The organism is Chlorobium sp. N1 (genome assembly GCF_004332115.1).
In the GTDB taxonomy this organism is placed as follows: domain Bacteria; phylum Bacteroidota; class Chlorobiia; order Chlorobiales; family Chlorobiaceae; genus Chlorobium.
The window spans coordinates 1-115,343 of sequence record NZ_SJPA01000001.1; the positions used below are offsets into that span (position 1 = coordinate 1).

The 115,343-nt window shown below is 62.2% G+C and carries 93 protein-coding genes, 1 tRNA gene and 2 pseudogenes (1 of these 96 running past the window's edge); 35 read left to right on the forward strand and 61 right to left on the reverse strand.

Going from position 1 to position 115,343, the window contains the following annotated elements:
* A partial coding sequence (locus E0L29_RS00005) for a DDE-type integrase/transposase/recombinase (protein ID WP_131353280.1) occupies positions 1-677 on the forward strand: 677 nt, incomplete at its 5' end.
* A gap of 149 nt (positions 678-826) precedes the next feature.
* On the opposite strand, the gene E0L29_RS00010 is transcribed toward E0L29_RS00005, so the two are convergent.
* Both E0L29_RS00010 and E0L29_RS00015 read right to left on the reverse strand, forming a co-directional pair.
* A complete protein-coding gene (locus E0L29_RS00010) occupies positions 827-1,099 on the reverse strand; it encodes an RNA-binding protein (RefSeq protein WP_131353282.1) in 273 nt (90 codons plus the stop codon).
* A 160-nt stretch (positions 1,100-1,259) separates the two neighbouring features.
* Positions 1,260-3,305 carry a carboxy terminal-processing peptidase gene (locus E0L29_RS00015; protein WP_242664218.1) on the reverse strand — a complete coding sequence of 682 codons (2,046 nt, stop codon included), beginning with the start codon at positions 3,303-3,305 and terminating at the stop codon, positions 1,260-1,262.
* Positions 3,306-3,545: 240 nt separating this feature from the next.
* Between E0L29_RS00015 and E0L29_RS00020 the strand changes: the two genes are divergently transcribed.
* Positions 3,546-4,520, forward strand: a complete 975-nt coding sequence (locus tag E0L29_RS00020; protein ID WP_131353286.1) for a class II fructose-bisphosphate aldolase — start codon at positions 3,546-3,548, stop codon at positions 4,518-4,520.
* A gap of 94 nt (positions 4,521-4,614) precedes the next feature.
* Here E0L29_RS00020 and E0L29_RS00025 read toward each other — a convergent pair whose 3' ends face one another.
* Positions 4,615-5,850 (reverse strand): M20 family metallopeptidase, encoded by a 1,236-nt coding sequence (locus E0L29_RS00025; protein WP_131353288.1) that lies wholly within the window; start codon positions 5,848-5,850, stop codon positions 4,615-4,617.
* A 210-nt stretch (positions 5,851-6,060) separates the two neighbouring features.
* Here E0L29_RS00025 and E0L29_RS00030 point away from each other — a divergent pair, with 210 nt between their 5' ends.
* Entirely contained in the window at positions 6,061-6,789 is a 729-nt protein-coding gene (locus E0L29_RS00030; protein WP_131353290.1) for an XRE family transcriptional regulator, read from the forward strand.
* Between the two features lie 5 nt (positions 6,790-6,794).
* Here E0L29_RS00030 and E0L29_RS00035 read toward each other — a convergent pair whose 3' ends face one another.
* The 4 genes from E0L29_RS00035 to E0L29_RS00050 are packed head-to-tail and all read right to left on the reverse strand — an operon-like array spanning position 6,795 to position 10,653.
* Complete coding sequence (locus E0L29_RS00035) at positions 6,795-7,487, reverse strand: CBS domain-containing protein (protein WP_131353292.1); 693 nt, start codon at positions 7,485-7,487, stop codon at positions 6,795-6,797.
* Positions 7,478-7,912, reverse strand: coding sequence for a ribose 5-phosphate isomerase B (rpiB, locus tag E0L29_RS00040; protein ID WP_131353294.1), 435 nt, complete (start codon positions 7,910-7,912; stop codon positions 7,478-7,480). Before rpiB ends, E0L29_RS00035 begins: the two co-directional genes overlap by 10 nt.
* 7 nt (positions 7,913-7,919) lie before the next feature.
* Complete coding sequence (ppk1, locus tag E0L29_RS00045) at positions 7,920-10,055, reverse strand: polyphosphate kinase 1 (protein WP_131353296.1); 2,136 nt, start codon at positions 10,053-10,055, stop codon at positions 7,920-7,922.
* Between the two features lie 16 nt (positions 10,056-10,071).
* Positions 10,072-10,653: a 5-formyltetrahydrofolate cyclo-ligase gene (locus E0L29_RS00050; protein ID WP_165498783.1), complete on the reverse strand. Its 582-nt coding sequence runs from the start codon at positions 10,651-10,653 to the stop codon at positions 10,072-10,074.
* Positions 10,654-10,825: 172 nt separating this feature from the next.
* Here E0L29_RS00050 and E0L29_RS00055 point away from each other — a divergent pair, with 172 nt between their 5' ends.
* From E0L29_RS00055 to E0L29_RS00070, 4 genes are all read left to right on the forward strand, one after another.
* Positions 10,826-11,578 (forward strand): fumarylacetoacetate hydrolase family protein, encoded by a 753-nt coding sequence (locus tag E0L29_RS00055; RefSeq protein ID WP_131353300.1) that lies wholly within the window; start codon positions 10,826-10,828, stop codon positions 11,576-11,578.
* Positions 11,579-11,593: 15 nt separating this feature from the next.
* Positions 11,594-12,922 carry a dihydroorotase gene (locus E0L29_RS00060; RefSeq protein WP_131353302.1) on the forward strand — a complete coding sequence of 443 codons (1,329 nt, stop codon included), beginning with the start codon at positions 11,594-11,596 and terminating at the stop codon, positions 12,920-12,922.
* A 101-nt stretch (positions 12,923-13,023) separates the two neighbouring features.
* Positions 13,024-13,218 (forward strand): hypothetical protein, encoded by a 195-nt coding sequence (locus E0L29_RS00065; RefSeq protein WP_131353304.1) that lies wholly within the window; start codon positions 13,024-13,026, stop codon positions 13,216-13,218.
* Positions 13,219-13,320: 102 nt separating this feature from the next.
* Positions 13,321-14,139 carry a methyltransferase domain-containing protein gene (locus E0L29_RS00070; RefSeq protein ID WP_131353306.1) on the forward strand — a complete coding sequence of 273 codons (819 nt, stop codon included), beginning with the start codon at positions 13,321-13,323 and terminating at the stop codon, positions 14,137-14,139.
* On the opposite strand, the gene E0L29_RS00075 is transcribed toward E0L29_RS00070, so the two are convergent.
* The 4 genes from E0L29_RS00075 to E0L29_RS00090 form a co-directional block, all read right to left on the reverse strand.
* A complete protein-coding gene (locus tag E0L29_RS00075) occupies positions 14,129-14,818 on the reverse strand; it encodes a 3'-5' exonuclease (RefSeq protein WP_131354617.1) in 690 nt (229 codons plus the stop codon). The genes E0L29_RS00070 and E0L29_RS00075 overlap by 11 nt on opposite strands.
* A 1-nt stretch (position 14,819) precedes the next feature.
* A complete protein-coding gene (locus E0L29_RS00080) occupies positions 14,820-16,769 on the reverse strand; it encodes a DUF294 nucleotidyltransferase-like domain-containing protein (protein WP_131353308.1) in 1,950 nt (649 codons plus the stop codon).
* Positions 16,770-16,830: 61 nt separating this feature from the next.
* Positions 16,831-17,826, reverse strand: coding sequence for an SDR family oxidoreductase (locus tag E0L29_RS00085; RefSeq protein WP_131353310.1), 996 nt, complete (start codon positions 17,824-17,826; stop codon positions 16,831-16,833).
* A gap of 69 nt (positions 17,827-17,895) precedes the next feature.
* Complete coding sequence (locus tag E0L29_RS00090; RefSeq protein WP_131353312.1) at positions 17,896-18,942, reverse strand: BMP family ABC transporter substrate-binding protein; 1,047 nt, start codon at positions 18,940-18,942, stop codon at positions 17,896-17,898.
* Positions 18,943-19,177: 235 nt separating this feature from the next.
* Between E0L29_RS00090 and E0L29_RS00095 the strand changes: the two genes are divergently transcribed.
* From E0L29_RS00095 to E0L29_RS00105, 3 genes are all read left to right on the forward strand, one after another.
* Positions 19,178-20,752 (forward strand): CHAD domain-containing protein, encoded by a 1,575-nt coding sequence (locus tag E0L29_RS00095; protein ID WP_165498784.1) that lies wholly within the window; start codon positions 19,178-19,180, stop codon positions 20,750-20,752.
* Positions 20,749-21,483: a ParA family protein gene (locus E0L29_RS00100; RefSeq protein WP_131353316.1), complete on the forward strand. Its 735-nt coding sequence runs from the start codon at positions 20,749-20,751 to the stop codon at positions 21,481-21,483. The genes E0L29_RS00095 and E0L29_RS00100 overlap by 4 nt, the downstream gene beginning before the upstream one ends.
* Before the next feature lie 159 nt (positions 21,484-21,642).
* Positions 21,643-22,233 (forward strand): YdcF family protein, encoded by a 591-nt coding sequence (locus E0L29_RS00105; RefSeq protein ID WP_131353318.1) that lies wholly within the window; start codon positions 21,643-21,645, stop codon positions 22,231-22,233.
* A gap of 95 nt (positions 22,234-22,328) precedes the next feature.
* Here the strand turns inward: E0L29_RS00105 and E0L29_RS00110 are convergent, their stop codons facing one another.
* Positions 22,329-22,793: a DsrE family protein gene (locus E0L29_RS00110; RefSeq protein ID WP_131353320.1), complete on the reverse strand. Its 465-nt coding sequence runs from the start codon at positions 22,791-22,793 to the stop codon at positions 22,329-22,331.
* A 267-nt stretch (positions 22,794-23,060) separates the two neighbouring features.
* On the opposite strand from E0L29_RS00110, the gene E0L29_RS00115 reads away from it, so the two are divergent.
* The 3 genes from E0L29_RS00115 (at position 23,061) to E0L29_RS00125 (ending at position 27,524) form a co-directional block, all read left to right on the forward strand.
* Positions 23,061-23,534 (forward strand): methylglyoxal synthase, encoded by a 474-nt coding sequence (locus tag E0L29_RS00115; protein ID WP_131353322.1) that lies wholly within the window; start codon positions 23,061-23,063, stop codon positions 23,532-23,534.
* 74 nt (positions 23,535-23,608) lie between these two features.
* Positions 23,609-23,788: an HTH domain-containing protein gene (locus tag E0L29_RS00120; protein WP_131353324.1), complete on the forward strand. Its 180-nt coding sequence runs from the start codon at positions 23,609-23,611 to the stop codon at positions 23,786-23,788.
* A 1-nt stretch (position 23,789) separates the two neighbouring features.
* Positions 23,790-27,524, forward strand: coding sequence for a hydantoinase B/oxoprolinase family protein (locus tag E0L29_RS00125; RefSeq protein WP_207387742.1), 3,735 nt, complete (start codon positions 23,790-23,792; stop codon positions 27,522-27,524).
* Here the strand turns inward: E0L29_RS00125 and recD are convergent.
* Genes recD through E0L29_RS00150 form a run of 5 tightly spaced genes read right to left on the reverse strand, consistent with a single transcriptional unit; the run spans position 27,499 to position 39,943 of the window.
* The gene (gene recD, locus E0L29_RS00130; protein ID WP_131353326.1) at positions 27,499-29,238 is read right to left on the reverse strand and encodes an exodeoxyribonuclease V subunit alpha; all 1,740 of its coding nucleotides are present in this window, start codon (positions 29,236-29,238) and stop codon (positions 27,499-27,501) included. The two genes, E0L29_RS00125 and recD, sit on opposite strands and share 26 nt — an antisense overlap.
* Positions 29,235-32,840 carry an exodeoxyribonuclease V subunit beta gene (recB, locus tag E0L29_RS00135; RefSeq protein ID WP_242664219.1) on the reverse strand — a complete coding sequence of 1,202 codons (3,606 nt, stop codon included), beginning with the start codon at positions 32,838-32,840 and terminating at the stop codon, positions 29,235-29,237. Before recB ends, recD begins: the two co-directional genes overlap by 4 nt.
* Positions 32,837-36,061: an exodeoxyribonuclease V subunit gamma gene (recC, locus tag E0L29_RS00140; protein WP_131353328.1), complete on the reverse strand. Its 3,225-nt coding sequence runs from the start codon at positions 36,059-36,061 to the stop codon at positions 32,837-32,839. Before recC ends, recB begins: the two co-directional genes overlap by 4 nt.
* Positions 36,051-38,771, reverse strand: a complete 2,721-nt coding sequence (locus E0L29_RS00145; protein WP_131353330.1) for an AAA family ATPase — start codon at positions 38,769-38,771, stop codon at positions 36,051-36,053. Before E0L29_RS00145 ends, recC begins: the two co-directional genes overlap by 11 nt.
* Positions 38,768-39,943, reverse strand: a complete 1,176-nt coding sequence (locus E0L29_RS00150; protein WP_131353332.1) for a DNA repair exonuclease — start codon at positions 39,941-39,943, stop codon at positions 38,768-38,770. The genes E0L29_RS00145 and E0L29_RS00150 overlap by 4 nt, the downstream gene beginning before the upstream one ends.
* Before the next feature lie 323 nt (positions 39,944-40,266).
* Here E0L29_RS00150 and E0L29_RS00155 point away from each other — a divergent pair, with 323 nt between their 5' ends.
* The gene (locus E0L29_RS00155; RefSeq protein WP_131353334.1) at positions 40,267-41,523 is read left to right on the forward strand and encodes a DEAD/DEAH box helicase; all 1,257 of its coding nucleotides are present in this window, start codon (positions 40,267-40,269) and stop codon (positions 41,521-41,523) included.
* Positions 41,524-41,809: 286 nt separating this feature from the next.
* On the opposite strand, the gene rmuC is transcribed toward E0L29_RS00155, so the two are convergent.
* Both rmuC and E0L29_RS00165 read right to left on the reverse strand, forming a co-directional pair.
* Positions 41,810-43,021 carry a DNA recombination protein RmuC gene (gene rmuC / locus E0L29_RS00160; protein WP_131353336.1) on the reverse strand — a complete coding sequence of 404 codons (1,212 nt, stop codon included), beginning with the start codon at positions 43,019-43,021 and terminating at the stop codon, positions 41,810-41,812.
* A gap of 100 nt (positions 43,022-43,121) precedes the next feature.
* Positions 43,122-43,736: a hypothetical protein gene (locus E0L29_RS00165; protein WP_131353338.1), complete on the reverse strand. Its 615-nt coding sequence runs from the start codon at positions 43,734-43,736 to the stop codon at positions 43,122-43,124.
* Positions 43,737-44,357: 621 nt separating this feature from the next.
* On the opposite strand from E0L29_RS00165, the pseudogene E0L29_RS00170 reads away from it, so the two are divergent.
* Positions 44,358-44,914: pseudogene (locus tag E0L29_RS00170) on the forward strand (transposase); the annotation flags it as partial.
* A gap of 15 nt (positions 44,915-44,929) precedes the next feature.
* On the opposite strand, the gene E0L29_RS00175 reads toward E0L29_RS00170, so the two are convergent.
* The 4 genes from E0L29_RS00175 to E0L29_RS00190 form a co-directional block, all read right to left on the reverse strand.
* Positions 44,930-45,601, reverse strand: coding sequence for a glycoside hydrolase family 75 protein (locus E0L29_RS00175; protein WP_242664256.1), 672 nt, complete (start codon positions 45,599-45,601; stop codon positions 44,930-44,932).
* A gap of 269 nt (positions 45,602-45,870) precedes the next feature.
* Positions 45,871-48,345, reverse strand: coding sequence for a polysaccharide deacetylase family protein (locus E0L29_RS00180; protein WP_131353340.1), 2,475 nt, complete (start codon positions 48,343-48,345; stop codon positions 45,871-45,873).
* Between the two features lie 33 nt (positions 48,346-48,378).
* Positions 48,379-49,758 (reverse strand): glycosyltransferase, encoded by a 1,380-nt coding sequence (locus tag E0L29_RS00185; protein ID WP_242664220.1) that lies wholly within the window; start codon positions 49,756-49,758, stop codon positions 48,379-48,381.
* Between the two features lie 5 nt (positions 49,759-49,763).
* Positions 49,764-50,687 (reverse strand): hypothetical protein, encoded by a 924-nt coding sequence (locus E0L29_RS00190; protein WP_242664221.1) that lies wholly within the window; start codon positions 50,685-50,687, stop codon positions 49,764-49,766.
* 403 nt (positions 50,688-51,090) lie between these two features.
* Here E0L29_RS00190 and E0L29_RS00195 point away from each other — a divergent pair.
* A tRNA-Cys gene (locus E0L29_RS00195) sits at positions 51,091-51,161 on the forward strand.
* A 282-nt stretch (positions 51,162-51,443) separates the two neighbouring features.
* Here E0L29_RS00195 and E0L29_RS00200 read toward each other — a convergent pair.
* The 5 genes from E0L29_RS00200 to E0L29_RS00220 are packed head-to-tail and all read right to left on the reverse strand — an operon-like array spanning position 51,444 to position 56,548.
* Positions 51,444-52,601 carry a DegT/DnrJ/EryC1/StrS family aminotransferase gene (locus tag E0L29_RS00200; RefSeq protein WP_131353344.1) on the reverse strand — a complete coding sequence of 386 codons (1,158 nt, stop codon included), beginning with the start codon at positions 52,599-52,601 and terminating at the stop codon, positions 51,444-51,446.
* Between the two features lie 42 nt (positions 52,602-52,643).
* Positions 52,644-53,774 carry an iron-containing alcohol dehydrogenase gene (locus tag E0L29_RS00205; protein ID WP_131353346.1) on the reverse strand — a complete coding sequence of 377 codons (1,131 nt, stop codon included), beginning with the start codon at positions 53,772-53,774 and terminating at the stop codon, positions 52,644-52,646.
* A gap of 7 nt (positions 53,775-53,781) precedes the next feature.
* The gene (locus E0L29_RS00210; RefSeq protein WP_131353348.1) at positions 53,782-54,501 is read right to left on the reverse strand and encodes an acylneuraminate cytidylyltransferase family protein; all 720 of its coding nucleotides are present in this window, start codon (positions 54,499-54,501) and stop codon (positions 53,782-53,784) included.
* Positions 54,502-54,524: 23 nt separating this feature from the next.
* The gene (locus tag E0L29_RS00215; RefSeq protein WP_131353351.1) at positions 54,525-55,487 is read right to left on the reverse strand and encodes a hypothetical protein; all 963 of its coding nucleotides are present in this window, start codon (positions 55,485-55,487) and stop codon (positions 54,525-54,527) included.
* Positions 55,484-56,548 carry a lysylphosphatidylglycerol synthase transmembrane domain-containing protein gene (locus E0L29_RS00220; RefSeq protein ID WP_131353353.1) on the reverse strand — a complete coding sequence of 355 codons (1,065 nt, stop codon included), beginning with the start codon at positions 56,546-56,548 and terminating at the stop codon, positions 55,484-55,486. The genes E0L29_RS00215 and E0L29_RS00220 overlap by 4 nt, the downstream gene beginning before the upstream one ends.
* Before the next feature lie 285 nt (positions 56,549-56,833).
* Here E0L29_RS00220 and E0L29_RS00225 point away from each other — a divergent pair, with 285 nt between their 5' ends.
* Complete coding sequence (locus E0L29_RS00225; protein ID WP_131353355.1) at positions 56,834-58,666, forward strand: long-chain fatty acid--CoA ligase; 1,833 nt, start codon at positions 56,834-56,836, stop codon at positions 58,664-58,666.
* Positions 58,667-58,713: 47 nt separating this feature from the next.
* Here E0L29_RS00225 and E0L29_RS00230 read toward each other — a convergent pair whose 3' ends face one another.
* The 7 genes and pseudogenes from E0L29_RS00230 to ffh form a co-directional block, all read right to left on the reverse strand.
* The gene (locus E0L29_RS00230) at positions 58,714-59,559 is read right to left on the reverse strand and encodes a Fe-S cluster assembly protein HesB (protein WP_131353357.1); all 846 of its coding nucleotides are present in this window, start codon (positions 59,557-59,559) and stop codon (positions 58,714-58,716) included.
* A gap of 5 nt (positions 59,560-59,564) precedes the next feature.
* Complete coding sequence (locus tag E0L29_RS00235; protein ID WP_131353359.1) at positions 59,565-60,401, reverse strand: MBL fold metallo-hydrolase; 837 nt, start codon at positions 60,399-60,401, stop codon at positions 59,565-59,567.
* 102 nt (positions 60,402-60,503) lie between these two features.
* Complete coding sequence (rplS, locus tag E0L29_RS00240; RefSeq protein ID WP_131353361.1) at positions 60,504-60,866, reverse strand: 50S ribosomal protein L19; 363 nt, start codon at positions 60,864-60,866, stop codon at positions 60,504-60,506.
* 41 nt (positions 60,867-60,907) lie between these two features.
* Positions 60,908-61,603, reverse strand: coding sequence for a tRNA (guanosine(37)-N1)-methyltransferase TrmD (gene trmD / locus E0L29_RS00245; RefSeq protein ID WP_131353363.1), 696 nt, complete (start codon positions 61,601-61,603; stop codon positions 60,908-60,910).
* Between the two features lie 39 nt (positions 61,604-61,642).
* Positions 61,643-62,146, reverse strand: a complete 504-nt coding sequence (gene rimM, locus E0L29_RS00250) for a ribosome maturation factor RimM (RefSeq protein ID WP_131353365.1) — start codon at positions 62,144-62,146, stop codon at positions 61,643-61,645.
* Between the two features lie 107 nt (positions 62,147-62,253).
* Positions 62,254-62,640 (reverse strand): annotated as a pseudogene (rpsP, locus tag E0L29_RS00255) (30S ribosomal protein S16); the annotation flags it as partial.
* A gap of 41 nt (positions 62,641-62,681) precedes the next feature.
* Positions 62,682-64,031, reverse strand: a complete 1,350-nt coding sequence (gene ffh, locus E0L29_RS00260) for a signal recognition particle protein (RefSeq protein ID WP_131353367.1) — start codon at positions 64,029-64,031, stop codon at positions 62,682-62,684.
* 168 nt (positions 64,032-64,199) lie between these two features.
* Here ffh and rfaE1 point away from each other — a divergent pair, with 168 nt between their 5' ends.
* Complete coding sequence (gene rfaE1, locus E0L29_RS00265) at positions 64,200-65,186, forward strand: D-glycero-beta-D-manno-heptose-7-phosphate kinase (RefSeq protein ID WP_131353369.1); 987 nt, start codon at positions 64,200-64,202, stop codon at positions 65,184-65,186.
* 16 nt (positions 65,187-65,202) lie between these two features.
* On the opposite strand, the gene E0L29_RS00270 is transcribed toward rfaE1, so the two are convergent.
* From E0L29_RS00270 to E0L29_RS00280, 3 genes are all read right to left on the reverse strand, one after another.
* Positions 65,203-65,820: an START domain-containing protein gene (locus E0L29_RS00270; protein WP_131353371.1), complete on the reverse strand. Its 618-nt coding sequence runs from the start codon at positions 65,818-65,820 to the stop codon at positions 65,203-65,205.
* A 74-nt stretch (positions 65,821-65,894) separates the two neighbouring features.
* Entirely contained in the window at positions 65,895-66,554 is a 660-nt protein-coding gene (locus tag E0L29_RS00275) for an START domain-containing protein (protein ID WP_131353373.1), read from the reverse strand.
* Between the two features lie 44 nt (positions 66,555-66,598).
* The gene (locus E0L29_RS00280) at positions 66,599-68,248 is read right to left on the reverse strand and encodes a S41 family peptidase (protein WP_131353375.1); all 1,650 of its coding nucleotides are present in this window, start codon (positions 68,246-68,248) and stop codon (positions 66,599-66,601) included.
* Positions 68,249-68,382: 134 nt separating this feature from the next.
* Here E0L29_RS00280 and E0L29_RS00285 point away from each other — a divergent pair, with 134 nt between their 5' ends.
* A complete protein-coding gene (locus E0L29_RS00285; RefSeq protein ID WP_131353377.1) occupies positions 68,383-68,568 on the forward strand; it encodes a hypothetical protein in 186 nt (61 codons plus the stop codon).
* Positions 68,569-69,003: 435 nt separating this feature from the next.
* On the opposite strand, the gene E0L29_RS00290 is transcribed toward E0L29_RS00285, so the two are convergent.
* Entirely contained in the window at positions 69,004-69,501 is a 498-nt protein-coding gene (locus E0L29_RS00290; RefSeq protein ID WP_131353379.1) for a RidA family protein, read from the reverse strand.
* Positions 69,502-69,611: 110 nt separating this feature from the next.
* On the opposite strand from E0L29_RS00290, the gene E0L29_RS00295 reads away from it, so the two are divergent.
* The 3 genes from E0L29_RS00295 to thiD are packed head-to-tail and all read left to right on the forward strand — an operon-like array spanning position 69,612 to position 71,682.
* A complete protein-coding gene (locus tag E0L29_RS00295; protein WP_131353381.1) occupies positions 69,612-70,244 on the forward strand; it encodes a thiamine phosphate synthase in 633 nt (210 codons plus the stop codon).
* Positions 70,241-70,867, forward strand: coding sequence for a thiamine phosphate synthase (thiE, locus tag E0L29_RS00300; RefSeq protein WP_131353383.1), 627 nt, complete (start codon positions 70,241-70,243; stop codon positions 70,865-70,867). The genes E0L29_RS00295 and thiE overlap by 4 nt, the downstream gene beginning before the upstream one ends.
* Positions 70,864-71,682 (forward strand): bifunctional hydroxymethylpyrimidine kinase/phosphomethylpyrimidine kinase, encoded by an 819-nt coding sequence (gene thiD, locus E0L29_RS00305; protein ID WP_131353385.1) that lies wholly within the window; start codon positions 70,864-70,866, stop codon positions 71,680-71,682. The genes thiE and thiD overlap by 4 nt, the downstream gene beginning before the upstream one ends.
* A 60-nt stretch (positions 71,683-71,742) precedes the next feature.
* Here the strand turns inward: thiD and E0L29_RS00310 are convergent, their stop codons facing one another.
* The 5 genes from E0L29_RS00310 to E0L29_RS00330 all read right to left on the reverse strand — a co-directional run bounded on the left by E0L29_RS00310 (position 71,743) and on the right by E0L29_RS00330 (position 76,970).
* On the reverse strand, positions 71,743-73,077 hold the full coding sequence (locus E0L29_RS00310) for a UDP-glucose/GDP-mannose dehydrogenase family protein (RefSeq protein WP_131353387.1): 1,335 nt from the start codon (positions 73,075-73,077) through the stop codon (positions 71,743-71,745).
* A 114-nt stretch (positions 73,078-73,191) separates the two neighbouring features.
* Complete coding sequence (locus E0L29_RS00315; RefSeq protein WP_131353389.1) at positions 73,192-73,914, reverse strand: alpha/beta fold hydrolase; 723 nt, start codon at positions 73,912-73,914, stop codon at positions 73,192-73,194.
* 16 nt (positions 73,915-73,930) lie between these two features.
* On the reverse strand, positions 73,931-75,457 hold the full coding sequence (locus E0L29_RS00320; RefSeq protein WP_131353390.1) for a leucyl aminopeptidase: 1,527 nt from the start codon (positions 75,455-75,457) through the stop codon (positions 73,931-73,933).
* A 20-nt stretch (positions 75,458-75,477) separates the two neighbouring features.
* The gene (locus E0L29_RS00325; RefSeq protein WP_131353392.1) at positions 75,478-76,545 is read right to left on the reverse strand and encodes a bifunctional oligoribonuclease/PAP phosphatase NrnA; all 1,068 of its coding nucleotides are present in this window, start codon (positions 76,543-76,545) and stop codon (positions 75,478-75,480) included.
* A 77-nt stretch (positions 76,546-76,622) separates the two neighbouring features.
* A complete protein-coding gene (locus E0L29_RS00330) occupies positions 76,623-76,970 on the reverse strand; it encodes a transcriptional regulator (protein WP_131353394.1) in 348 nt (115 codons plus the stop codon).
* 185 nt (positions 76,971-77,155) lie between these two features.
* On the opposite strand from E0L29_RS00330, the gene rlmN reads away from it, so the two are divergent.
* The 4 genes from rlmN to priA are packed head-to-tail and all read left to right on the forward strand — an operon-like array spanning position 77,156 to position 82,161.
* Positions 77,156-78,250, forward strand: coding sequence for a 23S rRNA (adenine(2503)-C(2))-methyltransferase RlmN (gene rlmN / locus E0L29_RS00335; protein ID WP_131353396.1), 1,095 nt, complete (start codon positions 77,156-77,158; stop codon positions 78,248-78,250).
* A gap of 14 nt (positions 78,251-78,264) precedes the next feature.
* Entirely contained in the window at positions 78,265-79,017 is a 753-nt protein-coding gene (locus tag E0L29_RS00340; protein WP_131353398.1) for a hypothetical protein, read from the forward strand.
* Between the two features lie 8 nt (positions 79,018-79,025).
* Positions 79,026-79,682 (forward strand): adenylate kinase, encoded by a 657-nt coding sequence (adk, locus tag E0L29_RS00345; protein WP_131353399.1) that lies wholly within the window; start codon positions 79,026-79,028, stop codon positions 79,680-79,682.
* Between the two features lie 49 nt (positions 79,683-79,731).
* Complete coding sequence (gene priA / locus E0L29_RS00350; protein ID WP_131353401.1) at positions 79,732-82,161, forward strand: primosomal protein N'; 2,430 nt, start codon at positions 79,732-79,734, stop codon at positions 82,159-82,161.
* 91 nt (positions 82,162-82,252) lie between these two features.
* Here the strand turns inward: priA and E0L29_RS00355 are convergent, their stop codons facing one another.
* On the reverse strand, positions 82,253-84,949 hold the full coding sequence (locus E0L29_RS00355; RefSeq protein WP_131353403.1) for a cation-transporting P-type ATPase: 2,697 nt from the start codon (positions 84,947-84,949) through the stop codon (positions 82,253-82,255).
* Positions 84,950-85,164: 215 nt separating this feature from the next.
* Between E0L29_RS00355 and E0L29_RS00360 the strand changes: the two genes are divergently transcribed.
* From E0L29_RS00360 to E0L29_RS00385, 6 genes are all read left to right on the forward strand, one after another.
* Positions 85,165-86,352 (forward strand): iron-containing alcohol dehydrogenase, encoded by a 1,188-nt coding sequence (locus tag E0L29_RS00360; RefSeq protein WP_131354633.1) that lies wholly within the window; start codon positions 85,165-85,167, stop codon positions 86,350-86,352.
* A 195-nt stretch (positions 86,353-86,547) separates the two neighbouring features.
* Complete coding sequence (locus E0L29_RS00365; protein WP_131353406.1) at positions 86,548-88,035, forward strand: SulP family inorganic anion transporter; 1,488 nt, start codon at positions 86,548-86,550, stop codon at positions 88,033-88,035.
* A 47-nt stretch (positions 88,036-88,082) separates the two neighbouring features.
* Complete coding sequence (locus tag E0L29_RS00370; protein WP_131353408.1) at positions 88,083-88,931, forward strand: universal stress protein; 849 nt, start codon at positions 88,083-88,085, stop codon at positions 88,929-88,931.
* A gap of 318 nt (positions 88,932-89,249) precedes the next feature.
* Positions 89,250-91,445, forward strand: coding sequence for a catalase/peroxidase HPI (katG, locus tag E0L29_RS00375; RefSeq protein ID WP_131353410.1), 2,196 nt, complete (start codon positions 89,250-89,252; stop codon positions 91,443-91,445).
* Positions 91,446-91,683: 238 nt separating this feature from the next.
* On the forward strand, positions 91,684-92,184 hold the full coding sequence (locus tag E0L29_RS00380) for a DoxX family membrane protein (protein WP_131353412.1): 501 nt from the start codon (positions 91,684-91,686) through the stop codon (positions 92,182-92,184).
* A gap of 6 nt (positions 92,185-92,190) precedes the next feature.
* Positions 92,191-93,003, forward strand: a complete 813-nt coding sequence (locus E0L29_RS00385; protein ID WP_131353415.1) for a hypothetical protein — start codon at positions 92,191-92,193, stop codon at positions 93,001-93,003.
* A gap of 3 nt (positions 93,004-93,006) precedes the next feature.
* On the opposite strand, the gene aroQ is transcribed toward E0L29_RS00385, so the two are convergent.
* Genes aroQ through E0L29_RS00410 form a run of 5 tightly spaced genes read right to left on the reverse strand, consistent with a single transcriptional unit; the run spans position 93,007 to position 97,542 of the window.
* Positions 93,007-93,462, reverse strand: coding sequence for a type II 3-dehydroquinate dehydratase (gene aroQ, locus E0L29_RS00390; protein WP_131353417.1), 456 nt, complete (start codon positions 93,460-93,462; stop codon positions 93,007-93,009).
* A gap of 17 nt (positions 93,463-93,479) precedes the next feature.
* Positions 93,480-94,928: an ATP-dependent protease ATPase subunit HslU gene (gene hslU, locus E0L29_RS00395; RefSeq protein WP_131353419.1), complete on the reverse strand. Its 1,449-nt coding sequence runs from the start codon at positions 94,926-94,928 to the stop codon at positions 93,480-93,482.
* A 41-nt stretch (positions 94,929-94,969) separates the two neighbouring features.
* On the reverse strand, positions 94,970-95,518 hold the full coding sequence (hslV, locus tag E0L29_RS00400; RefSeq protein WP_131353421.1) for an ATP-dependent protease subunit HslV: 549 nt from the start codon (positions 95,516-95,518) through the stop codon (positions 94,970-94,972).
* A 5-nt stretch (positions 95,519-95,523) separates the two neighbouring features.
* Positions 95,524-96,969, reverse strand: a complete 1,446-nt coding sequence (gene rpoN, locus E0L29_RS00405) for an RNA polymerase factor sigma-54 (RefSeq protein ID WP_131353423.1) — start codon at positions 96,967-96,969, stop codon at positions 95,524-95,526.
* A 6-nt stretch (positions 96,970-96,975) separates the two neighbouring features.
* Positions 96,976-97,542: a DUF3109 family protein gene (locus E0L29_RS00410; protein ID WP_131353425.1), complete on the reverse strand. Its 567-nt coding sequence runs from the start codon at positions 97,540-97,542 to the stop codon at positions 96,976-96,978.
* Positions 97,543-97,652: 110 nt separating this feature from the next.
* Here E0L29_RS00410 and folD point away from each other — a divergent pair, with 110 nt between their 5' ends.
* From folD to E0L29_RS00425, 3 genes are read left to right on the forward strand one after another with little or no spacing between them, the layout of a single operon-like run.
* Positions 97,653-98,540 carry a bifunctional methylenetetrahydrofolate dehydrogenase/methenyltetrahydrofolate cyclohydrolase FolD gene (gene folD, locus E0L29_RS00415; protein WP_131353427.1) on the forward strand — a complete coding sequence of 296 codons (888 nt, stop codon included), beginning with the start codon at positions 97,653-97,655 and terminating at the stop codon, positions 98,538-98,540.
* Positions 98,541-98,546: 6 nt separating this feature from the next.
* Positions 98,547-99,917, forward strand: coding sequence for a DNA repair protein RadA (gene radA, locus E0L29_RS00420; RefSeq protein ID WP_131353429.1), 1,371 nt, complete (start codon positions 98,547-98,549; stop codon positions 99,915-99,917).
* A 35-nt stretch (positions 99,918-99,952) separates the two neighbouring features.
* Positions 99,953-101,440, forward strand: a complete 1,488-nt coding sequence (locus tag E0L29_RS00425) for a dicarboxylate/amino acid:cation symporter (RefSeq protein ID WP_131353431.1) — start codon at positions 99,953-99,955, stop codon at positions 101,438-101,440.
* Between the two features lie 33 nt (positions 101,441-101,473).
* On the opposite strand, the gene E0L29_RS00430 is transcribed toward E0L29_RS00425, so the two are convergent.
* The 11 genes from E0L29_RS00430 to E0L29_RS00480 all read right to left on the reverse strand — a co-directional run.
* The gene (locus E0L29_RS00430) at positions 101,474-102,220 is read right to left on the reverse strand and encodes a class I SAM-dependent methyltransferase (RefSeq protein WP_131353433.1); all 747 of its coding nucleotides are present in this window, start codon (positions 102,218-102,220) and stop codon (positions 101,474-101,476) included.
* A gap of 366 nt (positions 102,221-102,586) precedes the next feature.
* Complete coding sequence (locus tag E0L29_RS00435) at positions 102,587-103,522, reverse strand: CoA ester lyase (RefSeq protein WP_131353435.1); 936 nt, start codon at positions 103,520-103,522, stop codon at positions 102,587-102,589.
* Between the two features lie 196 nt (positions 103,523-103,718).
* Complete coding sequence (locus E0L29_RS00440) at positions 103,719-104,396, reverse strand: hypothetical protein (RefSeq protein WP_131353436.1); 678 nt, start codon at positions 104,394-104,396, stop codon at positions 103,719-103,721.
* A 474-nt stretch (positions 104,397-104,870) separates the two neighbouring features.
* Positions 104,871-105,473 (reverse strand): hypothetical protein, encoded by a 603-nt coding sequence (locus tag E0L29_RS00445; protein WP_131353437.1) that lies wholly within the window; start codon positions 105,471-105,473, stop codon positions 104,871-104,873.
* 98 nt (positions 105,474-105,571) lie between these two features.
* On the reverse strand, positions 105,572-108,739 hold the full coding sequence (locus E0L29_RS00450; RefSeq protein WP_131353439.1) for a type I restriction endonuclease subunit R: 3,168 nt from the start codon (positions 108,737-108,739) through the stop codon (positions 105,572-105,574).
* Positions 108,736-109,629, reverse strand: coding sequence for an RNA-binding domain-containing protein (locus E0L29_RS00455; protein ID WP_131353441.1), 894 nt, complete (start codon positions 109,627-109,629; stop codon positions 108,736-108,738). Before E0L29_RS00455 ends, E0L29_RS00450 begins: the two co-directional genes overlap by 4 nt.
* Positions 109,626-110,858 carry a restriction endonuclease subunit S gene (locus tag E0L29_RS00460; RefSeq protein WP_165498785.1) on the reverse strand — a complete coding sequence of 411 codons (1,233 nt, stop codon included), beginning with the start codon at positions 110,856-110,858 and terminating at the stop codon, positions 109,626-109,628. Before E0L29_RS00460 ends, E0L29_RS00455 begins: the two co-directional genes overlap by 4 nt.
* A 104-nt stretch (positions 110,859-110,962) precedes the next feature.
* A complete protein-coding gene (dinD, locus tag E0L29_RS00465) occupies positions 110,963-111,811 on the reverse strand; it encodes a DNA damage-inducible protein D (RefSeq protein WP_131353445.1) in 849 nt (282 codons plus the stop codon).
* 77 nt (positions 111,812-111,888) lie between these two features.
* Positions 111,889-112,953, reverse strand: coding sequence for a virulence RhuM family protein (locus E0L29_RS00470; protein WP_131353447.1), 1,065 nt, complete (start codon positions 112,951-112,953; stop codon positions 111,889-111,891).
* Positions 112,950-114,569, reverse strand: coding sequence for a class I SAM-dependent DNA methyltransferase (locus tag E0L29_RS00475; protein ID WP_131353449.1), 1,620 nt, complete (start codon positions 114,567-114,569; stop codon positions 112,950-112,952). The genes E0L29_RS00470 and E0L29_RS00475 overlap by 4 nt, the downstream gene beginning before the upstream one ends.
* A 70-nt stretch (positions 114,570-114,639) precedes the next feature.
* Positions 114,640-115,343 carry the 3' portion of an HTH domain-containing protein gene (locus tag E0L29_RS00480; protein ID WP_131353451.1) on the reverse strand. Its footprint extends 265 nt past the window's final position, so the window shows 704 of its 969 coding nt (coding positions 266-969); the start codon falls outside the window, past its right edge; the stop codon is at positions 114,640-114,642.

A 115,343-nucleotide genomic window follows, 5' to 3' on the forward strand; every position in this document is an offset into this window, starting at 1 on the left:
GTGACGACAGGACAGGGAGAGTACGGAACAGCACCAGAAGGAACAAGCCAGACCGGCCGGACGAACTGACGGGTCCGAACCAGTGCTGGTGCTGGGATGTCAGCTACATCAAAACCGATGTGCTACGGGTGTTCTGGTACCTCTATGTGATGCTTGACGAATGGAGCCGGAAAGTGGTTGCCTGGCGAATCAGCAGGTACCATAACCACGAAGAGGCTATGGGACTGATCGATGACGCCATCATTGCCGAGGGGTTGCTCGATGTCGATAAAGAGAACTTACCCGTGGTCGTCAATGACCGGGGAGTTCAGATGAAAGCCAAGGATGTCAAGCAGATGTTCACGGATTTAGGACTGACGCAGACGTTCAGTCGGCCGAGAACTCCGAACGACAACCCGTTCATCGAGTCGTTCTTCAGCAGTCTCAAGCGGGCACCGGTATATCCGGGCAGGTTTTCGCACTTGAATGAAGGAGTTGTCATGGACTTTTTCGGGGGGTATTTCCGCTGGTATAACACGGAACACTACCATTCACGCATCGGATATGTGACCCCGGAACAGATGCATCAGGACCTTGCAGCAGGGATTATCGCTGAAAGAAAAAGAGTATTGGGAAAGCAGCAGAAACTTCGTAAAATGTACTGGTCAGCAAATCAAACAACCGGAAGCGGGTTGTAGTTTATTGGAAACCCGTTTCGCGACATCATCCAAAAATCACGCCGCATCCTTATGGCCATGGGGGTAATCATGAAGGATAAGATACGCAATAAAAAAGCCGGGCAGGAAAAGATCCTGCCCGGCTCTGAAGCTTTTGCTTTCAGCTGGGATCAGTAACGATCGCGGCGGGGAGCTCTCTCTTCGCGGGGCTTTGCCTCGTTGACCATGATGGAGCGACCCTTGAAGTCCTTGTCGTGCATGGACTCGATGGCTTCGCGTGCAGCGGCATCGTCAGGCATCTCGACGAATCCGAAGCCCTTCGAGCGGCCGGAGAATTTGTCGGTGATGACGTTTGCGCTTGCGACTTCTCCGAACTCGGAGAAAGCTTCGCGGAGGTCCTCTTCAGTAACGGTGTAAGGCAGGTTGCCGACGTAAATGTTCATTGTCTAGTATCCGTAATCGCGTGCATTGATAAGGAAGTGAGCATACAAGTAACCAAAGCACCAATTACTTGAAAGCGCTATCAGCCAACCATTGGCTGATGTATGTTTGGAGTTTAGCGTTATTAACGCTGGTTTACAAGAACAAAATGTAAACGGCACGTTATTTCTTCGCGGCCGAAGAAGCTTCCCCCTGAGCCCCCACCTCACTTCTGACCACGGTTCCGGGCCGTGAACCCTGCAGGGCCGAAAGATCGCCGGCGATGCCGGCTGTCTCCGCAAGCACCACGTCCGGCTGGACCGGCCCCGTCTTTTTCTTGTCCTCTTGCGCTCCTCCCTCCGGTGCCCAGAGCTTCTCGATCTGCTTGATCCTTTCGGTTTCCACCCGGAACGACGACTCCTTCAGGGACACGGACTTCTTCTTCCGGATGCGATTGAGCGCCGCCAGGTCTGAGAGATAGCTCTGGTAGCGCTTGTCTCGCAGCGAGCGGCCCTGGAACTTCTGGCGCAGGAGCGTGATGTCAGAGGCCGTGACGTCCTCGATCGGCCGGAAGAAGGTACGCGAAAGGGTGCTCCAGGGGAGGCTGCTGGTATAGGTATCCTCACCGATGGCCGAAGCGTCGATCAGCGAAGGGATGGTGATGTCCGGCACGACGCCCTTGTGCTGGGTGCTCTCTCCCGAGATCCGGTAGAACTTCGCGATGGTCAGCTTCATCTGCCCGAGGCCCGGCTGGCGAGGAAAGATCGAGTAGGGGCGGGTCAGGTTGATGATGCTCTGCACGGTCCCCTTGCCGAAGGTCCGCTCGCCGACGACGACTCCCCTGCCGTAGTCCTGGATGGCCGCGGCGAAGATCTCCGACGCCGAAGCGCTGTAGCGGTTGACGAGCACGACGAGCGGACCGGAGTATGCCACCTGGCGGTCCTCGTCGCGCAGCACCATCTTCCCGCCGGTCGAGTTGCTGATCTGGACGACCGGTCCCGAGGTAATGAAAAGGCCCGTGACGTTGACGGCCTCCTCGAGCGATCCTCCGCCGTTGTCGCGCAGGTCGATGATGACGCCGTCCACGCCGGACTGCGTAAGTTCGTCGAGGATGCGTGCAACGTCGCGGCTCGTACTGTTATAGGAACCGTCGTTGTGCCTCTGGGCCTCGAAATCCAGATAGAACGAGGGGATGGTGATGACGCCGATCCTCCGGCCGTTCTGCATGATGATCTTCTTGTGTGCGGCCTGCTCCTCGAGGTCCACCTTGTCGCGGGTCAGCATGATGATCTTTGCCGGTCCCCTGCCCGCCTGGCTTGCGGGAAGGATCTTGAGCCGGACGATGGTTCCCTTCCTGCCGCGGATAAGCTTGACCACGTCGTTGATGCGCCAGCCGACGACATCGACGATCTCGGAAACCTTTCCCTGGCCGACGCCGACGATCTTGTCCCCTTTCCGCAGCAGGTTGCTCTTGTAGGCGGGACCGCCGGGAATGACCTCGTTGACGAGGGTATACTCGCTCTCGGTCTGCAGCTTCGCCCCGATACCCTCAAGAGAGCGGCTCATGTCGATCTGGAAATTCTCGTACTCGTCCGGCGAGAAATAGTCGGTATGCGGATCGAACGAGGTGGTCAGGGCGTAGGTATAGGCGTGGAACGCATCCTCGGGCGTCTGGCGCCGCAGGAGGTTCAACCGGCTCGTGAAGCTTTTGGCAAGCGTCTGGCGGATGGTCTTCTGGCTCTCGCCCGAATACTTCAGGTTGAGCCACTGGTATTTCAGCTCCTTGCGCCAGAGGGCCGTAAGATCCTGGCGGGTGCGGGGCCACGGGTCGTCCTTGCGCTGGACGGCGAGCGTCTCGGGAGCGGCGAAATTGAAGTGGACGGTATCGGCGGCGGCGCGCATGTAGCGCATTTTCTCATACGCGCGCTGCAGGAAGCGGTTGTAGATGGCGAACCCCGACGTCGCCTTTCCGGAAAGGAAATCGTCATCGATACGGTTGCCGTATGCTTCGCGCAGGCGCTCCACCTCCGGCGCCATGAAGTAGCTCCGGCTCCCGTCGAGGTTGTCGAGGTAGCGGGAAAAGACCTCCTGCGAGAGCGAATCACCGACGGCGACCTTGCGGTAGTGGTTCTCCAGCAGGTACTGGCTGATGTATCGAGCCGCATCCTCCTGCGCGGGAGTAGGCCTGAGCACGGCCGGAGCGGAGGCCCTGGGCGCAGGAGTTTTCACATTGTTTGCAAAAAGGGGCTGGGCCCCGACAAGAAGCGCGGCAATAAAGATCGGAAGGGTTTTACGAAGCGGTGTCAAGTTGCGATGGAGTCTTGGGCGTTAAGCTGCTGTGGCAGCGCTTGGTCGGTAATGAACGACAAATTATTATATTGGTTCAGCCTGGAGCGATCCGGCAGGTTCGTCCCGGGCTGGAGGATACCGGCATATACGCACATAATAATACAAAAGGGAGCGCATCCAATGCAAAAGCAGGCAGTTAGTTATAAATCATTGGGCCTCTGCAACAGCAGGGAGCTTTTCAAGAAAGCCGTCTCAGGCGGCTATGCCGTTCCGGCCTATAATTTCAACAACCTCGAGCAGCTGCAGGCCATCATCATGGCATGCGCCGAGACCAAGTCGCCCGTCATCCTCCAGGTGTCGAAAGGCGCCAGGAGCTATGCAAACGAGACCCTTCTGCGCTATCTGGCCCAGGGTGCCGTCGCATTCGCCGAAGAGCTCGGAAGCCCGGTTCCCATCGTGCTCCACCTCGACCATGGCGACAGTTTCGAACTCTGCAAGGACTGCATCGAATCGGGCTTCTCCTCGGTCATGATCGACGGTTCGCACCTCCCTTATGATGAGAACGTCGCGCTGACCAAAAAAGTTGTCGAGTACGCCCACCAGTTCGACGTCACGGTCGAGGGCGAGCTCGGAGTGCTGGCAGGTATCGAGGACGAGGTCTCCCACGCGTCCCACACCTACACGCAGCCTGAAGAGGTCGAGGACTTCGTTGCCAAGACCGGCGTCGACAGCCTTGCCATCTCCATCGGCACCTCGCACGGCGCCTTCAAGTTCAAGCCCGGCGAAGACCCCAAGATCCGCCTCGACATCCTTGCCGAGATCGAAAAGCGCATTCCCGGCTTCCCGATCGTCCTGCACGGCGCCTCGTCGGTCCCGCAGGAGCTGGTCAAGGTCATCAACGAGCACGGCGGCAAGCTGAAAGACGCCATCGGCATCGGCGAGGACCAGCTTCGCCTTGCCGCGAAATCCGCCGTCTGCAAGATCAACATCGATTCCGACGGCCGCCTTGCCATGACCGCCGCGGTCCGCAAGGTGCTCGACGAAAAGCCCGAGGAGTTCGACCCCCGCAAATACCTCGGTCCCGCCCGCGATTCGCTCAAGCAGCTCTACATGCACAAGATCAAGAACGTGCTCGGCTCCGACGGCAAGGCCTGAGGGATACGCACCCCTTACCGACCATGAAGAAAGGCGCTCCGAACGGGCGCCTTTCTTCATTACAGGGAAATCGGAAGCAGCACGGCTCCCCCCGTCAGCGCTTTCCTCCTCCGAGGAAATCCATGAACCGCATGGCCGAATAGGCCAAGAGGCCCGCTCCGGTTCCAAGGGCCTCCTCGTCGGGATAGAAGGTCGGAGAGTGCAGCATGTTCGAGCGGTCCTGGTCCGGAAGGCCGGTACCGATCTGCCAGAAGGTGCCGGCCCGCTCCTGGAGGTAGTAGGCGAAATCCTCGGCCGTCATGAGCGGCTCGCTGTCGATGACATGCTCCCGGCCGAGGTATTCGGAGCAGGCGATCGCCGCATTGCGCGTGATCTCCGGATCGTTGTAGAGCACGGGGTAGCCCTGGCGGATCTCGACCTCGGCCTCAACGCCGAGCCCTTCGCCGACATGGCGGACGGTCTGGCGGAGCTTTTCATGCAGGAGGGCGCGCACCTCCTCGTTCATCGTGCGCATGGTGCCGCTCATCACCACCCTGGAGGGGATGACGTTGGGAGCGTGGCCGCCCTGGATCGAGGAGATCGAGACGACGGCAGGCTCGTGCGGAGGAGCGACCCTGCTGACGAGGTGCTGGCAGGCCGTGATGATATGGGCGGCGGCGAGGACAGGATCGGCTGCCTTGTGGGGTGCGGAGGCATGCCCCCCCTGCCCCGAAATCGTGAAATAGAGCTCGTCGGCCGCAGCCATGAAGCTTCCCTTGCAGAGGGCGACCGAACCGGAGGGAACGTTGGGAAAGCAGTGCTGGCCGATGATGGCTGCAGGGTTGAAGCGCTTGAAGATCCCGGCATCGATCAGCGGTCGGGCGCCGCCCGGAGCCTTCTCTTCGGCGGGCTGGAAAATGAAGAGCACGCTTCCGCGGAGCTCATGGCGCATCGAAGAGAGAATGGAGGCGGCCCCGAGCAGCATGGCGGTATGCATATCGTGGCCGCAGGCATGCATCGTACCGGCAGTGCGGGAGCTGAACTCGCAGGCGTTCTCCTCAGAAAGCGGCAGGGCGTCGATATCGGCGCGAAGCGCAATCTGCGGCCCTGATGCGGCGCCCTCCGCTTCCCCCTCGAGCACCGCGACGACCCCGGTTTCAAGGAACTGCGGCTCGGGCTCTATCCCGAGCCCCTTGAGGTATTCATGGATGATCGCGCTGGTGCGGAACTCTTCGTAGGAGAGCTCCGGATGGGCGTGGATATCGCGGCGGATTGCCCGGATCTCGGCAAAGACGGCTGCGGCCTTCTCCCGGATCCTCCGGGAAAGGTCGGAATTGCGGTCAGGTGACATAAAGGATACTTTCGCGTGATTCAGTGGAGCGGCACGGGAGGGTGACGCACTTGGCTGATAAAAGGTACGAATAACACGCCAATTGCAAAAACAGGGGGCAAGGGATCCCCCGAACGAATAATTTCGGTTTTTATGGAATTATTCACGATTTTACAGTAAAAGCAGAATCCGGCATTCCCCCCTGCCGGCCCATCCCAACCAGGAGGCGACATGAACCATCCAGCAAATCTCGGAGAGAGAATCCGTGCCGTCAGGAGGCACTGCGGACTGCGGCAGGACCAGTTCGGCGAAAAGATCGGAATATCGGGAAACAGGGTCTCGGAACTCGAGAACGGCAAAGGCGGCACCAGCGCGGCCGTCATAGAAGCCATATGCAGGACAGGCAGGGTCCGTCACCAGTGGCTGCTCACCGGGAAAGGCGGGATGCTGGAAGAAACAGCCCGGAACCACGGCGAAGAAACCCTTTCACACCGCCTCCTCATGCTGGAGCAGCAGGTCGGGCGAATGATCGGAGCGGTCGACTCAGCCGTACGGGATGAGCTGCCGACGGTGAAGGTCCCGCTCTACAGCAGCGCGGTGCCAGCAGGCATGCCGGCTGCTGCCGCCGAAGATGTTGACTCATGGCTCGACTTTCCCCAGTCGTGGACCAGAGGGAAGAAAAACATTTATGCCCTCACGGTCAGCGGCGACAGCATGATGGAAATCGGCATCATGGCAGGCGACACGCTGCTCGTCGAAGCGCGCGAGACCGCGCGTGACGGGCAGGTGGTGATCGCAAGCCTGAACGGGGAGGTTACCGTGAAAACGCTCTGCATCAGTGCAGGCGGGGTCGTATCGCTTGCACCGGAAAACAGGAAGTACCACCCCATTCCGGTTCCTCCGGACAGCGATTTCAGGATCATGGGGGTCGTCGTGGCGGCGGTACGCCAGTACCAGTAGGGGTCTCAGAGATCCATGAAACGAATGAACTCGAGCGCCTTCTCTTTCAGGTCCTCGTCGGTGACGGCCGACAGCGGAGCCGCGTAGCGGATGACGTAGCCGTACTTCTCGATGTTCTTGACGAGACGGAAGGGATCGTGTGCGACAAGGCGCATGATGATGACCATCCCCTCGCTTTCGGCTGAGGGAACATAGGAGCCGAAACTCAGGACGGTTGCGTCGTTCTTCTCAATGGCTGCGACCACTTCCGACATCTTCACGCCGAACATCGGCACTTCGAGCTCGAGCGTCATGCCGTCTATGCCGAGATGGAAGATCTCTGCCACACGCGCAAGAAGACGGTCCTTGCGGATCACCCCCTCGAACATGCCGTTCTCCCCCACGACCGGGATCACCGGGCCGGGAATGCTCCCCAGCCGCGAAAAGAACACGAAAAGATCCTCGCCTGAAGTTGCCGAAGCAGCGGATTTCAGGCCGAGTTTCCTCACCGGAACGCCCTCAAGCGGCCCCTTCTTCTCCATGTAACGGTCGAAATCGGCGAATGAAGCCATGGCCGCGAACTTCCCCCCGTGGAGAACGGGGACGGAGGTGAGGTTTTTCTTGCGAAGCGCCTTGAGGACATCGGCGGCGGGCGCCGAGTCCTCGAACGCCGGATACTGCCGTTCGAGGCAGTGGGATATGCAGTCGCTCAGCAGCATGGCTCGATCTTGTCCACCCTGCGCTGGTGCCTGCCGCCCTCGAAGTCAGCGGAGAACCAGTTGTGAAGGCTTTCGTGGATGGTCGCCAGATCGGTGAACCGTGCCCCGAAGCAGAGGATATTGGCATTGTTGTGCTGGCGGGCGAGCGTTGCGTACTCGGGCCGGCAGCAGAGGGCGGCGCGCACTCCGGGAACCTTGTTTGCTGAAACCGAGATGCCGATGCCGGTACCGCAGAGCAGGATGCCCTGCTCGTGCTCCCCCGAAGCAACCGAGCGGCCGACCTTGTGGGCATAGTCGGGGTAATCCACCGAATCCTCGGTGTACGGCCCCATGTCCGTGCAGGTGTGGCCATGGCCCTCAAGCCAGGCTACGATCTCTTTCTTGAATTCCACGCCGGCATGGTCGCTTCCAACTGCAATCTTCATGATGATGCTACTTAAGTTTATGGAGGGCCCTCTTCCTCGTCGACTGCTGCAGGAACGCCACCTGGCTGTTGACCGGCTCGCCTACCTCCCCAACGGGAACGTAGGTGCCGTCGGCCTCCATCGCCCATGACTTGAGGTTGTCGGCAAGCATGAGGTCCAGGTCGGCCTTCACATCGGCAACGATGGAAGAGTCCAGAACGGGAAAGAGCGTCTCGACCCGGTGGTCGAGATTTCTCGGCATAAGGTCGGCGCTTCCGAGGTAGACCTCGGGAGTGCCTCCATTCTCAAAATAATACGCGCGACTGTGTTCCAGAAATCTTCCGATCACACTCTTGACGGAAATGTTCTCGCTGACCCCCCGGATGCCGGGTTTCAGGCAGCATATTCCTCGAATGACGAGGTCGATTGCAACGCCTGCGCACGAAGCCCTGTAGAGCGAACGGATGATGCGCCCGTCGACGAGCGCGTTCATCTTCATGATGATGCGCCCCCCGCCCTGGCGCCCGTGCAGCTCGACCTCCCGTTCGATCATCTCGATGATGCGCCGGCGCGTGCTGATGGGCGAAACGATCAGCTTTCGGTACAGGGTGTTGCGGGAGTAGCCGGTCAGTGAGTTGAACAGTTCGGCGACGTCGTCGGCGATCTCGTCGTTGGCGGTGAAGAGGCTGTAGTCGGTATAGATCTTCCCTGTGGCCGGGTTGTAATTGCCGGTTCCGAGATGGAGATAGCGCCTCAGCTTATGGTATTCGCGGCGGACGACCATCGTGAGCTTGGCGTGGGTCTTCAGGCCAGGAAGGCCGTAGATGACGTGCGCTCCGACATCCTCCAGGGCACGGGCCCAGACGATGTTGTTCTCCTCGTCGAAACGGGCCTTGAGCTCGACGAGCACGGCGACCTGCTTGCCCGACTCGGCGGCCCTCATCAGCGCCTCGACGATGGGCGAGTTGCTTCCGACACGGTAGAGGGTCTGCTTGATGGAGAGCACGTCGGGATCGGCCGCCGCCTGCGCAATGAAGTCGACCACCGGCTGGAAGGAGTCGTAGGGGTGGTGGAGCAGCTGGTCGCGCGTGCGGATCGCGGCAAAGAGATTGCGGCCGTACTGTTCCTCGATGGGAATGGCGGGCACGAACGGCTCGTCCTTCAGATCCGGGCGCTCGACGCGAAGCAAATCGATCAGGCATCCGAGCCCGAGGATGCCTTCGATCGCATAGACGTTGCGTTCCGTCACCTGGAGGTTCTTCATGAGCAGCTTGCGGATCGATTCCGGCATCTCGGGGCTGATGTCGAGCCGGACGACCTTGCCGTAACGGCGGGAACGGATCCCCTCCTCGATCGTCTCGAGCAGGTCGCCGGCCTCGTCCTCTTCTATTTCGATGTCGGCGTCCCTGACGAGCCGGAAGAGATGGGAGCGGACGATGTGCATCTTCGGAAAGAGGAGGTCGAGGTTGTTGCGGATGAGGTCCTCGAGCCAGATGAAGCGGATGATCCCGTCGTCGGAACCGAGCCCCTCGATGCTGCTGAAAGGGAGCATCCTCGGCAGGATGCTCGGGACCTTCACCCTCGCGAACCGCTTCATTCCGCTGTCGGTCTCCTCGAGTTCGATGGCGAGGTTGAGCGACAGGTTCGACATGAACGGAAAGGGATGGCCGGTATCGAATGCCAGCGGCGTGAGCACCGGATAGATCTCCTGGCGGAAATAGCTCCGGAGCGTTTCCCTCTGCGGCCCGTCAAGATCTTCGATGCGCACGAAGGTGATCCCCTCCTTCTCCATCGCCGGCAGCAGGTCGTTGTAGAAACAGTCGTTGCGCTGGATGATCTGGCGGGTGACCATGTCGCGGATCCTGTCGAGCTGCTCAAGAGGCGTATAGCCGTCGATGGTCCGATCCTGGATGCCGGCTTCGTACTGGTCCTCGATGCCTGCGACGCGGATCATGAAATATTCGTCGAGGTTCGAACTGAAAATGGAGATGAACTTCACCCGCTCGAGCAAGGGGTGCGCGTCGCCATCGAGCGCCTCTTCGAGGACCCGCTGGTTGAAGTAGATCCAGCTCAGCTCCCGGTTGACGTAGAGGTTTTCGTCATGGAAATCAACTTCGGAATTCACATCGGCAACAGTTGCGGGCTCTCGTATTTCTTCACTCATCGCGCTTTTTCGATAGTTAATGATTCAGTCTTAGGGAACCCTCTTCGGAGACAAAAAAATCCAGCGGTTCGTCCCACACATCGACAGGCAGCCGGTCAAGCAGCTGCAGATCGAACCCGAATCCGATACGGCAGGGGGTGAGCGCCGAATCGCCGAGACGCCGAAAGAAACGGTCATAAAAGCCCTTGCCGTAACCGAGGCGGTAACCGCGGCGGTCGACTGCGACAAGGGGCACGACAACGGCCCCGATGAGGGATTCGTCAACCGGCCCTTCCGGCGCGGGAGGCTCGGGGTTCCCGAAACGGGACGCCACCGTTTCCATGCCGGGGCTGTAGGGTGCCGAGAGGAGGCCGTCCCCATCGATCCGGGGCGCCATGAGCCGGATGCCGGCGGAGGCAAGACGTTCGGCAAGGAGCCGGGTATCCATCTCGCCGCTTCCGGCCATCGGGAGGTAGAGGTGCACGGCGCCCGCATCCGCGAGCTCGGGAAGGCAGAGCGCGTGCTCCGCCGCCGCCAGGCTCTTCAGCCGGGCCTCCTCCGGCGGGATGGCCCGCCGCCGCCGTATGAGAGAAGCGCGAATGTGGGCCTTCGTTCTCACCGTTCCAGGTCCTCCTTCTGCACAGGCATGGCAGGAAATAAACAGTTGGAATCAATCAAGCGTTGTCATACAATAAGATAATAAAACTGAAGGGTTTCCTGTCGCCGGAACATGCTCCGGGCAACGCTCAGCCGGCCGCCTTCGCCCCATTTCACACAATTGCAACATTTCCATGGACAGCGCCACCCTTTCATCCACCCCGATCTCCCGCTACGGACTCGATCCGCACTCGATTTTCTGCGTCGGCAAGAACTACCGGGAACACGCCCTTGAAATGCTGAAGATGGAGGAAGAGAGCGGAGCCCCCCCGGCACGGCGAGAAGAAGAGGAGCCGATCATCTTCATGAAGCCCGCCACGGCCCTCGAGACTGAGGGAAGGATAAGCGTTCCGCATCTCTACGGACGGGCCCTGTCGAACTCCATGCACTATGAGGCCGAACTGGTGCTTCTCGTCGGAAAGGACACCGACGGATGCGAAGCGGGGGAGGCCGCAAAATACGTTTCGGCCGTCGGCGCCGGCCTCGACATGACGCTGCGCGACGTGCAGCTTGAGGCCAAAAAGGCGGGAAACCCGTGGCTCAGGAGCAAAGGGTTCCGCCGAAGCGCGCTCGTCTCGGACTTCCACCCCCTGGCCGGAGCCCTGCCGGGTTCCGACTGGACGGTCTCCCTCGACCTCAACGGCAAAAGAGTACAGCATGCGGCCGTCGGGGAGATGATCCACCCGCCTGCCGAGCTTGTCAGCTATTTGTCGTATCTTTACGGACTGCGGAAAGGGGATTTGATCTTCACCGGCACGCCGGCCGGAGTCGGCCCCGTCAATGCAGGCGACAGGCTCCGGGCATATGTCTGCAGCCCCGTCGGCACCAACGCCGCCGAAGAACTGGCCGTCCTTGAGGCCAAGGTCGAAAATCCGCAAAACAATTAAACGCGCAAGAGAACCATGAGCACCGTTTTCCAGCAGCCGCATATTCTGAGTCCCGAGGACGGCATCGACACCGTAGGATCCGTCAGGGTGACGGACGGCGGCCTCATCGAAACCCTTGCACTCGGCAACGGGCGTCTCGAGCCGCGGGAGGGCGAACACGTCGTCGAGATGGAGGGCAAGCTCCTCACCCCGGGCCTCTTCGACATGCACTGCCATTTCCGCGAACCCGGCCAGGAGTACAAGGAGACCCTCGAAACAGGCTCCGCAGCCGCTGCAGCCGGAGGCTTTACCGGCGTAGCACTGATGCCGAACACCACGCCGGTCATCGACAGCCCGCTCGGAGTCACCTTCATCCGCCACCATGCCGAACGCCTTCCCGTCGACCTGGAAGTGATCGCCGCCATGACGGAGGGAAGCCGGGGAGAGAAACTCTCGGCCTTCGGCAGCCTCAAGTCCTACGGCGTCCGGGCTCTCTCCGACGACGGTACCGCCATCCAGGCGAGCCAGACGATGCGCCTCGCCTTCGAATACGCATCGAACTTCGGCATGCTCATCATCCAGCACTGCGAAGACCGTTCGCTCACCTCGGGCGGCGTCATGAACGAAGGGATCTGGTCGGCCAAACTCGGGCTCAAGGGCATTCCGGACGTCTCCGAATCCATGATGCTCGCCCGCGACCTGCTCCTGCTCCGCTGGCTCGAGGAGCACAAGCTGCACGACCCGCTGCAGCGGCCCCGCTACCACGCAGCCCACATCAGCACGGCGGCATCCCTCCAGCTGATCCGCGAGGCCAAGAGAGACGGCCTCCAGGTCACCTGCGAGGTCACGCCGCACCACTTCACGCTGACCGACGAGGACCTCTTCAATGCCGAGAAGAAAGGCAACTTCATCATGAAGCCCCCGCTCACCTCCAAAAAGAACCGCGACGCGGTCCTCGAGGCACTCCGGGACGGCACGGCCGACGCCATTGCGACCGACCATGCACCGCACGCCCACCACGAAAAGGAGTGCCCTCCCGGCGAAGCCTCGTTCGGCATCATCGGCCTTGAGACCTCGCTCGCACTGACCATGAGCGAACTGGTCGACAAAAAAATCGTGACGATGCAGCGGGCCGTGGAACTGCTTTCAGTAAACCCGAGGAAGATCATGCAGCTTTCGGCCATCAGCATCGCCGAAGGAGAGAAAGCCAACTTCACCCTGATCGATCCCGAGGCCCGGTGGAAGGTCGAAGAAAAGCACCTGCGCTCGAAATCCGCCAACACCCCGTTCCTCGGCCGCGAACTCAAGGGGCGCCCCCTGGGCATCTTCCACAGGGGCCGGCTGATCGAAGCACCCTCAGCCTGAAAAACAGGTCGATTTTCGGTGCACAACGATCTTGGTTATGGGATTAATTTTTATTACTTTCGATATCTTTTCCGTCAACAAAAAGAACCAGTTCAGCAACCATGGCAAAGAAACAGTCGTTCGGCGATAAAAACAAAAAAGGCGGCAGCGGTGATTTCAAGATGGCCAAGCTTGTGTTTTCCGTGAAATCCGAAAAGCGCAACGCGTGGAAGTTCATCGAGAAGAACGTCCGCATCCCCAGCGGTGAAAACGAGCAGACGATCCTCAACAAGGCAATCAGCGACACCGTAAAGTAAACGGAACCCCCGCCTACCGGCAGGGACCTTCGGGCCCCTGCCAAACGCCACCCACCCTTCATATCCGTCCCGCAGGGACAGAACAGAGCCAAGAGAGAGCGCATGCGGCACACGCCCTCCCCCACCGAAAACCCCTCATCGGGGAACTGGTTCCAGGACTGGTTCAACCACCCGTTCTACCTCAGGCTCTACAGCCACCGCGACCGTGAAGAGGCCGCACGCTGCGTCGCCTCCATTCTTCGACTCAGCGGCCTTGCAGCATCTGCAGCCTCAGGCCTGGATGTGCTCGACATCGCATGCGGAGCCGGACGCCACGCTCTCGAACTTGCCCGTCTCGGCTGCCGGGTCACCGCCAACGACCTCTCCCCCTACCTCATCGGCGAAGCCCGGGCGGCGGCAGCGCGTGAAAAGCTCGACCTCACACTCACCTGCCGCGACATGCGCCTCATCGACGAAGAGGCGGCCTACGGCCTTGTCGTGCAGCTCTTCACGAGCTTCGGCTATTTCGACGACCCTGAAGACGACCGCACGGTGCTCAGGGCAGTCAGGAGGGCCCTCGTGCCCGGCGGCCGCTACGCCCTCGACCTGATCAATCCCCGTCATCTGGAGCGCACCATCGTGCCGCACTCGGTGCGCCAGATCGAAGAGTTCGAAGTGGACGAGCGCCGCTCGATAGAGAACGGCCGTGTCCGGAAGTCGATCACGATCGCTTCGAAATCGGGCGAAACGCTCTCCTTCACGGAATCCGTCAAGCTCTTCGACCCCGACGAGATCCGCCAGATGCTCGCCGACGCCGGCCTCGAGCTCCAGCAGACGAGCGGCAGCTACCTCGGCGAACCCTTCGAGCCGGAGGAATCCCGGCGCCTGATCCTTATTTCCCGTAAAAAAGAGGCCGCCCCCGCCCCGACGCCTACTGCATGAGCAGTCGCCCGGCAGTCTCGATGCCCGACGTGCGCCCTTTGGCGATGAGGCGCTGGAGAAGCTGTGCGGTAAGGTAGGCGTCACCGGCAGCGGTATGGCGGTCATGAAGGCGGATGCCGTAGCGTTCGAGGAGGTGATCGAGCCGGTACTCCCCAACCTTGTGCGCGAGGTTGTAGTAGGGACCCTTCTCGAGACGCTTGGCGAGGCTTGCGGTATCGACGACCCCGTTGAAGAGCCTGATGCGGTAGGCGTCCCAGAGAATGCGGTTGAGCATCGCGATATCGAACGAGGCGTGCTGGGCGACGAGAATCGACGAACCGACGTACTCGAGGAATGCCCCGGCCGCCTCGATCTCCCCGACCCCCCGGGCGATGTCTTTTTTCAGGAGGCCGTGCACCGTCACCGCCTCGCTTCTCCCTACCCGGTCCTGACGCACCAGCACCTCGAATGAGTCCGATACGTCGATCGAAAGACCGTTGAGCGCCACGGCTCCGATGGAGATCACTCCATCCTTTTTCAGGTCGAACCCCGTCGTCTCGGTATCGAATACCACCATCCGCACCGAATCAAGCGGGAGGGAGCCGTCCGGACGCTCCTTCATGGCTTCCAGGTATCGGCATACCGTCCCGGGCAGCACTCCCCTCCCGCAGCGCCACAGGGCGTAGCGCATGAGCAGCATGTCAGTCACGGAAATAGTCAAGCTGGAATCGAAGGTTGAGGGTTTGCTGGATCTGCTCTATGGTGCTGAAGACGTTGCGCAGCATCTGCCGTTCGAGCTTGTTGAGGCTTTCGGGCTTGATGTAGCGGCCCGTGCTGGAGTGCTCGAGCCCGTTGCGCGCGCGCAGCTTCATCAGGAACTCGTAGGCGGCCGCCGCTTCCCGGCAGAGCCCGGAAAGAGCCGGCTCGAGCTCGCCGATACGCCCGAAGCGCTCGACCGTGCCGAAGTACTCCGGAATGCGGAGCTGGTAGGCAAGCACCCGGGCCGCATCGGCAAGCGGCATCATGGCGCGGGACTTGATGTCGAACTCGTTGGCGTGGTCGCGGCTCTTCTCCACCATGAAGTTGCGGAAAAACCCGAGCGGCGGAGGGTTCTGCAGGGCATTCTTGGCGAAGAACTCCAGGAACCCCCGTCCCTTTGCGATGCTTTCGAACACGTCGCGCTTGAGCTCTGCGGCCAGGGACGGCTCGCCGTACACCGGCCTGAAGTCGAAGAAGATGGTCGAATGCATCACGGCCTTCGGCTCGGGCGTCTCGATCCAGTGCCGGAAGCAGTCTTTCCACTCCGTGAGGGAGAGGCACCATTTCGGGTTCGAAGCCATCACATCTGCCGGACAGCGCACGAAACCGGCCCCCTCGAGAATGGCGGTGACACGCGAGGCGAACTCAAGGAAGTAGGCATGGAGCGCCTCGCGCTCCCCGCCCCCCGTATCGGCGAAAATCAGCGCGTTGTCCTGGTCCGTCCGAAGCAGCTGCTCACGTCGCCCTTCGCTTCCGAGCGAGAGCCAGGTAAACGGAACCGGAGGAATGCCCCGCCCCTCCTTTTCGAGCGCGTCGAGCGTCATATGGATCGCGCGGGTGATGATGGCGTCGTTGATTTCGGTGATGATGCTTGCCATGAAGTGGACCGCCACGTTCTGGCCCATATAGGTGGCAAGCAGGTTTTCGGCCTTGTCACGCTCGGCCTTGAGCTGCCCGACCTCCTCGGCGGCCTGGACCTCCTTCATGATGACGGCGGGATTGTTGCCTTCGCTGGTGATGATGTCGTGCTCGGAAATAATGCCTTTTACGGGACTCTCCACCGTGCCGTCCTCGGTGATGCAGAAGTGGCGGAGCTTCGTCTTGACCATGAGCATCACCATGTCAGCGACGGTCTTGCCTCCCGTAATGGTATAGACGGGGCTGCTCATGATCTCCCTGACCGGACGCTCGTTGACCGGGCCTTCTACGGCCACGACCTTCTTTCTCAGATCGGTATCGGTGATGATGCCCAGCGGATGGCCCTCCGGCGAGGTGACGAGGATGGAGCCGATATTGCTCTCGGCCATGATGAGGGCCGCCTCGCGGACGCTGATGTCCTCGGGGCAGGTCACGACGTTCTCGACCGGCTTGACTTCGAGCGTTTCGTGCTCGAGGAAGCTGCTCGCGGCCGGGACCGAGGAGCCCTGGCGGCGGAGCGACAGGGCCGAGGAGAGGGTCTGCTCGATATCCTGCACGCTCTTGGCGAACTCCGCGGCAAAGAACATCGAGACGCCGGCATCGGCCGAGATGAGCGCCTTGACCTTCTCGACGGGGATATCGTAGATGAGGCTCTCTTCGGCGATCTGGGCGTAGAGCAGGTAGCCGTGCCCGCCGAAAATGGCGCGCACGCCGAACACATCGCCCTCGTCGCAGAGGTCGACAAGCACCTCCTGGCCGTCGATCAGGTCATAGAGGCGCACGGCGCCCTTCATGACCATGAACGCGGAGCCTTTCAGCGGATCGTCCTTCCCGAAAAGCAGCTCCCCCTCCTCGTGGTAGCTGACGCTGATGGAGGCGGCAAGATCTCCGAGCACACCGGGAGCCAGCTTGTCGAATGGTGGGTATTTTGCAAGGTCGGCGGCTACCCGCTCGACGATCGTGTTTGAGGCCATGACGCTCACTCCCTTCAGGTTGACGGGGTTGGCAGAACAGACGGGGCCGGCCCCGCAGGGGCTAGTCCAGCATGTCCCGCTCGCGGTACCACTCGAAGGCCTTGCGGATGCTCTCCTCATGCGGTGCGGTGCGCATGCCGAGCTCCCGGCGGGCCTTGTCGGAACGGTAGAACAGGAATTCGGAGGCGACCCTGAACATGGACAAGTTGAACAGCTTCGAAATGCGGCTGCGGTCCTTCTTCCGGCCGAGCAGCGCCTTGAGCAGCCGGGCCAGGGCGAACGGCAGCGGGAAGCGCACGCGCGGAGCCCCGGTGACCCGGCTGATGGTGTCGGCAAGCTCGCGGTAGGTCACGTTGTCGCCGCCGATGATGTAGCGCTCCCCGGTCCGACCCTTCTGCATAGCGGCAATGATGGTTTCAGCGACGATGTCGACGTCGACGACGCAGATGCCGCCGAGGGGGTAGAACGGAAGGCGGCGGTTGTAGACATCCTTGATGATGCGCCCGGCATTGAAATTGATGTCGCCGGCGCCGAACACGAACGCAGGGTTGACGATCACGCAGTCGAGGCCCTTGCTGACGGCATCGGCGACGGCAATCTCGCCGAGATGCTTGGTGCGGGCGTACTCGAGGTCGATGGTGTCGAAATTCCACGGGGTCGTCTCGTCGACGGGGCGGTTCTTTTCAGCGATGCCGACGGCGGTAATGGAACTGACGTGCACGATGCGCTCCACGCCGGCCGAAGCCGCAGCATCAAGAAGATTCCTGGTCCCCTCGACGTTGATGCGGTAGAGCTGCTCGTTCCTGCGATCCCCCATGTAGGTCAGGCCGGCTGAGTGGTAGACCTGCTCGATGCCCTCCATGGCAGCTCCGAGAGAGGCCCTGTCGGTGATGTCTCCGTAGACGATGCGTACCCGGTCGAGCACCCCGGCAAGGGAGGTGAGATCGGAGCTTCTGCGCACAAGGATGGACACCTCGTTCGACGTGGAAGCCAGTTTGATCACGAGCTGTGATCCGATAAAACCGGTAGCTCCGGTCACCAGGATTTTTTTGTTCACTGCGACGGGTTGTCAGACGATTAAAAATTCATCGAGCCGCGCTCTGGCGGCTCGAAGGAACACACTGCACTAGGGAAGGGCGGCGGTTTCATCAAGAGCGATGTTCCCGGAAAGGATCTCTGTCCTGAGCGCCTCGAGCCGCCTGAAAACGGCAGCCGGAATGCGCTGTTTCGAGTCCTCGCCGTAAGCCATGCCGGTATAGCGGTCGGCCAGGCCGTATGCCACGGCCCTGCCGCCGTCGAAAGAGCCTTTCTGCAGATCGGCCACGAGGCTGAACACGGCCCGGTCGACGGCTTTCGTCATGCTCCCGAGAACCATGGGCTCCTGCAGCGTCTCCTCGCTGCAGTCGGTGCAGATGACCAGGCGGCCGGTTTCGCGTGCGGCCTCCATCACGCCGAGTCCGCTGGCGCCGGCGGCCTGGTAGATGATGTCGGCGCCGCGGCCGTACTGGCCGAGCGCGAGTTCCCTGCCCTTGGCCGGATTGGCGAAAGCGCTGCCGGTCATGCCGATGAAGCCGGAAATGACCTCAAGGTCGGGGTTGACGAAGTGCACGCCCCGGCGGAAACCGTCCTCGAATTTGCGGATGATGGCGGAATCCATCCCGCCGATGAAGCCGACGATGCCGGTTTTGGTCGTCAGTGCGGCAAGAGCGCCGGCAAGGAACGAGCCTTTCTTCTCCTCAAAGACCATGCCGGAAAGGTTCGATGGAATCACGGCACCCGCCTGCGGCAGGTAATCGACGCAGGCGAAATGCTTGTCGGGGAACTCCGCGGCGATGCGGGTGATGTCCTCGCTGAAAAGGAGTCCCACGCCGATGACGAGCCGGACGTCGGGATCGGCAGCCATCTGGCGGAGCGCTGCCTCGCGGTCGCCCCCCTCTCCGCCCGGTTCGACATAGACGAAATCGACGCCGAGCTGGTTTTTGGCTTCGGCAAGGCCGTTGTAGGCAAGATCGTTGAACGCCTTGTCCCCCCGTCCGCCCACGTCGAAAACGAGGCCGACCCGCAGCGGGCTCCCTGCGGCGTCCGAAGCCCCCGCCCCGGTGCCGGAATGATCGGCCGAACATCCGGAGAGAACGGTAAGGGCAAGAAGGAACAGAGTGAAAAGGTACTTCATCAAGTATGCGCTGGAATGGAATGCTACGGGCCCGTGGGCTCACGCTTCAACTGAACCCGTAAAGTTACCAAAATCCCGCTCTTTTGAAAATAAGATAGCGCAGCGGCCGTCCCATTTTCCCCTGATCAGAATGGTTACAATCGTGTGAAATCGGCAATCCTGAGCAGGAGGCCTCGTTATATTTAGAATCAGGCCCAGCCCGTGGGCAGCGCACACAATGAACGAACCCGCCCGGATGCCAGGATACCAGAACACCTATCACCTCGACCCTGCCGACACAGACGGCGTCGTTTTCCCGGCTGAAAACCGCCTTCCCGATGGCTACCGGCTCGAAACCGCCGAAACGGCCGTGGAGCTCAGAAACTATTACGACACGTTCGAATGGCAGGCGTTCGATCATGGCCTTGCCGTCGCCTCGGTCGGCAGGAACATCTACATCTACGATCTCGACAGCGGCCGGAGGATCACAGCAGCGCGTTTCGCCGCCCCCGCTTCGTTTTTCGCCTCGAAGCTGCCTGAAGGAGCCCTCAGAAGCCGCCTCCGGGGCGTGAGCGACATCAGGGCCTACGGCCGCCTCGCAAGGATCAGGGTTGAACAGAGCTCATGGAAGCTCCTCGATAGCGAGGAGAAGACCATCGGAACCCTCTGGCTGGAGCGATGGAGCGCCAGACAGAGAGAGGGCGCTCCCCTTGCCTCAATCATCTCCCTCGCCCCCCTCCGCGGCTACCATGACGAGTTCGCCGCACTCGCCACATTGCTTCTCCCCGAGTCGGCCCTGCCCGATGAATCCGGCCTGCGCCGGCCGTTTATCGCCGCCATGGCCGCCGAAGGGCTGGAGGTCGGCGGGTACAGCTCGAAAATCGATTTGCAGCTCAGGGCTGACGCTCCGATCCATGAAAGCGCCCTCGGCCTCCTGCGCTTCACGACCGAAATCATGCGCCGCAACGAAGAGGGCATACGAGGCTCGATCGACACCGAGTTCCTGCACGACTACCGGGTCTCGATCCGCAGGGCCCGCTCGATCCTCGCCCAGCTCAAGGGAGTCTTTCCCGCCGAAGAGGCCGGCCGCTGCGCCAGGGCCCTAAAGAGGGTGGCCGCAAAGACCGGCGAGCTTCGCGACACCGACGTCTACCTTCTCGAAGAGGAGCGGTTCCGTTCCTGGCTCCCCGAGGCGCTCCATTTGGGTCTCGACCGCTTCATCGCCGAACTGCAACGCCGCCAGAAAGCCCTGCAGCGCAGCTTCTCACGCTACCTCGCCTCCGAAGCCTACGCGGAATTCCTCAGGGAGTGGGGGGAGTTCATCGACGAGAGCCGGCTGCCCGATCCAGGGCAGGCTCCCGAGGCAGGACGGCCGACCATCGAAATCGCCCGCTCGAGCATCCGCAAGGCATGGAAAAAGGTCATCCGCCACGGTCGTCGGGTCAGCCGCGAAACGACCGACGAGGAGCTGCATGCGATGCGCATCGACTGCAAGAAGCTGCGCTACCTCCTGGAGTTCTTCGCCTCGCTCTTTCCCAACAAAAGCGTCCTGCCGGCCGTCGGCCACCTCAAGAGGCTGCAGGACAACCTCGGCGGGTTCGTCGACTGCTCGGTGCAGCTCGAGTTCCTCCGCCACCATCTCGACAGGGCCCAAAACCGGAACCCCGACGTCGGCCTCGCCGCAGCCGTCGGCGGGCTGATGACCGTGCTGCATGAGCGGCAGGAAAAGGCCCGATGCCAGTTCCACAAAACCTTCTCCCGCTTCGACAGCGACGAAACCGCCGAACTGTTCAGGAACCTCACCACACACCGCGACCGCCTCAGCCAATGAAAACCATAGCGATCTACAGCATCAAGGGAGGCGTCGGCAAAACCGCCTCTGCCGTCAACCTCTCCTACCTGGCATCCCTCCGGGGCGACCCCTGCCTGCTCTGCGACCTCGACTCGCAGGGGGCGAGCTCCTACTACTTCAGGATAAGCCCATCACGCAAGTACAGCAGCGAGAAATTCCTGAAAGGAAAGAACCGCATGTACGAGCACATCAAGGCCACCGACTTCGAGGGGCTCGACATCCTTCCCTCCGACTTCTCGTACCGGAACCTCGACATCGAACTCTCGGAAGCGAAGAAGCCCCAGAAAAAGCTGAGGAAGAACCTCGATGCGCTCGCCGAAGACTACCGCCACGTCTTTTTCGACTGCCCGCCGAACCTCACCCTGCTCTCAGAAAGCGTCTTTTCCGCATCCGACATCATCCTCGTCCCCCTGATACCGACGACCCTGTCGGTGCGCACCTACGCCCAGCTCCTCGACTTCTTCAACGAACACGGCCTGGACCGATCGAAAATCAGGGCGTTCTTCACCATGGCCGAAAAGCGCAAATCGATGCATGCAGAGATCATCGAAGAGCACCGAAGCGCTCCGGGGTTCCTCCGGCAGGTGGTCCCCAACAGCGCCGACGTCGAGAAAATGGGCATCTACCGCGCTCCGCTCAATGCCGTGCGGCCGAACGCCGCGGCGGCAAAAGCCTACCGCTCGCTCTGGGAAGAGATCATTGCCGGCTGAGCTCCCGCCATCCCGACGGATGCGCGCATGCCGGTGCCGGGCGCTAGGGCAGCGGAAGATTGTGTTTGGATGATTCGGCAATTAATGCCATCATAAACGGCCTGCCCGCGGCCTTCCGGCCCGGCGTTGCAGGCCGCAAACAGAATCCATCCGCCGACCATGCTGAGACTGCTCCGGACAACCCTCATCATCCTGCTTGCCATCGCGATGCTCGCAGGTGCAGGGTTCCTTTCTCTCGGCTACCTGCTCTCGTTTCCGGCGAAAAAGGCTGAAAAAGCGGACGTGATCGTCATTCTCGGAGGCGACAGCGGAAGGCGGGTCAGGAAGGGCGCCGAACTCTACCGCAGCGGCTACGCCCCCAACGTCGTTTTGACCGGCATCGACGAACGCTACTACCGCCCCGGCCGGCTCAACTGGCGCCAGCGGCGCATGGTGAGCCTCGGCGTGCCGCTCAAGGCCATCAAGATCGACAGCCGCTCCCAGACGACCTGGGACGAGGCCTTCAACACGATGGAGGCGATGAAAAAACACGGGTGGAAAAAGGCGCTCATCGTCAGCGACCCTCCGCACATGTTCCGGCTCCACACCACCTGGAACCGGGCTTTCAGGAAATCCGGCAGGAGTTTCGTCCTCATCGCCACCAGGCCGGAATGGTGGCACCCCGCCCTCTGGTGGAACAACGCCATCAGCTCACGCTTCGTCTACAGCGAACTGAAAAAGAACCTCTTCTACGCCATCGTCTACTACTGACAGCCGCCCCTGCACACGAAACGGAACAGAAACAGCCGATATGAAAAAAGCGCCATCACAGGCGCTTTTTTCATTCATGTCCGCTGAACTTCCGCTCAGAAGGTGAAGAGCTTCATCCCCTCGGCGGCCATCGATGCGGCGACGACAGGGGGCTTGGCGATGGTGACGCCCTCGATCATCTCCGAAGCCTTGTGGCCGGTATTGGGAAGGTAGAGCGGGCAGAGCTCGACCTTGACGCCCTTGGCGATGAGCCCCTTCAGGAGCATGGCGGGCGACTTCCCGATCGGCTTGAAGACCTTCTGTCCGCCGTTTTTGAGCGCAAGGCTGCCGGCAGGGCCGCAGAGCAGGATCTGGACCTTGCGTCCCTGCTGGACGGTCTGGGTGGACAGTACGAGAGCCATCATCTGCGTCATGGAATCGGCATCGGTCATGACGACGAACATCCCGTCGGCTGCTGCGGACTGGGCGGCCTTCGGACCGTTGGCGGCCATGATGGACGACGGCATGCTGAGCACGGCAAAGAGCGCCGCAAGGGAAAACAGTTTCAAAAACGCTTTCATATTTCTTTCTCCTTTATTGGTTTGTGATGGGCGACTCGTGCAATCGATCCGGCCCGGTAGATGAGAACACTCGCAGCCGCGCATATGGTTCCTCCATATCAGGCAGCCGGCGACATTGTCAAAATACGAAAAGCGTCGTCAGGAGCAACAGTTAACAATTATAATACAATATGTTACAAGAGGGGAAACAGTTGCTCCGCCTAACGCGGGAGAGGGTATTCCTGACGATATTCAGACGGCTTCCCCACAACCGATACGGAGAAAACAATGCAAGTGAAAGAATGCATGATGGAGTGTTCGAAGAAGATCGCCCTCGTCGCTCACGACAACAAGAAAGCCGATCTTCTCGCATGGGCGAAGTACAATCGGGACCTCCTCGATCGCCACACCCTCTTTGCGACCGGAACGACCGGAAGCGTCTTCGAGCTCGAGCTGGGCCTGAAGGTAGAGAAGCTCATGAGCGGCCCGCTCGGCGGCGACCAGCAGATCGGCGCGAGAATCGCCACCGGGGAACTCGACTTCCTCATCTTCTTCTGGGATCCCCTCGAGCCGCAGCCGCACGATCCCGACGTGAAGGCCCTCCTGCGCATGGCCGTCGTCTGGAACATCCCGACGGCCTCCAACCGGGCCTCGGCCGACTTCATGATCTCCTCCCGGCTCATAGACCACCGCTACCCGAGGCTCGTGCCCGATTACGAAAACTACACGAAAAGAAGGCTCCCCCGGGGCGGCTCGGAATAACCCGATTTTACGTACATTGGCACTGGCCCGGGAGGGCTTATTTCAACCCTGTCGAAAAACCAAGCATCACAGAAATGGACGCCAAGAACGCCGTACTGGAGACACTGAAGAAGGAAGGATCGCCGATGAGCGCCGGCCAGATTGCCGAAAAAAGCGGGCTCGAGCGCAAAGAGGTCGACAAGGCGATGAAAACGCTGAAGGACGAGGGCGCCATCGTCTCCCCGAAGCGCTGCTACTGGGAACCCAAGGCCTGAGATGAAGCGAAACGCAGCCGGCGGCAGACCCTCGGCGGCCCGGCTCTGGAATTTCGCGATCGACCGGGGAGGAACCTTCACCGACGTCATCGGCATCGATCCCGACGGGGCGGTGCACTCGACGAAACTGCTCTCGGAGTCCGATGCCCGGGAGGATGCGGGAATCACCGGCATCCGCCGCCTGATGGGAATCGGGAACGACCGGCCGCTCAGCGCAGATGCCATTGCGAAAATCAGGATCGGCACGACTGTGGCGACCAACGCCCTGCTCGAGCGCAAGGGAGAGCGTGCCGCCTTCGCGGTGACGGAGGGGTTCGAAGACCTGCTCGAAATCGGAAACGGCCAGAGGCCGGACCTCTTCGCCCTCGACATCCGCAAACACCCGCCGCTCCATGATGCCGTCAGGGGGATCCCTGAAGCCATCGCGGCCGACGGAACGGTCCGCCGCCGGATGGATATCGAAGCCGCCCGCAGCGCGCTGAAGGAGCTGCAGGCCCTCGGCATCCGGAGCCTCGCCATCGTCCTGAAGCACGCATGGAAGAACCCCGTGCACGAACGCCGACTGGCGGCACTCGCGCGTGAAGAGGCGGGCTTCCTGCATGTCGTGAGCTCGCACGAGGCCATGCCGCTCATCAACATGCTCAAGCGCGGGCAGTCGACCATGATCGAGGCCTACCTCTCCCCCGTCCTCTTCTCCTACCTCCTCGGCCTCCGCCGTCTTGCCGGAGATGTGCCGATCGAGTTCATGCAGAGCTCCGGTGGGCTGAGGGATGCCGGAGGCCTGCGGGCGATGGACACGATCCTCTCGGGACCGGCCGGAGGGCTCATGGGCTACGCCGAAACCGCCCGCCGGCTCGCCATCAGCGAGTCGATCGGCTTCGACATGGGCGGCACCTCAACGGACGTCTCCCGCTTCGACGGCACCTTCGAGCACCGCTATGAAACCACCGTCGACAACGTCCCCTTCCACACCGAGATGCTCGACGTGCAGACGGTTGCGGCAGGGGGAGGCTCGATCCTCTGGTTCGACGGAGAGCGGCTGCGTGTCGGGCCCGAATCGGCCGGATCGAACCCCGGCCCGGCCTGTTACGGGCTCGGCGGCCCCCTCACCGTAACCGACGCCAACCTCATGCTCGGCCGGATCATTCCCGAATCCATGCCGAGCACGTTCGGCCCCTCCACCGACGCCCCCGTCGACAGGAATGCGACCCACCGGCTCTTCACGGCGCTCGCCCTGGAGGTCACACAGGCGACGGGAACCCCTTACGACGCATGGCGGCTCGCCGCAGGGTTCATCGAGGTGGCCAACGGCATCATGTGCCGTGCCATGAAATCCATCTCGGTCTCCCGGGGATACGACATCCGATGCCACAGCCTCCTGGCCTTCGGCGGCGCGGCCGCACAGCACGCCTGCCGGATCGCCTCCATCCTGGCGATTCCGCAGGTGGTCGTCCCCCGCCACGCCTCCGTGCTCTCGGCCTGGGGCATCGCCATGGCCGAGAAGACGGAGCGCCGCGTTGAGCCCGTCATGCAGCCGCTCACCGAACGCCTGCTCGACGATCTTGGCAGAAGGGCCGAAACCGGCATTCTGTCGCTGCTCGACCTTCTCGGGGCCGGGAACCGCACGTGGCAGAGCAGCGTCCTCCTCGACATCCGGCCTGCAGGAAGCGACAGCTGGATATCGGTTCCGGCATCACTTCCCGACTCGCAACAGGCCCTCATCACGCACGCCGCACTCCTGGAACGGTTCAGCGCAAGGCATCACAGGCGCTACGGATTCACGCCGGACACCGGTTCGCTCGAGGTTGTCGGGATGCGGCTCGAAGTAAGCCTCAGCGAAACGCATGACCTCATGGAGTGCTCTTCGCACACCTCAATGGCGGAACGGCAGCAGGAACCCTCCGCCGAAGGAAGCACGCAGCTCTGGATCGCCGGCAGCATGGTGGACGTACCGCTCTACCGGCGTGAAAAACTCCACCCCGGAGCCGTCGTCAGCGGACCGGCAATGATCGTCGACAGCCAGCTGACGCTCTTCGTGGAAGCGGGATACCTGGCACGGCCCGTCGCATCGGGATCGATCCTGATGCGGGCTGAAAATGAGGCGCAGGAAGCTGCGGAAGAGACCCTGGCGGTGCTGCCGGACAAGGCCGATCCCGTGCTGCTCGAAGTGTTCCACAACCTCTTCATGAACATCGCCGAGCAGATGGGAAAGACGCTCGAGAACACCGCGCACTCCGTCAACATGAAAGAGCGCCGGGACTTCTCCTGCGCACTGTTCGACCGCGAGGGTCGGCTCGTCTCGAACGCCCCGCATATTCCCGTGCATCTCGGAGCCATGGAAGCGACCGTCAGAAGCCTGATCGACGAAGGAAACGGCCGTTTCCGGCCGGGGGACGTCCTCCTTGCCAACAACCCCCACCGCGGCGGCTCTCACCTTCCCGACATGACCGTCGTCACACCGGTGTTCAGCGGAGACGACGAGCCCACCTTCTACCTTGCCAACCGCGGCCACCACGCCGACATCGGCGGCATCACTCCCGGCTCGATGCCCCCCTCCAGCCGCACCATCGACGAGGAGGGGGTCGTCATCACCTCCTTCCTCCTCGTCAAGGAGGGGCGGTTCCGCAGAAAAGAGCTCCAGGAGCTGCTCTCTTCAGGACCCTGGCCGGCCCGCAACATGGCCGAGCGACTCTCGGACCTGCAGGCCCAGGTGGCCGCCAACAAGCGGGGCATGCTCGAACTCGAAGCGGTGCTGGAGCGCTACGGCGTTCCCCTCGTCGATCGCTACATGGAGTTCATCCGCATCAACGCCAGAAATGCCGTAGAACGGCTTTTCAGAAGGCTTGCCGGCGAGGGCGGACGCTTTGAGGCCACATGCTCCGACCGGCTGGACAACGGAGCTGCGATCTGCGCTTCGGCCTTGATCACAGCACCCTCCGACGCTCCGGCACGGGCCATTTTCGACTTCAGCGGCAGCGCCCCTGAGGACCAGGGCAACCTGAACGCTCCGCCGGCCGTCACCCGGGCGGCCGTGCTCTATCTGCTCCGGCTTCTCGTCGGCGAGGAGATCCCGCTGAACGCCGGCTGCCTTGAACCGGTCGAGATCCTGATCCCGGAGGGAAGCATCCTCAACCCATCCCCGACGGCAGCCGTGGCGATGGGCAACGTCGAAACATCCCAGCGGGTGGTCGACGTGCTCCTCGGCGCATTCGGATGTGCCGCAGCATCCCAGGGGACGATGAACAACCTTCTTTTCGGCCCTCCGGACGGATCGGGAAGCCAGTACTATGAAACCATACCCGGCGGCTCGGGAGCCACACGCACGGCCGACGGCGCTTCGGCCGTACAGGTGCACATGACCAATACCAGGATCACCGATCCGGAAATCCTCGAAGAGCGCCACCAGGGCATCGAGGTCGAGCAGTTCTCCATCCGCAGGGAAAGCGGCGGCAACGGCATGCACCGAGGCGGCGACGGAGTGGTGCGCCGGATCCGCTTCCACACGCCGATGCAGCTCAGCGTGATCTCGGAACGGCGAAAGCGCCCTCCGTTCGGCCTCGAAGGCGGACAGCCGGGTGCGAAGGGCGTCAACAGGATCGTCCTCGAGGACGGAACCGAGACCCCGGCCGGAGGACGGATAGGGCGGCTCATGCGGCCGGGCGAGGCCGTCGTTATAGAAACCCCCGGAGGCGGGGGATTCGGGACGCCTCCTATGGATCGAGAAGGGCCTCCCTGAGGCCGGAGATCCGCTCGGTCGGCCGCAGGGTTGCGGCCCGGAGGGTTTCGACAGTCGCCCTGATCTCAACCGAGTGCCTCGCGCGCGTGATTCCCGTATAGAGCAGTTCCCGGGTCAAAAGCGGAGAGTCGGAATCCGGCAGGACCATCAGGACCCCGTCGAACTCCGAGCCCTGGCTCTTGTGGATGGTTACGGCATAGGCGGTCTCATGACGGGGAAGCCGCTCGGGAGCGACCGCCCGGACCGAGCCGTCGGGTGCCGGGAACCAGACCATCGGCCCTGTTCCGCCGGGCCCCATGAGGACGATGCCCGTATCGCCGTTGAAAAGACGCATCGAATAGCTGTTTTCCGTCACCATCACAGGCCGGCCGTGATAGAACGGAGAGGAGCGTTCGATGAGGCCGTGGCGGAGAAGAATCCGCTCAGCGGCGGCATTGAGGCCGTTTACGCCGAGAAGTCCCGGCCCCTCGCGCAGCGCGGAGAGGATCCGGAACCGCTCGAAAAGTCGAAGCGCATCTCCGCTTTCCCCGGCTTCGAGATACGGACGGTACCCGTCGAGGAGTGCGGCCTCAAGCTCGCCGTTCCGCCCTTCCCGATCCGTCTCGGCCCCGAAGGGAGGGCGGAGCACGACCCCTCGGCGGCCCTCAAGGATCCCGAGCGCATCCTCGGCACGTCCCTCGTTGACGGCCCGGGCGAGAAGGCTGATGCCGGCATCGGCGTCGAAACGGTAGTTCCTGCTGAGGAGGGTGATGGAGCCGCTGAGCGGCGAACCCTCCACGGCTCCGGCATCGCAGATGTCACCGAGCACGGCGCCGGCCTCGACGGAGGCAAGCTGGTCGGGATCACCGAGCAGGATCAGCCGGCAGCCGGGAGCAAGGGCGGAAACGAAGGCGTGCATGAGCGGAAGGGCCACCATGGAGGCCTCGTCGACGACGACGGTGTCGAAAGGAAGCGGGCTGCGGGGGCCGTGGCGGAACCGCCCCGATCCCGGCACTGCTCCGAGAAGACGGTGGAGGGTCGTGGCTTCGTCGGGGATGGCGCGGCGGGCCGCCTCGCTGCAGTCGAGTCCGGCTTTCTGGAGCCTCACGGAGTTGCCGAGACGCAGCGCCGCCTTGCCGGTCGGCGCCGCCATGGCGATCCGCCCCCCGCCGAGACCGTCCTCTCCGGCCAGGAGGGCGAGGATCCTGACGACGGTCGAGGTCTTGCCGGTGCCGGGCCCGCCGGCAAGGACGGAAAAACTCCGTCCGGCCGCGTTCCTCGCCGCCTCCCGCTGCATCCCTCCCTCCCCAAACAGCCGGCCGAGGCGGGCCTCGAAGCCCGCAGGATCAGCGAAAGGAGCCGGCTGACGGCATCGATCGAGGATCCGCCGGGCCAGGTCGGATTCCGCAGCCCAGTAGCGCTGAAGGTAGAGGCGGCTGCCGCGTCCGATCACGAGCGGCGTCCGCTCATCCCCTTCCGAAACCATCCCGCTTTCCTTCAGCCGGACGAGAAGCCGGCCGAGCTTCGGCACCTCGACACGCCCGCCGGGCATGAGGACCACGGAGCCGGCAACGGCGGCGAGATCGAGACAGACGTCGCCCCTGCCGACGGCGGCACTGACGAGGGAAGAAAGCGTATAGAGCAGCGGATCGCGGGGAGCGGGCCCGTGGGCGGCGACGAAGGAGGCGAACTGGCGGTCGATCGGGCGCTGTTCCTCATGGCGGATCTCTCTCATGGGTGCTCCTTTCCGGCAATCGCCGCACTGAGTTCTTCGATAAGCGCTTCGGACGGGCGGACCTGGTAGATGCCGCTCCCCTCCTCACCCCCCACGCCCCGCAGGAACACGTAGACCACGCCGCCGAAATGCGTTGCATAGGCATAACCCGGAACGCGACGGGCCAGGTGGCGGTTGAGCGCCGCCAGGTAGAGCAGGTACTGGAGATGGTAGCGGTGCTCCTCCATTGCCGCCTCCATCCGGCTCCTCCCGTAATCCGCCGCCGTGTTGCCGAGGTGGTTGGACTTCCAGTCGATCAGCCAGAACCGGCCGTCGGCTTCCAGCACCATGTCCATGAACCCCATGAGCATGCCCCGGGCGGGGGTGAACTCCAGCTGGGCGGCAAGCCGCCCGTACTCCACCCCTTCGGCTGCGACACCGTGGCGGCGGAGCGGCCCGGCGAGCCGCTCCCTGCTCACCGCTCCCATCGGCATGAAGAACTCCAGCTCCGTCGCCCAGCTGCCGGCCTTCAGCCCTCCGAGACGGAACGGACGGGCGGCCTCACCGAGCGGAGCCTGGAGCACGGCCTCGACCATCCGGGCGACCGGCGCCGTCCATTCGGCATCGAATCCGTAACGGAGCAGCATGGAGGCCGTCTGCTCCCGGATCGTTTCCGGATCAGGGGCCGAAAAATCGAGATGCTCGAAGATGTCGTGCATGAAGTGGCCCGCACGGGTTCCTTTCGGGAAGGCGAAAATACCCTCCGCCACGACGTCGGAGAGCGGAGCGCCCTCAGAAACGGATGCGGCCGCCTCGTCCCGGTCCGGGAGCTCGGCCGGGGCGTTGGCCTGCCGGCTGAGTGAACTGAAGCTCGAAACCCTCCACTGCCGGTCGATCCGGCCGCCGAAACGCCGGAGCGCCGGTGCGGAGCGGCGCTCCTCCCCCCCGGAGAGAAGCCGCGCGGCATCGATCCCGTCGGGGTCTACGAGGCGGAACCCGATCGCTCCGCCGGAGGAGTCGACGAGGGAGCGGAGCTGTCGCTCCATGGCCTCGGGAGAAGATGCGGCGACGGCTTGGCCAAGACGGGAGGGGACGCCTTCGGCCCCCCCCTTCGAGACCTCGGAGGCGTGCAGCAGATAGTTGACGGCCGAAACCCCGGCGGCGATTTTCGCGGCAACGAAGAAGCAGCGGTGCTCGGCGCGGGTCAGCGCGACATAGAACAGCCGCAGGTCCTCGGCAAGTTCCTCCTCGCCGGCCCGCAGGAGCCCTTCGGAGAACCCCGGGGAACCGAAGTCCCGAACCGCCTCGCCGGAGGCGTCATGGAACGAGGCGACCTCGCCGGCCGAGGGCGAGCCCTTCCAGTGGAAGGGGCAGAAAACCACCGGGTACTGCAGCCCCTTGCTGACATGGACGGTAACGATCCTCACTGCGGACAGGTCGGTCTCGAGCCGTATCTGAAATGCATCCTCCCCGACCGAAGCGTCGAGCAGCTGCTCGGAGAACCATGCTACGAGCCCTTCGGGACCCGATCCAGCCATATGCTCCCGGGCATGGAGGAGCTCGAAGCAGTGGAGCAGGTCGGTAAGGGTCCGCTCACCGCCTTCGCCGGCGAGGACTCTCCTGCGAACGCCCTCCTTCAGCATGAGCTCCCTGATCATCGTCATGAACCCTTTCGCCTGCCAGAGCCGGTGCCACTCCGCAAAATCGCGAAGCACGCCGATCCACTCCGGACCGTCTACGGCCATTGCCGCGATCATGTTGCCGGTTCGGCCGAGGATCGCGGTCACAAGGGCGCTTCGTATCCTTCCTTCGGACGCAGGGCTGGCAAGGGCTTCAAGCAGGAGCAGCACTTCGCCGGCGATTGCGGTCTGCATGACGCTTCTGTCGCTTCGCATGACCGACGGCACGGCCCGGGCCTGCAGGGCCGCCTGCACACGATTGCCCTGCTGGTGGGTACGGACGATCACGGCGATGTCCGATGCGGCGAGCGGCCGCTTGCCGATGCGCGTCCTGCCGAGTCTCGCCCCGTCGAGCAGACGGACGATCTCCCGGGCGACGGCCGCCGCAGCCGACTCCTCCGCCGCCTCGACGGTGAGGGAGCCTTTCTTCGTGTCCCGGGAATCGAGAAGCCAGACCTGCAGCGGCTCGTCGAGAGCCTCCTTTCCGTCCGTGAAGGCATCCTTCGGCCCGCCGCCGCCGGAAGTAAGCGGCCGGTAGGCGATGTCCGGGTAGAGGAACGGGTTGCGATCGTTGCGGAAGAGCATGTTGAACCCTTCGAGCAGAAGAGGCGCCGAGCGCCAGTTCTTCTCGAGCGTAAAACGCCTCTCCTCCCCGACGGAGGCGGCGGCCCCGAGGTAGGCGAAAAGGTCGGCGCCGCGGAAGCTGTAGATGGCCTGCTTCGGATCGCCGATGAGAAAGAGCGGCAGTCCGGATCCGGCATAGATGCGGCGGAATATCTCGTACTGCACCGGGTCGGTGTCCTGGAACTCGTCGATGAGCGCTGCCGGGTAGGATCGGCGAAGCACCTCGCCGAGCCGCCCGCCGCCTTCTTCCTCCCCGAGCGCCCGGTAGAGGTCGTTGAGCAGGTCGTCGAAGAACCGGACGTTCTGCTCCTCCTTCTGCTTCGGAAGCATTGCACGATAATACTCGACAAGCTCCGCCTTCAGCACCAAAAGGCGGGCCTCGAGCGCCTGCAGCATCCCGTCGACGGCTTCGAAAAAGGGATGGAGAGGGGTCTCGAACTTCTTCTTCGTCCCGTTCCGGAGCGAAGCCGCACCGAATCGCCCGAATCCCCGGAAGCAGGCGTAGGGGTCTGCGGCCTGCAGATAGCCGTCCATCAGCTCGAACAGGGCCGGGAGCTCCTCCTTCTTGTAGGCCCCGGCAGCACGGCTGAGTCCGGGGTCGTCGGCAAGGATGGAGAGCACGGTGGTCCGATCCTCGCGCCAGAGCGTGCAGAGACGGGAGAAACACTCTTTCACCCGCGCTTCTGCCGCCGCATCGTCCCCCGGGGAGAACGCCGGCCTGATGCAGGCGAGCGGCCCGGGCCGCAGTGCGCTGAGCAGCGAGACGAACGATTCCGGAGTGAGATCCTTCCGCCAGCCGAGATAGCCAGAGAGGGGCGCCTCGGGCGGAAAGAAGCGGAGACGCCAGAAATCGTCGACGATGGCCCGAAGCAGCTGCTGCTGGTCGGTGCCGAGCTCGGTATCGTATAGCGAACCGCTCTCGAAGGCATGCTCCTGGAGAGCCCGGAGGCAGAAGGCGTGGATGGTATGCACCGCTGCCGTATCGAATGCGGCGAGTGCGCGCTCGAGCCGCCGGGAGGCCTCGTCGGCTCCCACCTCCGAAGCACCGGCTCCGATGGCGGCGAGCACCTCTGCAGGGCTTCCGGGGGCCCTGAGCGCCTCGAGGGTGTCGCGGATGCGCCCGCGTATCCGCCCCCTGAGCTCGCCGCTTGCCGCCTCGGTGTAGGTCACAACGAGAATGGACTCCGCAAGGAGGTCCCCTTCGACGAGAAGCCGGAGGTAGAGCGAGGCGATGGCGTGGGTCTTCCCCGTTCCGGCACTCGCCTCGATGAGGTTCATCCCACCGAGGGGGACGGATGCGTGATCGAGCGGCCTCATCATTTCATCGCCTCCGAATGGTCAAGAACCGGCCGCACGAGGATTTCGGCGAGCCGGCGGAAGGTATCGAATCCCGCAGCGGCGGGGTCGAGGAACGAGGGCCCGAAACAGCGCATGACCGCCGGGTCGTCTCCCTCCCCCGCTCCGGTGAACCGGGAGGAAAGCCAGGCCGAACGGGCCTCTTTCAGCGCCTCCGCCTCCCCCTTGTCCCGCTTCCCCTCCCAGGCGAACGAGGTTTCGGGGAAATACGGAAGAGGGGTTCGGAGCCCCTGCCAGTATCCCTCCAGAAGGCCGAGCAGGAGGGCCTCTGGATCATCGGGCCGGCGGAGGCGGTAGGCGCCGTTTTTCATGATGAGCAGGGTTTCCGAGGGAAGAGAACCGTCAGCTACGATCGAGAGGACGAGATGGGATATCCAGCTGCGCATACGCTCCTTCGACTTCATGGAGGCAGGCCTCGTAAAAAGCTGGCAGGCGCTCTGCAGGCCCTCGAGCCGACCCGAGAGGGTGAACGGGCCGCACTGGAGGCTGACGTCCTCGGCCGGGAGGGGACGTCCCGGAGGGACAAGCCGCCGGACGGTATCGACAAACCCCGACGCCTCCTCGCTGAGAGCCATGTAGAGCCGCTCACCGCTCGTGCTCGGGGGCAGCACCCCCTCGGCGCGGAAACGGCTGAGGAACGGTTCATGCTCCTCGCCCTCAAGCATCGCCCCGGCAAGCGCTGCCCTGATGCGGTAAGCCTCCAGCCCGTCGATTTCGAACGGTTCACGCTCCTCGAGCGGCTGCATCCGCATCGCCCCCTGGAGGCCGAGACGCTCGCGCAGAAAGAATGCCGAAGGGTTGTCGAAGAAGCGCAGAAGATCCCGCAGCTCCACCCTCCGCATTGATTCCGGCGGCTCCGCGAGCGGTTCCTCCATGAACGCCCCGGCAGGGAATGCCCCGGCCGGCTCCTCTCCTGCAAGGAAGTTCTCTTCCGAATAGCTGAACAGTGGCCCGTACGCCGAGAAGCAGTCGGGACTGAACGGCTGCAGGCGGTGGCGGAGGGTCAGGATATCTTCGGCACGCTTCCCTTCAGGAAGGATGAAACCGCGCTCAACGGCGTCCAGCAGTTCGCTGACCAGCACCGAAGGCGGAATGGGGCTGTTGTCCCTGACGCTCTGGCCGACATAGCTGACATAGAGGACGTCACGGGCCGAGAGCAGGGTCTCGAGAAAAAGGTAGCGGTCTTCGACACGCAGCGATCGGTCCCCGCGACGGGGAGAGCGGGCGATCAGGTCGAAGCCCGGCGCATGGTGCTGGCGCGGGAATGCGCCGTCACCCATGCCGAGCAGCACAACGACCCTGAAAGGGACGCTGCGCATGGGCAGCATCGAACAGAAGGTGACTCCCCCGGTCATGAACCCGAGCCCCTGCTCCTGCTGCTCGAGCCGTCCCTTCAGCCAGCTGAGGACCACCTCGGGCGGGACGGCATCCCTGTAGAGCGAATCGCGGCCGATCTCTCCGAGGCGGTCCAGCACACCCTGCACCGCAAGGAGCTCGCGCTCCCGCTTCTCGTCCACCCGGATGAATCGTTCGAGCATGCCGGCGAGGAACCCTCGCCACTCCCCAAGGGTGCGCGATGTGGAAAGTCCGCGACGGAACAGCTCGACGGCGTCGATGAAATCGGCAAAGATGCCGAGCGTTTCGGCCGAACCCCCGTCGAAATCGCCGAAGGGCACTATTGCGCCGAGAGCCGGGTCTTCACCCTCCATGGCGTAGCCGAGCAGGAGCCGGTCGAGCCCGGCACGCCAGGAGTTCTGGCGGAACGGCGGGAGCTGGTTCTCGAGCCGCTCCTTTTCGTCGATGCCCCATCTGATCCGCGTATCGACGATCCAGGCCCGGATAACCGAGAGGGCATCTCCGTCAAGGCCGAAACGGAATGCGACGGGAGGGCTGGAGAGAAGGTCGAACAGCTCCGGAGCCCCTGTTCTCGCGTGCTGAAGAGCCAGGAGACGCAGGAATGCCGAAGCGACCTCCCCCTCGTTCATCAGCCGGCGGTCGGCGACGGAAAAAGGGATGTGCCGCTCGCCCGAGATGCCGAACACCGCGGAAACGAACGGAGAATAGGTCTCAATGTCGGGAGCCATCACGACGATGTCCCGGGGAGCCAGGCCCTCGATGGACTCGAGCATGTCCAGCAGGCGGTCGTGCAGCACCTCGACCTCCCGCTGCGCGGAGTGGCAGGCGTGCACCTGGAGTGAACGGTCGCCCTCCGGGAAAGGCCTCCGGCCCTCCTCGCCGGTACCGGTGAGGTTCAAAATGTCGCTCTGGACGGCGTGGAGCAGACTGCCGGCCCCTGGATCGACATAACGCTCGCTCCCCCCTCCCTCTTCGTCGGGAATATCGAGCACCATTTCCGAAAAGTCCCTGCCGATGCGGCCGAGTGAAGCCAGAAGCGGGTTGCCTTCCGTCCGCAGCATCCGCTCGGCATCCTTCATGCGCGAAAGCGTGCGGCGTGAGACGATGTCCCCCCAGTACTCCCTGGTAGGGCTGAGCAGGAAGAGGTTCACCTCCCGATGTCTTGCAAGGACTCCGAGGACATCCAAATGGAACTGCGGCAGGTAGGAGATGCCGAAGAGCGATATGCGCCCCGGAAAGACCGAACCGGAAAGGCTTCCGGCACGGAGGAACTCCTCCTTCAGCTGCCCGCGGTGGCGCCCCCCGAGCGCGGCCGTGATCGTGCGCCAGAGGATCGGCTGCCATGCGTCCGTCCCATCGGGCCCCCCTCCCGCCTCCCACTCGGCGAGCATGGCCGGGCGGAACAGGGTGTACTGGTCGAAGGTGTCGGCGATCTTCGTCGCCAGCTGGAAGAGGCGGAGCGGGGCCGAACCGCCCGAAAGATAGCGGCCGAGAACCGCAAACTCCCCCTCGGCAAGCAGGGGCGGAAGAAGCCGCATGATGCTCCAGGCCATCAGCTCGGGATCGTACCGGAGCCGTTCCCCTTCATCCGTATGGAAGGCGGACGCGAAAAGCTCGGAGACGACGGCATTGGGAAACGGATAGCGGGCGCCGGCCCAGACGCCGAGACGCCGGGCCAGCTCGATGGAGAGCCAGCGCTGCATGCCGCGGCTCTGAACGACGATCACCTCCTCCTGGAACGGCGAATAAAGCGGCGTTGCATCGATCAGGGAGGCAAGCATCCCGGCCAGCTCTTCGGTCCTGTTCGAAGCATGGATATTAATGGCCATTGCTTCCGTCCGCCTCCTCTCCGGCCGTCCGCTTCAGAAGGTGCTGGGTTGCGCCGAGTCCCGCATAGGCCTCCGGGTGGCAGCTGAGGATGATGATCTGGAGACCGTTCGAGGCTGCACGGTCCAACATGCGCTGCAGGAGCCGGACACGGTCGGGATCGGTATTGGTGAACGCGTCGTCGAATACGACGGGAAGAGAACCGTCGTACCCCTCGGCGAGAAGCTCCGCGATGGAGAGGCGGACGGCCGCCGACACCTGTTCGCGCATGCCGCCGCTCAGGCTCCCGAACCCGATCGCCTCCCCGCCCCCGCGCTGGATGCGGATGTCGCCGAACGACTGGCCGCCGTAGGTGACGGAAGCTTCAAGGTCGGGCCCGAACATGGTGCGGAGGTAGCCGGAGATCTTCAGGGCAAGCGGCCGGCTGAAGCGCCGGGCGTCTTCGGCCTGCTCCTGGCGGTAGAGATCGTAAAGAAGCCTGGATGCGCGGGAGCGTCGTTCCACTGCAGCGAAATGCTCACGGGCCCGCTCAGCCCGCCGGGCGGCCGAAAGCAGCGAGGCGGCGGGATCGTCGGAACCGTCGCGCTCCAGCCGGGCCCGGAACCCGGCAGCACGCTCACGGCACTCCCGCTGCGCTTCATGATTGCGCTCGATCGCCCTTTCGCAGCGCTGCATGCTCTCCCTGAGCTCGTCGGGCTGCAGTTCGGAAAGACTCTTCCCCAATGCCTCCAGTGCGGCCGCGGCGCGGCTCCGCTCTTGCCTGGCCGCCAGAAGCGCTTCCTGAAGCCCCGCTTCACCGCCGTGGCGGATCAGGAGCCGTTCCAGCTCGCCGTTGCGGTCCAGGAACACCTGTCGCCGTGACTGCGCATCCTCGGTCTTCGTCTGCAACCCTTTCTGGAGCCGCTGCAGCGAAGTCGTCCGTTCGCCCAGGGATTCGCGGGCCGCTTTTTCAGCCGCATCAGCCTCAGCGAGACGCCCCTTCATCTTCTCGACAAGTGTTCGTGCCTCGGCGGCATCGAGCGGCGGGCTCGGCGTTTCGAAACGCTCCGCTGCGGCGCGCGCGGACTCCATGTCGCGGAAAGCCGATGCACACCGATCACGCAGCCGTCCTTCGGGATCGAGCGCCTTCAGCGACGCCTCGGCGCCTTTGAGCTCTCCCAGCAGGTGCTCGCGTCGCTCGTTGACCTTGCCGGCCGCGTCCAGCGAATCGATGCCGAGGGCGTCAAGCCGGCTCCGGAGCCGCTCCCTTACCGATACCGCATTGGCCCGGGCCTCAAGAAGGCGATTGCCGCCTCCGGGCGTGATCATGAAACGGAACCTGCCCCCGGCCTCGATTTCGGAAGCCTCGTCGAGCAGGACCGATCCGCCGGTTTCGACGGCCTTCCCCCCGATCCGGACCGAACCGTCGCTCTCCAGCACCGTCACGCCCGAAGCCATGGCCTGCAGCGACGCGTCGGCACGCTCGAGCTCGAGGGTGATTCTCTGCAGGCCCGCCAGCGCCTCGGCGTCAACGGCGGGAAGCGATGAAATCTCCCGCTGGAACTCTCCGAGCTTCGCCTCGTAGCCGACAACCTGCCGCTCGAGACCCGACAGCTGCCGGGAGGCCTCTTCAGCCGCAAAGAACGCAGCCCAGGAACGGGCGGCCTCAAGGGCCCGCTCAGCCTCGGACTTCGATATTGCGGCAGCGCCGGAGCGTTCCTCAATGGCACGAAATCCCGCCATCTCTTCCGAAACCCTTCGATGCAGCTCCCCGAGCTCCGTTTCATCGGGAGCGAGGGCCTGCTGCAGGCGAGCGACCTCATCCGTCAGCTCCGCGACCCGGCTGTTTGCTCCTTCAAGCGCGGAGAGCGGCACCTCGGCAAGCTTCAGGGCCTGTCCGGCGAGGATGATCTCCTTTTCGAGTTCGTTGACCCGGACCCGTGCGGCAGCGGTTTCCTCCCGCTCCCGGCGGAGCAGGCCGTCGGATTCGACGAGCCGCCGGAGCTCCGACGAGGCATCTTCGATGCCCCGGATGGCCTCGATCAAGCGCTCATGCGCCTGGGACGCCTGACTCAGGCGCTCTTCTGCCGCATCGCGCTCCTCCAGTGATGCTTTCAGCTCCGAGCCCGCTTTCGGCATGCCCGTCGCCGTAAAGAACTTCAGGTACCGCTCTTCGACCGCCCTGAAGATCCCGCTGTCGGCATCGGACTGCGCAACGACGGCACCACCCTCTTCCTGGAGGCGCTGCATGAGCCGGTCCTGTTCCTGGGAGGCCCCGAGGGAGGGATCCTCCATCCCCTGGCCCTGCCATACCCAGAGATGCGCCCACTGCTCCCGAAGCCGCTCTCTTGAAACCCGCTGCAGCATGCCGACTCCGAGGAGCGAGGCAAGGCGGATTTCGGCCTCGTCGCCCCGCCATGCGGCGCCTCCGGCTTCCGTAAGCTGGACGGTGCCCGAAGAACCGGAAAAACGTTTTTCGAGATGGTAGCGCCGGCCCCCGGCCTCGAAATCGATCTCGACCTCGGGCGCCGGTGCAGGACGAAGCGGAAGCATCGACTGGCGGACCTCGCCCGTCACCCTGGCCTTGAGGAAAAGACCGTGGTGGAGCGCTTCGGCGAAGGTGCTCTTGCCGGTTTCGTTTGCGCCGCCGACCAGCGTGCGCAGGGGATCGAACACCACCCGGGTCTCGCGATGGACGCGGTAGTTGCGGACGGTCGCGGAAATCAGCCTCATCGTGCACCCTCCCCGAGGAAAAGTCCGTAGAGATCCCTGAGGGCGAGGGCCGCAGGCTCGGCATCGTCACCCCCGTCTTCGACCATCTGCACGAGCCGCCCGGCGACCCGTGCCGTCAGGGGATCGGCGCCGTTTCCGGCAAGCGCTTCGATCTCGGCCGGGCCCGGAGCCGTCTGGACCCGGTTCCTGAGCTTCAGGCGCAACAGGCGCGCATCAAGGGATTCGAGCATCCTCTCGAGCTGAACGGATGCCTCGATGCCGAGCGATCCTTCGAGCGTGAGCTCGAGCAGGAAGCGGCCCGGCTCTCGCCCGAAGAGCGCATCGAGCCTTGTCGAAAGCAGCCCGACGTCGCCGTCGGCGCCGAAGGTGAACTCCTCCGCCGCCCAGCCGAGCCGGGAGGTAGGCAGGACCTCAACCTTCGGCACTCCTCCCCGCCCGACCTCCACCAGCAGGATGTTGCCGGGCACGTTCTCCTCGCCCCTGCTGAAACGGTCCTGCTCCGGGGTACCGGAGTACCAGGCCTTCGGGCCCACCTGCTTGGTCCCGTGCCAGTCGCCGAGGGCCAGGTAGTCGAACGCTGCGTCGGGAAGGCGTGTGAGGTCGATATGGCTGGAAACGATCCCGGCAAGCCGGTCGTCGTCATCGGAGGAACCGAACTCCTGCGTGCTGCCGTGCGCCATGATGATGCGCACCCGCTCGTCTCCTGAGCCAGAGAACGCCAGGGGGTCGCGGAGCCAGGAAAGGGGGTCGGCGACCGCGTTTCGATGGAGCAGCGGGCAGGGAAAGACGACGGCCCCGGGAAGTTCATAGGGCCGCTCTTCAAGGAGGACGGTGAGGTTGGCTGCGAGGGCGTCGCGTTCGGCCTGAAAGAAACGCTGGGTCCAGATGGATCCGGGGCCGCCGTGGTCGTGGTTTCCGGGGATGACGAGAACGGGGACCGGAATGCTGCCGATGGCTCCGCATGCGGCCGAGACGGTCGCCCGGTCGGGGGTCAGCGAGTCGAACAGGTCTCCGGAGACGAGGACGAAGGAAGCGTTTTCACGTGTTGCGGCCTCCCCGATCCTCCTGACCGCCTCGATACGCTCCCTCGAAACGAGGGCGCGCTTGTCGGGATCGCCGATGCCGGCAAAGGGCTTGCCGAGCTGCCAGTCGGCGGTGTGGATGAATTTCATCTCGGACGGAGGAACGCTTGACAATAATGGGAAAACGGGACGCCACTCTAACGGTAACCAAATTACTGCGCCGCTGCAAGCGCTCCGTACCGGTGGGGCGGAGATGCAGCAAAGTCAAGGTACGGCAGCGGATGGGACAAAGCCTGTCCTATCCCGGGATCACCTGCAAAAAAGGGGCCGCCGGAAAGCCGCAACCGGCCGGCCTGACGAATCGATCCTGCGATTTACGCCAAGAAATCCTATATTCCGACCGACCGGACCGGATCCGGCATGCAATTTCCCGCCGCTCCCCCGTGGCGCCCCAGCCAACATCAACGTCCCCTATGAAATTCAGCTCACTCCACATCATCGAACCGATCCTCCGCGCACTCGAGGAGGAAGGATACAGCCACCCCACCCCCATACAGGCCGAAGCCATACCGCTCATCCTCAAGGGTTCCGACCTGCTCGGATGCGCACAGACCGGAACCGGAAAGACCGCGGCATTCTCGATCCCGATCCTGCAGCTGCTCCGCCAGCGCAAGGCGGTCGACCCGGCACGCAAGATCAGAAGCCTCATCGTCACCCCGACCCGTGAACTGGCCATACAGATCGGAGAAAGCCTCTCGGCATACGGTCGCCATACCGGCATCACCAACACGGTCATCTTCGGCGGCGTCGGCCAGAACCCTCAGGTCACCGCCCTCAAGCGCGGCGTCGACGTGCTGGTTGCGACTCCCGGCCGACTGCTCGACCTCATGAACCAGGGGTTCCTGCACCTGAACAATATCGAGATCCTCGTGCTCGACGAAGCCGACCGCATGCTCGACATGGGCTTCATCCACGACATCCGCAAAATCCTGGCAGCCGTGCCGAAAGACCGCCAGTCGCTCTTCTTCTCGGCGACCATGCCCCCCGAAATCCAGAAACTGGCCGCAACCATCCTCCACCACCCCGCCAAGGTCACCGTCACCCCGGTATCCTCGACGGTCGAGATCATCAACCAGCAGGTCTACTTTGTCGACCGGGGCAACAAGAGCAAGCTGCTCGTCCACCTGCTCCAGAACCCCGAGATCAGGACCGTGCTCGTCTTCACACGCACGAAGCACGGGGCAGACAAGGTGGTCCGACACCTCCAGAAACACGACATCACGGCAGAAGCCATCCACGGCAACAAAGCGCAGAACGCCCGGCAGCGGGCACTGTCGAACTTCAAGTCGCAGAAAACCCGCGTGCTGGTCGCCACCGACATCGCCGCAAGGGGCATCGACGTCGACGAGCTGGAGTGGGTCATCAACTACGAAATGTCGAACGTCGCCGAAACCTATGTGCACCGCATCGGCCGCACCGGTCGTGCGGGCTCTGCCGGCACGGCGATCTCATTCTGCGACGCCGAGGAGAAGGAGTACCTGCGCGATGTGGAAAAACTCATCGCCAAAAGCATTCCCGTCGTCGAAGGCCACCCCTTTCCCCTGATGGACCACAACCCGGTCAAGATCATACAGGAGCAGGGACGCGGCCGCAGCGGGCATGCAAAGCCGAGGACGCAGGGCGGCGGAAAGCAGAACCAGCGCCCTGCAGGCGCCGGCAGACGCCGCTAAAACATGTAGAACCGGCTGCCGGGCGGGAGCTTTCGCACCCGCCCGCACGACCGAAGCCTGACCTCCCCCCTCCTCTTTTCTCCCCGACATCCCTCGAAATCCAAGGAGCGCGTCGAAACCGCCGACGCCCGCGGCTCCCGCGCATATCGCGGTACTGCCGACGCCGGCCCTGCATGGAGCGGTGTTCCGCTGCCACCCTATCCCTCTCCCTTCCTGGCGTTTACTTTGTTTATTAAAGTTCTTTATTCAACACGAAACATAAAGGAACCGGAAGCGGAGGCATCGCTCAGCCTTCCTCCTCTCCGTCCTCCCGGACCATGAGTTCGCCGGGGATCCTGCGGGCGACCTTGGCGCCCAGCCTGCGGATGTCGTCCACCCTGCCGACGAGATTGCCCTTCCCCTCGCTCAGACGGCGCAGGGCGAGATCAAACGCTTCGCTCACCCCGCCGAGTTTCTTGCGGGCGTCGAGAAGCGCCTCGGCGACGAGCACGACCTGGTCGTGGATCTTCCCCGCCTTTTCGGCGATTTTCTCCGCGTTCCGGTTCTCGTTCTCCCGCCTCCATATCTGCGCAATCAGCTTCAGGGTGATCATGAGCGTCGCCGGGCCGCAGATCACGACGTTCCTGCCGGAAAGGTCGTAGATGATCTCAGGATCCCCCTGCATCGCCGCCTGCCAGGCCGGCTCGACGGGAATGCACATGATGATGAAGTCGAGCGTTTTGTTGCCGCCGATCCATGAGTAGTCCTTCTGCTCGAGCTCGGCGATATGGCGCTTCACGGAATCGACATGCTCACGCAGGGCCTCCGCCCTTTCGGCTCCGTCGTCGAGCGCGACGTAGCGGTCGAAAGCCGTAAGGGAGACCTTGGCGTCGACGACGATGCTCTTGCCGCCGGGAACATGTACCATGAAATCGGGACGCATGAGACGGCCCTCCTCGTCGCGATAGCTCTTTTGGGCACTGTATTCACGCCCCTCCTCGAGACCGGACGACTCAAAGATGCGCTCGATGACCAGCTCTCCCCAGTCGCCCTGGGCCTTGGACTCGCCCTTGATGGCACGCGCCAGGTTGTTGGCCTCGTCGCTCACCCGGCTGTTGAGCGTCATGAGCTGCTGCACCTGCTCGCGCAGCTGGCCGGAAAGCTCGACGTCTTTCATGTGCACCTCGTCCACCCTGCGCCGGAAGCCCTCGAGCTGCTCTCGAAGGGGCTGGAGCAGGGCGTCCATCCTTGCCCGGGAGTCCTCGCCGAGAGCCCGGCCGCGCTCGTCGAGCATCCGGCGTGAAAGGTTTTCGAAAGCCTCCTGCAGACGGGCTTCCGAGGCTTCGAGATAGCCGGACTGACCGGAGGCCCGGTTCCGCTCGAACTCCAGTTCGGCCTCGAGTTTCGCCTTCTCGATGCGCAGGGCCTCGAGGTCGCCGGCGTCGCCGGCGATGCGGCGGACAGCGATCGCAAGCAGGATGAGAAGAAGCAGGAAGAGGGCTGAAAGGAGGACGGTCATGGGGGTGGTCGTTAGGAACTCCGGGTTCTCGATGGGGTTTGCACTGAATATACGCTCCCCCCTCTCGAAATCCCTAACACGGGCCTGGAAGGCAGCGCTATCAGCCGGTCATGGCGCCTGGAACAGCCGGCCAGGGTGTACAGCGCCATGAAGCGTCGTCCCCGCATGAAACCCGCAGCGAGCGTGACTCGGCAAACGAAACATGCATCGAGCAGCCTGCGCAAGTATAGGCCTCACTGGAGTAGTTCGTCCAGTTGCCGCTTCCGCAGTGCGGGCAGACGGCCGTAACGATTTCGTGGAGACGGCGCTCGACGAACCCCCAGGAGGCGCGCTCGAACCCCTGCGTTTCAGCACGGAGCAGGACGGCCTCTCCGGCTGCAGTCAGGGACGCAAACCGCTCGTCGATCTCGGCATAACCCTCCCGGCAGACATCGTAGAAGTATTTCAGCACCAGCGCCTTCCACTCATAGCTCCAGCTCACCATCTCATAGAGTTCCGGCATGGGCAGCGCCGTGCGCCTCAATGCGTCCAGAACAAGGGCGATGCGCCCCTCGTGGACCGTTGCACCCTCAATACTGCGCAAAAAGGTACCGACCAGTACCCCGTCGCTGACGCTGAGAACACCGCGGCGCAGCGTACGATCGATGCGCCGCCACTCCGTCGCACCCTTCATGAGCGGCAGAAACCGACCGTTCAGACGTTCAGAAGCGATCATGGCGGTATGGGATGGTGCTTCCGCATGCCGAACAGCCGACGAAAGCAGGATGAACGGCTCCGGGAGAGTCGCGGGAAAAACCCGGAAATCCGGCCCTGCGCTTTGCAGCCGAACCCCGAGAAAAAACATTGCCGGCGGTCGCACTGGATTGATCATCGCGTTGCATATGGATGAAGACCGCCGGCAGCATTGGTGCTCTCATAAAAAAAAGCAGGAGAGGCCTAAGCAAGAGGAGGCTGTACTGCATGAACTGAAGGAATTATCAATGAGAGAAATAACGGTACACATCATTCAACAAAAACCATACCAGAAACCACAGAGAAAGCCATATCTCAATACATCGATATATTTTAGCCGAATCGGACCGCACACCTGATGCAACGTTCAGAGCGACCATGATGCGACAGGTGACCCACTATGAAACAATACGTCCACACTGCCGTCCAGATAAACGTGTTGTTCGCTGACGGATCCAGGCTGGAAAGGCATTTGCTTACCCAGAGCTTGACGAATAACAGCCAAATCGCTTCATAGCAACAAGTACGCGACACTTTCCGTATCTATGCATGCAAGGAAAAGCCTGTAAAAGCATAAAACCTTGCGCCTCGATGCCGCCGATTCATGTACCATCCGAAGCTTCATCAGCCCACGTTCGAAAATTCCCATCTGCCGTTCGGCGGAAAACTCGATCCGGAAAACCGGAGGGTTACGCTCGCAGCTCTGGTGCCGTGGCATGTCGCCGAGAAGAATTACGCGAGGAACATCCCTTCGAAAACAGGAGCTCCGGCACTGACGGTCCGCAGCGCGCCGGGTTCACTCATCATCAACGAGCAGCGCGGCCTTTCGAAGGCCGAGACGGCAGAACAGATCAAGGAGAACCCGTATCTCCAGTTCTTCATCGGCCTTGAATCGTACCGGTATGCAGCGCCCTTCGATGCCTCGATGCCGAACCACGTCCGCAAGCGCCTGAAACATACGGATCTGGCGGCGTTGCAGGAGGAACTCCTGCAACGCCATCTGGCCGAAAAGCGAAAGAGGGCGGAGGACAAGGAAGGAAACAAAGACGGCGAGGATGACGGAGATGGTGGTCCCGCCAACAAAGGCAAGCTCATCGTTGACGCCACCTGTGCACCGGCCTGCTCAACGATGCCCGAGAGATGAGCGAGCGGATCATCGACGTGCCCATAGATGGATCAGTGCCCCGTTCCGCTCCGACAGGGACCCAGGCCCCCAGCCACAGCTTCAGGCAGGACACAGCCGACAGCAGCAGCTGCCGCTGCCACGCCTCCGGCCTCATCAAGCATTTTACGGGTAATAGCCTCAATGGAGTGAACCTCACGGGGCCAGGGATACCGGCCAGCCGATCCGGGAAAAACGATATAGAGTATCCTGCCCATCGGCCTTGACGGACCGGTTCTGGCCGAAACGTCCTTACCTCCGAGCCGGCATGCCAGGGCAATGGAAATCTCGCCAAGAGGATGCCGTCGTGGACCGATATCAGCAACGACAAAACCCGACGAGCATCCGCTGGCAAGGTTCACAGCAACACCGTAGTCGCCGATTTGGCCCACCCCCTCGAGAGCGGCGAAGGTCTCAGGAAAAACGATGTATGGCACCCTCGACGCATCAACATAACGACGCGAATCGGTATCGGCCCACCGCAAATCCTTGAGGGCTGTCATAGAGACATAATACCCGGCATGCGGACCGGATTTCAAGATATAGGGCCTGCTGTTGTCCGCAGGATCAGGAACAAGCACGGTATCCCACCACGAAGTGCGGGGATATCCCGCATTCGAGAGATCATCAAGTCCCGTATTCTTCGGATGGTAGGCTTCCGGCGCTCCGTCGGCATCGATGGTCATGAAACCCGTCGCATAGCAGTACGCCCGATTCCCCTGTAATGTATGGATGCTCGTCCCGCGATACTTTTTCCACACCGTCGCTTTCCTGGCCGCGGCACGCAGGTCACCCGCTGCCGAAACAGCGATGCAGGAGGCAAGCGCGAGCAGAGGCACTGAATGCTTGATACGCCGGACAAAACCAGCAATGGCAACTGAAGGGCTGGTACGCACGAGGAGCGGTTCATTTTGGTTGAAAAATACCGAACGGGAAGTCGCGAGGCATCATAGGCTCAGCCGGCGGCCGATGCTGTTGCGCGCACCAGCCCGCCTCCGGCCGTGTAGACCGCAAGCACCGAAGAATCTTCCAGCCTATGCGGTTTCCCGCATCCTGAACACTCATAGGTTAGCCAATAGAAACTGGTAAGTGTTTCCGCTCCGCAATCAGGACATACCACCAGCAGCGACTCACGAAGCCGTTCCTCAATAAAAGCCCAGAATTGCGCATCAAAGCCCTCCGTTCGAGCCTTCTCCAGTGCGGATAGCCCCTCCGGCGTCAGCATGAGATTCTGGTTGTCGATCTCAGCGTAACCAAGCAGACAGACCTCATGCAGATACTTCAACGCCAGGGCCATCCACTCTCTCGATCCGGACACGGCCTCATAGAGAATCGGCATGGGAGACGAGGATCGATCAATGGCGTCGAGCACAAGCGCGACCCTGTTCTGATGGACCCCACGGGCATCATAACTGCGCAGCAAGCCGCACACCTGATCTGCCGATGGCCCGTCGAGGATTCCGGCTTTAATCCTGACATCAACCTCAACCCAGGCGACCTTGCCGGGAACGTCAGCGTTCGCAGAGTTCTCGACACCACTGCCGGAACTCTTCCTGCCGAACACGGGCATTGCAACCATATTGAACACAACCACCATCAACAGGGTAAAGGCTCCCGGCAAAACGGGAAATCCCTGAAAAGTACGCGTATCAGCCGAAAGCATAACAAAAGGCCTGAGGCCCTGCCCGTCAAATGCCCGGTTTATCATCTCAAGGCCCTGCTCGTTGAAACTCCGTTCACCTCTCTGATTCCCGAAAACCGCACTATAGGATGAAAAACCCATGCCGTCCCCCCCTCGGGAAAGAGCGCCCAGGATGGACGATAAATATTCATTCGAAACAATGCGACCGGCCGAAGGGCCAACGATCCTCAAGAGGAGAGGCTTTTCCCCCACCCTCATCCTGAAGGAAACAATACTCCGCTCAATCAGTCCAGTATCGTCGGGCGTCCCCGAAACCATGATGCGGGGCACAAGGAAATCGAAAGCAGGTGCAAGCAGCGAAACCTCCTGACCTGAAAGCTCGGCGTTATTGAAACTGTATACCTTGTCGCTCTGCAATTCCGCGGAAAACTCGACGTTCCTGCCCCCCCCTGCTTTTCTGACGGCCGTACCGACAGCTTCAGCATACTCGGCAACGTTGTTGCTCCGCCAGTTCACCCAAGAGTTATAGTGCGTGGTGAGCAGAGCATTCAGTGAGGGAACGGAGCCGGGAGTTGCAGATTCGGCAAACGAAGCGATACATCCCTTGCTGTAGTCGTAGTCAAGATCGGGATATGAGATGCGATCGAGATGGATTCCGTCGACACCGTAGTTCCTGATGATTTCCGTGACGGTGGACTTCATGTATTCGACCACTTCCGGGTTTGAGGGGGACATCCAGTTTGCCGAAAGCCGACCATTCTGGGCAGTCATAGCCCAGCCGTGATGTTTTTTGAGAACCTGCGTATCGGAAAGACCGGAAAGCCAGGCATGCACCTTCACGTTCAGCCCCCTGCTCCGCAGCAGACTCAGCGTTCTGCCGAATACATCGTCGGCGCTTTTCGGGCCGTAATAAAAGGTCCCCTGTGCATCCTTGGCCATCAAAAAAACATCAGTCACCGACGTCCTTGCAATATTGCTGACGATATATTCAGGGGAAAATCGCCCTTCGCTGAAATCGACCCAAACGGCATATCGTTCAGGTTGATGCGACTGGATTTCAGCGATATACTGATCTGCAGTAACGAACCGTCCGCCCTCGTTTTTGACGTAACCGATGAAATTCCTAAGCGCCTTCGGATGGATGGCGGCATTTTTCGGATGCAGAAGGATGACGGCAGGCTGACCGAGGACGCTTTTGCTGCGGTAGAGCTCCTTCAAGGCATTCTCGAAATCCTTTCCGCTCATGTGTTGCTCGACGATAAGATCATAATCGGAAGCGAGCATCGCACCACGGCGTATGTCTGAAATCGGCATTTCGGCAATGACAGCCTGTTCCTCCCAGTGTTCCGAATCCGAACTGTCATAGAGAAATCCCTGCGCCCGCAACGCTTTCATGACCCGTTCGTCATACTCCATGTATGGCGCACGGAACCAGACAACCGGCTTTTTGGTAATCGACTCCAGAATCGTCTTTGAAATGCGGATTTCGCTCTCGAGAGAGTCCTGCGACAACGTCGGAAGATGCGGGTGGGCATGTGAGTGAGACCCGATGGTATTGCCGGCCTTCGACAGCGTATCGACAACGGCAGGATATGCAACGGCGAACTTACCCGTAATGAAATAGGTGGCAGGGACATCGATACCGAGAGTTTCCAGTGCCGCGACGTCACCATCCAGCTCGGTATCCAGAGTGAGAAGAACAGGCACGGGCAGGGGCTTGGCTGCACATGCCGTCAGTGAGGCAAAGAGTGAAAAGAGAATGCAGACCGTCGAGATGATGCTTTTCATGACTGGCTCCAGGGATCGATTATTGCCGGATTGTTACCACGTGTTGCTGCGCTCCTGCATTTCATACGAATAGGCCACGATTCGCATATAGCTCAGAAAGATGCGATAGGGTTGCGTCATGAACGAAGCCAGTGCCAGTGAAGGAGTCAGCAAGCCGGCACGCATGAGAGGCGCGATTCCCTGCAGTGCAGTGATGCACTCCAGAATGAGCATATATATCAATCCGAGCTTCAAAAACAGGAGCGGCAGAAAGGATATGATGACGAGAAAAGGATACACCCCGAGGAAGAGCAGCTCCATGAATGCGCTTCCGTAGCCTATGAACAGCGACCACGGGAGCCAGAAGCGGCTGATAGGGCCGCCAATACCGGAAAACAACATCCTGCGGTGCTCACGATAGACCTGAAGATGTCCCCTCGACCAACGAAGGCGTTGCTTGCCGAGCCCCTTCCACTTCGTCATCCCCGACGTATAAGAGACGGCCCTGGGTTCATAAACGGCACGGTAGCCGAGTTCCATCATCTCAAGGGTTATGTCGAAATCCTCGGCCAGGGTCCTGCTCCGGTATCCGCCAACCTCAAGCAGTACGTTGCGGCGGAAAGCGGTGGCGGGCCCCGGGCAAATACTCACAGCGCCGCCCGACTTAAGCTGGGCCGCCTTGATTATATTTTGCCCGTAGATATACTCGATGGTCTGCATCCTGAGCAGGTAGCTATCATGGTGCTGGGGCAGCACCATTCCGGCAACCGCACCGATGGTGGCATCAGTGAACCTGGCAACAAGATAGCGCAGAACCTTCGGATCGAGCGTTGAATCGGAATCGGTGAAAAAGATAATTTCACCTTTTGCCTTTTCAATTCCCTGATTGAGCGCCTCAACCTTTCCCCTGTTGGTGCGTAATCGTATGACCGACACGTCGTAGTGCTCGATAATCGGGAGGGTTAGATCCTTCGATCCATCGTCGACGATGATGACTTCATATGCCGGATAATCGAGAGCGAGGGCGGATTCGATGCACTGAGCGATGCGCTCCTCCTCGTTAAAGGAGGGAATGATGACCGACACGAAAGGAAGCGATGAATTAACGGCTTCCACCCTGTCAGGCAGCATAGAAAGACCGAGAAACAACAGAAACGGGAAAAGAGCCCCCGCTAGATATATGAGGAAAAACAGGTCAAGGACCTGATGCATCCATGCCGGAAACGACTGGCTCGGCTCTCCCCAGATAAGGAGATTAAGCGAGTCAACCTGCCCCGGCATGAGATGCCAGACAATCATGGCAACGGCCAGGGAGACTGATGCGGTCAACATCACGGCCAAAGGATGTCGAACCCTGAAAGGCGAGGGCGCGATGCCGTCAGGAGCAAGCGATATGGTCGGACTATGGCTCATCTGGAACTCCGGGTGGTTCATAGTGTTCAGAAAATCGGAAACCAGCAGGCAATACCCGCCTTTACGTCATGATCCAGATTCTGCGGCGTATCGAAATAACTGACGAAGAGATACTCGGCATAAAGATCTACATTGCCTGGAAGGTAACGACCAAGCTGGATCCGAATCCCCGGACCATACTGCACATTATTGAACCAGGAAACCCGGTTCCAGTCTTTATCGAGAAAATCGTTGACTAGGTCGACCGTGAAATAGGGCTTGAAGGAAGCCTTTCCGACATCGACTCCTGCACCCACTTTCGAAGAAAGCGTACCGAGAAGAAAATCATCCTCACCCCTGTCGCTGAATGCCGTGGTATTCCAGGCCAACTCGCCCCAGCTTTCCGTCCAGATACTGAAACCTCTGCCGATGGGCCGCTCATGGGAAAACCAGAACGAGAGGCCGCTCTTGACATTCTGCTGCGCTATGCCGTCCGGCAACGGATCCTTCGAACTGTCGAAGGACGATGTCATGAGCTGATACTCCGAAAACAGGGACGCGCTCACTCCTCCGACATACTCTTCAGCGGTGTTCATGAAGGAATGCTCGGTGGTGAGTTTCACTCCGCCGGAAAAAATCTGGTTGTTGTTCCAGTAACTCCTGTTCCAAGGACGGGTGCCGAAATCATAGGTAAGGGCTACCCTCCCGTATGGGGCAAGATAAAAGGCTTCGCTGAGGTAGTGGCGCCCCTCGATGGTAACGGGAACAGAAAAGAGATAGTAGCCACTTCCACTGTCCAGGCCGCTCTCATCGCGCGTACGGCTGAAATTGTACTCCGAATAGTACGACTCAAGTCCGCTCTCGACCCGAATCACGTCCGACGGCTTCTGATAGCGGTCGGCCGCCACTGCAGGATTCGAACCGAAGACCGTTCCGGCGGCGATAAGGCATCCCGCGGCAACCCTGACCATTTGACTGCAACATGCCATAACACAACTGTTTTGATTCACCCTTCAACCCACATTCTGCCGCATCCGTAATGCGGATGCGAGCAGAGCAAGCCACACCGAACAAAACATGCAATAGCCGTGCCAGCATAAAAAAAGCAAAGAAGGATAACTGAAAAGAGCACTCGCGGCCACCAGACCGCAAAACCGTAGAAGAAGCGTACCGCCGGATTTGTGTCAACCTGAACGTCAAACTGACTCGGGCAATGATCTAAAATGCAACAGGAGAGACAGTTTTCATGAACCCTCACCGTCCGAAGGACGGGCAGCGCGACAGCGTGGCTGCAGGGCCCTCCTCACCATGAAAAGAGTGGCGAAAATTTGCATAACCGTTACTTTTTGCTTACCTATACATTCCATTTCAGACGGCGAAGTGGCCGAGTGGCTAGGCAGAGGTCTGCAAAACCTCGTACAGCGGTTCGAATCCGCTCTTCGCCTCCCAGAGAGGCTTTCACGAAAAGCAATACAAAAAAACCCCCTGTAGACACAGGGGTTTTTTTGTGTTTCCCCTTCGGCATGCAGGGGCATATCCTACCTGCAATGCAGGGAAAATGGGGTATATTTCAGGGGTACGATTCCATTCCGGATGGGGACACAAACTGAACCCCCCCCCAAAAGAGCCCGAATAGTCGGGCGAGGGGCGATAAAAAAAAGCCTGTCGGGATCGACAGGCTTTTGCTTTTTCAGCCGGAGCCTCCGGCTAGTGTCTCTGCCCCCCTCTCAGCCCATCTCTGCAGAGGCCGAGATGATGGCTGCGGTGAGGCGTTCGATCGTCTCGTCGTCCATGAGAACCGGGATGTTCAGGCAGATGCTGCGGCGAAGCAACATGCCGGTTTTCGGCCAGAGCGACTCCAGGTCCCTGCCCGCATAGCGGTCGTAGGCCTTGAGCAGGTGGTCCCAGACGCCGGCGAAGTGCCAGTCGAGGGCTTCGGGAAGGATCTTCGTGCCGAACCCCTTCTCCATGAGGTGCGCCTCGAAACGGAGCGCCGCCTCACGGTCGCGGACGCTGAAGATGAGGGTGTCGCCCTGGGAGCCCTCCTCGTCGGCGAAGGGGCGGAGGGTGATGTTCGGCAGGTGACGGACGGCGTCCTTGATGCGCTTCTTGTTCTCCTTCGATTTCCGGAGTATGAAATCGATCTTGGAGAGCTGTGCGAGGCCGATGGCGGCCGTCACTTCGCTCAGGCGAAGGTTCAGCCCCTTCGCACGCCGGGGATCCTTCCCCCTCGGCAGCCCCTCCAGATGCATGTGGCCGTGGTCCGAGAACTCCGCTGCACGGTCGTAGACCTCCCTGTCGTTGGTGATGATGATGCCGCCCTCGCCGGTATGGAGCGTCTTGCCGGCGTCGAACGAGAACGATCCGACCCGTCCGATGGTGCCGAGCTTGCGCCCCCTGAAAGATGCGCCGAGCGCCTGTGCGGCATCCTCGACGAGCGTCAGGTTGTGACGGCCGCAGATGGCCTCGAGCTCGTCCATCTTCGGAGAGGCCCACATGGGAACGGCGACGACCGCCTTTGTTTTCGGCGTGATGGCCCGCTCGACCTCCTTCGGGTCGAGGTGGTAGGTCTCGTCGAGCTCCACCGGCACCGGCACGGCGCCGAGGGCGCTGATGGCCTCGATCGGGGCGATGAAGGTCCAGGCGGTCGTGATCACCTCGTCGCCGGGTCCCACTCCCGCCCCGGCAAGGGCGCAGTGGATGGCCGCCGTGCCCGACGAGACCGCATGGGCGTACTTGACGCCCATCCAGCTGGCGAACTTCTCCTCGAATTCACGTGCCTTGTAGTTGCCTCCGCCGTAGCGGTAGAGGTTCACTTTCTCTTTTGCGAACAGCTCCTGGATTTCTGCCAGTTCTTCGCGGCCGATCAGTTCTGCGCCAGCCATAATGGTAGTTGGGATAGGGTTAAGGGTTGCAGCTCGAAACACTCATACCAGCCGCCGGACCACCTCGAGGGCGGCATCGGCGTCAAAGGGAACGGGATTGCCGGAGAACGACCCCTGCAAGGCGCCGGAGGCCTCCCGGGCGAACTCTGCGGCGTTTCCGCTGCCGTAGCCGTAAGGCACCAGGTTCGGGATCCGGTGGCGCCGGTAGAGCTCGTCCATCTGGGCGAGAAGCTCGGCCGTGGCGTCGGAGGCCGTCAGGCATGCACCGGTCGGGTTCAGCATGGAATACTTGTCATAGCCGTGCAGGTGGTTCCAGCGCATGACCTCCTTGAGGAAAATGGCGCCGGCAAGGCCGTGCGGCACCTTGTGCTTCACTCCGAGGTAGTAGGCGAAGCCGTTGGTCGGGCCGTCACCGGAGTTCATGAGCGCAGCGGTGCCGCAGATGCTGCCGATGGCAAGGTCGATGCGCGACTCCGCGCGGTCGAGCTGGTCCTGCTGCAGGGCGTAGAAGGTGCGGCGGAACCCTTCGACCGAGAAGATGCGGGAGAGCGGGGTGTGCTTCACGGAACCGAAGCTGTCGACACAGTGCACAAGGCTGTCCATGGCCGAAGCGACGACGCTGCCGATGGGAGCGGTCATCGAGAGCTGGGGATCGACGACGCACTTCTTCGGGAAGTTCTTCCGGCTGTTGATGCCGAGCTTGCGCCCCGCGTCCTGGTCGATGAAGACGGCGTTGTAGCTGACCTCCGCCCCGCTGCCGAGCAGCGACGGCACGGTCATGAGGGGAAGCGGGTCCTGCACGTCCGACGGGAACCCCTTCAGTGAAAGAGCCGGCACCTCGTTTTGCATCAGGAGAGCCACTCCCTTGCCGAGGTCCATGGTGCTGCCGCCGCCGATGGCGACGACGGAATCGATCGTTTTGGGGCGGAAGAAGCCGGCAACCTCCTCGAGGAGGCGGTAGGTCGGCTCGCCCTTGAAGTCGTTGCAGTAGACGACCGCCCCGGGGCAAGTTGCCGTGAGCTTCTTCAGGACATCCCTGAAATAGGGTGTTTCGGCGATGGCGGCGTCATGGATGACGGCCGGGCGGCACGAGCCGAGGCCGGCGAGATGCTGTTCGAGCGAAAGCGCCTCATGCACCCCGACGGTGATGTCGGTGGAAAGGAAGAATTGCATGACTGTATCAGGTTGATGGTTCAGTATCGCCGGCGTCGGGGACCGCCAGCCCTTTGCTTTGAAGAAAGAATTCGACGAGGGGCACCTCCTCCAGGGAGTCGATCTCCCAGGTCTGCCAGAACTCCATCCGGTAGACCGCCAGGCGCTCTCCGATGCGGTTGCCGCCCTTTCGCAGCACGCCGGGCCGGAAAAGGTAGATGGAGCCGTTCTCGATGTACTGCGGCGGCCGATCCTGGCGCATGCCGCGCTGCCGCCAGTCGAAGTTGACGCTCCGCCATCCACCCTCCGACTCTTCCCAGATGGTCAGATCGTCCGCCCGGGTCACGGAGATGAGCGAATCGGCCCCCTCCTCCACGAACGCAGCAACCGCCCGGTCGATGTCGCCGGGCAACCTGAGCGGCGAGGTCGCCTGGAGGAAGACCACGAGCTCAGGCTCCGCCGCCCCCCCGCCGCCGATCGACTCGAGCGTGTGCAGGATGGCCGACTCGGAGGTGGCGCTGTCACCCGAGAGTTCCGGGGGCCGCTCGACCACCTCGGCCCCGTACCGGCGGGCGACGGCGGCGATGGCTGCGTCGTCTGTGGAGACGACCACCCGGTCGACCGACTGAGCCCCCCTGGCCTGCATGATGGTCCATGCGATCAGGGGACGGCCCGCGACGGGATGGATGTTCTTTCCCGGAAGGCCCTTGGAACCGCCCCTGGCGGGGATGATGGCAACGGTATGCATGAGTGCGGGTGAAGCGTTACGATTCAGGGCCGTCCGTCAAGAACGCGGCGGCAGACATCGGCGATATTGGCAGCAGCAGAGCGGTTCTGCTCCGGCGTAAGCCGTTTCAGCTCTTCGGGTTCCAGCCCGCAGTGGACCACCTTTCCGAGCGCCGATCCAACAAAGATAGTGGATGAAAACCCCGCAATCAACATCCTGGCGTTGGCGATCATCTCTTCAGTCCGCCCTTCGCTGTAGACGAGGCACCCGGGGGCCCAGCGCTCGATCTCGGCCGTGGCCCGCCGGACGTTTTCGTTCGGGTGCAGCTTGAAGATCAGCCGGCTGCCGCCGGCCAGCTCCAGGCAGCGCCCGATATGGCGCCGGCGGTTTTCGTAGATGAAGGTCTCCCGGTTGTCGGAGGTGCAGGCAAGCACGTAGTCGCGGTGTTCGAAATCGTTCTCGAGGTAGCGCCGGCAGTCGTCGAAGTTCGGAATGCTCGTTACGACGATCTTCTCGGGATCGACCCCCTTGCGGATGAAGAGGTCGCGGTACCCTTCGCTGGCCACGCAGAAGCGGGCGTAGGCGTCGGAGAGGCCGGTCGTTGCCGTCCCCGCCACCCAGCGCGGGATCCATCGGAAGTTGCGGGCGAGATGGAAAAGCACGGTCTCCGGCTCGGTCATCCCTTCCTGCACGAGGACGAGGCGGCGGCGGCGGATGTTCTCGGGTACGATGAGGTCCGTGCAGGTGACGACGAGGTCGTAGTCGTGCAGCGTGCCGCCCGGATCGAGCTGCAGGCCATGCTCCTCCAGGTAGTCGAGAGCCCGCCGGGACCGGCCCCTGCCCATGATGGTGAACTCGAGCAGGCCGGCTTCGGCGGCCCTTCCAAGCAGACCGTCGGAATAGAAGTGGGAGAACCACCGGTCGACCTCCGGAAGTTTTTCGGCGATCTGGTGCATCTGCGTGGTCTGGTTCATCGACCCGCAGATGAAGAGCACTCTTGGCTTCACCGTACCTCCTCGACGAGGGGCCCGGCATCGCGCAGGTGCACGCCGGAGAGGAACATCACCAGATAACCCGAAGAGTACCAGAGGACCTCCTTGAAACGGCGCAGGAGGATGAACGCCCCGCCGTAGGCCATGGCGTCCGGAATGCCGATGGCCTGGAAGAAGGCCAGGTAGCCGAGATCCTGGATTCCGAGGCCGGATGGGATGAAAAAGAATATTGCGCGGAGCATGACGAGGGTGGTGTCGATGGCGAGCACCTGGGAGAAGGAGATCTCGACGCCGAGCAGGCGGAGGATGATATAGCTCTCAAGGGCAAGCATGATCCAGCCGACCAGATACCAGAATGTCGCTTTCATGAGGCTCTTCAAGGAAGAGCCGCTGAAGCGGCTGAGATGCTGGTCGGTATCATGGAAGCCCGACTCCCGCTCCAGGAGCCATGCCTGCACCCTCTTGAAGGGAACCATCATGAGCATGCGGTGGAGCGTCCTTGCCGAACTGCCGTTGAGGATGACGAGGAGGAAAAACATGAAAAGGACGAAGACGCCGATGCCGATGGCAAGCATGAGCCAGCCGAGCCCGGGAAAACCGATGAGAGACGTCGACACCTTCTGCAGCAGCATGAAGCCGGCCAGGGCGCCGATCACGGTGTAGACGCCCTGCATGGCGCCGAGCAGAAGCTTGCGCACGGCCGTCGAAGCGACGGCAACGGGCACCTCGATCTGCATCTGGCGGTTGCAGAGATAGGGCCTGAGCGGCTCCCCCACCGCCACGCCGGCCGGCAGGGTCATCGAAACGGTTTCGGAAATCACCTGGATCTTCATGAGGATCCAGAAGCGGATGCCGGAGGTACCGGGAGGAAAAGTCTGTACCCAGGCCAGGGTCTCAAAGAAATGGAGGCCGAAAAAAGGAAGGAGGATGAAGACCGATCGGAATCCGATGGAGGCGATCAGCTCAAGGGAACGCTCGAGGTCGATCGAATTGAAGAGGACGACGATGAGTACGAGCCCGAGGATGAGGCCCAGGTATCCCGTCCATGAAGAAAAAGCGCTCTTGGCTTTCTGCATAGAATCCCTTGCTCATATGGGTTTACGCCAACCGCGCGATAGCCGGACGGGCGCTGGAGGATGATGGGCAAAATAACGGCATTCTAAGAGATCGGCAAGATTCTGCGGAATTTCTTTTGCCGGCCCCGATCATGCGCGGCACCTGTGTGCGGAGGGGATTTTGAATTGAAGCGCCGTATTGTTACATATTTGTGTACTGACCATGCCGGAACGGACTGGCGCATGCCGCAGCACTCTTTATTTTTCGGGAGGGCGGCTCCCCATAAGAAATAACCTCACGCGCTGATGGGCCTCATCAATCCCGACTTCCAGACCCTGCCTGAACTCTTCGCCGCCATTTTCGCCCACTACCGGGGCAAAGAGTCACGCTTTCCCTTCGCCCACAAGCTCAACGGCGTCTACGAACCCATCTCCTACGACGACTTCCATGAGGACGTCAGGAGCTTTTCGGCCTATCTGAAAGAGAACGGCATCGGCGCCGGCGACCGCGTGGCCATCCTTTCGGAAAACCGGCCCGGCTGGTACCTGGCCGACATGGCCGTCCTCGACCTCGGCGCAATCGACGTGCCCCTCTACCCCTCGCTTCCCCCCAACCAGATCGAATACATCCTCAAAGACGCCGGAGTCCGGGGCATCGTCGTCTCCAACATGCTCCAGCTCGGCAAGGTGCTCTCCATCTGGCAGAACCTGCCGGAGCTCTCCCTCGTCGTGGTCATGAACCGGCTTGAGGAGGCGATCGACGACGTCGTGGATCTCAACCACGCCAAGGCCCTCGGCAGGAAGCTCCTCGAACACAAACCGCTCATGCTTGAAGGCGCCAGGGTCGATCCGGACGACGTGGCCACCATCATCTACACCTCCGGAACCACCGGCCTGCCGAAAGGGGTCATGCTGACCCACCGCAACCTCTCGGAAAACGTCAAGTCGGCGGCCTCGATCATCCGCATCGACGAATCCGACTGCAGCCTCTCGTTCCTCCCGCTCTCGCATGCCTATGAACGGACGGGCGGCTACTACCTCCTTTTCGCCTGCGGTGCGGCGATCTACCTTGCAGAAAGCATCGAAACGGTCTCGCTGAACATCTCGGAAGCACGCCCGACCATCATCTTCACCGTCCCGAGGCTCTTCGACCGCATCAGAACCAACATGCTCAAGCAGGTCTCGACGGAAAGCCCAGCGAAGCAGAAAATCTTCAACTGGGCCGTCTCGACCGGAGAGAAGTACCACCGCAGCATCGAAAAGAAAGGCGGCGCCTCGCCGCTGCTCTCACTCCAGCACGGCCTGGCGGGAAAACTGGTCTACGAGAAGATCCGCAAACGCTTCGGAGGCAGGCTGCGCTACTTCGTTTCGGGAGGAGCCGCACTGCCGCAGAAGACCGGAGAGTTCTTCCAGGCCATCGGCATCACCATCCTCGAGGGGTTCGGCCTGACGGAGACCTCCCCCATCACCAACGTCAACCGCCCCGAAAAGGTCAAATTCGGCTCCGTCGGCCCGACGGTCGCCAAGGTCGAGATGAAGATCGCCGGGGACGGCGAGATCCTCTTCAGGGGCCCCAACATCATGAAAGGCTACTGGCAGGATCCCGAATCGACGGCCGAAGTGATCAAAGACGGGTGGTTCCACAGCGGCGACATCGGAGAAATCGACAGCGACGGCTACCTGCGCATCACGGACCGCAAAAAGCACATCATCGTCACCTCGGGAGGCAAGAACATCGCCCCGATGCCGATCGAGAACCTCATCGCCGAAAGCCCCTTCGTCGACCAGGTGATGGTGGTTGGAGAAAAACGGCCCTTCCTCATCGCCCTCATCGTCCCGGATTTCTCGAAGCTGCAGGAGTTCGCCGCATCGGAAGGCATCGCGTCGGGAACCGATGCGGAACTGACAATGCACAAGGATGTCGTGCAGATATACGAAAAGCTCATGCGGAGCATCTCGCGCAAGCTCGCCACCCACGAGAAGGTCCGTCGGTTCCTCCTCGTGAAGGAGCCCTTCACGATAGAAAACGGGCTCATGACGCCGACCCTCAAGGTCAAGCGCAAGACCATCCTCGAGCGCTACGAGAAGGAGATCGACGCCATCTACAACGAGCTGAACATGGTCTACAACACCGAGTAGGCCCGGTGGCCGACCGGCCATCCCTCCCGAGACCCGTCCGCCCCCCCCTACTCCCTGATGCGGAGCAGCGTTCCGTTTTCCGATCCGCCCGGGACGTATTCGACCATTCTTTCCCTGACCAGTTCATCGACCACCGAGCCGATCCCGCCCGGACAGGCGGCGTGCCTCAGCATAAGGTCGTCCTGCGGCACCGTTCCCTGCTCGAGGAGTTCGCGCAGCACACACCCCCGGTACCAGCGGCGCGAACCCTCGAACTTCGACTGACGGCTTCTTGAGCGGATGCCGCTCTGCCGGCTCGTAAGATGGAGTGCACCGTAATCCATCAGGGCGTTGTGCCAGTCGCGGCTCCTGCCCTGCGGAAGCACCCGGTCGGCAACCTCCTGCAGCGCCCGATCCGATGCATCCTCGGGGAGGGAAAATTCATGGATGAGGATCCGGCGGATGTTGGTGTCGACGGCGGCCACGTCGAGATTGTCGGCGAAGGCCGGAATGGAGTGCGAGGTGTATCTCCCGATGCCCGGCAGCCGCCGCAGAAGGGCAGGATCACCCGGCACCTCGCCCCCGTACTCCTCCATCACGAGACGCGCGCACTCCTGGAGGCGGCGGGCCCGGGAGTTGTAGCCGAGCCCGCTCCAGAGCATGAGCACGTCGCGCAGCGGAGCTTCGGCGAGCGCCCCGGGGTCCGGAAAGCGCCCGAGCCAGTCGAGATATTTCGGCACCACCCGTTCGGCCTGCGTCTGCTGGAGCATCACTTCGCTCACCATGACGGCGTAACGGTCCCTTGTCATGCGCCAGGGGAAGCGGCGGGCGGAAGATGCGTAGAAACCGAAGATGCGCTCCTGGAACTCGAGGATACGCGCTTCGGCGGGCAGCTGCAGGGAAGGATTCGCCATGGGGCTCAGAACGTGAGGGTGCGATCCATTGCCACACCCTTCCCGGTCATCCGGAGCGTGCAGGCCGGATGGCGGGGGTCGTGGCCGAAACAGAGCATCCACCCTTCGCGGCAGGCCTCCAGGAGCAGCGCCTCCTTCTCCTCAAGGACACGCAGCGGCTCGATGTCATACCCTGTCACCCACGGAAGCGGGATATGGGCCGCACTCGGGATAAGGTCGGCGCCATGCAGGAGTACTCCCTCCGGGCCCGAAACCCTGACGAGCTGCTGGCCGCGGGTGTGGCCGTGGCTCACCAGGAGCTCGACCCCTTCGAACAGCTCGCCTCCCCCATCGAGAAGGTTCATGCGGCAGTGGCGGCGGAAGGCCTCCACGAATCGAGGGTCGTAGCTCGCCCGCTCCTTGCGGTTGGGGCTGGATGCGGTGCGGAGGTTCTCCGCCTGGAGGTGGAAGGTAGCGTCGGGGAAGAGCGGAACGAGCTCGCCCTGCTCCTCGCGGAACGCACCGGCGACGTGGTCGAAATGCAGGTGGGTGAGGATGACGTCGGTGATGTCGCTTCTGCAGAGGCCCGCCCTCCGGAGCGATTCGTCGAGGAGGAAGGGGGAAACGGCGTAGACGGATCGGAGCTTTTCGGGCCACGCATCGCCCATGCCGCAGTCGACGAGGATGTTTCGCCCGCCGCCTGAGATGAGCAGCAGAGACGAGGAGAGCCTGACCCGGTTACGGTCGTCAGATGGAGCCACCGGCTCCCAGAGGGTCTTGGGAACGACGCCGAACATGGCTCCCCCGTCGAGGGAGAACTCCTGTACGTGAAGGGAGGAGAGCGTGTAGCGACCGATCTTCATGGAAAAACGGCGGTGTGGTCCACGGCAGCGCGGGGCGGCATGGATGGAGACGGGAAAAGAGGTCCGGCAGGACAGGGCGTCCTGCCGGAACGAAGGAATCTATCAGGCCTTCTCGGCGACCTTGCGCTCCTTGACCTTCAGCGCGGCCTTGCCGGTACGCTTGCGGAGGTAGAAGAGCTTGGAACGGCGAGCCTTGCCGTGCTTGAGGACGGTGACGCTCTCGATATTGGGCGAATTGACGGGGATGACCCTCTCGACGCCGACGCCGTGCGAGATCTTGCGGACGGTGATGGTCTTGGAAGCACCCGCACCACGGTCGCTGATGATGACGCCCTCGAAAGCCTGGAGACGCTCTTTCTCGCCCTCGATGACGCGCAGCTGGATCCTGACGGTATCACCGGGGTTGAGCTCGGGGCATTCGACTCCGGTCTGGGTTGCTTCGACTAACTGAATTAACTGGTCCATTTCGACTACTGTTTGTTATTTAAGTTGCACGCTAAAATCATTCATACATCCTCTGCGAGAAGGTCGGGCCGCCTCTGGCGGGTCCTCTCCAGCGCATTTTCATGCCGCCACTGCTCGATTTTTGCATGATGGCCCGAAAGCAGCACCTCGGGAACCTTCATCCCCCGGAACTCGGGGGGCCGGGTATAGTACGCGCAGTCTAGGATTCCGGTCTGGAAGGAGTCGGTAAGGGCAGACTCGCTGTCCCCCAGCACCCCCGGAACGACCCGGAGCAGGGCGTCCATCATGAGGAGGGAGGGTATCTCGCCTCCTGAAAGAACCACGTCGCCGATGGAATACTCCATGGTGACGAGCGACTCGCGAACCCGTTCATCGAGCGCCTTGTAATGGCCGCAGAGGAAGATCAGGTTCTTCAGCCGCGACAGGCGGTTGGCCTCCTGCTGGCGGAACGGCCGGCCGTCGGGAGTCGGAAAGATCACGGCGTCGTAGTGCCGCTCTGCCTTGAGCTTCTCGACGCAGGCGAAGACGGGCTCGGGGCGGAGCACCATACCGGCGCCTCCCCCGAAAGGGGTGTCGTCGACCTGGCGGTAGCGGCCGAGTCCGTAATCGTGCAGGTTGTGCACGACGACCTCGGCAAATCCCTTCTTCCGGGCTATCGACAGCAGCCCGTTGGAGAGCGGCGAATCAAAAAAACCCGGTATGACGGAAAGCACGTCAATTCGAATCGCGTCCATCATCCCTCCATCAGTGCCATTGCTCCACCGAACCGCAGCGGTTCAGAGAAACTCGTCAAAACGGGGCACGTAAATATAGCGCCCTTCAAGGCTGATTTCCTCAACAAATTCTTCAATGGCCGGCACAAGTACCGACCGCCCCCCCGAGACGACCTCGTAGACCTCATGGGCGGGCATCGAAAGCACCTCCTTCAGGATACCGACCTCCTTTCTGCCCTTGCCGAGGACCTTCATGCCCTCGAGTTCGTGCAGCCAGGCCCGTTCTTCCATGCGGGGTTCGACTTCCGACTCTTCAATGAACAGTTTCTGGCCGACTATCGCCTCGGCCTTCTCCCTGCAGTCGATTCCCTCCAGCTTCAGCCAGGCGAATCCGGCGGAGAGCGAGGAAGAGACGACTGCACGATGGACGGCGGTCTCGGGACTGCCGCCCACCCAGTACGATGTGCGGGAAAGGAACTTCTCGGGAAAGTCCGTGACAGGCTTCACTTTCACTTCGCCTTTCAGCCCCCTGGGCTTGAGGACGATGCCGGTGAGCCAGAGTTCCATTCCGGAGAGCGAGGGGGTGAGGCTCAGGCCTCTCCGCCCTCTTCCTTCGCTTCGGGAGCGGCTTCAGCTGCAGGAGCCTCGACGACGGGCTCTTCTGCAACTGCAGGAGCGGCCTCGGCCTCTTTCTTCAGCTGGCGACGGCGCGACTTGACGTTGAGGCGCTTCTGACGGCGCTCGGCCTGCTTCTCCTGCCACTTCTCCATTTCCTGGGCGATCTCTTCGTCGCTGCGGCCGAGTTTCTTGAGGCGGAGCTCATAGAGGAGCCCGGTCTTCTGGATGAGGCTGCGGACGGTCGAGGTCGGCTGTGCGCCGGTCTGCATCCAGTAGGCCACGCGCTCGCGGTCGATGGTAACGGCGTGGGGCTTTGCCGTCGGCTGGTAGTGCCCGATGACTTCAAGGAACTTGCCATCCCTCGGTGCCCGTGAATCGGCCGCCACGATCTGGTATACCGGCAGCTTTTTTCTTCCCGCTCTTCTCAGTCTGATCTTTACCAAAGCTAGTAGTGATTTAAGTTATGTTAAGAGAGTACTGCTGTCTATCGTTTTAAAAACTTGTCAAGGGCCAGGTTCTGGGAGGTGATCTTCCTTCCGGACTGGGTCATTTTCGAAACCGAACGCATCATCTTCTTCATCTCCCCGAACTGCTTGAGGAGCATGTTGACCTCCTGCACGCGGGTTCCGCTGCCGAGTGCGATGCGCTGGCGGCGGCTGCCGTTGATGATCTCGGGGGAGCTCTTCTCCTCCTTCGTCATCGAATTGATGATGGCCTCGATCGGCCTGAAGTCGAGATTGTCGAGATCCTGCTTCGGCACCATCTTATTGAGGCCCGGCACCATTTCTATCAGTCCCTGGATGGAACCCATCTTCTTGAGCTGCTGGAGCTGGTCGAGGAAGTCGTTCAGGTCGAACTCGTTCTTCAAGAGCCTCTTCTGCATCTCCGCGGTCTTCTCCAGGTCCAGCGTCTCCTGCGCCTTCTCGACGAAGCTGACGATGTCGCCCATGCCGAGGATCCTCTGGGCCATGCGGTCCGGGTAGAACTGGTCGAGGTCGTCCATCTTCTCGCCGACACTCATGAACTTGATCGGCTTTTCGACGACCTGGCGTATCGAGAGGGCCGCACCGCCCCGGGCGTCGCCGTCGAGCTTGGTGAGTACGACGCCATCGAAGTCGAGGCGGTCGTTGAACGCCTTGGCGGTGTTGACCGCTTCCTGGCCCATCATCGAGTCGACGACGAAGAGGAGCTCTTCGGGCTTCAGTGCGTCCTTGAGGGCCCTGGCCTCGGCCATCATGCTCTCATCGATCTGGAGACGTCCGGCCGTATCGAGGATGAGCACATCGTGCGCACCCTTGCGGGCGGCCTCGAGACCCTCCCTGGCGACCTTCATGGCATCCTGCTCCTCAAGGGAGAAAACGGGAACGCCGACTTCAGCGCCGAGCGTCTTCAACTGATCGACGGCAGCCGGACGGTAGACGTCGGCGGCAACCATTATCGGGTTCTTGCCGCCCTTTTTCAGGCGCTTGGCGAGCTTTGCACAGAAGGTGGTCTTGCCGGAACCCTGCAGACCCGCGACCATCACGACCGCAGGCAGGTTCTTGGTGGAGAGGTTGAGCGGCTTCTGCTCGCCTCCCATGAGGTCGGTCAGTTCGTCGCTGACGATCTTGACGATCATCTGCGCCGGAGAGACGCTCTTGATGACGTCCTCGCCGAGCGACTTCTGGCGGATATCCTCGACCAGCTTCTTGACCACCTTGTAGTTCACGTCGGCGCCGAGCAGGGCCCGCTTGATATCGCGCATGGCGATACCGATGTTGATCTCGTTGATGGTGGCCTGGCCGGCTAGCTTCTTGAAAGCGCCTTCCAGCCTGTCGCTTAAACTCTCAAACATCAGTGTCCGGTTTCTTCTGATAAAGCGTAAAAATGCTTAGCTTTAATTATAACAAAAATTTGTAAAAAATAAAACAACCAAACCTCATCATTCTTCATCCGCAGGGTTTTTGCCCGTATTTATTTTTAGTTACTTTTTGCCATCGCCCGTCCACAAAAACAACCGAACATGGCCAGCACAACCGCAGAGAGCATCATCGCATCATTCAAGGATAAACGGATCGCCGTCGTCGGCGACATCATGCTCGACAAGTACGTCTTCGGCCATGTGTCCCGCATCTCGCCGGAGTACCCGGTTCCCGTCGTCGACGTGACCCATCAGGACGTCCGGCTCGGCGGTGCGGCCAACGTGGCGCTCAACACCCTCTCGCTCGGTGCCGAGACCACCCTGCTCGGAGTCACCGGCCTCGATGCCGACCGCGAAATCCTGCTCGACCTGTTCAGGAAGAGGGGACTTCCGACGGAAGGCCTCGTCGGCGACCCGTCGCGCCCGACGACCTGCAAGACCCGCATCCTCTCCCAGAACCACCACATCACGAGGGTCGACTACGAGAAGAGGGACGAGATCGACGAAAAGACGGCCGCAGCCATCATGCAGGCCTTCAGCGCCGTCGTCGACGAGGTTGACGCCATCGTGCTCGAGGATTACAACAAGGGAGTGCTCTCCCGGGAGCTCATCTCCTCGATCATCACCACGGCAAAAAGCCGCGGCGTACCGGTACTGGTCGACCCGAAGCTGAAGAACTTCTTCGCCTACAGGGGGTGCACCATCTTCAAGCCGAACCTCTCGGAAATGGCAGCATCGCTCGGCACGCCGGTCCTGAACACCGACCGCGAAGTCGAGGAGGCCTGCCTGCGGCTGCAGGAGAGAATCCATGCCGAAACGCTCGTGGTGACCCGCAGCGAAAAGGGAATGACGATCTACGACGGCACGTTCACCCACATCGAGGTGAGCTCGCTCGACGTTGCCGACGTGTCGGGAGCGGGTGATACCGTCATCGGCACCCTGGCGCTCGGCGCCGCCGCAGGGCTCGACATCATCCGCAACGCCTCCATCGCCAACCTGGCGGCCGGAACGGTCTGCCAGGAGGTGGGAGCCGTGCCGGTCAAGCCCGAAAAACTCCTCAGGGCCTGCCGCGAACACCTCAGCTTCTGACCCCCCTGCGCCATATTCAGTCGATGGAGAGATGCCCGTCGACCTCTTCCGGATAGGGAGGGTCGTAGGAGCGGTCCTGGGCGAGTTTGCGCAGGTTGTCCATTGAATAGAAAGGAACTTCGAACATCGCCTGGTTGCTGATGGCCGAAGGAACGTCCGGCCCCGGATCCACGTGCATCACGAAGGTCAGGAGAATGGTATCCGGGCCGGATGGCTCGAAGACCCAGAGGCCCTGCACATCACGCACCCGGGAATAGGAAGGGTTTTCCGGGATGAAGTCCGGAACCCCGGACATCGTCACCGCCACGGCGTTCTCCCCTGCCGCCTCGAGCCCCGTGCGCACGATCATCTCGCGCTTCTGGAGCGGCCACGGGGTATCGATGACCTGGCGGACCACATACTCCAGCGAGTCGTTCTTCTCCAGCACCTCCATTTCAGCCAGATGGTGGACCCAGCGGCGGTAACTCGGCGTATCATGGAACAGGGATATCAGCCTTCGAAATCCGGCGGGAATCTCCGCGACTCCCTTGAAACCGAGCACCTCCGAACCCTCCACGCGCGAGGAGTAGATACTGATGCCCCGGTGCTCAACCCGGAAGTCCCATTTTCCGTGAAGGATCGAGTGTACGTCCATGCCTGAACCGTTTAGATGACTGATAAGGAGCGGGCTCCAGCGCGCCCCGGCGGCGCGAAAGGCAAAATAACACTTCAGGCGGAAATAAATTCCTCATAATTGCGGACGACAGATCCCGCAGACTCCTTGAAAGGCGCATCGACAGGCGTGCGGTACTTTTCGCGCTTCACCATCTCCTTCATGTTGCAGAGGGTATGATAGGGCGTATCGATCACGGCGATGTTGGCGAGCCACGAGGGAATCTCTCCTCCGGGCTCGACATGGAGCCGGAAGACCACCCGGCAGCGCTCCTGGCCGAGAGGGGTGATGTTCCATGCGCCGGTCAGGCGGGGAACCCGCACGTAGCGGCTGTCGGGAGGAAGAAAGTCGGGCAGGCCCTCGATGCTGATGTAGGCCTCGCCTGTCGCGGGGTCCATGAACCCCTGCGAACGGCTGATGATCTCTCTATCGCTCACCGGCCAGGGGGCGCTGACCCTCTGGTAGACCACCCGGCCGTCCTCTTCGGAAAGCTCCTTGAGCAGGCGCATCTCGTCGGTCTTCCATACCCACTCGGTCGCCGACTCGATATCGTAGAGCAGCGCCAGCACGGCATCCCGGGAAGCGTCGATCTCGGCGACGCCGACGAATGAGAGGAAGTCGGAACTGGGGACGGGGCAGGTAAAAATCTTGAGCCAGTCGTTTTTCAGCCGCAGGGTGCAGCTCTCGTTATTGATCTTTTCAAGCAGTGACGGCATGTGGATGGCAGTTAAGGGTGAAGAATGATGCAAGGCAACCCCGTTCAAGGCCCGACCGGCAGCTCTTCTGCAAGCCGGACCACAGGATCAGGACCGGAAACGAAGACCCTGATCTGCCCTTCATAGCCGAACAGCTGATGGGCGATGCGCGACTTCACGGCAAGGGCGATATACTGTCGGTCACGGCGGAATGCCGCAACATCGAAAGCCACACCTCTCGACCGGCAGGACCTCCTCACCAGGGACTCCAGCCTCGGGTCCCCCTCGTAGGAGGAGATGAAGCGTTCAAGCGACCCCCGATAGGCCTGTACCGAACTCTTCGGGTCATCGAGGATCTTGATGGCGATGTCCTCGAAAAGTCCCGAACGGTAGAGGTCCTGATAGAAGTCTGTGTAAGGCCTTCCGGCGACCCAGTAGTCGGGAATGACGCCTCCCGCGGCGGCAAGAGCCTTGAGATGCTCCCGATCCTCCGGGAATTTCCCCTTGTATGAAGCAAGCACCCCGTAGAGCGGTGCGGTCCTGTAAACGGATACCTCACTGGTTTTCCGGTAGAGTAAACTATCGGGGTCGTTAAAGAGTTTCCCGGGCATGATATTGGCCAGGGACTCATGATAATAACGGTCTCGGCCTCCCTCCCCCTTCACATACCGCCTCTGGATCTGACGTCCGGAGGGGGTATAGTATCGTGAAACCGTCAGGCGGAGCGCCGATCCGTCGGAAAACTGCATCTGGCGCTGCACGAGCCCCTTGCCGAAGGTCAGCTCGCCGACAATGAGAGCTCGATGGTTGTCCTGCAGTGCACCCGAAAGGATCTCAGAGGCTGAAGCGCTCCCCTTGTCGACGAGCACCACGAGATCACCCTTTTCATAGCCGTCACCCGAGTGGGCGACGTAGCGGACGTCCTCGGAAACATTCCGGCTTTTGGTATAGACAATAAGTTGTCCGTCGGAGAGGAACTCATCGGCCACCTGCACGGCCTGCTCGAGGAACCCGCCGGGATTGCCCCGAAGATCAACGATGAGCCGCTGCATACCGGCCTTCTTCAGGCCGTCAAGAGCCGAACGGAACTCGTCGGCGGTCGTAGCCATGAACCGGCTGATGCGGATATAGCCGTTCCTGCCATCGAGCATGAAGGCTCCGTCAACGCTCGAAGTGGAAATCGTCCCCCTCGTGACAAGAAAATCGAAACTCTTGCCGGACAACGGGCGGTAGACATTCAGCATCACCTGAGTCCCGCGCTTGCCGCGCAACTTGCGCATGACATCCTGGCGCGAAATCCCGATGCAGGAGACGGAATCGATCGCAATGATACGATCTCCCGGAGCGATGCCCACCGCCGCACTCGGCCCTCCGGAAAGCGGGGTCACGACGAGCAGCGTATCGTTGATCACATCATACTCGATGCCGATGCCGTCAAAGTTGCCGTCGAACTCCGCCTGGGAGTAGGCCGCCTTCTCGGGCGCGAGATAAACCGTATGGGGATCGAGGTATTCGGCCATACCCTGAATGCCTGCACCAGCAAGGCTGTCGCCTGCGACATCGTCGACATAGAAGGCCTTGATGAGCTCATAGGCCTCCGTCATTTTCTTCTGCTCCCGATACCGGGCGGGACTCTCCCCCCCCATCCTGCTCCCGAGAAAAACACCGAAAGCAAGGACGACAAGCATCATCAGAATGGTCAGGATACGGGACATGGGCAGGCACGATTAATGACAATGACAACACAGCAAAAAGAGCTATCGCAAGACGCATCACAACCGCATCAAGCAATGCTTGAATGAAAGATAAGCCGAAACACGTCCCCGCCCAAAACCAGGACACAGACATCATGCAAAGCAAGGCAGCGACACACAGGAAAGAACAGGGGAGGGGAGAAATCGAGCGGCAGAAAGAAGAACATAGAACCGGAAAGAGCAAGAATAAACAAGAAATGCCAAGAAATAGAGTCCGAACAAAACAAGAAAGCAGATCAGCACCATCAAGGAACAAAACAAACACCACAAGACCAAAATAAAAAGCCAGAACATAAGACAAGAAAAACCAACAGATACAATACACAGCCAAGACAAACGAGAACAAAACAGACAGGAACACAAATCGCAACAAAGCAAGAAACCAACCACAAAAAGATAACAAGAACTTTACCCAAACTAATACAAGCTCTTTTTTTACAAAAATTTAAGAACTCCTGACAGAAAAACGACTCAATCCATTAATGAAAACAACAACTCAAAACAAAAACAGCGAAAGTGCCTGCACCAAAGACTGACCTATAGACAGTTTAAGCGCAACCCAACACCAATAACAGTGGCACATTACAAGCAGTATGAATCGGATCGGCATCCCTTTTCGAAACAAGAGAAAAGCCGACCCTTAGATCGGCTGACTATACCGGATATACAGTTGACGGCGGTGATTCCAAGTCACATTAAACCCGAGGAGATCCGGGTTACTTTCTTGACTTGGTGTGCGTGCAGGAAGAGTTGTATGCGACGACAAGCTCGAGTTCGAGACTCGCCTCAAGAGGAAGTGCAGCAACGCCGACGGCGCTGCGGACATGACTCCCCCGCTCTTTGAAGATGTCGTGAAGAAGGGATGAAGCACCGTTGGCGACCAGATGCTGGCCATGGAAATCCGGTTCGCTGGCGACATAAAGCACCAGCCTTACGACGCGGGTAACGGCGTCGAGCGAACCGGTAACGGAACGAATGGCGGCAAGCGCGTTGAGGAGGGCGATACGGGAAGCCCGGGCGGCATCCTCGACAAGGAAATCGGAAACCCTGCCCCGGCCACCCGGCTCAACCAGGGAGCCATCGGCAAGGGGAAGCTGCCCGGAAGTGTAGACATAGCCTCCCGAAGCCAGGGCCGGAGCATACAGCGGAGACGCTGCCGAAGGGGGAGGAAGCCGGAGGCCGAGGTCGGCGAGAGACTGTTCTATGGCGCCCATGACTCATACCTCCTTGAGCAAAAGGGTTACCCGGAGAAAGCTCCGGTTGGTTTTAGGAACTAAATTATTTATAGTCGGAGAAATATCAAAGAAGAAGTCGAGACGATTGCATGAAGGCTACCGCCGCCACAGCCGCTCCCCTGCCCCGCCTAGTTGTGATCAGCGAAGGATCAGGAGGCAACGCGATTCCGGAGACCCTCCGGGCCATGGCAGGAGGGCCGCCCTGCATGGTGCTCATCCGCGAAAAACGGCTTCAGGGAAGAGAGCTCTTCTCTCTGGCCCAAAAAGCACGCAGGGAGCAGCTTCCGGCCGGCTCCCGCCTCCTGGTCACCGAACGCCTGGACATCGCGCAGGCCGCCGGGCTCGACGGCGTGCACCTGCCGGAGGAGGCCTGCCCCCTCGAACGGCTGAGGGCCGTTGCCCCCAAACTCCTCTGCGGCCGGAGCGTGCACTCCACAGACACAGCCCTCGAAGCCGAAGCCGCCGGCGCGGACTACCTCTTTTTCAGCCCGGTCTACGACACCCCCTCGAAACGCCGCTACGGGCCGCCGCAGGGGACCGCTGCCTTGAGGGAGGCCTGCCGCGCCGTAACGATCCCCGTTTACGCCCTCGGGGGGATAACCCTCGAACGCGTTGCGGAGTGCATGGAGTGCGGCGCCTGGGGAATCGCCGCCATCAGCCTCTTCTCGGAGCCCGAACGGCTTCGTTCGATCTTGGAAACCATTCACCGCACGACAGGATGAACCCACAGAAAGACCCCATTCTCTGCCTCATCACCGACCTGGAGACCCCCCCGGTTGCAATGGCGGAGCGCGCCCTCAAGGGAGGAGCGAACATGCTTCAGCTCAGGCGCAAGAATGCCAGCGGAAGGGAGCTCTGCCGGCTCGCCGACGCGCTCCTGCCCATCTGCCGGAGGGCCGGAGCGCTCTTCATCATCAACGACCGGCTCGACGTCGCCCTCGCAACGGGCGCCGACGGGGTGCACCTCGGCCAGGAAGACCTCCCGGTCGGAGAAGCGCGAAAGCTGCTCGGTGCGGGAAAGATCGTCGGCGCATCGACCTCGTCGGCTGCCGAAGCCCTTAAGGCGGAGCGCGAAGGAGCCGATTACGTGGGGTTCGGCCACATCTTCCCCACCGGATCGAAAACGAAAGGCTACCCGCCGCTCGGCCCGGACGCCGTCGACGAAGCCGTCCGCATGCTCCGCATTCCGCTCATCGCCATCGGCGGCATCACCCTCGAGAACGCCCATGAACCGATGCGCCGCGGAGCCTCCGGCATCGCCGTCATATCGGCCGTCACGAAAGCAGAGGACCCCGAGGAAGCGAGCCGGCGGCTCCTTGCGGCCATGAAGGGGGAAGCGGGATGAAACGCTACCCCACCATCCTCGCCATCGCCGGATCGGACGGAAGCGGCGGCGCCGGCATCCAGGCGGACATCAAGACCGCGGCGGCGCTCGGCTGCCACGCACTGACGCTCATAACGGCCGTTACAGCGCAGAACACCCGCGAAGTGGCATCGGTGCATCAACTCGGGGAAGCGTGCCTCAGGGAGCAGTTCCGGGCCCTTTACGACGATATCGCGATCGACGCCGTCAAAATCGGCATGCTCGGCAACCGCGAGACGGTCCGGGTGGTCTCGGAGCTGCTCACGGAGCTTCCGGCAGGAACCCCCGTCGTCCTCGACACCGTGCTTCGCTCCTCGAGCGGCACCGCGCTCCTAGACGAAGAGGTCCGGGCATATTTCATCGAGCGGCTCTTCCCTCGGGCCGGCCTCGTCACCCCGAACCTGCCCGAAGCTGCGGCACTCCTCGGGCTGCCGGCCCCCCCCTCCGGCAAGGAGGAGGTCGAGGCGGCTGCCCGGGCGCTCCTGGCGCTCGGCGCCCGCTCCGTCCTCCTCAAGGGCGGGCACGCCGAAGGTCCCAGCTCGAGCGACTGCCTCCTGCACGAAGGGGTGGTGCGGTGGTTCACGGCCGAACGGATCGAGAGCCCCAACACCCACGGCACCGGCTGCACGCTCTCTTCGGCCATCGCTTCACTCCTGGCGAAGGGTGAAACGATGGAGGAGGCCGTCCGACAGGCGAAAGCCTACACCACCGCTGCAATTCGGCATGGCGCCGGATGGAGGCTCGGCCACGGCAACGGCCCCCTTCTGCACCTACCGGAAGCCTTCGGCCGGACATAAAAAAAACGGCCCTCACGAGGAGGACCGTTCCTGCATATCGATTCGCTGCAACCCGAAGGCTCAGATACCTCTCGGAAGGCGCCCTATGGAGTAGTAAGTGAAGCCCGACTGCTCCATGAACTCGGGGTTGTAGATGTTGCGTCCGTCGAAGACGACCGGCGAGGAGAGATCGCGCTTGACCATCTCGAAGTCCGGGCTGCGGAAGACCATCCACTCGGTCAGCACCACGAGCGCATCGGCACCCTTGACGGCGTCCTCGGGGTTCGCTGCGTAGTAGAGGCCGTCCTTGCGGCCGTAGATGCGCTCCGCCTCCTCCATGGCAACGGGGTCGTAAGCCCTGACCGAAGCGCCCTCCTTCCAGAGCGCCTCCATCACCACGCGGCTCGGCGCTTCGCGCATGTCGTCGGTGTTCGGCTTGAAGGCAAGGCCCCAGACTGCCAGGGTGCGGCCGTTCAGGTCGCCGCCGAAGTGGGCCTTGATCTTGCCCACGATGCTCAGCTTCTGGTCGTGGTTGACCGCTTCGACCGCCTGCAGGATGCGGGAGTTGTACTCGTACTTGCGCGCGGTACGCTCGAGCGCCTGCACGTCTTTCGGGAAGCAGGAGCCGCCGTAGCCGACGCCGGGATAGATGAAGGGGAAACCGATGCGGGAATCGGAGCCGATGCCGCGGCGCACGGCCTCGACGTCTGCGCCGACGCGCTCGGAGATGTTTGCGATCTCGTTCATGAAGCTGATCTTGGTGGCCAGCATGGCGTTGGCCGCGTACTTGGTCAGCTCGGCCGAACGGATGTCCATGGCCAGGAACCGCTCATGGCTGCGGTTGAAGGGCGAGTAGAGGAAGCGGAGCAGCTCCTTGGTGCGGGGGTTGTCCACGCCGACGACGATGCGCTCGGGCTTCATGAAATCATTGACCGCGTCGCCCTCCTTGAGGAACTCGGGGTTGGAGACGACGTCGAAATCGATGGCGGCAGCTCGGTCGGCAAGGACCGAGGAGATCTTCTCGCGCACGAGGTCTGCCGTTCCGACCGGCACGGTCGACTTGTTGATGACGATGCGGTACTCCTGCATATGGCTGCCGATGCTCTCGGCGACGCTGAGCACGTGGCGGAGGTCGGCGGAGCCGTCCTCGTCGGGAGGCGTGCCGACGGCGATGAACTGGTAGAGGCCGAACCCTACGCCCTCTGCGATGTCGGACGTGAAGCGCAGTCGCCCTTCACGGCTGTTCTCGATGACGATATCTTCAAGACCGGGCTCGTAAATCGGGATGTGTCCCTCCTGCAGGCGCTTGATCTTGTCCTGGTCGATATCGACGCAGAGCACGTCGTTGCCGACTTCGGCGAAGCATGCACCGGTCACGAGGCCCACATAGCCTGATCCGAATATGGTTATTTTCATTACAGAGGCGTCTGGTTATATAAAAACAGGCCGATCCTTTCCGGACGGCGGGTTATGATTTTAGCATTTTTCGACGGCTTGTCAAAAAAAGATCCACTCTTTTCGGCTCCCGGCCTACGCCACCGATCCGTCGTCGTCAAGCCACCCGGCCCACTGGGCGACGCCTTCCGGAGTCCCGTACCATCGGGTGTGCGGTGTCGGCAGGTGCTCGGCATCGGGAATAAGGACGTTCCGGGCTCCCTGGAGACGGCAGCTTTCGGCCGGCACGATGCCGTCGCCCGACGCATCGCCGTCCCCCCAGGTACTGCGGTAGAACATGTGGCACATCTTTTCGGTGAAGCCTCCCTGCATCGAACCGCGGTACTTGTCGCTGACGACGGAGACGACCGGAATGCGGCGGAAGAACTCCGGCGTGAGATGCCGCTCGATGAAATCGGTCTTCAGCTTCGCGTACTGCTCGTGGGTATGGAAGGGGGTGCCGAGGGTAACGAGGCGCGAGACCTGCCGGGCCCGGTGGTAGACCTCCCCCTGGAAAGGCTTTTCGAGCAGGTAGACCATGGCGACCGTTCCGCCGCCGCTGTGGGCGACGATGGTGACCTGCTCGCCGGGAAAGCGCTCTTCAAGACGCTCGAGCGAGCGGTCGATCACCTTCATCACGCGGTTGGTCGAGCGCTCGGGAGAGGGTGGGAAGCCGACCCAGTCGCCGAAGCCGACAGGGGCGATCTCGATCCGCTCCAACGGCATGCGCCCGGCAAGCGCCAGGCGCATGCCTTCGTACAGGGAGTCCCAGAACAGGACTCCCGGAACGATCAGGACCGGCCCGCGGAAGGTACTCATCGGGGGGACAGGAGGCTCAGGCCCACTTGCGGAGGAGTTCGACGAGCAGGCGCACGCCGAAACCCGATCCGCCGTTGACCTTCGAGGCGCCCTTGGCCGGGAAGGAGGGGCCGGCGATATCGATATGGGCCCACTTCCCGTGGCCGTCGATGAACTTCTCGAGGAACTTGGCCGCCGTAATGGTGCCTGCTCCGCGCCCACCGGTGTTGTGGACGTCTGCGACGTCCGACTTGATCTGCTCGTCGTAGAGCTCCCAGAGCGGCAGGCGCCAGACCTTTTCGCCGGTCTCCAGGGCTGCCGACTCGATCGAGGCGGCGAGTTTGTCGTCGTTGCTGAAAAGGCCGGCGACCTGGTAGCCGAGGGCGACGATGCAGGCGCCGGTGAGGGTGGCCAGGTCGATGATGACGTCGGGGCTGTACTTCTGCTTCGCATAGGTCAGGGCGTCGGCCAGGATCAGCCGGCCCTCGGCGTCGGTGTTGCCGACCTCGACCGTAATGCCCGAGTAGGTGGTGATGACGTCGCCCGGCTTCTGCGCGTTGCCGTCCGGCATGTTGTCGGTCGCCGGCACGAGGCCGATGACGCGGACAGGAAGCGAGAGGCGTGCTGCCGCCTCGACGGCGCCGATAACGGCGGCCGCGCCGGCCATGTCGGACTTCATGTCGCCCATCCCCTCGGAAGGCTTGATGGAGATGCCGCCGGAATCGAAGGTGACGCCCTTGCCGACGAGGGCGATGGTCGCCTTCGCCTTCTTCTTCGGCGTATAGTCCATGACGGTGAAGGTCGGCGGGTTCACGCTCCCCTGGTTGACGGCGATGAGCCCGCCCATCCTGAGCGACTCGATCTCCTTCTTCCGCAGCACCGTCACCGAGTAACCGTACCGCTTGCCGGAGTCGACGGCCGCTTTCGAGATATCCTCGGCCTGCAGGTAGTTGCCGGGCAGGTTGACGAGGTCGCGGGCCATGAGCTGGGCCGAACCGACCGCCATGCCGGCGGCCATGCCCGTCTCGGCCGCCGCAAGGGCCGAGGCGGGAACCCTGAGCGTGAGCGTCTGGATGCCCTTCTCAGCCGGCTTCGCCTTGCCTTTCGCAGCCGTTTTCTTCTTCTCCTTGTCGAGCTTGCCGCTCTTCAGGCGTTCGAACCGGTAGGCGCCGAAGAGCGCACCCTCGACGACCGCCTCAGCGAGCGCTTCCATGCCGGTCCCGGCCTTGGGGGCAGGGGCGGGAAGGTCGAAGACGACGCTCGAGGCCTCGAGATCGACGGCCATCGAAGCGGCGGCCGAGGCGGCACGGTGCCAGTCGTCGAACCCCTTCGCCTCGCCGGTGCCGACGAGCATCAGGCGTGAGGCCCGGATCTTCCCGGAACGGGGATAGAGCACCATGGTCTCGCCCACGGACGCCTTGAAGTCGTTCAGCGGGGCGTCGGAAAGCCCTGCGGCCTCGAGCGCCGCCGAGGCCTTTTTCCTGAGGCCCTCGCTGGCGAAGGGGAGCACGAGAAGGTCTGCGTCGAGATCGAAAAGCTCGGTGATGGTTACGGCTGTTTTCATGATCGGTCCTGCTGTTGGTTTCAGTAGTTGAACGATTCGGGATTTTTCAGGAAGGCGCGAACGTCCTCGAGCAGGACCTGCTGCGCCTTGTCGGAAGAGAACTGGAAGAGGCATCCGGCCGCGTTCATATGCCCTCCCCCGCCGTACTTCTTGGCCAGCTGGTTCACGTAGACCCTGCCTCGGGAACGGAAGCTCGCCTTCGTCCGCCCGTCCTGCATCTCGACCATGAGCACGGCGATGCGGACCGAGGGGACGCTGAGAAGATATTGAACGATAAGGTCCGTATCAAACAGCTTGCTGCCGGTCTCTTTCAGCATGTCGCGCGAAATGAAGAGCCAGGAAATGTGTCCCTCGTCGAGAATGGTGATGGAGGTGAGGGCCAGGCCGAGCAGCTTGAGCGCCTCGGGCGTGAGCGAGTTGTAGATGCGGTCGTAGGCCAGGGCCGCGTCGGCTCCGCGCGAGACCAGGTCTCCGGCCAGGGAATAGACATAGGGGCTGGTCTTGGGGAAGCGGAACGAGCCGGTGTCGGTCATCACCGCCACGTAGAGCGCCTGGGAGATCTCGCGGGTGAAGAGGTCGCGCTCGAGCCGTTCGCCGATAGCCTTCAGGAGATCGTACATCAGCTCTCCGGTCGAGGAGGCGTAGCATTCGCAGACCATGAGATCGGCGAAATCGTCCGGTTCGAGGTGGTGGTCGATGCAGAGCAGCTGCATCGAACCCAGCTCCTTGGCGAACGCGACATGCGGCCAGAGGGAGCCCATGCGGTCGCGGAGATTGGCGTCGAGCAGTACGGTAACGTCGGCAAGCGAAAGCTCCTGGATGCTCTCCTCGTCGCTGCCGTCGAAATGGACGATGGGAAAAAGCTCCGTGAGGAAGCGGTAGTTGGGCGGGACCGGGGTCGGATTGAAAATGGTGACCTCTTTGCCGAGCTCCCTGAGCACGAGGGCAAGGGCGATCTCGGAACCGAGGCCGTCGCCGTCGGAGTTCTCATGGGTCGTCAGCACCACATGTCGGGCGTCGAGCAGCACATCCATCAAAAGAGACCAGTCGGCACCACTGAGGGTCCGACCATGTTCAGGTAAAATCATCGGTTTGCGGTAACATTGGCAATAACAAAATACGGTCGCTTATTCATCCCGAACTGAAACCCCCTCAACACTTCGCCTCATGCCGACTGGAGACTGAACTCCGGAGAGAGGAAAGATCCGATGTCCTCCCGATACTTCCGGAACGCCTCGCGCCCCTCACCCGTGATGCTGTAGATCGTATGCGGCTTGCGGGACTGGAAGCCCTTGTCGCAGCTGATGTAGCCGGCCGACTCGAGCTTGCGCATATGGACGGAAAGGTTCCCGTCGGTGGCATTGATGCTGTCGCGGATCTCCACGAACGAAGCCTTGCCGACGGCAAGGAGATAGGAGAGCGCGGCAAAGCGGATCCGGGCATGGATATGCTTGTCGATCCGGCGGTGGTTGAAATCGGCAGCCGGCTGCTCTTTGGGGGCATTCTCTTTCATCTGCTCGGGCAACGGACGCTTTCGTGTTCGTAAAACTTTTCGCGACAAAGTACTTTTTTTGCCCCACACAAACAACTACAGAGAGGGGAAAACGCTGAGCGGGTGAGGGAGGGATTTCGCCATGGCTGCGGGGAATCCTATATTCCCTGCTCGACACCCCGAACCCAACCCCGGAGCCGAGCCGAATGGCCGAAGAACGCCCCAACATCCTCGATCTCCGCCTCGACGAGCTCGAAGCGGCCCTCGAAGCCCTGCAGGAGCCCCGCTGGCGCGCCAGGCAGGTCCACCAGTGGCTCTTAAGCCACCGCATAGGCTCGTTCAGCGAGATGACCACGCTCAGCCTCGAGCTCCGGCGGAAACTCGACGAGGCCTACTCGATCCGGCCGCTCGAAACCGAAAAGCACGACGAAACCGCCGAACGCTTCGAGGGGGACGAGCCCGGCACGACGGAGAAGCTGCTCCTCCGCCTCCCCGACGGAGAACGGGTGGAGAGCGTGCTGATACCCGGCAGGGGCCGGCTGACCGCCTGCGTCTCATCGCAGGCCGGCTGCCCGTTCAACTGCTCCTTCTGCGCAACCGGGAAGATGGGCTACCGCCGCAACCTCAGCGCAGGGGAGATCTGCGCACAGGTATGGGCGCTCTCGGACATGCTCGAACAAAGAGGCTCGCAGGCCGCCCTCTCGAACGTGGTCTTCATGGGGATGGGAGAGCCGCTCCTGAACACCCGGAACGTCATCGAGGCGGTCGAGAACCTCAGCAGCCGCAAGTACCGCTACTCGACCTCGCAGCGCAGGATCACCATCTCGACGGTCGGCATCATCCCGGAAATCGACCGGCTCGCCGAAACGGGGCTGAAGACGAAGCTCGCCGTCTCGCTCCATACCGCCGACCAGCGCAAACGCGAGACGCTCATGGCCAGAGCGGCCCGGGAGCACCCCCTCGACCGGCTGAGGAAATCGCTCGCCCGCTACGCCTCGAAAACCGGCGAACCGGTCACGCTCGCCTACATGCTGCTCAGGGGGGTCAATGACTCGGAGGAGGACGCAAAGCGCCTCCTGGCCTACGCCTCCGGCTTTTTCTGCAAAATAAATTTGATTGATTATAATTCTATCGTTAATATAAAATTCGAGCCAGTTTACGACGAAGCGCGCGACCGGTTCCGCCGCATACTCCAGGATGCGGGAGCGCAGGTCACCCTCAGGAAAAGCTACGGCACCTCGATCAACGCGGCCTGCGGCCAGCTGGCAACGAGCACCATGCGCAGCAGCGACAATCAATAAATCGGCCAACCACCATGGATCTGCTTGACTTCATCCCCTTCAAGACCGAGTTCGCAAAGGCCTACCACGGCCTGACCGGCAACGCGACCCACACGTCGGAAAACCCGGAATTCAGCGAGCTCAAGGTTCGCCGCTACACCAGGAAAGCCTCGGAGATCGCCGAGTTCATCTCCACCAAGACGGACCACTGGCTCGGCTGGATGCTCCGCAACCACAAGACCGCCGTCGGGGGCATGACCGTCATCAGCACCGAAGTCACCTCGTTCGCCCTCCTCGGCATGAAGATCCAGGTCACCTTCGGCCTGCTCGAGGAAAAAGACGCCTCCGGCCAGACCATCACCACCCTGAACGCCAAGGCGGTAACCCAGATCGACTCGAAGGGCGACATGGGCGAGAGCCGCAGGATGATCCGCATGATGCTCGGCGCCACCGACTTCGAGTTCCGCCGCGACATCCTCGACGACGAGGAATACTACTCCCGCACCCTCGATGCAAAAGGCGCGGCATCGGCCTTCCAGCAGCTCTTCGACGAAGCCCGGCTCCATCACAAGAAAAAGCCCGCCGGCAGCCCCAAGGCCACGGCCATCGAGTTCAGGAAAAGCGCGGCCAAAGCGCCGGCGAAGAAACAGGTCATCCCGCTCAAGATCAGCTCCAAGCCCGCCGAACCGGCACCCGCGGCGCCCTCAGCCAATGGTTCGAACGCAACGGAAGGCGCAAAGCCCTCGAGACCGAAAGTCACCATCATTACCCCGAAAAAATCCATCTAAGCAGTTTGATGAGAATTATCCTACTGGGCGCTCCCGGTGCAGGCAAAGGCACACAGTCGAACTTCATCTCCAAAGAACTCGGAATCCCGCAGATATCGACCGGCGACATGCTCCGGGCCGCCGTGAAGGCGGAAACCCCCCTCGGCCTGAAAGCCAAGGAGGTCATGGCCGAAGGCCGGCTCATCTCCGACGAGATCATCATGGGAATCGTCAGCGAGCGCCTGAAGGAGAGCGACTGCCGGGGCGGCTGCCTCTTCGACGGCTTTCCGAGGACCATCGCCCAGGCCGAAGCGCTCCAAAGCGAGGGCATCACGATCGACCACGTCGTTGAAATCCACGTCGAGGACCGGGAGATCATCGAGCGCATGAGCGGACGGAGGGTCCATCCCGCCTCCGGCAGGACCTACCACATACGCTTCAACCCCCCGAAACAGGACAACCTCGACGACGAAACCGGAGAACCGCTCGTCCAGCGCGCCGACGACGCCGAAGAAACCGTCCGCAAGCGCCTTGCCATCTACCACGAACAGACCGCCCCCCTCATCGACTACTACAGCCGCCGCGCCGCGGAACCGGACGCTTCGGCACCCCGCTACAGCCGCATCGAAGGCACCGGAAAGGTCGAGGAGATCCGCCAGAGGATCCTCGAAGCCCTCAGGGGGTGAAGAGGACCCCCTTCCGAGGCCGCCGAGCCCCTGAACCACACCGGACGCCATGTACGCACTGGCCATAGCCGAAAAGCTCTTCAGGGGCGAACCCTTCCCGCTGGAACTTCCCGACCGTCCCGATGAGGAGCTCACGGCGGGCAGCATGGTGCTCGTCGCCCGGAAGGGATCGAGAACCGCCCCCACGACCGCCTTCGTCATCGAAACCGGAGTCGAGCCCCCCGCCGAACCGCCCTCTGTAGAGCTCACCGACATCCTCCAGGGCGGCAGGCCCGTCCTCACCCCCCCGCTCCTCCGGCTCACCCGCTGGATGGCCGGCTACTACCTCACGCGCCACATCGACTGCGTGAATGCCGCAGTCCCGGCATCGGTACGCACCACCGTCGACGATATGGTGGAGGCTGCCGAGTTCAGCCTCGGCGCAGTTGAGCCGTTGCGCAGCACCGCCCTCAGGCGCAGCATCATGCAGCTCGTCACGAAGGAGAAGCGGCTTACGGTGAGGCAGCTCCAGCAGCGGCTCGGCCGCAAAAACCTCTACACCACCCTTTCGGAACTCGAGCGGGCCGGCCACGTGAGGCTCTCGCGCAGGTTCAGGGAGGCCGCCCCGAAAAGCGCAGCGGCGTGGCGGAGGCCGGCGGAGCTGCCGGGGGACCCGGAGCTCGAGCTGAAGCGCTCGCCGCGCCGGCTCGAGACCTTCCGGCGCGTCTCGGCCTTCGGGCCGGGCGGCGCCTCGCTCGAGGCCGCAGCAGCGTCACGGAAGATCCTTGCCGCGCTCGAGGAAGGCGGCTGGCTCGAGAAGATCCAAATCGAGGTCCGAAGCCGTTTCGACACCGGCATGGCGGCCGAAGAGAAGGAGGCGGAGCGGCCCACAACGCGGCAGCGGGAGGTCCTCGACGAACTGCACGCGGCCGCGGCCGGGGAGGAGTACGCCACCTTCCTCCTGCACGGCGTCACCGGCAGCGGCAAGACCCTCGTCTACATCGAATTCCTCAAGGAGGTGCTCGCGCGCGGCAAGAGCGCCATCGTCCTCGTCCCGGAAATCTCCCTCACCCCGCAGACCGCCGGGCGGTTCCGCCGCCACTTCGGGGATTCGGTCGCCATCATGCACAGCGCCATGGGCAACCAGGAGAAATACGACGCCTGGCACAGCCTCCAGAGCGGCCGGGCCAAGATCGCCCTCGGCGCCCGCTCGAGCGTCTTCGCCCCGCTCCGGAACCTCGGAGCCGTCATCGTCGACGAGGAGCACGACGGCGCCTACAAGCAGGACCGCAACCCCCGCTACAATGCGCGCGACCTCGCCGTCATGCGCGCACGCACGGAAGGGGCCGTCTGCATCCTCGGCTCGGCGACCCCCTCCTTCGAATCCTACGCCAACGCCCTGCAGGAGAAGTACCGCCTCCTCGAGCTCCCCGACCGCATCGACGGGGCCAGGATGCCCACGCTCTCACTCATCATGATGAAGGAGAGCCCCAAAGCCACCCCCTCGATCTCCGAGAGGCTCCGCCACGAGATTGCCCGGCGGATCGAGCGGGACGAGCAGGTGATCCTCCTGCAGAACCGCAGGGGGTTCTCCGGCAGCGTGCTCTGCTTCGCCTGCGGCCACGTCCCCGAATGCCCACACTGCGGCATCCCCCTCGTCTTCCACGCCCTGCACCGCCAGCTGCGCTGCCACTACTGCGGCCATACCGAGCCGTTCGCCATGGCCTGCCCCGCCTGCTCCTCCCCCGACCTCTTCTTCAAGGGCAGCGGCACCGAGCGCATCGAGGAGGAGCTGCATGAGCTCTTCGGGGAAGAGCGGATCCTGCGCATGGACGTCGACACCACCACGACGAAGGGCTCGCACGGCCGCATCCTCCAGGAGTTCCGGGAAGGGAAGGCCCGGATCCTGCTCGGCACCCAGATGGTCGCCAAGGGGCTCGACTTCCCCCGCGTCACGCTCGTCGGCGTGCTCATGGCCGACATCGGGCTCAACCTGCCGGACTTCCGCGCCTCGGAACGCACCTACTCGCTCCTCACCCAGGTGGCGGGACGGGCCGGGCGCTCCTCCAGCCCCGGGGAGGTCTACCTGCAGGTCTACAACCCCGAAAGCGAGGTCTTCGGCGCCCTCCTCCGCGGCAGCTACCGCACCTTCTTCGAGAGCGAGATGGAGATGCGCCGCGAGCTCAGCTACCCTCCCCACTCGCGCCTCGTGAAGTTCGAGTGCGCCTCGCCGGACGAGGAGACCGCCGCCCGGGCGGCGATGCTCTGCCGGACCATGCTCGCCGAAGCCGTCGGAAATGAGAAGGGCGAGATTCTCGGCCCCGCACCGGCGGGCATCGCCCGCATCCGCGGCAGCTACCGCTATCATGTGCTCCTGAAGCTCACCGCAGGGCGGCTTACCGAGTCGTTCGCAATGGGCCTGCAGGAGGAGCTCGCCGCCCGCTTCCGCAGCCCGCAGGTCGCACTCTCGATCGACGTCGACCCCGCAAGCCTGATGTAGCAGGAAGAAGAACAAAAGCAAACGGGAACGGAGCGGAAGAGCGGGGCCCTTCATCCTTCATCAGTAATCTTCACCCTTCATCCGTCCCCCGTCATCCTTCATCCTCGCCCTCGCGGCGGAACCGGCGCAGGAGGAGTTTCTCCAGCTCGACGAGAAAGAGGACGCTCGAGCTGACCGCCAGGATCACAAGCCACTGGCGCCGGTCGAGCGCTACCGTCCCGAAGACCCGCTGCATGAAGGGGGCGTAGGTGAAGAGCGCCTGGAGGAGAAGCAGGACCGCTGCGGCAGCGAGCACATAGGGGTTCCCGTGGAGCCCGCGGCGCGTAAAGACGCTCCGGCGGAAGAAGCGGGAGCTGAAAAGGTAGAAGATCTCGAAGAACACGAGCGTGTTGACCGCCACCGTGCGGGCGCAGGCGTGCGAGCAGCCGGCCTCTTCGTAGAAGAGGAAGAGGCCGAAGGTTCCTCCGACGAGGATCAGGGAGACGTAGAGGATCCGCCAGGAGACGAACGCCGAGAGGAGCGGCTCGTCCGCCCTGCGGGGCCTGCGGCGCATCACGTCCTCTTCGGCCGGCTCGAATGCCAGCGTGAGCGCGAGCGTGACGGCCGTGACCATGTTCACCCAGAGGATCTGCACCGCCGTGATCGGCATCGTGTAGCCAAGCAGCACGGCAAAGAGGATGCTGAGCGCCTCCCCGCCGTTGGTCGGCAGGACGAAAAGGATGGACTTCTTCAGGTTGTCGTAGACGGTCCGGCCCTCCTCGACCGCACTGGCGATGGTGGCGAAATTGTCGTCTGCGAGCACCATCTCGGCCGCCTCCTTCGACACCTCCGTCCCCTTCACCCCCATGGCGATGCCGACGTCGGCGCGCTTGAGGGCCGGGGCGTCGTTGACCCCGTCGCCCGTCATGGCCACCACGTTGCCCGAGGCCTGCAGCGCCGTGACGAGGCGCAGCTTGTGCTCAGGGCTGCTGCGGGCAAAAACGTCCACCTCCATGGCCCGCCGCCGCAGCTCCCCGTCGTCCATCGTCTCGATATCACGGCCGGTAAGGACTGCGCGCCCATCGCCGATTCCCGTCATGGCGGCGATCGCCCCGGCCGTGTCGGCGTGGTCGCCCGTGATCATCTTCACCCGGATGCCGGCCGCCCGGCACCGGGCTACCGCACGCACGGCCTCCTCTCGCGGAGGATCGATCATGCCGGCGATGCCGACGAGCATGAGCCCCTCCCCGACGTCCCCGAAACCCAGGGTGCGCTGCTCGCCCGGAACCGGCCTGCAGGCGATGGCCAGGAGACGCTCTCCGCGCGAAGCCATAACAGCGGCCCGCTTCTCCCAGTACTCCCTCCGGAAGGGCAGCGCTCCATCTTCCCGCCATACCGACCCGCAGCGGTCGAAAACGACCTCAGGAGCCCCCTTCAGATAGATGAAGGCGCGGCCGTCGTGGTTATGGTGGAGGGAGGCCATGAAGCGGTGCTCCGACTCGAAAGGGATGTGGTCGGCGCGGGGCCACTCCCCGCGCTCGGACTCGGGATCGAGGCCGGCTTTCATGCCGAGCGCCAACAGCGCCCCCTCGGTGGGATCGCCGGAAAGCGCCCAGCCCTCGCGGCGAAGCTCGAGATCGGCGTCGTTGCAGAGAAGCGAGACATGGGCGAGCACCCGCAGATCGGGGTGGAGGGCAAGGTCCGCCTCCAGGCCCTCGAGGGTGAAGGTGCCGTGCGGGTCGTACCCGCCGCCCGTCACCCCGAACTCCTTGCCCTCCAGGGAGAGGGTGCGGACGGTCATCTCGTTGCGGGTCAGCGTACCGGTCTTGTCGGTGCAGATCACCGAAACGGAGCCGAGGGTTTCCACGGCCGGCAGCCGGCGGATGATCGCGCGCCGGCGGGCCATCGCCTGCACCCCGATGGCCAGCGTGATGGTCATGATCGCCGGGAGCCCTTCGGGGATGGCCGCGACGGCGAGGCCGACGGAGGCGTTGAACATCTCGGCCGGCCGGTACCCCCTCAGCAGCACACCGAAGGCGAAGAGGAAGAGCGAGAGGACGACGATGGCGAACGTGAGCGTCCGGCCGAACGATTCGACGCGCCGCAGCAGCGGCGTCTGCAGGGTCTCGACCGTCCCCAGCATCGAGCTGATCCGGCCGATCTCCGTCGCGTCGGCGGTGGAGGCGACCACCCCCTCAGCCGTGCCGCTGGCGACCAGCGTGCCGGAATAGGCCATGCAGCGCCGGTCGCCGAGCACCGTATCGGCGCGCACCGCGACCGTGTCCTTCTCGGCCGGCACCGACTCCCCCGTCAGGATCGACTCGTCGACCTTCAGCTCCTTCACCCTGAGAAGGCGCAGGTCGGCCGGCACCTTGTCGCCCGACTGGAGCAGGACGATGTCGCCCCGGACGAGCTCTTCGGCGGCGATGCGCCGGGTCCGGCCGCCGCGGCGTACCGTCGCCTGCGGGGAGAGCATGCCCTTGAGGGCGTCCATCGCCTTCTCGGCCTTCCCCTCCTGGAGGTAGCCGATGAGGGCATTGAGGACGACGACGCCGAGGATCACCCAGGTGTCGACCCAGTGCTGAAGGGCCGCCGTGACTCCGGCGGCTGCGACGAGCACGTAGATCAGGATGTTGTTGAACTGCGAAAGGAAGCGCAAGAGCCGGCTCTCCTTCAACGGCGGACTCAGGCGGTTGGGCCCCTGCAGGCGGAGCCGCCTTGCTGCCTCAGGGGCTTCGAGGCCGGCTGGTCCGGCCCGAAGCGCCTCGAGCACCTCGTCCGACTCCATCGTATGCCACCTTCGATCCATCGTACCTCCTCTCGCGTTTATTTGTCTCCAGAGGGGGAGGGTTGCCGCACCCTGCCGCACGGCAGGGGCAACGGGAACGAACACCAACGCGGCACGGAGGCTGAAAATTCGCCGGCCGTCGGAGCGACCCGAAGAAAAACTTGCCCGATACGGGCCGGTACTGCTACATTGGTATGAGACCAGGATCAACGAACCCTAGAGCGGAGAACGACGCCATGCACTTCCAGTACCAGAACCCCACGCGCATCATATTCGGAACCCGAACCATAGAACGGCTCGGCGAGGTGGTCCGGGAGCTCGGCCCCAAAGCGCTCCTCGTCACCGGCGGCGGCAGCGTGAAGCGCAGCGGAGCATACGACCGAGCGGTCGAGAGCCTCAGGGCCGCCGGCATAGCCATCGCGGAATGCGACGGGGTCGAGCCGAACCCGCGGATCTCCTCCGTGCGGCGCGGCGCCGAGACCGCACGGCGCGAGGGTTGCCGGGTCGTCGTCGCCCTCGGCGGCGGCAGCGTCATGGACGCAGCCAAGGTCATGGCCGCGGCGGCGTGCTACGAGGGCGACCCCTGGAACATGCTCGGCCACGGCCAGGAGGGCCGCCACATCCCCACGGAGGCGCTCCCGATCGTCACCGTCCCGACGCTTGCCGCAACCGGCTCGGAGATGAACGCCGGGGCTGTGATCTCCGACCAGGAGAGCACCCTGAAGGCGGTCGTCTCCGCCCCATGCCTCTATCCGAAAACCGCCCTCGTCGACCCTGAGCTCACCATGAGCGTGCCCCCGGACCAGACCGCCTACGGCGTGTGCGACCTCATCACCCATGTCACCGAGTCCTACTTCAACGGCGTCGACGGCACACCGGTCCAGGACCGGTTCGCCGAAGGGGTCATCCTCACCGCCATGGAGTGGGGCCCGAGGGCGGTGGCCGACGGCCGGGACATAGAAGCCCGGGAGCAGGTGCAGTGGGCCTCCATCGCGGCCCTCAACGGCTGGGTCCAGGCCGGAACGCTCTCCCCCTTCCCGGTGCACATGATCGAGCACTCGATCTCGGCCCACCACGACATCGCGCACGGAGCCGGCCTCTCGGCCATCAACCCCAGCTGGATGCGCTTCGCGGCCCGCACCCGCCCCGAACGCTTCGCGCTCTTCGCCAGCCGGATCTTCGGCGTGCCGGAGGGAGGCCGGGGGGAAATGGCCGCGGCGCTCGAGGGGATCGACCGGTTCGAGGCCTTCCTCGGTTCGATCGGCTGTCCGACGAGCCTCACTGCGGCGGGCGTCGGAGGAGAGCTCATCGAGCGATACGCCGAGGACACCCTTCTCATCTCCGCCAACGCCCAGGGTCTCCTGGCCGGGCGGCCGGCGATGACGAAGAAGGACATCGTCGAAGTGCTCCGAAGCGCACGCTGAAGTGCCTTTCCGCGGCCCCGCCTCGTTCGGCCGGGGGCCGCGGGGTTTGAAAAACGGAGCGGAAAGCGTACATTCAGCGAACGTTTTTTCCACCGAGGGCCCCCTCCCCCGCCGGGGTGCGGCCGGGCCCGCAGCACCAAACCCTCCGGCGGCCACAAGCCCCCAACAGAGCATTCCGCGCCGCCCCTCCACCCTATGAGACAGACCATACAGAAAGAGTGGTTCTCGAACCCCCGCAGCGACCTCCTCGCCGGCCTCGTCGTCGCACTCGCACTGATTCCCGAAGCGATCGCCTTCTCCATCATCGCCGGCGTCGACCCCAAAGTCGGCCTCTACGCATCCTTCACGATCGCCGTCATGATCGCCTTCACCGGCGGCCGGCCCGGCATGATCTCGGCCGCCACCGGCTCGATGGCGCTGCTCATGGTGACCCTGGTCAAAGAGCACGGACTCCAGTACCTTTTGGCGGCAACGCTCCTGACCGGCGTCCTGCAGATCCTGGCCGGCTACCTCAGGCTCGGCAACCTCATGCGCTTCATCTCCAGGGCGGTGGTGACCGGATTCGTCAATGCGCTGGCCATCCTCATCTTCATGGCCCAGCTGCCCGAGCTCTGGAACATGCCGTGGGCGGTCTACGCCATGACGGCCGGAGGGCTCGCCATCATCTACCTCTTCCCCCGCATTCCCTTCGTCGGCAAGGTCATCCCCTCGCCGCTCGTCACGATCGTATCCATGACGGCCGCAGCCATGGCCTTCGGGATCGAGATCAACACCGTCGGGGACATGGGCAAGCTGCCCGACACGCTGCCGGTCTTCCTCCTGCCGGAGGTGCCGCTGAACTTCGAGACGCTCTCGATCATCTTCCCCTACTCGGTCGGGCTGGCCATCGTCGGACTGCTTGAGACGATGCTCACCTCCACCATCGTCGACGATTTGACCGACACCTCGAGCGACCGCAACCGGGAGTGCCGGGGGCAGGGCATCGCCAACATCGGCGCCGGACTGCTCGGCGGCATGGCGGGCTGCGCCATGATCGGCCAGTCGGTCATCAACGTCAAGTCGGGAGGGCGCGGCAGGCTCTCGACCCTCTCGGCCGGCATCTTCCTGCTCGTCTTCATCGTCTTCCTCGGAGACCTGCTCAAACAGATCCCGATGGCCGCCCTCGTTGCCGTGATGATCATGGTCTCCATCGGCACCTTCTCCTGGGACTCGCTCCGCAAGCTCGGCAGCTATCCGCTCTCCACCAACATCGTCATGCTCTCGACCGTCGCCGTCGTCGTCTTCACCCACAACCTCGCCATCGGCGTGCTCGTCGGCGTCCTTCTGGCGACGCTCTTCTTCGCCAACAAGGTCGGCCACTTCATGGTGGTGAAAAACGAAGCGGGCGCCGAAGGGGTGCGCACCTACCGCGTGGTCGGCCAGGTCTTCTTCGCCTCGACGGAGAAGTTCACGGCGGCCTTCGACTTCCGCGAAGCGCTCGATCGGGTGCAAATCGACCTCTCCGAAGCCCACTTCTGGGACATCAGCGCCGTCACGGCGCTCGACAAGGTCGTCATCAAATTCCGCCGCGAGGGCACCAAGGTCGAGCTCATCGGCATGAACGAGGCGAGCGCAACCATCGTCGACCGCTTCGGGCTGCACGACAAGCCCGCCGAAATCGAAAAGATCATGGCCGGCCACTGAGCCGGCCAGCCAAACAACCCACAGGAAACCACCGGGAGGACATCCAGATGAAGCACGTACTCGCCTGCATCGACGGCTCGACTGCAGCCACGGCGGTCGCCGACGCCGCAACCTGGGCAAGCCGACGGCTCGAGGCTCCGCTCGAACTGCTCCATGTGCTCGAGAAATCCGACAGGCCCGCCGGCGGGGACCTTTCCGGCGCGATCGGACTCGGCGCCCGCGAGCACCTGCTCGACGAACTCGTGGCACTCGAGGAGAAGAAAAGCCGCCTGGAGCTCGAAGAGGGCAAGGCGATGCTTCGGGCCGCTCTCGAACGAGCGGAGAGCTCGGGAGCCTCTCCCGTCTCGACCCGGCAGATCCACGGAAACCTCCTCGACATCCTCTCGGAGATGGCCGAAGGGATCAGGCTCTGCGTCCTCGGGCGGCAGGGGGAATCGCAGCGGATGGCGCAGGCCGTCGGCAGCAACATCGAAAACGTCATCCGCACCCTGCAGCGGCCGGTGCTCGTCGTCCCCGGAGAGTTCAGGGCGCCCCGGCGCTTCATGATCGCCTTCGACGCCAGCCCGACGGCCTGGAAGGCGCTCGAGATGGTCGGTTCCAGCCCGCTGCTTGCCGGCATCCCCTGCCATGTGGTCATGGCGGGCAAGGCCGCCGACACCCGCCAGCAGGAACTCAGCGACGCATGCCACAAGCTGGAGGACAAGGGGTTCAGGGTAACGGACGCCTCGCTGGAGGGTGAGGCGAAGGATGCCCTCGGCAGATACCGCCGGGAGCACCAGATCGAGCTCATGGTGATGGGCGCCTACGGCCACTCCCGCATCCGGCAGTTCCTCGTGGGGAGCACGACGACGAAGATGATGGCCTCCTGCGACGTGCCGCTGTTGATCTTGCGATAAGGAAACGTATGCGGGCGCCTCAGCGCACACCCGCTCCGCTCCGGCGCCGAAGCCCCTCCTGCAGCCCCCACCCGATAATCCACCACGAGAGTATGCGCGTGCAGGAGCTCTGCAGCGCCAAACAGCAAAAAAAACGCCCCGCGCCCACACGGCGCCATCGTCCTCCCCAGGAAGAAGAAACGTTCCGGCCCCGCCCCACCTCGGATAAAAACACCTGTACGCGCCTACAAACGGGATCTTTTTGTTACGGCTTTACATTTTTAAGTATGCCGATGTAGTAGATGGTCCACGACAAACGCTGCAAATCAGGGAGCATCCATGAGCGAACAGAACAAATGCCCGGTAACGGGACACCTGCACATTCCATCGGCCGGCAGCGGTCGATCCAACAAGGAGTGGTGGCCGAACCAGCTGCAGCTCGACATGCTGCACCAGCACTCCCCTCTCGTCAGCCCGATGGATGAGGGCTTCAACTACGCCAAGGAGTTCCAAACCCTCGACTTCAAGGCCCTCAAGCAGGACCTCCACGCCCTCATGACCGACTCGCAGGAGTGGTGGCCGGCAGACTACGGCCATTACGGGGGCCTCTTCATCCGCATGGCCTGGCACAGCGCCGGCACCTACCGCACCGGCGACGGGCGCGGCGGAGGCGGCACCGGCAACCAGCGCTTCGCCCCGCTCAACAGCTGGCCCGACAACGCCAACCTCGACAAGGCCCGCCGCCTGCTCTGGCCCATCAAACAGAAATACGGACGCAAGATCTCATGGGCCGACCTCATGATCCTCGCCGGCAACTGCGCCTTCGAATCGATGGGGCTGAAGACCTTCGGGTTCGGCGGCGGCCGCGAAGACATCTGGGAGCCGGAGGAGGACATCTACTGGGGCAAAGAGGCCGAATGGCTCGGCGACGCCCGTTACCGTGGCGACAGGGAACTCGAGAACCCCCTGGCCGCGGTGCAGATGGGCCTCATCTACGTCAACCCCGAGGGACCCGACGGCAAACCCGACCCGCTCGCCTCGGCCAGGGACATCCGCGAAACCTTCGCACGCATGGCCATGAACGACGAGGAGACCGTTGCGCTGATCGCCGGGGGCCACACCTTCGGCAAATGCCACGGCGCCTGCGACGCAACACACATCGGCCCGGAACCCGAAGCCGCCGGCCTCGAAGAACAGGGGCTCGGCTGGAAAAACAGCTGCGGAAGCGGCAAAGGCGACGAAACCATGACCAGCGGCCTGGAAGGCTCCTGGACCCCCGACCCCGTCCACTGGGACATGGGCTACCTCGACATGCTCTTCAACTATGAATGGGAACTCGGCAAAAGCCCCGCCGGCGCCTGGCAGTGGCACCCCGTCAACGTGCAGGAGAAAGACCTCGCCCCGGCCGCACACGACCCCTCCAAACGGGTGCCCACCATGATGTCCACCGCCGACCTCGCCCTGCGCCACGACCCCGTCTACGGCCCCATCGCCAGGCGCTTCCATGAGGATCCCGCCGCCTTCGAGCGTGCCTTCGCCCGTGCATGGTTCAAGCTCACCCACCGCGACATGGGCCCCCGCACCCGATACCTCGGCCCCGAAGTGCCCAACGAAGAACTCATCTGGCAGGACCCCGTGCCCGCCGTCGACCACCCGCTGGTGAACGACAAAGACGTTGCCAGGCTGAAAGCCATGGTGCTCGAATCGGGCCTTGCCGTCTCCGAGCTCGTCTCCACCGCCTGGGCCTCCGCCTCCACCTTCCGGGGCTCCGACTGTCGCGGCGGAGCCAACGGCGCAAGGATCCGACTGCTTCCCCAGCGCGAATGGGAAGTCAACGACCCGCCAACCCTCAATCGCGTGCTCCGATTACTCGAAAGCATCCGTGAAACCTTCAACAGCGCGGCTGAAGGAGAGAGGAAGATCTCGCTGGCAGACCTCATCGTGCTCGCCGGATGCGCCGCCGTAGAACAGGCCGCCCGCAATGCAGGCCACGACGTCACGGTCCCCTTCACACCGGGGCGCACCGACGCCTCGCAGGAGCAGACCGACGTCGGCTCCTTCGCCGTGCTCGAACCGGTCGCCGACGGCTTCCGCAACTACCGGAAAGCGCGCTTCAGCGTCACGCCCGAAGAGATCCTCGTCGACCGCGCCCAGCTGCTGAGGCTCACCGCCCCGGAAATGACCGTGCTCATCGGCGGCATGCGCGTGCTCGGCACCAACTTCGAGGGCACCGACCACGGCCTTTTCACCACCCGGCCCGGAACGCTCACCAGCGACTTCTTCCGGAACCTGCTCGACATGGGCACCCGGTGGGAACCCCTCTCCGAAGAGGCGGAGCTCTTCGAAGGCCGCGACCGCAAAACCGGAGCAGTGCAATGGCACGCCAGCCGCGTCGACCTCATCTTCGGCTCCAACTCGCGCCTGCGCGCCATCGCGGAAGTGTACGCCAGCCGGGACGGGGAGGAAAAATTCATCGGCGACTTCGTTGCCGCCTGGACCAAAGTCATGGAGCTCGACCGCTTCGACCTCCGCTGACCCGTCAGCCCTATCGGCCGCCGGGGCTGCCCCCCCCCCGGCTCACCGATAGCCCGCGTTCCCCCATCAATGAAGTTGCTGCCTCTTTTCATTGATGGAGCCGGCAGTTTTACGGGCGTAGATCCCTTCCCACGAACACCCCGACACTCCGCATTGAACGGATATTTCCGTATACTTCTGTTAATACCAGAATACCCGGCCATCAACCACCTCTTTTGCAAACTCACCGGTACAGACCATGAACGGTTTCGAGTGGAAATGGAGCCGGATGCGCGAGCATCCGCTTGAAAGCATCGGCGTCGTCCTCTTCCTCCTCGGGCGCTACCTGTTCGCCGCCATCTTCGCCTACGGGTTCTGGCACAAGCTGGTCAAGGGCTGGCTCTGGACCGACCTCATGGAGGGATTCTTCCGCCTCCGCCTCTCGGAACTCGACCCCGGCACCTGGCAGGCCCTCTACCTTGAGCATTTCGCCATCCCGCTGGCCATGCCGATCGCCTGGATCGTCACCGTCGGCGAGCTCCTGGTTGCCGTGTGCCTCATCCTCGGCCTCGCCGTCAGGGCCAACGCCGCCTTCGCCCTCTTTCTCTTCGTGAACTTCACTGCCGGGGCCTACTTCAACTGGTCGATGCCCCCGCTCATGCTCTACGCCGTGCTCATGATGCTGCTCCCCAGCGGCCACTGGCTCGGCCTCGACCGGCAGCTGCACCTGAAGCATCCCGACTCACCCTGGTTCAAATAACGAGCCATGCAGCCACGCCCATCGATCCGCACCCGGCTCCTCGCCGCAGCCATCCCCGCCCTGCTCCTCGCGCCCGGAGGGGTTGCGGGCGCAGACACCCCGGCCAATGAGGCGCCCACCCTGCGCGCCCTCAACCGCGCCGACAGCGCGTTCTGGCAGATGCGCTACCGCACGGCCGACTCGCTCTACGGCGTCGCCATGCAGCTCGACCCCGAAAGCGCCGAGACCCTCTGGAAGCTCGCCCGGCTCGAAGTGAGCCTCGGCGAGTCGCTCCGCCGCGACATGAAGGAGAAACGCATCGCCCACTACCGTCGTGCGGTGGAGTACGGCCGCAGGAGCATCGCCCTCGACAGCACGAGCGCGGAGGGCCACGCATGGCTCGCCGCAGGTCTGGGGCTCCTTTCCGAAAAGAGCGGCACGAAGGAGAAGCTCCGGAACGCCGAGGAGATCAAGCGCGAGCTCGACACCGCGCTCAGGCTCAACCCCAACGAGCAGACGGCGCTCTCCATGCTCGGCTCCTACTACCGCCAGGCCGCCGGCATCGGATGGTTCAGGAGGATGATGGGGGGAACGTTCGTCGGAAAGATGCCGAAAGGCTCCTACGAGGAGGCCCGCCGGGCCTTCCGGAAGGCAATCACGCTCGACCCGAGGGTGATCCGAAACTACCATGAGCTGGCGCTCGTGGAGCTCGAGATGGGCAACAGGAAAGAGGCGGTGCAGCTGATGCAGGCGGCACAGGGCAAGCCCGTCCTCTTCCAGAGCGACCGGCGCCGCCTCCGCCAGATGCAGCGGCTACTCAGGAAACTGCAGGAAGACTGAACGCTACTGCCGGCCGCCCCCGGCCGCGTGGGCGAGCAGGGCGCGCACGCCGAGCCGGTAGCTCTCCTCCCCGAACCCGCCGACCACTCCCAGGCATACTGCGGATATGACCGACGTCCGCCGGAACTCCTCGCGCGCATGCACGTTCGAAAGGTGCACCTCGACGACCGGCACCGAGACGGCGGCGATGGCGTCGCGCAGCGCTATGGAGTAGTGGGTCAGGGCCCCGGCGTTGAGCACCACCCCGGTGCGGCTGCCGCCGTCTTCAAAGCCGTAGAGCTTTTCGATGATCGCCCCCTCGTCCTCCGACTGGAAGAAGTCGAACGTAACGTCGGGGAACCCGGCGGCAAGGTCCCGGTTGATGTCCTGGAGGGTCCTGTGGCCGTAGATGGCCGGCTCGCGCCTGCCGAGCCGCGAGAGGTTCGGACCGTTGAGTACGAGGATGCTTGGCGTGCTCATGGCTGCTCGGTCTATGGTTAGAGGATGTACTGGCTGAGGTCCCGGTCGGAAACGACCTGCTCCAGCTTCTCTTTGACCATCTTTTCGTCGATGGTGATCTTCTTCGCACTCATGTTTTCGGGGATGTCGAACATCAGTTCCTCGAGCAGGTTGGTCATGATGGTATGCAGCCGGCGCGCTCCGATGTTCTCGACGCTCTCGTTGACGGCGGCCGCCGTGCGGGCGATCTCGCGGATGGAGCCCTCGGTGAACTCCAGCTCCACCCCTTCGGTGCCCATCAGCGCGCGGTACTGCTTGATGAGCGCGTTGCGGGGCTGGGTGAGGATGAGGAAGAAATCCTCCTCGGTGAGGCTCTTGAGCTCGACGCGGATCGGGAAACGCCCCTGCAGCTCGGGAATGAGGTCGGAAGGCTTGGCGACATGGAACGCGCCGGATGCGATGAAGAGCACGTGGTCGGTCTTCACCATGCCGTGCTTGGTGGCGACGTTCGAGCCCTCGACGATCGGCAGGAGGTCGCGCTGCACGCCCTCGCGGCTGACGTCGGGACCTTTGCCGCCCGAACCGGTAGAGGGCGCGGCGATCTTGTCGATCTCGTCGATGAAGACGATGCCGGACTGCTCGACCTTCGTGATGGCCTCCTTGACGACGCTCTCCATGTCGATGAGCTTCTGCACCTCCTCCTGCTCGAGGATGCGGCGGGCGTCGGAGATGCTCACCCGGCGCTTCTTGCGCTTGCGCGGCAGGCCGCTCATGAGATCCTGCATGATGCCGCCGATCTCCTCCATCTGGCCGAGCGGGCCGAAAATCTGCATCATCCCGCCCTGCGAGTCGCTCGTCACGTCCATTTCGATCTGGCGATCCTCGAGCTTGCCGCTGCGCAGGCGGTCGCGCATCTTCAGGCGGGTGCGGCGGTTGGCCTCCCGGGCCCCGTCTCCGCCTTCGGGCTCCTCTGCGGACTCCTCGCCCTCCACCTCGAACTCCGCCTCCCCGGCGGCCGGAGCCTGAACGGGCGGAAGGAGGATGTCGAGCAGGCGGTCTTCGACGAGGGAGGAGGCCTTTTCACGCACCTCCTCGCTCTTTTCGCTGCGCACCATGGCGACCGACTGGTCGACGAGGTCGCGGATCATCGACTCGACGTCGCGGCCGACGTAACCGACCTCGGTGAACTTCGAGGCCTCGACCTTCACGAACGGGGCGCGGGCGAGCTTGGCCAGGCGCCTGGCGATCTCGGTCTTGCCGACGCCGGTGGGGCCGATCATGATGATGTTGTTAGGCATGATCTCCTCGCGGAGCTCTTCGCCCACGTTCTGGCGGCGGAGGCGGTTGCGCAGCGCGATGGCCACGGACTTCTTCGCGTCCTTCTGGCCGATGATGTATTTATCGAGAAGCGAGACGATCTGGTGGGGTGTCAGATGCTGCTCACCGAGGCTTCCGCCCCGTGATGCATCGTCGTTCATATGGGTCATGTGACGGTATTGGACATATTAGCTGGAAATAAACCACCGGCCTACAGCTCTTCGACGACGATGTGGCTGTTGGTGTAGATGCAGATGTCGGCCGCGGTCTCGAGGCTCTCGCGCACGATCTCGCGGGCGGAGAGGCCGGTATGCTTCATGAGCGAACGGGCCGCGGCAAGGGCGTACATGCTGCCGCTGCCGATGGCGACGATCCCGTCCTCCGGCTCGATCACGTCGCCCGTGCCGGAGATGATGAGGGCGCGCTCAGGGCTGACGATCGCCAGCATCGCCTCGAGCCGTCGGAGGTACTTGTCGGTGCGCCAGTCGCGGGCGAGCTCGACGGCGGCGCGCTCAAGCTTGCCGTTGTAGGCCTCGAGCTTCTCCTCGAAGCGGTCGAGAAGGGTGATGGCGTCGGCCGTGGCGCCGGCGAACCCCGCCAGGAGCCGGCCCTGGTAGAGAGAGCGGATCTTGCGGGTGGAGTGCTTGACGACGGTGTTGCCGAGCGTCATCTGACCGTCGCTGCCGAGGGCGGCATGGCCGTCGCGCAGGACGCCGATGACGGTGGTGGAACGGATGACGGGCCGATCGGGATGCTTCATGTGGTTTAAAATATTTTCTTTCTTAGCCTTGCAACCGGAATTTGCAATTGTTCGCGGTATTTTGCAACCGTACGCCGGGCGATCTGGAACCCCTTCGAGGCGAGCGCCGCGGCGAGGCTGTCGTCGGAAAGGGGCTTGCGGCCGTCCTCGGCCTCGATCATCTCTCGCAGGTGCTGCTTGATGATCTTGCTCGAGACGTCCTCGCCCTCGTCGGTCTGCAGGGCGCCGCTGAAGAAATACTTCAGCTCGAAGACCCCGAAGCGGGTCTGCACGTACTTGCCGTTGACGGCGCGGCTGATGGTCGAGATGTCCAGGCCAGTGTCGGCCGCAAGCGTCTTCATGCCGAGCGGCTGGAGGAAGGAGGGTCCGTCGGTGAAGAAGCGGTACTGGTGTTTCATGAGCGATTCGATCACCTTCAGGAGCGTCTGGCGCCGGGTTTCGAGCGCGCTCTTGAACTCGTTGGCCTTCTGCAGGTTGCGCCGGATGAACTGCCGGTCGTCCTTCGAGCCCTTCCGGGTCTTCAGCAGGTCCCGGTACTCATCGCTGACGCGGACCGAGAGCGCGCTGCGGTCGTTCAGAGAGGCCGAGAGCGCGCCGTTCTCGTAGGTCACGACGAAGTCCGGCGAAATGTAGTGCCCCCCCTCGTCGACGAAAACGCCGGGATGAGGGTCGAGGCCGGTGATGATGGCGACGGCGGCCTCGAGCCGGGCCCTGGGAAGCTCGAGCTTCTTGAGGAGCCGCTCGAAGCGCCGGTGGATGAAATCCTCGTAGTGGTTGAGCAGGATGTCGCGCGCAGCCTCCGCATCGGCAGCGGGATGCTCGCGCAGGGAAAGCTCCAGCTGCGTGAGGAGCCGCTCACGGAGGTCGAGGGCCGCAACGCCGGGAGGGTCGAGCCGCAGAATCATGCGGCGCATGTTCTCGACGTCCTGCTCTTCGACCTCATCCAAACCGCCGAGGCGGAGCCCGTCGACGATGACCGAGGGGTCCTCGCTGAAGTAGCCGTCTTCGTCGAGGTTGCCGAGGATCTCGATGGCCACCTGTATCTCCTCCCTCCCTACATCCTCCTGGAGGGTGAGCTGGCGCAGGAGGGTCTCGTGGAAGCTGTCGTGCTGCACCGCCTGGAAGAAGTGCTCCCCCCCGCCCTTCTCATAGCTGAACGAAGGCATGCTCTCCCTGCGTTCCTCCCTCGAGGCCTGGCGTTCCTGTTCTTTGAGTGAGCTTTTGCTGAACCGGTCGAGCTCGTCGAACATCTCGCCGGAGGAGGAGTCCGCCGGGAGTTCCGAGACGCTGTCGCGCGCCCCCTCGACCGCCTCGAGCAGGGGGTTTTCCTGCAGCTCCTCGTTGATGCGCTGCTCGAGATTCACGAGCGGCAGCTGCAGCAGCTGGCTGCCGAGGATCTGCTGCACCGAAAGGAGCGCTTTCTGTTTCTGCTGGAGTCTGAATTCAGGCATCAGCTCTTAGGAGGATGGTTTGCGGAACGCGGCAAGGCTTTCTACCCATTCCCGTCCGTAGAGTTCTTCAAGGGGGGCAAAGAGATAATCGACAAGCGGCTTCTGCAGTTCCCCGCCGAGCCGGCGGGCGCTGCGGCACATGGAGTGTCGCTCATAGACAAGATACGGCAGTCCGAACTTTTTTCGCACCCGTATCGGGAAAAGCCGGCAGGAAATCGGCTTGTTGAAGCCAATAATCCCCTCGCGATAGGCGATTTCGACGGCGCAGAGGGTGATGCCTTCCCGCTCGAGCGAGAAAACGCACTCGCGGCTCCCGACGGTGCGGGTGTAGAGCGTCCCCTGGTAGAGCTCGACGGTGCCGTGGCGGGCGATCCACTGCGCCTCCTTGTCGGGAAGCATCCGCAGAAGCTCCCCCGGCGGGTGCTCGAGCTGGCGCGCCTCTTCGGGGGTAAGCGGGGCGCCGAGCTCCCCTTCGACACAGCAGCAGCCCTTGCAGGCCTCGAGGTCGCAGGAGAAAAACGATTCGAGGATATCCCTGTCGACCAGGACCTCTCCGACGGAAATCATTGCCATAGGACGGGTTCGGATTTCAGGGTTTGCCGTTTCGCCGATTTTTTCATAGCTATAGGCAGAAATTAGAGCGCCTCACGCCTCGCAAACTACCACAACCTAGCCCCAAAACCATGCTCATCATCGACGGAAAGAAAGTGTCGCTCGTCATGAAAGAAGAACTCAAGACCAGCGTTGAATCGTACCGCTCCATCACCGGCAAGGTTCCGGGGCTTACCGTCATCATCGTCGGCAGCGATCCGGCTTCGCAGGTGTATGTACGCAATAAAGCAAAAACCTGCAAAGAGATCGGCATGAATTCCTCCGTCATCGAAATGCCGGAGGATACCCCCGAAGCACACCTGCTCGAGGTGATCGCCTCGCTCAACGCCGACCCGGCCGTACACGGCATCCTCGTCCAGCAGCCGCTGCCGAAGCAGATCGACGAGTTCGCCGTCACGATGGCGATCGATCCTGAAAAAGACGTCGACGGCTTCCACCCCGAGAACCTCGGCAAGCTCGTCATGGGCGAGCTCGACAAGTGCTTCGTCAGCTGCACCCCCTACGGCATCCTCGAGCTCATCGGCCGGTACGGCATCGAGACCAGCGGCAAGCACTGCGTGGTGATCGGGCGCAGCAACATCGTCGGCAAGCCGATGGCCAACCTCATGCTCCAGAAGCTGAAGGAGTCCAACTGCACCGTCACCGTCTGCCACTCCGCGACGAAGGACATCGCCTCCCACACCCGCCAGGCCGACATCCTCATCGCCGCCATCGGCAGGGCGAAGTTCGTCACCGCCGACATGGTCAAGCCCGGAGCGGTGGTCATCGACGTCGGCATCAACCGCATCGAGGACCCCACGACGAAGAGCGGCACCCGCCTCGTCGGCGACGTCGACTACGAAGCCATCTCGGCGACGGCCTCGGCCATGACCCCGGTCCCCGGCGGCGTCGGCCCCATGACGATCGCGATGCTCCTGAAAAACACCCTGCACTCGTTCGAGCGCGCAAACGGTCTCTAAGACAGAATGGCTCGCCAGGCCACTCGCTACGTCTGCTCGAACTGCGGCGCCGTCTCGCTGAAGTACCAGGGGCGGTGCTTCGAGTGCCAGAGCTGGGGCACGCTCGAGGAGACCCGCCTGGAGGAGGAGCCCAAGCCGGGAAAAGGGCGCAGCGCCGGAGGCCCGAGGGCTTCGGTCGTGAACCTGCAGGCAGCCGCGCCCGAGGAGTTCCACCGCACCGTCACCGGCATCGGCGAGCTCGACCGGGTGCTCGGCGGCGGGCTCATGCAGGCATCGGCGGTCCTCGTCGGCGGAGAGCCGGGCATCGGCAAGTCGACCCTCATGCTCCAGCTCGCCGCACGGCTCGACCCCTCGAAAACGCTCTACATCTCCGGCGAGGAGTCCCCGAACCAGATCCGCGAGCGGGCCCAGCGCCTCGGCCTGAAGCCCGAAAACCTCTGGCTCGCCCCCGAGGTGCGCCTGGAGTCCATACTCGAGACCATCGAGCGGGAAGAGCCCGCCCTCGTCATCGTCGACTCCATACAGACCGTCTACTCCGGCCTCTACCAGAGCTCGCCCGGCACCGTCACACAGATCCGCGAGTGCGCCGGCATGCTCATCCAGGCCGCCAAGCGCCGGAACTTCGTCCTGATGGTCATCGGCCATATCACCAAGGAGGGTGCGCTGGCGGGACCCAAGACGCTCGAGCACATGGTCGACACCGTCCTGCAGTTCGAGGGCGAGAGCCACCAGCGGTACCGGATCGTGCGCTCGGTGAAGAACCGCTTCGGCCCCACCAACGAAATCGGCGTCTTCCGCATGGAGGAGTCGGGGCTCGAGGAGGTCTCGAACCCCTCCGAGTTCTTCATCTCCGGCCGGAGGGCCGACGTTCCCGGAAACTCCGTGCTCGCCGCCATCGAGGGGTCCAGGGCGCTGCTCGTCGAGGTGCAGGCGCTCGTCTCGAAGACCAACTACTCCATGCCGCAGCGCATCAGCACGGGCTTCGACCTGAAGCGCATGTCGATCATCCTGGCCGTCCTCGAAAAGCGGCTCGGCATCGAAACCTGGGGGCAGGACGTCTTCGTCAAGATCGCCGGGGGGCTGAAGCTCGTCGAGCCGGCCTCGGACCTCGGCATCGCGGCCGCCGTCGCCTCGGGACTCATGAACCGCCCCGTCGAGGAGCAGACGGTCTGCTGCGGCGAAATCGGCCTCTCCGGAGAGCTGCGCGCCATCAGCGACAGCGAGCGGCGCATCAGGGAGGCGGCGCACCTCGGCTTCAAGCGCATCGTGCTCCCCGAAGCCAACACGCGCGAACTCAAGCCGGCCATACAGAAGCTGCCGATCAAGATCACCGGACGGGCCACCCTGCAGGAAGCCCTCGACGCCATGGGGATCTGAGCCCCCCGCCGCCGCCAACCCCTCAACGAAACCGCATGCCAGAGCAGCCCGCCCCCAAAGGAAACGGAAAACTCCTCATCGGCATCATCGCCGGCATCGCCACGGGCTCCCTCCTCGGCGGCCTCTGGCCCGAAACCGGAGCCTCGCTGCACTTCCTGGGCAGCCTGTTCGTCCGCTTCCTCATGATGCTCGTCATGCCGCTCATCGTCGCCGCGATGGTCGTTGGCATCTCGCGGCTCGGCGACATCCGCAGGCTCGGCTCCCTCGGAGGGCGCACCGTCGGCTACTACCTCGGCACCACCGCGATCTCGGTCCTTACCGGCATCGCCCTCGTGCTCTGGATCCAGCCCGGAAGAACCGGCATGGAGCAGTCGCAGGAGTCGTTCAGCCGCCCGGACGCCCCCTACCGCATCGAATCCGGCATGGTCCTGCTCGAGGGCACCCGCCTCCCCGACCTCGACCCCTCAGCCTACAGCCTCCGCCTCAACGACCGGAACATCTCGGCCAGCGTCACGAAAGCCGAGCGCAGCGCGGAAGGCACGATCCTTACCGTAGAGTCCTGGAACAGGCGCGACGAAACCGTCGCGGCCCCCAGGGGCAACGGACTCGGCATCAGCCTTCTGCGCCGGGCCGAAGAGCGCTTCATGCAGGAAGAGCGCGGTGCCCAGGACATCCTCCGGGAGGTGGTCGACGGGCTCGTCCCCTCGAACATCTTCCGGGCCATGGCCGACAACGAGATCCTCCCCGTCATCCTCTTCTCGCTCCTGCTAGGAGCGGCCCTCTCCATGAGCGGAGAGGCCGGAAGGGCGGGCATCGACTTCTTCATCAGCCTCAACGAAGCCATGATGAAGATCATCCACCTTGCCATGTACCTCGCCCCGGTGGGCATCGGCGCCCTCATCGCCGGCAGGCTCGGCGAGGCGGGAGGGTTCGCGGGATTCTGGCCCGAACTCCGCCAGCTCTCGAGCTACGCCTTCACCGTCATCCTCGGCCTCGCTGTCCACAGCCTCCTCTGGCTGCCGCTCCTGCTCAGGATCTTCGGGCGCACCTCGCCGGCGACGTTTGCCCGCAACACCCTACCCGCACTCCTGACCGCCTTCTCCACCGCATCCAGCTCGGCCACCCTTCCCCTCACCCTGGAATGCGCCGAGGAGAAGAACGGCGTATCGCCGAAGACCGCGGGCTTCGTGCTCCCCCTCGGCGCGACCGTCAACATGGACGGCACCGCCCTCTACGAAGCCGTCGCCGTCATCTTCATCGCGCAGATGAACGGCATCGCCCTCGGCCCCGCCGAACTGGGCGTCATCTTCCTCACCGCCACCCTGGCGGCGATAGGTGCGGCGGGCATACCCGAAGCGGGACTGGTGACGATGGTGATCGTGCTGAAGGCCGTCGACCTCCCCGTCGAAGGCATAGCCCTCATCCTCTCGATAGACTGGTTCCTCGACCGCTGCCGCACCGCGGTGAACGTGTGGGGCGACAGCGTCGGAGCGAAGGTCGTGGATGCGGGGACGAGGGGGTGAGCGGGCGAAGCGGGATCACGACCCCCTCATACGTCACCGCCGCATGAGCGCGAAGACGCCCCAGCCGAGGTATTCACGCGTATAGGCGGCATGGCGCTCGGGTTCGGAGGCCAGCCTGGCCCGGATCTCGCCGGCCATCTCGTCATCGGGATTGGCATCGAGCCACCGGCGCATGGTGAACCAGCGCTGCCCTTCGTACCGGTCCCAGCTCTCCTGGTCCGCCAGGACCATCTCCACGACATCGTAGCCGTACCGGCCGAACGAGGCGAGCAGCTCGGGAAGAAGGAGGAAGTCCGAAACCGACCCGGCAAGCCCACCTCTTGCGATCACGTCTGCCGACGGAGGCTGCCGCCAGTATGGTTCGCCGATGAGGATGATCCCCCCGGGAAGGAGGCTCCGCTCGAGAAGCTCGACGGTACCGGAAACGCCTCCACCGATCCATGTGGCCCCCAGGCATGCCGCCACGCCGACCTTCTCCTCAGAAACGAAACCGGAGGCATCGGCGTGGATGAAGTCGACATGGTCGGAGACACCGAGCTCTTCGGCGCGGAGCCTGGCCTGCCGGGAGAACAGCACGCTCATGTCGACGCCGGTGCCGCGTATGGCATGATCGCGTGCCCAGGTGCAGAGCATCTCTCCCGAACCGCTGCCGAGATCCAGCACGCGGGTGCCCTGCTCCATGCGCAGTGCCCTGCCGAGAACGGCCAGCTTTTCGGGTGTGAACGGGTTGTGGATGCGGTGGGCGCTTTCGCTGATGGTGAAGAACCGTGGAATATCCAATGCTGAAATCCTCCTTACGATCGGTTGTCAAGAAATCGGAACGACTGGATGGAAATATAACGGACCGGAAGGGAGAAACAGCGAAGCGATATGATGCATACTACAGGCTACAGAGCGGGCCGTCGGACATGACAAAGATCCTGGATGGGAGAGAAAAGGGGCAAGGGCATAAAGAGCCAGCCTCAGGGATGTGAGGCCGAAAACGAACCGTCCCCGGCAACACCTGCTCGGCCAAGTGGTTCGGCAATTTTCACCGCAACGAAAGGAATATGCGGTCAGGGCGTTTCGCATGTATGTCGGAAACCCACCCGAGCCGCGTCCCAAGTGACGCACTCTTCACAACGGGTACACCTTACTGCGGAATATTCACTCCTCATGACCGGTCGCCGCCAGAAGGGCCAATGCGCCCCTGTACACAGGCTCGTCGATAAACCCGTACTGCTCATGCACGAAGCCTGTGCTGCCTTTTTTTGCCTCCTCCTCAAAACAGCGCACAATGGCTATTGCTCGTGCGCTCTCCTCCGGCCTGGGGGCAAACACCCGGTTGGCCAGCTCCACCTGCCCCGGAGAGATACAGCCTTTGGATGAAAAGCCCATGCTCCGCTCCAGCAGGCACCACTGTTCGAAGATCTCCAGATCCCTGTACTCCTGGTGGACAAACGATACAGGATGGAAGCCGGCTGTGAGGGCATCCAAGAGAAAGCGTGAAAGCAGATAGCTGGCCGTCGGGTTCCCCGGCGTGACCACCGACTGGGGCAATCCGAGATCGGCACATAAATCCAGGATACCCAGATAGACCGTATCCACGCGCTCCTCTACCCGGAGATCGACAAGATTCTTCAGCGCCTCACCGGTCTCGACAGAGAGATGGATTCGAATCGCAGGATCTACCAGGCGACATGCCTGTTCGACGTCCTGGGCGGTTCTGACCTTGGGGATACGGATTGCGTCCGGCACTGCCCGGTTGATCAGCCGGATATCTTCTTCTCCCCCTTCACCCAGGGGATTGACCCGTACGATCAGCTCCGTTTTCGCCTCCCGGGCATGGGCGGTAAAGAGCGCGGCCAGAGCACGTGCGCGGGGCTTCTGTTGCGGTGCGACGCCATCCTCCAGATTGATGACGGCCATATCGGCTGCAAGTACATCCAGTTTATTCAGATGGTTGACCCGGTGGGCCGAAACCATCAGGGCGCTTCGGCGCGGACCGCGACAGAGGGGACGCCGGGAAAGCGTTTCGGGCAACTGCCCTTCGATCGCTGCAATACTGGCACTCTCCAGCCAGGCAAGGTCTTTGAATATCATCAGGAGCAGGAATTGTGCAAAGAAATGCCGACCTCGACACAGTCGGGAACGTCACACCCTCTCCCTGTAAGGTGGGCGGGTGTGTTGAGGGAATATAGGTATAGAGCGGCTATTTCAGGGCGTCTAACGTTCTGCATAAGGGGCGCCGCGGTAGCGGCGTCCCAGTGAGCGAGAGCGAATGATCTTGATGCGGTTGTCAGGCATGTTTGTCAATAAACTCCAATGCATGATCATATTTTTTACGCACTTTCTCTGGAGCATTTTCCCTCATTTTGACTAATGCCTTACGAAAGTGGTTTTTGCCATTAACAGAACCATTATTGAAGGCGTATGCATACAAACAATCTGCCTCTGCATTTCGAAGTACTTTCCTGTCAGAAACCTTACGATAGAACGCCCTCTGATCTAGAGGTAAAACCGACTTCAGTTTGTCTTCTACACTTGGGGCTAGGCAGAATCCGATCCAATCCAATGCCTCACCATATGCATGGGCCTCAATCAATGCTGGGCCAATAAAAATATTCTTTTTCGATTGTGAGTACAGCTTTCCATGACTAATGCAGCCACGCACCGGTATGTGCTTATTGATGAGAAGCTGGAAAAATATTCTTGCAGCACTCTCTAGGCGGGCAAAATCTTCTAAGCTATCAGAACCCGTGTATATTATGAAAGTATCAGAAAACCAAGAATGTAATAGACCTTGTTTTTTTGTTCCTTGGCCTAAAGCAGAACGCATACGAGAAAGTGCATCCGAATATATAGGGATAACCTCTTCAATAGATTTTGTGTTAACAAAATCGGTAAATCCCAGTAAATCAAGATATGCGAACCAGCGATCTCGATAACGGAGTGGTCTGTATACTAATTCTTCCATAAATGCCTAACGGTTGAGTTGAGCGGCGCGCGCGCCGGCGTCTGAGCTTGGCTCTTTATCCTTCACGGGCCCGCTCGAACGAAGTGTTAGACAGCGGTGCGCGGCCGGTTCGTCGGACGCATTCAGCGAGCTAAGGTCGAACACGATACAGCCTGGGCTCATGACCATCGGCAGTGCTCACCAGCTTTAAGCCCCCTACGACCTCGTCCGCCGCAGCGCGATTGTCGTAGTATCCGTACACAGAGATAACGGGCGACCATTCACCTGAGAGTTCTTGCATCTCGATCACCGTGGATTTCGTACTCGAGTCGTCGGCCTGACAGCCGGCAAGAGCAAAGCCAACGACAGCGAAAACCCCGAACCGTCTGACAGAACCACCTAGTTTCATGATGTGCGACCTCCCGCCGTCTAACGCCCGGCATGAGGCGCGGCGGCTTTTTGCCGTCGCTCTCAATGCCGTTGTTATAGCTATTTTCACTGCGGACTTATTACTGGCACAAGCGCAGTACAAAATATAAAATATAGTGCTATAAGTGACAGTCCAATTGGCAGTGCAAAAGATTGAAACCACACATAAATATGACCATATATTGATAAGGCAGAGAACTTTGTACCTGCGGCATCAAGCCTTACGGAGTAGAGCTCCACATTGGCTTTAAACTCACGAAAGTCACTTTTTAACTCGGAGTCTATCCCATCAAAGTTTTCTGGCCACTCTTGACCTTTTTCGAGCGCATATAGTTTTTTGATTAGCTTGGCACCCCCATTAACAAAACCCTTATCAGTTTTCATTTCAGTGCCAAATTCAGACGTTATGTTATTGCTTTCAAACCAAAACCTAAATGCAGCGAGATCACCAACCCAATTAACTATGAGGGCATAAATAAAATATACAATAAGTGACAGTGCAACAACATCAAAAAGCTCAGATGGAAGACTGAGCCCGAAAACCGATAAATTATCGAGATTTACATTATAGGCTTTGACCAAGATGGCTAAAAATGAAATTGCTATTAGCCTTCGACCATATTTTTCAGTGAGGTCAGATATTAAATTATTACCGCTTAACTTGGGCATATTGGTTATTTTCTCCGTGGTTCATCATTGGGCTATAACGCCCTGATTCAGCAGCGGACCGTCCGCTGCAACAGGCTGTTGGCCGTCTTCGCGTACGCTCATACCGCCTCTGCATACACGCCCAAGTTTCGCTCCGGATAACTCTCGTAAACATGCTCAAACAGCGCTGAACACTTCTGCGCGAACAACGGCCGATCGTAGGCCGCGGGCAGCGTATCCAGCGTGTCCTCGATCGCAAGCTTCAGTGTCGAGCGCGCCGCCGACTTCTGCCGCCAGTTGAGCACCAGCAGGGACTTGAGCCGCTCCAGCAAAACCTTGGCGACCTTCTTGACCTCTTCCCGTTCAGCAGTGCTCAGCTCCGGTGCGGGACGAGTAAGGATGTCAAAGATGACCAGCTCCTCCTCGCTCAGGTTTTCGCGAACGTGGCGCTCCTGCTCTTCGTCGAGGCTGTTCGAGAGCTTGAGCAGTTCCTCGAAGAGCTGCTCGATATTGCGGCTGCCATTGTTGTAACCCTCAATCAGCTCCTCGAACTTCTCAGCGAAGTCGGCACGCGTGCGGTTCAGGCGAACGAGCTTCTCCAGCTTCGCCGCAATGGCCGCCCTGAGCGCTTCGAGGTCAGTGTTCTTGTGCTTCGACTCCTTGAACCGCTGAGCAAGCGCCTCGAAGTTGATCTTCGATAGGTCGATGGCCGGGGAACTACCTTCGAGAATCTGCATGCCCGTGATCGAGTCATCGAGCAGTTCCCCGATCTGTTGCAAGATCGTGGCGATGTCTGGTGGGTTCGGGCTGAGCTTGGCGCGGATCGCTGCCGCCAGCGTGGCGATGCCGGTCATGCGCACGGAGAAATCGATCGCCGCCGGGTCGGGCTTCACGGCTCGGTAGAGCGTATCAACTAACTTCTCGTGGCCGAAGAAGTCGCGCCGCAGGGCGTCGGGGCCAATCAGTAGATTGATGGCGTTCTCGATGGCTGCGAGCCGCTCCATCCCGCCCAGCGGCAGGAGTTCCATCGCGGCAAGGTCCACGCCGTGCGCCATGCAGAACGCCGTGGCCGCCGCAATCGCTTCACGCAGTGCCGCAACGAGCTGCGCCTTGTCCTTGACAGGATTGGCGCCGCCCTTGCCCGCTCCGTATATGGCCAGCGCCTTTTCCAGCGAGGCGAACACGTTGGCATAGTCCACGATCACCCCGCTGTGCTTGCCGGTGAACACCCGGTTGGCCCGCGCGATGGCCTGCATCAGGGTGTGGTTGCGCATCGGCTTGTCGAGGTACACCGTCGAGCAGCTCGGCGCGTCGAAACCCGTCAACCACATGGCGCACACGAATACCAGCCGCAGCGGGTCGGCGGTGTCCTTGAACTTCTCGTCCAGCCCCGGCTGCGACTCGTTCATGCGCTTGCGGTGTGGCTCGATGTCGAGGCCAAGCTTCTTCATCTGCTCGATCTCGTTCTGCCCCGGCGAGACGATGAGCGCCATGTCAGTGGTGGTCAGCACCTCCAACCGCTGCATGAGCGACTCCTGCTCGGCCTTGGGCAGGCAGTAGCGCCCCAGCGCCTTCTGAACCCGCGCCGTCTCAACCGCCCAATATTTCTTGACCTTGTCGTGCATCCTGAGCGCTGTAGCCTTGTCGATCGACACCACCATCGCCTTGCCCAGGAAGCCGCGCCCCAGAAAATGCCGGACGATGTCTTGCGCCACCGTCTCCAGCCGGTCGTCGCGGGTGATGAGGTGATATTGCCGACCCAGCACCTTTTCGAGCTTGTCCTCCTGCTCGGCGTCGAGGTCGGCGTTCTCAACGAGCTGGTAGATGTCTTCGTTGAGATCGGGGTTGACCAGTTCCAGCTCGGGCGTGCGGTTCTCGTAAAAGAGCGGCACCGTCGCACCGTCCTCTACGGACTGCTGGAAATCGTAGATTGACACGTAATCGCCAAACACCTCCTTGGTGCGCTCTTCTCCTGCGATCAGCGGCGTGCCGGTGAAGGCCAGGAACAGTGCATTGGGCAGCGCCGCCCGCATGTTGAGCGCCAGCGTGTCGTATTGGCTGCGGTGCGCCTCGTCGGTGAGCACGACCACGTCCGAGCGGTCGGTCAGTGCCTCGGGTGTCTGGAACTTGTGTACCAGCGTGAAGACATAGCGGTGGTTGCCGCGCAGGAGTTCACGCAGGTGCTCGCCGCTGGCGGCATGGCACTGGTCGCCCTCGGCCTCGCTCACCGCGCCCACGGTCTTGAAGGTCTTGGCGATCTGCTCGTCCAGCTCCACCCGGTCGGTGACCACCACGAAGGTCCAGTTGCCGGCGAGCGTGCGCAGCACCTTCTGCGCAAAGAACACCATCGAGAAACTCTTGCCGCTCCCCTGCGTCTGCCAGAACACGCCGCCGCGCCCGTGGCCCAGCTTACGGGCTTCGAGCATCTTACGAACAGCGTTGTTGACGCCGAGGAACTGGTGGTTCTGGCCCAGCACTTTCACCAACCCGGCCTTGTGCTCGGAGAAGAGCGTGAAGTTCTCCATCAGGTCGAGCAGACGGACGCGGTCGCAGGTGCCGCGCAGCATCACCTCCAGCGACACACGACGCAGCTCATCCTCGCGCTCGATGCGCTTCCACTCGAAGAAACGCTCCCAGTCCGCGGTGAGCGAACCGACGCGGCTGTCGGTGCCGTTGCTGGCGATCAGCAGGGCGCTATACCAGAAGAGCTGCGGGATCTCCTTCTTGTAGTGGGTCAGGTTCTCGTCGAAGGCCGCCCGCGCAGGCACGCCGGGCTTCTTGAGTTCGATTACCACCCACGGCAGGCCGTTGACGAAGCCCACCAGATCGGGCCGGCAGGTGTAGAGGCTGCCCACCACGCTGAGCTGGCTGACCAGGAGGAAGTCGTTCTGCTCCGGCTGCGCCCAGTCCACCACACGCAGCCGCTCGCTCTTCTGCCCACCGTGCTCGCGGTCGGGCACCGAGACCGGGATGCCGTCCTTGAGCAGCCGGTAGACCTCGCGGTTGGCCGCCTCCAGGCTCATTGCCGAGCGGTCGCGGGCCAGTTCGTCGATGGCGGTCTGGATCGCCTCGGCGGGCAGGCCGGGGTTGAGCTTGGTGAGCATCGAGCGCAGGCGATCCATCAGCACCACCTCGCCCTTGGTCTCGCGGCCCAAATTGCACGAACCGGTGCCGCCCGCGCCGAAGGTCTCTTCCATCGCAGACACCGTCTGCCAGCCAAGAGCGGCAAAGAGGCCGATGGCGGGCTGCTCGACGAGCTGGTCTTCGCTGTAGGCGTGGGCGCTCATATCGTCGAATCGCAGCTCCCCGCGACCGATGCAGGCACGGTGTAACGCTGATCTGGATGATTTTCCATAGCCGGGATGGTGTAGGCCAGCAACCCCTCTCCAACCATCGGAGTCAGGTAGTCCCTAACCAAGGGTTTGTGTTCCCGCCCATGCAGGATGCTCGCCAGTTCCCGAGCACTTAAAGCACGCCAACGGCAAAGATCGACGATCAACGCACGTATGATGTCCCGCCGGGGTTTGCTGCCTGCGGGTGGAACCCGCTCGGCCAGATAAGCGGGTATGGTCACCAGAAGCTGGTGACTATCCACGCCTGGCTGGTGACTATTTTGAGTGTCCTGGTGACTATTTGATGGACCTGACACGATTTCCAGCACCGGCACCATTTGGGCCGCGTGGAATCGGGGACCCGGCACATAGTAGGTCCGGCTGCCAGCCCCTTTCATCTCCAGCAGGTCCAGATCGCGCAAACGGCGCAGGTGGCCAGAGGCATTCAGTGTGTCGGTGCGGTTGATGGCCCGGTAGGCCGCGTTGTCGATAGCCCCCAGTTCCCGGACGAACACCAGGGCGCGGGATTCCTCGTCGCTGATCGGTTCGCTCGTCAGGTTTCGCAGCCAGACCAGATCGTCCGGCCCCAGGAAGTGATGGAACAGGAAGGTGGCGACAAACTGGTCCGGCCGGCGCGAGGACTCGAAGGTGGGCGGCAACAGATCCTGCGGCTCGCGGCTCACGCCCAGGAGCAGATACCCGCCACCCAGACCCGGTTCGTTGGCAAACGCGCAAACCGTTTCCATGACGGAACGGTCGATCTGGCGGGCCTGCTTGGCCTCGATGCGATGCGACTCGTCCAGCGCGGTGAGTTCCTGCAACAGGTCTTCGGCGGTGCGCATCATGAGGGGATCGCCTCCACATCGATCTGACCGGAGAGCAGGCGCGGCAGCAGCAGGTCGCGGGTGCGGCGGAGGTTTTGGATTTGGCGTTGGAGAGTATGAATCTCTTCTGCTATAGGGATGGTCACGTCGCCGAACTTCTTCAGTAAAGCCACCGAAGGGACAAGCAGATCAGCCTTCTCAAATGTTGGTGCGGTAACGGCGGGATAGGCCGCTCCAGTAGCGTTGTTCGTGAGATAGGCGACGAAGTCGTCGGTGGTCGTGGCAAAGAAAAGGAACGTGAACGGAACTTTCGTCGCCGTGAGCACAGCGAAGCCCGTCGAGGCGATTGTGTCTGGCGCAGGGTGCATCACCTGCGCGTAGGAGCGTCGATTTGGGCGAACGCATGACCAGAGCATGTCACCATGTTGGACAATGCGGCGCGCACGACCGGGAGCGTCAGCGAAAGCGTAGGTTGTGGTGCTGTCAATTTGGCCGGGGCTGACGGAAGAGATCTCTATGTAATGAAGTGCTTCTAGAGCGCTACGGGCGTTTATTTGTGAGCGGTTTACTTCGGCTACGGCCGAAAGCTTCTTCACCTCCCACCCCTGCGGGATCTCGCCGAGGGGGGACGGGACGCGGGGGACGGACTCGTGGCCGGGGAAGCGGAAGTGGACGAACCACTCGCGGTAGAGGGCGCGGGCCATCGAGTCCAGAATCTTGATGCGCCGCTGGCTGTTCTCGATCAGCTCGTCGTAGGCCGTCAGGATGCCGGCGATGCGGCGCTGGACGGGGAGGGGGGGAAGAGGAACTTCGACTCCCTCAATTTGGCCCCCGCTCATGTTTGGCTGCGCGGCACCGTCGGCCAAGTAGAAAAACCGCTCTTGGTATTCCTGACTACTGACGATCGCCCAAATGAAGTCAGGATCGGCATCAACTGGAGCAATCTTGGCAACACGCTGATTCAACAAGAGTGGTCGATTCGTGCGGACCTTCCCAACTTTGCCAGCTGTCGCTCCAGTCATTGCGACGAGAATATCGCCGTCCTTTACCACGAACTTCTGAAGTTTTGGTGTCAAAAGTCCTTGCGGGACACAGTCAGTTGTCGCAAGGTCAACCGAGTTGTTGCCAGTTATATTCTTGATCTTGACGACAGGAATTCCATCAGCCTGCCAGTCACTGCTTTTGAATGCGTAACCCGGCACCACGCGACAAACATCTCCGAGACGACCGGTATTCCAGGTTGTGCTCATCCTCACGCGCCCAGAATCCCCGCCACTTTCACTGCAATCACCCTCTCCGCACTGAACGGCAAGCGAACTTGTAAAATGTCTCTTATGTGTTGAAAACATGCGCCTTACTCCTCGGTAACCAAACCGTCCGGGTTCTTCAAGGACTTCTTTTCCTCGGAAGTCAATCGCCACTCCACCTTCTTTACATCCTCGGCCGGTGGCAGCGACTCGGAACAAATACCACGCTCCAGCAGGGTGTTGCGCACCGCCTGGTTGTTGGTGACGTGTTCGTGCGAGATAGCCGACTCGCTGCTCATACCATGTTGGCGGGCGTTGAAGATGGTGATCTCGGCGGCAAAGTCCTTGGCCTTGAGAATGATGGTCGGAGCAAAGTCGGCCAGTGGCCGTTTATCGGGGACTTTCCACTGCGCTTTCATCGCATTGGTCGGTTTGCCAAAAAGGGCGTGGTCACCTTTGCTGCGGATGATGGCAAAATCTTCATTGCCGCCCGTCTGCTCGAAAATGACGGAGGAAAGCTCTTTTTCAGTCGTGCTGAGCTTCTTGCGGGCAGTAACACGCTCTGCTTCCAGCAGCCGCTGCTCGATCAGCTCGGCGCGACGGGTTTGAACGGCGAAATAAGTCTGGGCAAAGGCGATCTCCTGCTTGCGCGGATCGCCATTCTGGGCGATCAGGTAGCAGGCGTAACGGGTCAGCATTAGGTCGGGGACCTCTTTGACCGCTCCCTTGGGCATCTGTATCGTTTTGTTGACGTCAACAAAATGATCCCGGATTGCATGTCCGGAAGATTCACAAGCTGTTTTTGCCTTGGAGATGGCAGTATTGAAATTGCGCCATTCGCCATACCCGAGTAAATGCTGAAGATCACGGGCCAGCCAGTACTCCACTCCGCCCTCGGTCTGCTGGGCGTGGCCTTCAAAATTCTCCGTCAGACTACGAATCAGTTCAGTTTTCATGTTCCCAAGATCTCCCCTACATTTTGGGCAATGATGGTTTCCAGTTCCCCCGCCTGGGCGTTGCGCACGTTCTCGTATCATTTTCGCCCTCCCCTTTTCGTCGGTTTGGGCGGCGGCGGTAGTTGGTTGACGGCTTTGTCAAAGTCGCTACCGTCCCGGTCGGTCTGCGCGATTTGCGCAGAATGGAACTTCTCGTATTCCGCCTCGGCAATTTCTCTCGCCAGTTCGTGCGAGATTTTGCCCGCATGGGATAAGACCGCACGGTCGTTCAGCGTCAGGAAGCCGTGGAGCTTGCTGAGCCAATCGCGCATGTGCATGGGCACGCGCCGCATGGCTTGACCCTCGGCAAAGACGAGATATTGCTCGACAAGATTGTTCAGTGCGGCAAGCTCCTCCTCGTTAAGGTAGTTCTTGGCGATGCTGACATCCTGCTTGCGGACCTTCGCGCCGCGCCAGTTGGTGAGCCCCATGTTGGGCTTGGCAGAATCGACACGGGCATGAATGATTTCCGCCGCCGTCTGGCCGGTGATGGCCCAGTGCATCTTGTTCTGCACGGTCTGGAAGAACTCGATGCTCTCCGGTTGGGTGGGGTCGTAATCAGTGCTGGTGGCGTAGATGTCGGTGATCTTCTGATAGAAGCGCCGCTCGGACGTGCGGATGTCCTGGATGCGTCGAAGCAGTTCCTCGAAGTAGTCGAAGGGCTGATCCGGGTTCTTCAGACGCTCGTCATCGAGGACGAAGCCTTTGACGATGAGCTCGCGCAGTTGCTGCGTGGCCCAGATGCGAAAACGGGTAGCAACGGCACTTCTGACTCGGTAGCCAACGGAGATGATGGCGTCCAGGTTGTAGTGGGTGATTCGGCGGCTGACCGAGCGTTTCCCCTCCCGTCGAACCACCGAGTATTCCTCGGCAGTTGCCCGCGCATCCAGTTCCCCTTCCTCGTATATGTTTTTCAGGTGCAGCGAGATGTTATCTGCAGAACATTGAAACAGTTGGGCCATGGCGGCCTGGGTCAACCAAACCGTTTCGTTCTCCAGGCGCACATCGATCTTGAGCCTGCCATCCTCGGCAGCGTACACAAGAAATTGCCCCTTGGCCGGTGTGAGAGACTGGGGAAGGTCTTTATCTTGGTAGTCGCTCATGATTCAAGAATCCCCGCAACATTCATGGCGATCGTCTGTTCCAGTTCCCGCGCCTGGGCGTTCAACCCTTCCAGCTCCTCGTTCAGCGCCTCCAGTTGCGTCCTGAAGTCCTCGTCGCTCACCTCCTCGCCGGGCGTGACGCCCACATAGCGGCCGGGGTTGAGTGACCAGACCTGCGCTTCGATCTCCTTCAGTGTCGCCGCCTTGCACAGGCCGGGCACGTCGGCATAGGCGGGCTGCGTGCCGAATACCTCTTGCAATTTGGCCGCCGTCTCCTCGCCGCCCGTGGTCAGGTCCGGCGCTTCGCCGCGATAGAGGTTCACAAGGTTGGCGATGAATCCGATCTGCGCGGGCGTCCAGTCGCGGTGGGCGCGATCCACCTGCCGGTAAATGTGGCGGGCGTCGATGAAGAGCACCGTGTCGGCACGCCGGGTACTGGCCTTGCCGCGATCAAGAAACCATAGCGTGCAGGGCAAGGTGACGGTGTAGAACATATTGGGACCGACGGCGACCATCACATCCACCGCCCGCGCCTCGATCAGCTTTTGCCGCAGCTCCTGCTCGCTTGAGCGGGCATCCGAAGCCGAGTTGGCCATGACGAAGCCGGCGCGGCCCTGGGCATTGAGAGCCGAGTAGAAAAGCTGGATCCAGAGGTAGTTGGCGTTGTCGGTCCGGGGCAGGCCGAAGGGAAAGCGCCGGCCCGCACCGACCATCTCCTTGAGCCGTTCCTTGTCCACCGCGTTGACGTTGAAGGGCGGATTGGCGAGCACGAAGTCGAACTGCCCGGTGGCGGCATGCGGGTCGTCGTAGTAGCTGTTGACGTTGCCGCCGTGGCGGATGTCCCCCTCCAGCCCATGGACGGCGAGGTTGAGTCTGGCGAGGCGGCCGGTCTCGTCGGTCTTCTCCACGCCGCAGATGGCCAGCTCGGCGGCCGGGTTCTTGTGGTGCTCGGCCACGAAGCGCGCCGACTGCACGAACATGCCGCCCGAGCCGCAGGCCGGGTCGAGGATGCGGCCGTGGTAGGGCTTGATCACCTGGGCAAGCAGCTGCACGATGCTGGCGGGCGTGTAGAACTCGCCGCCGCCCTGGCCCTCGCTCATGGCGAACCCACCGAGGAAGTATTCGTAGATGCGACCGAAGGCGTCGAAGTCGAGCGTGGCCGGAATCTCGGAGATCTTCTTGAGTAGCTCTTTGAGCAGGGTGCCGGTGAAAAGGTTGAAGGTCTTGGGCAGCACGCCGGCGAGTTGCGGGTTGTGCTTCTCCACCTCGCGCATGGCCGCATTGACCTTGCCGCCGATATCGGCCGCCTCGGGCAGCGTGAGCAGGTAGTCAAAGCGCGCCTCAGGGGTGAGATAGAGCACGTTGTCGGCGTGGTAGGCGGCAGGCTCATCGATGCGGCTGGCGCGGCGCGACGAGGCACCAGCCTTCTCCAACTTCGCATGCTGGATGGCAAAGCGCACTTCAGCAAAGCGCAGAAAGATCAGGCCGAGGATGGGTCCGGAGTATTCCTGGGCCTTCAGGCCGGAATTGGCGCGGAACTGGTCGGCGGCGCCCCAGAGTCGCTTTTCGAGCGTGGCGGCGGCGGAGTCCTTTTCGGTGGGGGCAATCCAGTGCAAGTATTCGTCTCCTTGGTTCTATGATGGGTTAACGCCTGAGCTCACGGGCGACGCGGTTTTCCGCGTCCGCTCAAGGCTCTTGTTCGATCTTCAGTTTGTCTCGGATATACTTCCGGATGTCCTTCACGACCTCATCAAATTCCGATCGGTGAATCCGCTTGGACTCGAAGTCGATCTTCACATCCTGTAGGAACTTCTCGAAATCAGAGTTTTGCTCGCATAGCTTGTTGATCGTCTCCCAGTCGAGTGCATCCCGCCCGCGTGCCGGATAGAGAATAGAGGAACTGTCAATATCCGAAGGATCAAGGTGGATGATCCCGATCCCAAATGAAGAAGCCAACCGTTCCAGCTCGGCAAGAAACTCGTCGTCTTGAAGGATCTCCGTAGCGACAAGATAGCCCTCGTGTGCCCAGGAGGAATTGGATACCGCTTGAAAATACGCCTCTCTGTAGTTGGCCTTGGTCAGGCTCTTCTTCATCTCGAAAGAGAACATCCTCAGAGAGTTATTGTCAGAGAGACGGTTAAACTCAATCACGTCGGGCCGCCAGTCGTCCAAGGGTAGATAGAATCCCACGATGTCTGGATGAATCCACTCGTTGTAGCCTGATCGTTGTGACTTCTCGTGGAAGATGGTCTTTGTGAAGATCGATCTTCCTCGGTTGAAGGTCGGATTCGCATAGGCGAAGTAGGTTAGCAGTGGATGAAGGTCACGCTCGTGATACTCCGTCTTCTTTTCCTTCTTCTTGGATTCCTCTTTCTCGATCTTTGCGACAG

What these genes read in the sequence shown, in the direction of transcription:
- E0L29_RS00010 (WP_131353282.1), bottom strand. Translation starts at nt 1,099, where the DNA reads ATGAACATTTACGTCGGCAACCTGCCTTACACCGTTACTGAAGAGGAC.
- E0L29_RS00020 (WP_131353286.1), top strand. Translation starts at nt 3,546, where the DNA reads ATGCAAAAGCAGGCAGTTAGTTATAAATCATTGGGCCTCTGCAACAGC.
- E0L29_RS00025 (WP_131353288.1), bottom strand. Translation starts at nt 5,850, where the DNA reads ATGTCACCTGACCGCAATTCCGACCTTTCCCGGAGGATCCGGGAGAAG.
- E0L29_RS00030 (WP_131353290.1), top strand. Translation starts at nt 6,061, where the DNA reads ATGAACCATCCAGCAAATCTCGGAGAGAGAATCCGTGCCGTCAGGAGG.
- E0L29_RS00035 (WP_131353292.1), bottom strand. Translation starts at nt 7,487, where the DNA reads ATGCTGCTGAGCGACTGCATATCCCACTGCCTCGAACGGCAGTATCCG.
- rpiB (WP_131353294.1), bottom strand. Translation starts at nt 7,912, where the DNA reads ATGAAGATTGCAGTTGGAAGCGACCATGCCGGCGTGGAATTCAAGAAA.
- ppk1 (WP_131353296.1), bottom strand. Translation starts at nt 10,055, where the DNA reads ATGAGTGAAGAAATACGAGAGCCCGCAACTGTTGCCGATGTGAATTCC.
- E0L29_RS00055 (WP_131353300.1), top strand. Translation starts at nt 10,826, where the DNA reads ATGGACAGCGCCACCCTTTCATCCACCCCGATCTCCCGCTACGGACTC.
- E0L29_RS00060 (WP_131353302.1), top strand. Translation starts at nt 11,594, where the DNA reads ATGAGCACCGTTTTCCAGCAGCCGCATATTCTGAGTCCCGAGGACGGC.
- E0L29_RS00065 (WP_131353304.1), top strand. Translation starts at nt 13,024, where the DNA reads ATGGCAAAGAAACAGTCGTTCGGCGATAAAAACAAAAAAGGCGGCAGC.
- E0L29_RS00070 (WP_131353306.1), top strand. Translation starts at nt 13,321, where the DNA reads ATGCGGCACACGCCCTCCCCCACCGAAAACCCCTCATCGGGGAACTGG.
- E0L29_RS00075 (WP_131354617.1), bottom strand. Translation starts at nt 14,818, where the DNA reads ATGCTGCTCATGCGCTACGCCCTGTGGCGCTGCGGGAGGGGAGTGCTG.
- E0L29_RS00080 (WP_131353308.1), bottom strand. Translation starts at nt 16,769, where the DNA reads ATGGCCTCAAACACGATCGTCGAGCGGGTAGCCGCCGACCTTGCAAAA.
- E0L29_RS00090 (WP_131353312.1), bottom strand. Translation starts at nt 18,942, where the DNA reads ATGAAGTACCTTTTCACTCTGTTCCTTCTTGCCCTTACCGTTCTCTCC.
- E0L29_RS00095 (WP_165498784.1), top strand. Translation starts at nt 19,178, where the DNA reads ATGCCAGGATACCAGAACACCTATCACCTCGACCCTGCCGACACAGAC.
- E0L29_RS00100 (WP_131353316.1), top strand. Translation starts at nt 20,749, where the DNA reads ATGAAAACCATAGCGATCTACAGCATCAAGGGAGGCGTCGGCAAAACC.
- E0L29_RS00105 (WP_131353318.1), top strand. Translation starts at nt 21,643, where the DNA reads ATGCTGAGACTGCTCCGGACAACCCTCATCATCCTGCTTGCCATCGCG.
- E0L29_RS00110 (WP_131353320.1), bottom strand. Translation starts at nt 22,793, where the DNA reads ATGAAAGCGTTTTTGAAACTGTTTTCCCTTGCGGCGCTCTTTGCCGTG.
- E0L29_RS00115 (WP_131353322.1), top strand. Translation starts at nt 23,061, where the DNA reads ATGCAAGTGAAAGAATGCATGATGGAGTGTTCGAAGAAGATCGCCCTC.
- E0L29_RS00120 (WP_131353324.1), top strand. Translation starts at nt 23,609, where the DNA reads ATGGACGCCAAGAACGCCGTACTGGAGACACTGAAGAAGGAAGGATCG.
- E0L29_RS00125 (WP_207387742.1), top strand. Translation starts at nt 23,790, where the DNA reads ATGAAGCGAAACGCAGCCGGCGGCAGACCCTCGGCGGCCCGGCTCTGG.
- recD (WP_131353326.1), bottom strand. Translation starts at nt 29,238, where the DNA reads ATGAGAGAGATCCGCCATGAGGAACAGCGCCCGATCGACCGCCAGTTC.
- recB (WP_242664219.1), bottom strand. Translation starts at nt 32,840, where the DNA reads ATGATGAGGCCGCTCGATCACGCATCCGTCCCCCTCGGTGGGATGAAC.
- recC (WP_131353328.1), bottom strand. Translation starts at nt 36,061, where the DNA reads ATGGCCATTAATATCCATGCTTCGAACAGGACCGAAGAGCTGGCCGGG.
- E0L29_RS00145 (WP_131353330.1), bottom strand. Translation starts at nt 38,771, where the DNA reads ATGAGGCTGATTTCCGCGACCGTCCGCAACTACCGCGTCCATCGCGAG.
- E0L29_RS00150 (WP_131353332.1), bottom strand. Translation starts at nt 39,943, where the DNA reads ATGAAATTCATCCACACCGCCGACTGGCAGCTCGGCAAGCCCTTTGCC.
- E0L29_RS00155 (WP_131353334.1), top strand. Translation starts at nt 40,267, where the DNA reads ATGAAATTCAGCTCACTCCACATCATCGAACCGATCCTCCGCGCACTC.
- rmuC (WP_131353336.1), bottom strand. Translation starts at nt 43,021, where the DNA reads ATGACCGTCCTCCTTTCAGCCCTCTTCCTGCTTCTTCTCATCCTGCTT.
- E0L29_RS00165 (WP_131353338.1), bottom strand. Translation starts at nt 43,736, where the DNA reads ATGATCGCTTCTGAACGTCTGAACGGTCGGTTTCTGCCGCTCATGAAG.
- E0L29_RS00175 (WP_242664256.1), bottom strand. Translation starts at nt 45,601, where the DNA reads ATGACCATCGATGCCGACGGAGCGCCGGAAGCCTACCATCCGAAGAAT.
- E0L29_RS00180 (WP_131353340.1), bottom strand. Translation starts at nt 48,345, where the DNA reads ATGAAAAGCATCATCTCGACGGTCTGCATTCTCTTTTCACTCTTTGCC.
- E0L29_RS00185 (WP_242664220.1), bottom strand. Translation starts at nt 49,758, where the DNA reads ATGAACCACCCGGAGTTCCAGATGAGCCATAGTCCGACCATATCGCTT.
- E0L29_RS00190 (WP_242664221.1), bottom strand. Translation starts at nt 50,687, where the DNA reads ATGGTCAGGGTTGCCGCGGGATGCCTTATCGCCGCCGGAACGGTCTTC.
- E0L29_RS00200 (WP_131353344.1), bottom strand. Translation starts at nt 52,601, where the DNA reads ATGGCTGGCGCAGAACTGATCGGCCGCGAAGAACTGGCAGAAATCCAG.
- E0L29_RS00205 (WP_131353346.1), bottom strand. Translation starts at nt 53,774, where the DNA reads ATGCAATTCTTCCTTTCCACCGACATCACCGTCGGGGTGCATGAGGCG.
- E0L29_RS00210 (WP_131353348.1), bottom strand. Translation starts at nt 54,501, where the DNA reads ATGCATACCGTTGCCATCATCCCCGCCAGGGGCGGTTCCAAGGGCCTT.
- E0L29_RS00220 (WP_131353353.1), bottom strand. Translation starts at nt 56,548, where the DNA reads ATGCAGAAAGCCAAGAGCGCTTTTTCTTCATGGACGGGATACCTGGGC.
- E0L29_RS00225 (WP_131353355.1), top strand. Translation starts at nt 56,834, where the DNA reads ATGGGCCTCATCAATCCCGACTTCCAGACCCTGCCTGAACTCTTCGCC.
- E0L29_RS00230 (WP_131353357.1), bottom strand. Translation starts at nt 59,559, where the DNA reads ATGGCGAATCCTTCCCTGCAGCTGCCCGCCGAAGCGCGTATCCTCGAG.
- E0L29_RS00235 (WP_131353359.1), bottom strand. Translation starts at nt 60,401, where the DNA reads ATGAAGATCGGTCGCTACACGCTCTCCTCCCTTCACGTACAGGAGTTC.
- rplS (WP_131353361.1), bottom strand. Translation starts at nt 60,866, where the DNA reads ATGGACCAGTTAATTCAGTTAGTCGAAGCAACCCAGACCGGAGTCGAA.
- trmD (WP_131353363.1), bottom strand. Translation starts at nt 61,603, where the DNA reads ATGATGGACGCGATTCGAATTGACGTGCTTTCCGTCATACCGGGTTTT.
- rimM (WP_131353365.1), bottom strand. Translation starts at nt 62,146, where the DNA reads ATGGAACTCTGGCTCACCGGCATCGTCCTCAAGCCCAGGGGGCTGAAA.
- ffh (WP_131353367.1), bottom strand. Translation starts at nt 64,031, where the DNA reads ATGTTTGAGAGTTTAAGCGACAGGCTGGAAGGCGCTTTCAAGAAGCTA.
- rfaE1 (WP_131353369.1), top strand. Translation starts at nt 64,200, where the DNA reads ATGGCCAGCACAACCGCAGAGAGCATCATCGCATCATTCAAGGATAAA.
- E0L29_RS00270 (WP_131353371.1), bottom strand. Translation starts at nt 65,820, where the DNA reads ATGGACGTACACTCGATCCTTCACGGAAAATGGGACTTCCGGGTTGAG.
- E0L29_RS00275 (WP_131353373.1), bottom strand. Translation starts at nt 66,554, where the DNA reads ATGCCGTCACTGCTTGAAAAGATCAATAACGAGAGCTGCACCCTGCGG.
- E0L29_RS00280 (WP_131353375.1), bottom strand. Translation starts at nt 68,248, where the DNA reads ATGTCCCGTATCCTGACCATTCTGATGATGCTTGTCGTCCTTGCTTTC.
- E0L29_RS00285 (WP_131353377.1), top strand. Translation starts at nt 68,383, where the DNA reads ATGCAAAGCAAGGCAGCGACACACAGGAAAGAACAGGGGAGGGGAGAA.
- E0L29_RS00290 (WP_131353379.1), bottom strand. Translation starts at nt 69,501, where the DNA reads ATGGGCGCCATAGAACAGTCTCTCGCCGACCTCGGCCTCCGGCTTCCT.
- E0L29_RS00295 (WP_131353381.1), top strand. Translation starts at nt 69,612, where the DNA reads ATGAAGGCTACCGCCGCCACAGCCGCTCCCCTGCCCCGCCTAGTTGTG.
- thiE (WP_131353383.1), top strand. Translation starts at nt 70,241, where the DNA reads ATGAACCCACAGAAAGACCCCATTCTCTGCCTCATCACCGACCTGGAG.
- thiD (WP_131353385.1), top strand. Translation starts at nt 70,864, where the DNA reads ATGAAACGCTACCCCACCATCCTCGCCATCGCCGGATCGGACGGAAGC.
- E0L29_RS00310 (WP_131353387.1), bottom strand. Translation starts at nt 73,077, where the DNA reads ATGAAAATAACCATATTCGGATCAGGCTATGTGGGCCTCGTGACCGGT.
- E0L29_RS00315 (WP_131353389.1), bottom strand. Translation starts at nt 73,914, where the DNA reads ATGAGTACCTTCCGCGGGCCGGTCCTGATCGTTCCGGGAGTCCTGTTC.
- E0L29_RS00320 (WP_131353390.1), bottom strand. Translation starts at nt 75,457, where the DNA reads ATGAAAACAGCCGTAACCATCACCGAGCTTTTCGATCTCGACGCAGAC.
- E0L29_RS00325 (WP_131353392.1), bottom strand. Translation starts at nt 76,545, where the DNA reads ATGATTTTACCTGAACATGGTCGGACCCTCAGTGGTGCCGACTGGTCT.
- E0L29_RS00330 (WP_131353394.1), bottom strand. Translation starts at nt 76,970, where the DNA reads ATGAAAGAGAATGCCCCCAAAGAGCAGCCGGCTGCCGATTTCAACCAC.
- rlmN (WP_131353396.1), top strand. Translation starts at nt 77,156, where the DNA reads ATGGCCGAAGAACGCCCCAACATCCTCGATCTCCGCCTCGACGAGCTC.
- E0L29_RS00340 (WP_131353398.1), top strand. Translation starts at nt 78,265, where the DNA reads ATGGATCTGCTTGACTTCATCCCCTTCAAGACCGAGTTCGCAAAGGCC.
- adk (WP_131353399.1), top strand. Translation starts at nt 79,026, where the DNA reads ATGAGAATTATCCTACTGGGCGCTCCCGGTGCAGGCAAAGGCACACAG.
- priA (WP_131353401.1), top strand. Translation starts at nt 79,732, where the DNA reads ATGTACGCACTGGCCATAGCCGAAAAGCTCTTCAGGGGCGAACCCTTC.
- E0L29_RS00355 (WP_131353403.1), bottom strand. Translation starts at nt 84,949, where the DNA reads ATGGATCGAAGGTGGCATACGATGGAGTCGGACGAGGTGCTCGAGGCG.
- E0L29_RS00360 (WP_131354633.1), top strand. Translation starts at nt 85,165, where the DNA reads ATGCACTTCCAGTACCAGAACCCCACGCGCATCATATTCGGAACCCGA.
- E0L29_RS00365 (WP_131353406.1), top strand. Translation starts at nt 86,548, where the DNA reads ATGAGACAGACCATACAGAAAGAGTGGTTCTCGAACCCCCGCAGCGAC.
- E0L29_RS00370 (WP_131353408.1), top strand. Translation starts at nt 88,083, where the DNA reads ATGAAGCACGTACTCGCCTGCATCGACGGCTCGACTGCAGCCACGGCG.
- katG (WP_131353410.1), top strand. Translation starts at nt 89,250, where the DNA reads ATGAGCGAACAGAACAAATGCCCGGTAACGGGACACCTGCACATTCCA.
- E0L29_RS00380 (WP_131353412.1), top strand. Translation starts at nt 91,684, where the DNA reads ATGAACGGTTTCGAGTGGAAATGGAGCCGGATGCGCGAGCATCCGCTT.
- E0L29_RS00385 (WP_131353415.1), top strand. Translation starts at nt 92,191, where the DNA reads ATGCAGCCACGCCCATCGATCCGCACCCGGCTCCTCGCCGCAGCCATC.
- aroQ (WP_131353417.1), bottom strand. Translation starts at nt 93,462, where the DNA reads ATGAGCACGCCAAGCATCCTCGTACTCAACGGTCCGAACCTCTCGCGG.
- hslU (WP_131353419.1), bottom strand. Translation starts at nt 94,928, where the DNA reads ATGACCCATATGAACGACGATGCATCACGGGGCGGAAGCCTCGGTGAG.
- hslV (WP_131353421.1), bottom strand. Translation starts at nt 95,518, where the DNA reads ATGAAGCATCCCGATCGGCCCGTCATCCGTTCCACCACCGTCATCGGC.
- rpoN (WP_131353423.1), bottom strand. Translation starts at nt 96,969, where the DNA reads ATGCCTGAATTCAGACTCCAGCAGAAACAGAAAGCGCTCCTTTCGGTG.
- E0L29_RS00410 (WP_131353425.1), bottom strand. Translation starts at nt 97,542, where the DNA reads ATGGCAATGATTTCCGTCGGAGAGGTCCTGGTCGACAGGGATATCCTC.
- folD (WP_131353427.1), top strand. Translation starts at nt 97,653, where the DNA reads ATGCTCATCATCGACGGAAAGAAAGTGTCGCTCGTCATGAAAGAAGAA.
- radA (WP_131353429.1), top strand. Translation starts at nt 98,547, where the DNA reads ATGGCTCGCCAGGCCACTCGCTACGTCTGCTCGAACTGCGGCGCCGTC.
- E0L29_RS00425 (WP_131353431.1), top strand. Translation starts at nt 99,953, where the DNA reads ATGCCAGAGCAGCCCGCCCCCAAAGGAAACGGAAAACTCCTCATCGGC.
- E0L29_RS00435 (WP_131353435.1), bottom strand. Translation starts at nt 103,522, where the DNA reads ATGATATTCAAAGACCTTGCCTGGCTGGAGAGTGCCAGTATTGCAGCG.
- E0L29_RS00440 (WP_131353436.1), bottom strand. Translation starts at nt 104,396, where the DNA reads ATGGAAGAATTAGTATACAGACCACTCCGTTATCGAGATCGCTGGTTC.
- E0L29_RS00445 (WP_131353437.1), bottom strand. Translation starts at nt 105,473, where the DNA reads ATGCCCAAGTTAAGCGGTAATAATTTAATATCTGACCTCACTGAAAAA.
- E0L29_RS00450 (WP_131353439.1), bottom strand. Translation starts at nt 108,739, where the DNA reads ATGAGCGCCCACGCCTACAGCGAAGACCAGCTCGTCGAGCAGCCCGCC.
- E0L29_RS00455 (WP_131353441.1), bottom strand. Translation starts at nt 109,629, where the DNA reads ATGATGCGCACCGCCGAAGACCTGTTGCAGGAACTCACCGCGCTGGAC.
- E0L29_RS00460 (WP_165498785.1), bottom strand. Translation starts at nt 110,858, where the DNA reads ATGAGCACAACCTGGAATACCGGTCGTCTCGGAGATGTTTGTCGCGTG.
- dinD (WP_131353445.1), bottom strand. Translation starts at nt 111,811, where the DNA reads ATGAAAACTGAACTGATTCGTAGTCTGACGGAGAATTTTGAAGGCCAC.
- E0L29_RS00470 (WP_131353447.1), bottom strand. Translation starts at nt 112,953, where the DNA reads ATGAGCGACTACCAAGATAAAGACCTTCCCCAGTCTCTCACACCGGCC.